Genomic DNA, 115343 nt, shown 5'->3' with positions numbered 1-115343 from the left:
GGTCAATATTAAAGCGAATGGCACTTACGATAAAATCAATCAAAAATATTTTGCGATTCCAGTATCAAGCTCAACGGTCACTACTGAGCCGACAGAAAAACCTGCTGAATAAGTCTTAAAATATGTTTAGCACTGTTGCATCGTAACCGTTAGAATGATGATGTCTAGTAGGTTAAGTTGGATTCCACTTTGTAGAAAGGGTATTGCTTTAATAGCGGTATCCTTTTTTTATTTTTTATAAAAAATAGTTTGGTCTTATAATGTTGACTGTTCGGTTTGTAAAAATATGACTGATTTAATGCATTTTTAAGAAGATAAGGGGCTATTTAAGCACTGCTTTTACGTGTGAGTATTAACATAGCTGGCAGCGAATATGATAAAATCAGCGCTCATTTCTACTGTGTCAATTTCCGCCGCAATAACTGTATTGATTTGACGTCCATCTATGACGCAAAATACCAAGGTCTATTTGGTATAAAATACGTTTATTAGCAGCGCTCAGCTATTGATGCTGATTCTTTTAACTCATATTTTGCAAATTGCTAATATAAAGAGACTGAGTGGATAATTGTGTTTGATTTACAAGGATTTGGCGCGCTACTACTGAGCGGCGCTACCGTCACCATCAAGCTTGCCATGACCAGTTTAGTCATCGGCATGGCTTTAGGGCTGCTCGGTGCCACAGCTAAGCTGTCCAACGTCTGGCTGCTGCGTAAAATTGCGACTGTGTATACGGCGACAATGCGCGGTATTCCAGAGTTGCTATTGGTACTGTTCATCTATTACGGTGGCTCTATGCTGCTGATGACGATTCTCAAAAAATTCGGCTATAACGAATATGTTGAGATCAGTGCCTTTTGGGGTGGCGTGATGGCGTTGTCTATCGCGTTTGGCGCTTATGCGACTGAAATTTTTCGCATGTCAATCCAAGAGATTCCGATAGGGCAGAGAGAAGCGGCGCAAGCGATTGGTATGCGCCCTTTTCAGACGTTTTATCGCATTACCTTGCCGCAAGTTTGGCAGATTGCGTTGCCAGGATTGGGTAATTTGTTTTTGGTGTTGCTCAAAGATACTGCATTGGTATCGGTCGTGGGTCTCAAAGACATCATGTATCAGGCATCACGTGCCGCCCAATCAACGCAGCAGCCATTCACCTTTTATATGGCAGCAGCGATTATTTATCTGGGTTTAACCATGTTGATTACTGGTTTTATGATGTGGCTCGAATGGCGCGCCAATCCAGCGGCGCGCTATGCTAAAAAGCTGAGCCGTCAGTCAACCCACCGTCAATCGACCATAGGGTAGAGGAGAGATACTATGGATTGGAATTGGCAGGTTATTTTTGACAATATCCCTGAATTACTTAACGGGGCAGTATTGACCGTGCAGCTGGTTGTTGTCTCGGGTATTATCGGTTTATTTTTTGGTTTGGTTTTAGCGCAGTTGCGCTTGTCAAAGAACTGGCTGGTACAGATATTACCATTTGCTTATATCTTTTTCTTCCGTGGCACGCCGCTACTGGTACAGATATTTTTGATTTATTATGGTCTAGGACAGTTTGAAGCTGTCCGCAATTCGTTCTTATGGGAACCCGTACTCAGTCAGGCGTATTGGTGCGCTATCATTGCCTTTACTATGAATACCAGTGCTTATTTGGCAGAAATCATTCGCGGTGCCATTCAGACTATTCCTGTTGGTGAGCTTGAAGCAGCTGATGCCATCGGTATGTCCAAATGGCAGAAACTCACGCGTATTACCTTACCTCGTGCTTTTGGTATTGTCATTCCAGCCTACAGCAATGAAGTGATCTTTATGCTAAAAGGCAGTGCGCTAGCGTCAACCATCGCTTTGATGGATATCACAGGTGTTGCCCGTACGATTAGTGCGCGTACTTATACCTTGATGGAGCTGTTCTTTGCTGCTGGTATTATTTATCTCTTATTGTCATGGGTAATTTTATTTAGCTTTAGATTGTTTGAAAAAAGAATGAATCGTCATGCAAGCTATGTACCGCCTGATGTAATGACCAACACCATACCTTAATGGTTTGGCTCAAAATAAGGCCAAAAAAATCAATGAAATAGCGGGTTAATATCTTAATATTAACCCGCTATTCTTTTGTTTAACTACCATTTATCTCATTTTTATGACTATTTTTAAAATGAAGATAAGCCCTAGAAAAATAGCGACAGATAGTGCAGTATGTATGACCAACCTATCAATAATCTGCTGTGAGTGCCTAGTATGAGCCAATCACCCCATATGTCCTTAATCAATGCGATTGCTGCCAGCGTCAATGATGACGCGAGCATCGCCACTGTTAATGATAGCGTACGTGCATCCATCGGCAAGGTGGTCTGTGTCGGCCGTAATTATGCGGAACACGCCCGCGAGCTTGGCAATGAGATACCAAAATCGCCCATCTTATTTATGAAACCAGCATCGTCAGTGGTCAGTGTGCGTCACGATATCGTCCGTCCCAATCCAGCGATATATGGTGATACTCATTATGAAGCTGAGCTGTGTGTGCAATTAGCAGCAGACTTATCGGCAGCCACGCTTGAACAAGCACAGAAAGCGATAGGTGGCGTGACCTTGGGGCTGGATTTGACCTTACGTGACTTGCAAAGTAAGCTCAAAGAAAAAGGTCATCCATGGGAGCGTGCTAAGTGTTTTGATGGTGCCTGTGTGCTTGCTGATTGGATTGATCCGCAAGCGTTTGGTGATTTTAGCCATGTCGAATATCAGCTTTATATCAATGATGAGTTGAAGCAAGATGGCGATAGTGCTTTGATGCTATTTCCAGTGTATGAATTACTGGCAGAGATTAGCCATGCCTTTAGCTTACAAGCAGGTGATGTGATTATGACTGGGACGCCAAGCGGCGTTGGCATATTACAAGCAGGCGATGCGTTAAAATTGCAGCTCGGTGCCCATGAATGGCAGGCGCAGGTTCAATAAGTTTTTATAGCAGCACTATTTTATCAGTCGTCAAATCCAGCGACGCCATCATGAAATCCCAAGTTAACGCTTGGGATTTTTTTTCGTTTTATGAAGTGCTTACAAAGTGTTGTCATGAGACTGTCATCTATGTTTCAACGTTCTGTCATAAACTCTCGGTAGACTTAGGCGTAATTCATATTTTTGTGGTGATAATTGTAAAGCCGCGCCCAACTCTCCGCCAATCCAGCCTAATAGCAAGGTGACTGATAATGACATTATTGAATAATAAACAACCACTTGCCCATGAAGTCGTTGAAGACTCTAATCCGACTGACAATATCGATTTTCAAACCATTATTAGTCGTCGTTTAAATCGTCGTAGTATCCTAAAAGGTGGCACAGGATTGACGGCGGCGGCTTTTTTTGGGGCGCTACCTTTGGTTGGCTGTAGCGATGACGATGATAGCAGTCCTATCAAAAATACTGATAATAACGCGGCTATCCCTGCACAGGGCGATCTCAAACGTCCCGAAACTTTGAAGTTTACGGCAGTGGCGCATTCAACTGCCGAAACGATGAGTGTGGCAGCAGGCTATAAAGCCGAGATGATATTACCACTGGGTACGCCGCTGATATCGGGTATCGATGATTGGAAAGACAACCGAGAGCAGTCGGCAGAATCATTCGAGTGGCGCATGGGTGATAACCATGATGGCATGTGGTTCTTTGGTAAAAAGGGCGGCGCTTATGATGCCAAAGCGGCAGAGAATGGGCTGCTAGTGATGAATCATGAATATGTAAACAGCAGTGAGCTGAGTCCGTTTGGCTATCATGTGATCCAAGATGATAATGCTGCTCCGATATTTAAAAACCGTCGCCTTGCGAGCGATGTGCGCCGAGAAGTCAATTGCCATGGGGTAGCAGTGGTCGAGATGACCAAACGTACTGATGGTAAGGGTTATGAGATGGTGACTGATTCGAAATATAATCGCCGTCTCACGAGTAGTAGTACGGCACAGTTAACAGGGCCCGTTGCTGGCTCTGATTTGGTCAAGACTAAGTTTGATCCGACAGGTTTTCAGACGCGCGGCATCAATAATAACTGCGGTGCAGGTTTGTCACCTTGGGGCACCTATCTGACCACCGAAGAGAACTTTTTAGGGGTGTTTGCTCGTGGGCAAGATGCTAGCCAATTAAGTGATGGGCAAAACTATGGTCGCGAGCGCTACGGTGCAACAGAGGATTTCCCAGGTTGGGAGTATCTGTGGCACACACCTGAAGCCAAAAATGCCAAGATAGCCGATGAGTTTTCGCGCTGGGATATGACCGCTGTCGGTACCAGTGCGGCTGACGATTATCGTAATGGCTTTAATACCTTTGGCTATATCACCGAAATTGACCCGTTTGACCAAAACTCTATGCCGCAAAAACGTACGGCACTGGGACGTTTTGCCCATGAAAATTGTGCTTATGCTCCGGTTGAACAAGGCAAACCGGTGGTCTTTTATATGGGTGATGATGCTCGCGGCGAATATATTTATAAGTTTGTCTCCAAAGCCACATGGTCAAATAGTGATATCGGCGGTGGCTTAAAAGCGGGCGATAAGTATTTGAATGACGGCACGCTTTATGTTGCTATCTTTAATGAAGATGGCAGCGGTGAATGGAAAGCACTCGTCCATAGTCAAAACGGACTGGATGCTTCCAATACGGTATTGCCTTTTAATGGACAAGATGAGGTGCTGGTTTTTGCTCGTGCCGCAGCAGATGTGGTCGGTGCCACCAAAATGGATCGACCAGAGTGGGTATCGGTTAGCCCTATGACGGGTGAGGTGTACGTCACATTGACCAATAATAAATACCGCGGCGTACGCGAAGATCAACCTGTCTCAGCCTCTAATCCGCGTAGCTATCAGGCAGGTGAAAAAGCGGCAGGTAATGACAACGGTCATATCATTCGCTGGGCAGAAGCAGGTGGCGATCATGCGGCCATGAGTTTTGAGTGGGATATTTATCTGTTTGCTACGCCTTATGATCTGGCCGCAGAAAATTTGTCACAGTTAAATGATAGCAATGATTTGTCTTCTCCCGATGGTTTGTACTTCGATCCGCGTGGCGTATTATGGATTCAGACCGATGATGGCGCTTATACCGATACCAGCAGTTGTATGTTACTGGCGGCGCTGCCGGGTAAAGTCAGTGATGGGACAGCCATAACGACCTCAGCAGGACAACAAACACGAGTTGGGATGCCTGCTAGTAATGACAATATCAAACGTTTTTTTGTCGGTCCTGAAGGTTGTGAAGTCACAGGTATTACCATGGCTCCTGACTTTAAAACCTTATTTATCAATATTCAGCATCCGGGTAATACTTGGGGCGCTATTGCTGGAGGCAGTACACCGCGCTCAGCGACCGTGATGATTACGCGCGAAGATGGCGATGTCATACTGGCAGAGTCGTTTGTCTAGTTAGACATTTGCATGAGTAATGATGTTTCTTACTCAACACATAAATCCCAAGTCATGGCTTGGGATTTTGTATTTTGGAGGATAGTTATTAATATGCAAGCATTGATATTAAAGGATAGCGCCTTTCTTTGACAATAAAGATACTTGATAGTTAAATCATTCTCTTCTGTTTATGACAATTACAGGATAGTATGGAAAATCCTTTCAACTGCTTGATATGTTAACACTATGCCCAGTCCAAAACCTTTAGAAACCATTCATGATTTATTTGCCACCACTCGGCGTCCAACTGCTGTTGAGTCGGATACTGGTGAAGGTTTTCAGGGCGATGTCTATGAAGAGCTGGCGAAACTTGAATATATCTATGTCGATGAGCTGAGCGCCGAGACGGTGGACAACAGCTATAGCAAACCGCATCAGCCCATTACGTTGGTTGATTTTTTTGAAGGCTTGGCTCAGTTGGCAACGATGGGCGTGGTGGAAGTCACTGATATTGTAGAGGCTATCCATCGTGAGATTCTGCTGCGTCCTTTAGGGCGGTTTAATAAAGGCAATATTGAGCACTGGCAGCGCGGTATCACAGGGCGGATTTATGGCACGGTGCGTTATACGATGCAATTGGTGGGCAATAATCTTGCCTCAGGGCTGCGTCTTTATAACACGGTTTCTAAACCCAAAAAAATACAACCTTTACCCAAAAACTTACGTCGCTTAGTCAATATTCTAAATGGCGTCATGGGCGATCACCTTATCACTCATCACAACCCATTGGCAGTATCGATGGTGCTATACGATGAATACAATCGTGTACACAGTGGCGCGCTGTCAGGGCGTGTTATTATCTTATGCCATGGGCTTTGTATGAGTCATTTGAGCTGGCAGGTATCTGGAGAAAGCAATTTGGGTGAAGCGTTGGTCAATCACTTGCCAAAAGCGACGGTTCTGTATTTAAACTACAATACCGGTCGGCGTATTTCTAGCAACGGACGTAGCTTTGCAAAAGTCTTGCAAGATTTGGTTGAGAATAATCCAGACGTTACTCAGATAGATTTAATCGGTCATAGTATGGGCGGTTTGTTGAGTCGTAGTGCGCTGTTTTACGGCAAAGAGCAAGGTTTTAGCTGGGTCAAACGCGTGGGCAACCTCGTCACCTTAGGCTCGCCGCATCATGGTGCAAGCTTGGAGCAGATTGGACATTTTGTTCAAGATAAAATTGCTAAGCTGCCGTTTGCAGGATCATTGGCTAAACTGGGTGACTTGCGTAGCGCCGGTATTATTGATTTACGTTATGGCAGTATTCGCGATGCTGACTGGGAGTCCGCCGAAGGGCGCAGCGTGCTGCCAGCAGAGTTTCGTCATCCCACGCATTTGCCTTTGCATGTGAATACCTATTTAGTGGCGGCAGCTTTGATTGAAACGCATTATGAATCTAAGACCACAAGTTTGCTTGGGGACGGGTTGGTTTCAGTAGAGTCAGCACTCGGCGAATATACTGAAGAGCATACGCTGGCAGTACCAGAGGGGCATAAGGCAATTTTTTATGGGGTCAATCACATGAATTTAATCTACAGTGATAGAGTGCATGAGCAAATTATTGCTTGGCTATTGGATAACCGACTAGGTGATGCCCATGATGCAAAGTATGGGCTGAATCCTCGTATCTATTCTTACCCAGAAGTGGATGAAGTAGCCAATTAAGCATTCTCGAAACCAGTCATATCGCCATTCGTAAACTTGAGCCATAACATAAAAAACCCCCAAGCATCATACTTGAGGGTTTTTCTATTACTAAGCGAACCAAATTAAATTCTAATCACTCAGAAAATATCGTGGTCACATCGTCTTTATTAAATTTATACATCTCGCCACAAAATCCGCAATCCATCTCAAAGTTACCGCCTTGCTCATCAATGATGTCTAAGACTTCTGCTTCACCGATTTGCTCAATGGCCATCTCACACTTCTCGCGTGAGCAGGTGCAACCAAATGATAAAGCAACAGGGTCGGGCGCGATGACTTTTTCTTCATGATATAAGCGATAAAGGATTTCGTTGGCATCAAGCGTGGTCAACTCTTCAGCTTTCACTGTCCGCGTCAAAACGCTCAGACGTGTCCATAAGTCATCGTCGATACCCGCATCTTGGTTTTGCTCGACTTCATAGGTTTCTTCAGCGGTACGAGGAAGCATTTGTACCAACATTCCACCCGCTTGCAGACCATCAGACGCCAAATTAATCAAGGTTGGAATCTGCGCCGATTGTTTTTGGTAGTGGGCTAAGCAGTCTGCCAAATTGTCATGGCTGCGCTCGACGATGCCTTGATAGGGTTCGCCGCCTTCAGGCTGAATGTTAATAAATAACACACCTTGACCCATCGCACCCAATTCAGCAAATGCTTCTTTGGCATGAGTCATATTTTCCCACGCCTGCACTTGCTCATCAGTCTCAGCCTTCCAGCTGGCAAGGGCACGGATGATACCGTCTTGATCGCATTCTGCCATTGCCCAGTTTAGCAAGCTATCGCTGTCTGATGATTGCAACTGAATGGACAGATGACCATCGATTTTGACTGTGCCGATAAGCAAACTGGCGGCTGTCAGCATTTCACCCAATAAGCGCTTAATCGCTTCAGGATAAGGCTTTTGGGCAATCGTGCTGGCATAGCTGCGTGATAGACGCACCACATCACCGCGCACGGGCGAATCTTCAATAAAGAAACGCTGACGTACGTCATTGTCACTATGGTTGCCAGCGTTTTGGCTGTCCGTATTGGGGACTTGGATATCTTGTGTCATAGGTCATTGGTAGTATTAAGAAGTTGTAAACTTTATGGGGATTCATCGTGATTTATCAATTGCCTGTTAGATAATGTTTAACAGATTAAAGCTATTTATTGATAGTTAGGGCGTGTACTCAATGCAATCGATTACTTTCTAAATGGGCTAAAAATGGCTAAATTTTGCCAAACATCGTCAAATAGCTTATGAATATCTCGATATTATTTGCGCTACTTTCCTTGTTTGACGGCAATTTATCTCATTTTTATCACCATTTTTAAAATGAGGACACGCCCTAATGGTCAGTAGGCATCTTTAAAATAGTGATGCGTTTAACTGATTATCTCATCTATTTTATTGGATAGTTATGACGGTAATAAACCCGATATCCTTAAAATATAGCCTTCATTAAAAAAAACTTACCCACACCCGCTAATTTGTTGTACAGTAACATTAAGTTGCATTGTGATAAATAACAGCAACAACCGCATGAATGCGTGGCAATAAGGTCAATGAATAAGACCTGTGTCATCCAAGCATTCATTCAATCTTGTGATAATGTGATAAAAGGATGTATCTCATGAGTTATGTATCTTCTAGGTCTTTTTCTAAACCTTTGACTCTGGCAGCTTTTATGGCGCTAGGTCTAGCAGGGTGTAATAATAGCAGTCAAACCACTACTGATGCGGCATCAACAGATGGTGCAACGACGACAGACGCCTCGGCAAGTACCAACGGTACCCTACAAAAAATCAAAGATTCGGGTACTATTGTGGTTGGTCACCGCGACTCTTCTATTCCATTTTCTTATATCGCTGACGACCCAAATCAGCCGATTGGTTATGCGCACGATTTAGAAATGAAAGTCGTCGAAGCGGTTAAGCAAAAGCTAAACATGCCAGACCTCAACGTCCGTTATAACCTTGTTACCTCACAAACACGTATTCCCTTGGTACAAAACGGTACGGTCGACTTTGAATGTGGTTCAACCACCAATAACGAAGAGCGTCAAAAACAAGTCGCCTTCTCTAACGGTTTCTTTGAAATTGGTACGCGCTTATTGACCAAAAAAGACTCTGGCATTCAAGATTTCGAAGACTTAAAAGGTAAAACCTTAGTCACCACCGCAGGAACGACCTCAGAGCGTTATATTCGTCAATACAATGATGATAACAAAATGGATATGAATATCATTTCAGCAAAAGATCACGGCGAAGCATTTTTGATGTTAGAAAATGGTCGTGCTGACGCCTTTATGATGGATGATGTACTACTTGCTGGCGAAAAAGCCAAAGCAAAAAATCCTGATGAGTGGGTCATCGTCGGTACGCCGCAATCGTTTGAGATTTATGGCTGTATGATGCGTAAAGATGATCCTGAATTCAAAGCCGTGGTTGATGAAGCACTGACCAATGTCTTTAGCTCAGGCGAAATCAATAGCATTTATGACAAGTGGTTCTTGAACCCAATCCCACCAAAAAACGTCAATCTAAACTTTGAGATGTCTGACAACTTAAAAGCCTTGATTGCCAGTCCGCATGATAGTGCTCAGCCGAAAGTTGCGACTGCACAGTAATCATTGTCCTGCAACATAGCTTATTTACGCGTTCAGACTGATATCGATGTCAATCTGACGCGTAGGATTTTCAGTCGCTGCTCGGAGAGACAACCATGAATTATAGCTGGAACTGGGGTGTGCTCTTTGAGCAGACTGGTATCGGTAATGAGCTTTACATCCATTGGATGATTACTGGTCTTGGCTGGCTACTATTGATTGGTAGTATCGCATGGGCCATCGCTATGGTCGTAGGTACTATCTTTGGTATCATGCGCACTTTGCCCAATAAGACCGCTCGTGCCATTGGCACCGCTTATGTGACGTTTTTTCGTAATATTCCACTGCTTGTCCAGTTGTTTTTTTGGTTTTATATTGCACCTGGCTGGCTCACGCCCACCATTCAAGAATGGTGGTATAAGGATTTATCTCCCAACACTTCAGCCATGCTATCAGCCAGTATCGGTCTTGGCTTATTTACCGCCGCTCGTATCGTCGAACAGGTGCGTACGGGTATCGAGTCGTTGCCCGAAGGTCAGATTAATGCTGCTTATGCATTGGGCTTTAGCATTCCGCAAGTCTATAAAGAAGTATTGCTCCCGCAGGCTTTTCGTATCATTTTGCCACCGCTTAGCTCTGAGCTGACCAACTGCTTTAAAAATGCCTCCGTTGCCTCATTAGTGGGGGTAATGGAGCTGATTAGTCAAACCAAAACTATTAGCGAATACACCCAAAACAGCATCGAGATTTATACCTACGCGACGATTATTTATTTAGTATTTAACTTATCGTTGATTGCTATTATGGGGTTAATTGAGCGCAAACTGCGTGTACCTGGGCTCATTGCAGGAGGTCAAAAATGAACATGATGACCGAATTGGCAACAGCCTATCCTGGTTTGATGGGCGGTATGATTACCACCTTAAAGGTGCTGTTTTTGGCGATTATTGGTGGTATTAGCTTAGGAACGGTATTGGCGTTGATGCGCTTGTCTGGTATCAAAGCGCTTGAGATTCCAGCAAAGCTATACGTCAATTACTTCCGCTCTGTACCGCTACTACTGGTGCTACTGTGGTTTTACTTTGCCGTACCGATGATTTATTTTTGGATAGCGGGTAAGTACTTACAACTTGATGCTGCTTTTGCCTCTTGTGTGGTTGCTTTTATGATGTTTGAAGCCGCTTACTTTTCAGAGGTGGTGCGTGCTGGTATTCAATCGATTGGTAGTGGGCAGGTCAATGCCGCCAAAGCGCTGGGTATGACTTATGGGCAGACCATGCGTCTGGTTATTTTGCCACAAGCCTTTCGCAAAATGCTGCCGCTAATCTTGCAGCAGTGTATTATTTTATTCCAAGATACAACGTTGGTTTTCGCTATTGGTTTGACAGATTTTTTCCGCGCCGCCTATGTACGCGGTGAGTTGATGGGTTTGCTGACGCCTTACATTTTGGGTGCGGGTGCGGTGTATTTCATCATCAGTGTCAGTGCCTCCGTGGGTGTACAACAATTGCAAAAGCGTTTGCGATTTTGATAGATATTTATCTTGGCTTGCGCTTTTTGAGTGTTGAGGCTTTGGTTGAGTAGTTGATTCAACTTTTCTTAAATGACGATTATTAAAAACAATGTGGTTAGGAGCCAGTGATGAGCAAAGCTGATACATACTTAAATGCCTTTGGCGGACTGGTCACTAACAATGGTCATGCTAGTGATGAGATGGTCATTCAAATGTCCGATGTCAGCAAATGGTATGGGGATTTTCAAGTATTGAGTGATTGTACGGCGCATGTACATAAAGGTGATGTCGTTGTCGTGTGCGGGCCATCAGGTAGTGGTAAATCAACCTTGATTAAGACGGTCAATGGACTGGAGCCTTTTCAAGAAGGTGGAATCATGGTGAATGGTATCTCAGTTGGTGCGGCAAAAACCAATCTGCCAAAATTACGCAGCCGTGTCGGCATGGTCTTTCAGCATTTTGAGCTGTTTCCGCATTTGACTATCATTGATAATTTGACAGTGGCGCAAATAAAAGTATTGGGTCGCAAAGAGAGCGAGGCCAAGCAAAAAGCTATGGCGTATTTAGATCGTGTTGGACTAACGGTACAGGCCGCGAAGTATCCCGCGGAGCTATCGGGTGGTCAGCAGCAGCGTGTTGCAATTGCACGCGCGCTGGCAATGGATCCTGTAGCGATGCTCTTTGATGAGCCGACCTCTGCGCTTGACCCTGAGATGATTCAAGAAGTACTTGATGTCATGGTCGAGTTGACTCGTGATGGCATGACCATGATGTGTGTGACCCATGAAATGGGCTTTGCCAGTCAGGTAGCCAACCGTATTATCTTTATGGACGAAGGTCATATTGTCGAGAACTGTAGTAAGGATGAGTTTTTTGAAGGGGCAAAAAGTGATCGCGCGCAACTGTTCTTATCGAAGATTTTGAATCACTAACCATTTATGTAGCTCTTATTATATAGCTCTATGATAATACTAAGCGTCTATTTATAGGCGCTTTTTTGTGCGTGATAGCTTGATGCATTTGACCGTGATGTTGATATGGTTGGCTATATAAGTGAGTAGATGAGTGTATGGCTGTTTACTGATACAATAGCGGTCAATATTCTAACAATTAAAATAATTGCTTATCTATATGGGAGCTAATATGAGCGCTGAAAACTCAGAAGTATCAAACAACGGTATCGTCATTATTGGTGCAGGTTTGGCAGGCTGGCATGTGATTGATGCCATTCGTGCAAAAGACAAAGACATTCCGATTACCTTAATTACTGCCGACAGTGGCGATCGTTATCACAAGCCAATGCTGACCATGGCGATTAGCCAAAAGAAAAGTGCGGCAGATTTGGTCAGAGCAACGGGCATTGATGCCGCAGAAGCTACAAATGTTAAGCTACTTGCCAACACGCAAGTGACGGATGTTGATACGACCACTCAACAGTTGCAGCTTATCTCTGCGCTGCGCTCAGATCCCGTTTATACCAATTACGCCACGATTGGCTATGATAAGCTGGTACTAGCGATGGGTGCGCATCCTATCTTCCCAAAAAGCTTGCCAGAGGAACTAGTCTGGCATGTCAATCATATTGAGCGCTTTGGACAGTTGCAAGAAAAGCTAGCAACTGGCAGTCAGCACGTCGCTATCGTTGGTGCAGGTATGGTCGGGACGGAGATTGCAGAAGACTTATTAAAAGCGGGTCATCAAGTGACGCTCATTGATTTAAACGATGCACCACTATCACAAATGCTACCGCCAAAAGCAACTTCTCGTATCGCCCAAGCGGTCAAGTCGCAAGGGATTAACTTTTTAGGAGGGTATCAGGTATCTGCTATTACTCGTATCAGTGATGGAAAACTGCAGGTCAGTTATGAGGCGCTAGCATCAGCATCAGCAACAGACAGCAGTACTGCTGAGCCAATTGAACCGCTCATCGTAGATCATGTGATTGCCAGTACCGGTCTGACGGTCGATGACAAACTGCCTACCGCAGCTGGTGTCGAGTTTGACCGTCGCACTGGGATCGTGGTGGATGCGCCGACCTTGCGTACCAGTACAGCCAATATTTATGCGATTGGTGACTGTATGTCTATCGATGGTGTACCGTGTCGCTATGTCGCCCCATTACGCGCGCAGGCTGCTACCATTGCTGATGATGTGTTGGGTCTAGATCATAATGGCTATGAGCATAAACCGCCAATGATTCGTCTAAAAAACAAAGCAATCTCCGTCATGGTGACAGGTGTGCCAAAAGCGACTGGTAATTGGCAAGTCAAGACAGAAAGTAATGAAGAATTGGTCATGGACTTGCTAAATGATAGTGATGAAGTCAGCGCAACGGTAACGATTAAATCGCCTGCCAACCCTAAAGCTTAAAGATTAAAAAAGCTCTAAATCATAGCCAGTGTTGCCATCTTTATGCAGCACTGGCTTTTTTATGTCTATCGCATCTTTTATATAAATAATCAACTTAATAAGATGGCGCAGCAATAGTAATCGATACGTCCTGTATCAATATTATTGACAGGCTTTCATTTAAGAGGCTATATTGGTTAGGGCTTGATTTAATTATAGTCTATGGTGACAGAGGATATTCAAGGAAGAATATGACATTTACCTTTGTAGTCTATTACCGCTCTGATAACAAACATTAAACAGCAAAACGAAAGGACTCGTGATGACTCAGATTACCGATTTTGACAGCATTATTAATGAAAGTACGCCTAATAACAGTATTCTCAATAATATCCCCAAAGTTAATGTAGGCGTGCGTTCAGCAAATGCGCCACTCACCCAAAGCCATGATAAAGGCATTTATGTGCCGCTGATTGAAGCGACAATCGGTGATTTTTTTGATGCGATTGTCAATAAATATCCTGATCGTGAAGCCTTGGTTTCTCGTCATCAAAATATTCGCTGGACGTACCGCGAGCTACAGGAAAAAGCCAATCAGCTGGCAAGTAGCATGATTGAGATGGGGCTGGAGATTGGCGATCGTATCGGTATCTGGTCACACAATAATGCTGAATGGCTGCTGATGCAATTAGCAACTGCGAAAGTCGGCGTTATCCTCGTCAATATCAATCCTGCTTATCGTACCTTTGAGCTGCAATATGCACTGAATAAGCTAGGCTGTTCGGCATTGGTATTGATGCGTCATTTCAAAAGCAGCGACTATACACAAATGATTCGTGAGCTTTGTCCTGAGATTTATCATAAGAACTATCAGCAATTAGACTTGGTCGAGATTCCAACGATTGAGCGCATCATTTGGATTGACGACTCAGAAAGCGATGAGAATTTTAATTTTATGCAAAAATTCTCTGCTTGGATGGTAGAGGGTAACGCAAACGACCCTCGTTTAGCTGCGCGCCAAGCCCAGCTAAAGAATACCGATGCTATTAGTGTACAGTTTACTAGTGGGACAACGGGTACACCCAAAGGCGCTACTTTAACGCATCGAAATATCCTGAATAATGGCTACTTCCTTGGCGAAGGTATGAGGCTGACAGAGGAAGATAGGCTATGCATTCCATTACCACTTTATCACTGCTTTGGGATGGTGGGTGGTAACTTAGCTATTTTGACCCATGGTGGCTGCGCGGTGTATCCCAACGATGGTTTTGATCCGCTAACGGTATTGCAAACGGTGGAAGAGGAAAAATGTACCGCTCTGCTTGGGGTACCGACGATGTTTATCGCAGAGCTCGATCATCCAGACTTCGACAGTTTTGACTTGACCAGCTTACGCACTGGTATCATGGGCGGCTCTAGCTGTCCGATTGAGGTTATGCGCCGCGTCATGGATAAAATGCACATGAGCGAGGTGACGATTGCTTATGGCATGACCGAGACCAGTCCAGCTTCTTGTCAAACCAGCTCGCAGACGCCCCTTGAAAAAAGAGTCTCTACCGTAGGGATGGTACTGCCCGCGCTTGAGGTCAAAATTGTCGACACTGAAACGGGTGATGTCGTCCCGATTGGAGAGACGGGTGAATTACTCACTTATGGCTACGCGGTGATGAAAGGCTATTGGGGCAGCCGCTTTAAAACACGCGCGGCGATTACTGATGGCTGGATGCATACGGGTGATTTGGCGGTAATGGACGAAGATGGCTACATCACTGTGGTGGGACGTAGCAAGGACATGGTCATTCGCGGCGGCGAAAATATCTATCCCGTCGAAGTCGAAAACTATCTCTATCGTCATCCGAAGATTCGCGATGTACAAATTGTTGGTGTTCCTGATAAAAAGTACGGTGAGGTACTTGCGGCGTGGATTATTGCAAAAGAGCCAAATAGCTTAAGCGAAGAAGAGATAAGGCAGTTTTGTTGTGACCATATTGCTCATTATAAAGTGCCGACCTACTTTCGTTTCGTTGATGAATATCCAATGACCATCACTGGTAAAATTCAGAAGTATAAAATCGTCGAAAAAATGATAGAGGAGTTAGGTCTAGAGTGATTTGAGACTATTCATCACTGGAAAAGCCAGCTTTTTTCTATATATGATAGGGCTGGTTTTTTTGATTTAAGTCATTCAGGAAATTCGTCACTTAATTATGACTGATGAATTTATCGCATATTATCATTTTAAATGATACATATTGTATTACTATTATTGACAGTCTTCGATTTAAGACGGTATAGTAGCTAACGCTAGTTAAGACCTGTTCAAGGAAGAATGAATCGGTGATAGGTGACTAATAAGCACCATAAAAAGTAAAACGAAAGGACTCGTTATGACGCAAACTTCTGATTTTGATGCGACTAAAATTGATTTTGATACTATTCTAAACAGCATTCCTAGTATTAATATGGGCGCACGCTCAGCAAATGCACCGCTTACCCAAAGCTATGATAAAGGTTCTGATGTGCCGCTCATTGAAGCGACCATCGGTGACTTTTTTGATGCAATTGTATCCAAGTATCCAGAGCGTGAAGCTTTGATTTCTCGCCATCAAAATATCCGCTGGACCTACCGCGAGCTACAACAGCAAGTCAATCAGCTGGCCAGTAGTATGATTGAGATGGGGCTGGAAATCGGCGATCGCATTGGTATCTGGTCGCATAACAATGCTGAATGGCTGCTGATGCAATTAGCGACGGCAAAAGTCGGTGTCATTCTGGTCAATATCAACCCTGCCTATCGTACCTTTGAGCTGCAATATGCCTTGAATAAATTGGGCTGCTCGGCGCTTGTGCTCATGCGTCATTTTAAAACCAGCGATTACGCCAGTCTCATCAGTGAACTGTGTCCTGAGATTTACCATAAAGACTATACCCAGCTTGATTTGGTCGAGATTCCAACCATTGAGCGTATCATTTGGATTGATGAGCCTGACAGTGAAGAAACCTTTGGCTTTATGCAGAAATTCTCTGCATGGATGGCGGAAGGCGATGCCAACGATCCACGGGTTGCGGAGCGCCAAGCCCAGCTCAAAAATACGGATGCTATCAATGTGCAGTTCACCAGTGGCACGACTGGTACGCCAAAAGGCGCAACCTTAAGCCATCGCAATATCTTAAATAACGGTTACTTCATCGGTGAGGCTATGAACCTTACCGAAGAAGATAGACTGTGTATTCCAGTGCCTTTATATCATTGCTTTGGTATGGTGCTTGGTAACTTGGCGATTCTGACGCATGGCGGTTGTATCGTCTATCCGAACGATGGTTTTGAGCCATTGACCGTATTACAAGCCGTTGAAGAAGAGAAGTGTACGGGTCTACATGGTGTGCCAACGATGTTTATCGCTGAGCTTGACCATCCGGAGTTTAAAAACTTTGATTTATCGACTTTGCGTACTGGCATCATGGCAGGCTCTAGTTGTCCGATTGAAGTCATGCGCCGTGTCATCGATGAGATGCATATGAGTGAAGTGACGATCGCTTACGGCATGACTGAAACCAGTCCAGTCTCTTGCCAGACCAATGAACATACGCCGCTTGATAAGCAAGTATCGACTGTAGGATTGGTACAGCCTGCACTTGAAGTCAAAGTCGTCAATACTGAAACGGGTGAGATTGTCGCATTGGGCGAGACCGGTGAGTTACTGACACGCGGTTATTCAGTAATGAAAGGCTATTGGGGCAGTCGCTTCAAAACCCGCGCAGCCATCCAAGACGGTTGGATGCATACCGGTGATTTGGCTACGATGGATGAGGACGGTTATGTCAAAATCGTTGGTCGTAGTAAAGACATGGTCATTCGTGGCGGAGAGAATATTTATCCCGTCGAAATCGAGAATTATCTGTATCGTCATCCGAAGATTCGTGATGTACAAATCGTCGGTATTCCTGATAAAAAATATGGCGAAGTACTCGCGGCATGGATTATTCCTAAAGAAGCAGACAGCTTAACCGAAGAGGAAGTTCGCGAGTTCTGTAGCGAGCATATTGCCCATTATAAGGTGCCGACTTATTATCGCTTTGTCACTGAATATCCGATGACTATCACTGGAAAAATTCAGAAATATAAAATCATTGAGCAGATGAAAGAAGAGCTGGGTTTATAGAAATTTAACCACTCTTATCTGTTATTTTATGAATAAGATATATAAGTAAAAGCTAAAATAAAGCATAAGATAAAGAAGCCACTTGCATTTACGCATTAAAGAAAAGGGATATCATGAGCGCTATCATAACCAGTAAACTGAGTCCAAACTCAAGCGACTTTCAGCAAAATAGTGCCGCAATGCAAGCGGTGGTTGATGACTTATATGGTCACTTACGTAAAGTTGTGCAAGGCGGTTCAGAGCGTGCCCGTGCCAAGCATTTAGCCCGTGGTAAACTCTTGCCTCGTGAGCGTGTCGAGCGTTTATTAGATGTGGGTACGCCATTTTTAGAAGTGGCTCCGATGGCAGCACATGACATGTATGGCGAAGAGATTCCCGCTGCTGGTGTGATTGCGGGTATCGGTCGTATCAATGGTATTGAGTGTATGATCGTCTGTAATGATGCCACGGTAAAGGGCGGCACTTATTATCCAATGACGGTCAAAAAACATCTGCGTGCGCAAGAAATCGCGCAAGAAAACAATTTGCCTTGTGTCTATTTGGTGGATTCAGGTGGCGCTAACTTGCCCAATCAAGATGACGTGTTCCCCGATAAAGAGCACTTTGGTCGCATCTTTTTTAATCAGGCCAATATGAGTGCGGCAGGTATTCCACAGATTGCTGTGGTCATGGGCAGTTGTACGGCTGGCGGGGCTTATGTGCCAGCGATGAGTGACGAGTCTATTATCGTCAAAGACCAAGGCACCATCTTTTTGGGTGGTCCACCATTGGTCAAAGCGGCGACAGGCGAAGAAGTTACTGCCGAAGACTTGGGCGGCGGGGATGTGCATACCCGTCTGTCTGGGGTTGTCGATCACTTAGCACAGAGTGATACCCATGCGTTGTCAATTGCGCGCAACATCGTTAGCCATCTAAATCGTCCTGCGAAGCAAGTGCCCAATCAAATCAAACCACGTCCACCGCGCTATGATGCCAAAGAGCTATATGGCGTCATTCCAACCGATAAGCGAAAGCCATTTGATATCAAAGAAATTATTGCTCGTATCGTCGATGACAGTGCTTTTGATGAATTCAAGTCCCGCTTTGGCACGACGCTAGTCTGCGGATTCGCTCATATCGAAGGGATGCCAGTCGGTATCATTGCCAACAACGGTATCTTATTTAGTGAGTCAGCGCAAAAAGGCACGCACTTTATTGAGCTGTGCTGCAAACGCAAAATCCCATTGGTATTTTTGCAAAACATCACTGGCTTTATGGTCGGCCGCAAATATGAAAACGAAGGCATTGCGCGTCATGGTGCCAAGATGGTCATGGCAGTCGCCAATGCAAAAGTGCCAAAGTTCACGGTCATTGTCGGTGGCTCATTTGGTGCTGGTAACTACGGCATGTGTGGCCGCGCTTATAGTCCGCGCTTTTTATGGATGTGGCCAAATGCGCGCATTTCAGTGATGGGCGGCGAGCAAGCAGCATCAGTATTGGCAACGGTCAAGCGTGATAACTTTGATCGTAAAGGCGAGGCATGGAGTGATGATGATGAAGCCGCATTTAAAGCGCCGATTCTCGATATGTATGAAAAGCAAGGTCACCCATATTATGCCACCGCGCGCATGTGGGATGACGGCGTGATTGATCCTGCCGATACGCGACATGTATTGGCATTAGGGTTAAGCGCTGCCTATAACGCTCCGATCGAAGAGACGACTTTTGGTGTTTTTAGAATGTAAGCATTTTCAGGCCTTCCCATAATAAGCGACTACTGCGTCAACCTCATTTGAAGTGCGATTTGTACATCTACATTCGGTTTCCTTGTATTAATATTATTATGGATTGACCAAGCGTTTGTTTAAATATTTACATAAAAATATAGAGAAAGTTATGCAAAAAGACAGTGATAAAAATTATAAAAGCTTATTGGTTAAAGTGGAACAGCACGTGGCTACGGTGACGTTAAACCGTCCTGAGATACGTAATGCCTTTAACGATGACATGATTGCTGAGCTGACCAATGCATTCAATACGCTTGGCGCTGATGATGAGGTACGTGTCATTGTGCTAGCTGCGGCTGGTAAAGCATTCTGTGCAGGTGCTGATTTGAATTGGATGCGTGCCATGGCAGATTATAGCTATGAAGAGAATCTAGCAGACGCGGACAAATTGGCGCAAATGCTCAAAACTATTTATGAATGCCCTAAGCCAACAGTTGCTGCTATTCAAGGTGATGTTTATGCTGGTGGCATGGGTCTGGTCGCTGCTTGTGATGTGGCCATCGCCGTTAAAATTGCTAACTTCTGCCTCAGCGAAGTGCGTTTAGGCTTAGCCCCTGCGACTATCAGCCCTTATGTCATTCGAGCGCTAGGTGCTAGAGCGTCGCAGCGTTATTTCTTAAGTGCTGAAGTATTTGATGCCAAAAAGGCACGGCAGCTGGGTTTTATTCATGAGCGTGTTAGCGAAGAGTGGCTGGCTGATGAGGTCGCTATATTTTGTAGCAAAATCGTCAAAAATAGCCCTGATGCAGTCAAAACTTGCAAGCAGCTATTACACGATGTCGCTGGTGCGCCCATCACTGATGAGCTGATTGCTGATACGGTAAAAGGCATCGCTGATATCCGCTCATCAGAGCAAGGCAAAGAGGGCGTGCAAGCCTTTTTGCAAAAACGTAAGCCCAATTGGTTGACGGCAGATTGATAATGCACGAGAGATAAATGAGTAAGTAGACAAGACCTCAAATAAAAACGATAACACACAGGGATAGTTATGTTTTCTAAAATTCTAATTGCCAACCGTGGTGAAATTGCTTGCCGAGTGGCCGCGACTGCTAAGCGTCTTGGTGTTAGCACCGTCGCTGTTTACTCTGATGCGGATCGCGAAGCCAAGCATGTGGCTGTCTGTGATGAAGCGATCTATTTGGGCGGTTCGGCACCAAAAGACAGCTATCTAAAAGGTGACGCGATTATCGCGATAGCGCTTGAAACTGGTGCTCAAGCAATCCATCCAGGATATGGGTTTTTAAGCGAAAATGCTGACTTTGCGCAAGCTTGTCAGGATGCAGGACTGGTATTTATCGGTCCATCGGCTGATGCTATCCGCGCCATGGGCGGCAAATCTGAATCCAAGCGGTTGATGGAGATAGCAGGCGTACCACTGATACCGGGCTATCATGGTGACAATCAAGACGCAGAATTTCTGCAGCAGCAGGCAGACGCCATTGGCTATCCTGTCTTGATTAAAGCCAGTGCAGGTGGTGGCGGTAAAGGCATGCGTATCGTCGAGCAAAGTAGCGACTTTGTGGATTTATTAGACTCATGTCGCCGTGAAGCCATTACCAGCTTCGTTGATGATAAAGTGTTGGTTGAAAAATACGCCTTAAAACCGCGCCATATCGAAATCCAAGTATTTGGCGATACGCATGGCAACTATGTGCATTTATTTGAGCGTGATTGTTCCGTACAGCGCCGCCACCAAAAAGTATTAGAAGAAGCGCCCGCACCAGGTGTTGACATTGCGATGCGTGAGGCGATGGGAACAGCTGCCATCGAAGCAGCTCGTGCAGTTGATTATGTCGGCGCAGGCACGGTTGAGTTCATCGTTGAGCAGCGTGAAGATTCTATGAATTTTTATTTCATGGAAATGAATACACGCCTGCAGGTTGAGCACCCAGTCAGTGAAGCGATTACTGGTGTCGATTTGGTCGAGTGGCAGCTGTTGGTTGCTGCGGGTCAGCCATTGCCAAAAACGCAAGACGATCTGACTATCAACGGTCATGCTATCGAGGCGCGTATCTGTGCTGAAAACCCTGACAATAACTTCTTGCCAGCGACAGGGACGTTGTTCACGTATCAGAAACCTGAACATAGCACCTTTATGATTGATAAAAATGGTACTGGCGTACGTATCGATGATGGTGTGCGCGAAGGTGATGTGATTAGCCCGTTCTATGACTCTATGATTGCCAAGCTTATCGTGCATGCGCCAACGCGAGAGCAAGCATTAGCCAAGCTCGATCGAGCACTTGCGCAAACGCGTATCGTGGGTTTGCCGAATAATGCGGCATTTTTACGCTATATCTTAAATACAGAGTCTTTTAGCAAAGCCAATCTCGATACGGCATTGATTGAGCACGAGCGTGATGCGATTTTTAATCAGCAGCCTTTAGCTTTATCGACGCTCGTTGTGACCGTCATTACTCGTCAGCTTGCGAGTGAGATTGCAATGCAAGAGTCAGATATTGATCCATTTAGCAAACCTACAGGCTTCCGTGCTTATAGCGATTATACTCGTTCATTTAGCTTGGTTTATGATGAGAGTGCTTATACTGCCCGCATGAGCAACTGGCATAATGCAAGTTGTTCTGATAGTAAAAAAGGCAGTGACAAGTCGAGCAGCTTTACGCTCGCTATCGAAAAAGAAATCGCTAACACGCAGGATAATAGCAATATTAACGTAGCTGCTCAGACCGAAACAGTTTATGAAGGTCAAGTGAGCTATGTTAGCAGTGACGAAAATAATCATACGTTATGGTTAGATGGTGCACGTACTAGTGCGCAAAGCTGGGTGAATAATGAGACGGTCTATGTGTTCACAGACAGTGGTCGTGACGAGATTACGCTTGTTGATATTATGGCACATGTGGGCGAAGAGTCTGCCGCGGTTGGTAGCTTGAAGTCACCAATGCCAGGACAAGTGGTTGCATTCAAAGTAGCTGTTGGCGATACCGTGAAAAAAGGTGAGCCATTAGCTGTCATTGAAGCGATGAAAATTGAGCATACCATTACTGCACCGACGGATGGGGTGGTGGCAGAATTGCTATTTGCAGCCGGTGATTTGGTCGCTGATGGTGATGAGCTATTGCGCATTGATGCTGGCGAAAATACTGAGAGCGAATAGCTGACCAAGCCTAATAAAAAAGTCTCATAAAAAGGCGAATAACAATAAGGACGACAAGCATGAGCCATTCGTATCCAAACCATTCATATCCAAGCCATGTCAGAATCGTTGATGTCAGCCCGCGTGATGGACTACAAAATGAGTCAACGACGGTACCGACTGAGGTTAAGCAAGCGCTTATCAATGATTTGATTGCGGCAGGTGTCAAAAAGCTAGAAGCAACAAGCTTTGTCTCGCCAAAGTGGGTGCCACAGATGGGCGATAATAGCGCGCTGCTTGACGTGCTCGCACCTACGCGGCATACAGAGGTTTGCTATTCAGTCTTAGTACCCAATATGCGCGGTTTTGAAAATGCTATTTTGCACCGTCCTGACGAAATCGTTATTTTTGGCTCAGCTAGCGAGACCTTTAGCCAAAAAAACATCAACTGTAGTATTGATGAGAGTATTGAGCGCTTTGCACCAGTAGCTGCTGCGGCAAAAGCGCAGGGTATCAAAGTACGAGGCGTAATCTCTTGTACGGTTGGCTGTCCTTATGAAGGCGACATTGACCCAAGCCAAGTAGCGTATGTGACTAAGCGTCTGGTAGAGATTGGTTCAGAGCAAATTGGTATTGCCGATACCATTGGTGTTGGTACGCCGCTCAAAGTGCAACGAGCCCTGCAGGCAGCTCTAGAATATACTGATATCTCTATGCTATCGGGTCATTTTCATGACACTTACGGTCAAGCATTGAGCAATACGCTAGCCGCACTACAAATGGGTGTTAGCGAATTTGATACCTCAGTGGCTGGACTGGGCGGCTGTCCTTATGCCAAAGGCGCAACAGGCAATGTCGCGACCGAAGATGTGGTGTATATGCTGCATGGTATGGGTATCAGCACTGGTATCGACTTAGATAAATTAGTCGTGGCAGGCGAGCGTATCAGTGCGTTTTTAAAGCGTCCAAATGGCTCAAATGTGGCACGTGCCATCATCAATAAACGCCATTAATAAACGTCAGTCTTAATTAGTATAGTGGATTGACTGTGACTTCAAAAATGACATTATAAATACAGTTATAGTGGTTTTAAAAAAATATTAAAAATCGAAATTTAAAAACATCAAAACACAAGGAATAGTTATGAGTTTACCTGGATTGAATTTTCAGCTTGGCGAAGATATTGATGCATTACGCGATATGGTACAGCAGTTTGCAACCAATGAAATCGCCCCGCGTGCTGCCGAGATTGACAGTAGTGACGAGTTTCCCATGGATTTATGGCAAAAGATGGGTGATATCGGTCTACATGGCATCACTGTTCCTGAAGAGTACGGTGGCTCTAATATGGGCTATGTCGCACATATGGTCGCGATGGAAGAAATCAGCCGCGCTTCGGCATCGGTAGCGTTGAGCTATGGTGCGCACTCAAACCTATGTATCAACCAAATCAAACGTAACGGTTCTGAAGCACAAAAACACAAGTATTTGCCAAAACTGGTCAGCGGTGAGTTCATCGGTGCCTTGGCAATGAGTGAGACGGGTGCTGGCTCAGACGTCGTTAGCATGAAGCTTAAAGCTGAAGAAAAAGACGGCAGTTACGTGTTAAACGGCACTAAAATGTGGATCACCAATGGCCCTGATGCGGATGTGATGGTGGTCTATGCGAAGACCAATCCTGAGCTAGGCGGCAAAGGCATGACAGCCTTTATCGTTGAAAAAGGTATGGAAGGTTTTGGCACAGCACAAAAGCTGGACAAACTCGGCATGCGTGGTAGCCATACGGGTGAGATGACTTTTAACAATGTGACCGTACCGAGCGAAAACATCTTGGGCGGCCTCAATGAAGGCGTTAAGGTACTGATGAGTGGGCTAGATTATGAGCGTGCTGTATTGGCTGCGGGTCCTATCGGTATCATGCAAGCGGTGATGGACAATGTTGTGCCTTATATCCATGATCGCAAGCAGTTTGGTCAAGCCATCGGCGAGTTCCAGCTTATCCAAGGTAAAGTGGCAGATATGTATACGATACTGCAAGCAGGACGCAGCTTCTTATATACCGTTGGTAAAAATCTCGACATGCTAGATCAGCGCGGTGCTGGTCATAGCCGAGAAGTGCGTAAAGACTGTGCCAGTGTGATTTTATGGTGTGCCGAAAAAGCCACTTGGATGGCAGGCGAAGGCATTCAAATATTTGGCGGTAACGGCTATACCAATGAGTATCCACTTGGTCGCTACTGGCGCGATGCCAAGCTATATGAGATCGGTGCAGGTACCAGTGAAATTCGCCGTATGTTGGTCGGTCGTGAGTTGTTTAATGAGACCAAATAATACTAATAGGTATAAATAATTAGCTAATTTTTATCGAATTATGTTCACTGTAAAACTAAAAACGTGCTACGTTATGTCTTTCATAGCGTGGCACTTTTTAATGACTTAAATAAAAGACTTTTATAATGATTCGTAAACGAAATACCAAGTTCGCTCTTAATCACATAGCTTCCAACAAGACAGCTTCTCATTTTCTTACCAACATAAAATCTATCAGTACTTATGGTCTGTTAACCACTCTGTTTGCATTATTTACGATGACAGCGAGTATGGTGCCTGCACAGGCAGAGCTGGTTGATTTGTCTAATCGTGAACCCGTTACTCAAATTTCTATTAGCAATGCAAATTGGGTGGTAAGACCTATTTTGAGAATCGAATCTCATTGTATAAACACTATGAGTACCGGCGATAAGCTCACTCTCTTGTTATATGGATCGATTGATAAACAAGGCAAAATTACTAGAGTACAATTCAAAAAAAGCAGCGGTAATCAATGCTTGGATGAGAATGCTATTCGACAGGTAAGAAGCGGCCGAATGAAACCAGTCATGGTTAAAGGAAAAGCCGTAATGGCAAGTTTTAGCTTACCTATCATTTTTACAGTGCCATAGGTAGTAATAGAGAAGTTAGACGTGTTTAAACCAAAAAAGCAGTACGCCTAAAACGTACTGCTTTTTTATTAATCATTTTATAAGGTTCATAAAATGATTACGACTGTTTGGTATGATCAAAATATCGTGCCAGACCATTCAACAATAAGTCATCACGCAAACGTACTGGTCGATTAACATGCTGAGAAATAATAGCTGCATCACCACCCGTCATGATGACTTCAAAGTTGGGATGGCGATGGCTAATCTCATTGATGGCACCGACGATAGAGAGCAAGATACCGCGATGTACCGCATCTTGTGTGGTCATGCCTTGACCCACACTATCAAAGGTGCCATTGGAGATGGTGATTTGCTTAGTGCCCGAAAACAGTGACTCACGTTGCAGATAAATACTGGGGAAAATATAACCGCCCAAATGCTCAGCATGATCAATCAAGTCAATGGTCACCGCAGTACCGCAGCCAATCACGCATTGACGTTTTTTCTTATCCACGGCGCCGAGCATCTGTAGCCAACGATCACAGCCAAGCTGTTCGTCATTATAAGCACTCTTCATCAAAGCATGCGCGGCATCGACATGGACAAACTCAAACGGAATATTCAGACGACCTAACGTCTCTGACACTTTAACATTCAAATCGTCGCCCAGCACCGATGAGATACCAATAAAATCAGGCGCATAACGCTCGAAGCGATCGGTCAAACCCATCAGTAGTTCGGCAGGCGCTTGCAAATGTTGCTTGGCATCATGCGCGACTATTTGTCCGATATCATCGGTGAGCCAGTATTTTAGACGGGTGTTGCCAAGATCTAACCAGAGCATAAAAATCCCTTTATATCGTGCCCATTGGGTCTTTGATTTAAGCCTTATCAATAACGTCGATGCGTCCGGTAAAAAGCGCAGAAATCTTACCGCTATCTTGACGCAATTGCAAACATCCATGTGTATCAAGACCACAAGCATAACCTGTGATGCTATCTGTTTTACCGTTATGCTCTTGAGTAACGTGCAAGCGTAATCCTGCCAATGCGTCCATCGAATCAAACTGTTTTAAAAAGCTGTCCAAATTATAGCTTTGACCAGTGGGCTTCTCTAATCCTAGATGCTCAAAGCGTGTCATCGCGGCTAGCAGCGCTTTACTCATTTGTTGGTAAAGTATTTTTAGGCTTGGCAGACTCACAATATCTGTCTCTGGTTTTAGCCTCTCATAAATATCCTGTAGGCTAATCGCCTGATAACTCATGCCTTCAGAGGTCTTCGCAGTGAGTTTGGGCGTTGCCTGTACATTAAGTCCTACGCCCATCACCACGCCGACCAATTTGCCCGTTTGGGTAACAGGTTCTATTAAAATACCCGCAAGTTTATTAAAAGGTAGGGTCTGTGCTGCCAGTTTGGGCCCATTTGACACTGAGTCAGATGGCAGTTGATAAAAGCCCAAATCATTTGCCCATTTTACCCCAATTGGCGTCAATCCTTGCGCGTGCAATTGCTCATTTAATATTTGAATAACGGGCATTTTTGCCAGTTCAACGCCGATAATCAGCGACAGTAGACCGCTAATCGGCAGATGAACAGGGTGATATAACGACAGATAGACATTGCCGCGCGGTGATTGCCACGAGCGCCCGTGCTGCCCACGACCTGCACTTTGGGTTTCAGCGGTCAGTAGATGCATCTGCGCAGCATTTAACGTGCCATGTTGTACATCTGCTATTAGCTCGCTATTGGTAGAGGCACTGCTGACAAGGTGGCGATGGTTCAGCTGTGGTAAATGATGAAGCTCTAATGAGTCGTCAGAAAAATTGGAAAATGGCGGCATAAGTTTCGTCGATGTGGTTAATATAGCGTGGATAATCTTTGTTATACTGGGCGATTGTCATGAGATTGTCACGATTAGACAGTATCAAATAAACAGCATAAAGGTCGGATTATGATTTAGCAAATGCGATAGGCAAGTGATTATAAAACTAAAGAATTTTTATAAAAATAAGTGTGATAAAAGGCTGATTCGATGATGTTATATGTGTGGTTTGTGATTGCAGGGGCATTTGCGGGTGTCAGTGCAGGTCTATTTGGCGTTGGCGGCGGCATGATTATCGTACCAGCATTGGTATGGATTTTTACCGCTTATGATTTTTCACCAGAAGTGGTGACCCATTTGGCGATTGGTACGTCACTGGCGACCATCGTTGTGACCTCGATCAGCTCAATGACTGCGCACAATAAGCGTGGCGGCGTGCGCTGGGAAGTATGGCGCAAAATGGCACTCGGCTTGGTCATCGGTAGTTTGGTGGGAGCTGGTATTGCCGATATGATTGACGGTAAAGTATTGCAAGCCATCATCGGTATCGGCGCGTTATTGGTTGCTTTAAAAATGCTGTTTTTGTCCAATAAAGAGCAGCTGGGTAAACCGCTACCGTCAACTGGCGTACAGTTTAGCGCGGGTACAGGGATTGGCATGGCGTCGTCTATTTTTGGTATTGGCGGTGGCAGCTTAACCGTACCGTTTTTAAATTGGGCGGGGTTACCGATGAAGCAGTCGGTCGGCACATCTGCCGCTTGTGGCTTACCGATTGCATTGGCTGGCGCGGCAGGGTTTGCATGGTTCGGGCAAGATGTTGTCAATCTGCCTGAGGGCACGATAGGCTTTGTGCATATCACGGGATTTTTATGTATTTCTGTCGCTAGCTTTGCGATGGCAAAAGTCGGTGCCAAGCTTGCGCACCAGTTGCCTGCGCTAACGCTTAAGCGTGCCTTTGGGGTGTTGTTATTGTTTGCAGGCGGGCAGCTGTTGTTAAGCGGGATTGGAATTCTCTAGAAATTTATACTCTAACTTAGGCAGTGTTTTTAGGAAGGTGATGAATGGATGTAGTATTAGTGAGTCTTCTAAGTGTTGCTTTAGGGGGAGCAATTTCATTTGCAACGAGTTCTATATTAAATTGGCAAAACCACAAGCGTGATCTTCTAAAGTTAGGACTAGAATATAAAAAAGAAATACAAGTATTTAAACGAGAGAAATATGAGCAGTTGATTATCAAATTATATAAATTAACCTATATGGTTCACGAGGGTATCTACTTTCGCTCTAGAGGTGAAAGTTTAATCGTTCCCATAGAGACGTTTATGATGTTGATGACAGAAGTAGAAACATTGATTATGTTGCACTTCCCATTATTAGAGGAGGACTATGAAAAGTTCTCTAAGCAACTGATCGACTTATACACTGAACTATATGCTGGTAGTTTTGAGCAATGTGAGATCATTAAACAGGCATTTGATAGAGAGGCTGACAAACTATTAAAGGTTATCAAACAATATGCTAATGAATATACACAAATAGCCACTCCTCAGAAGTATCTTTATTTATTTACTATCTTTTATTAATTTTAAAGAAATCCTATTTTTTATCAATCGCATCCAGCCCCAAACGCATCCATTTTCTTGCTAGCTCATCATGGTCGCTGAGCATACTCCACAGCGCATCTTCACTAAAGATAGAGTATTCATCACATGAATACTCAATTGGCAGATCCGCTTCACGATCTGCCATCCATTGCGGGTCTAGGTAGTAATTTTTCAACTCATTTTGCAATGCTTCAGCTTGCAAAAACTGCTGCTGCGCCTCAAGCTGTTGACGATGCAGCTCGCACCATTGCTCATATTTTTGCTGTAGTTCTTGCGGATTATAGTTAGGCATTTTTATACTCTTATTTTTTGATAGTTATATGAATAATTATTATTTTAAGCCATATTATAGCATCTGTCACAAACCCTAAAAATTTAACACAATTTGAGGTAGAATAGCCGCCTGTTTTCGCCATATTTACTGATCCTTCATGCGCCTAAAATCTCTAAAGCTGGCAGGCTTTAAATCCTTTGCCAATCCTACGACTTTTACCTTTCGTCATGGTATCACCGCCATCGTTGGGCCGAACGGCTGTGGCAAATCCAACGTCATTGATGCCATTCGTTGGGTGCTGGGCGAGACCTCTGCCAAGCAGCTGCGTGGCGGGGCGATGAGTGATGTTATCTTTGCGGGTACGCAAGATAAAGCCGCCAAAAGTGTCGCTAGCGTTGAGCTAACCTTTGAGCATACGCAAGATGAGCAAAACGGTATTCGCCATGAATTTAATCTGTATCAAGAACTGTCCGTTCGTCGTCAGGTAAATAAGGAAGGTCGCTCGGATTATTTTATCAATGGTACGCGCTGTCGTCGCCGTGATGTGGTCGATGTATTCTTGGGTACGGGACTTGGCGCACGTAGCTATGCGGTGATTGAGCAAGGTATGATTGGGCGTATCGTTGAGTCTAGCCCGATGCAGCTGCGTGAGTTTATCGAAGAGGCAGCAGGGGTGTCGCGCTATCAAGCACGCCGTGAAGAAACGCAAAAGAAGTTAGAGAAAACTAGAGATAATTTGGCACGTCTGCATGATATGCAAAGTGAGCTGGTCAGCCAACAAAAGCGTCTGTCTAAGCAAGCTGCCAGTGCTGAGCGTTATGAGGAGCTGGCATTAGCGCTTGCTGATATCAAGCAGCAGCTTGCCATTCAGCAGCTCTATCAAGCCAAGCATACTCAGCAGCAGCAAAAAATAGCGCATGAGCGCAGCGCCACTGAAGTATCAACTTTACAAGCCAACTATGACACCCTAAAAGCCAAGCAAGATAAACTTGCCGCGCATATCAATCAAGAGCAGTGGCTAAAAGACGATGCGCAAAGCAACCATTATCAACAGCAGCTAAGCTATCAACAAGCAGAGCATCAATTAGGTGATGCCAAGTCACAGCTGACCGCTATTGAGCAACAGCTTGCCAGCTTGGATCAACAGCGTGAGCAAGCAGTCGATGAGATTGAGCGCTTAAAAGCTGAGCAAGCCGAGCAGCAGACTGTGCTAGAAGCATTGCGTCCGAAGCTTATTGAATTAACGAATAAACGCGATTCGCATAAACGCAACGAGCAGCCATTACAGCGCGCCTACCATGACACGCAAAACCAGCTATCACGCTTGCAGGATGAAGCTCGCTCGCTAGAACAGCAGCAAGCGATTAATAGCCAAGCACAAAAACGTTATCAGCAAAATAATGAAAAATGGCAACGTCGTCATACAAACTGGCAGCATTTATGGCAGCAACTAAAACAGTCGCTATCAACATCTAGCAATAATAAGGGCTCTGATGCACAAGCGCCAACGGATGCACAAAACCTACAGCAGACGTTAGCGGCGCAAGTTGCTGAGCTAAACAAACAATTGCATCAGATTGAACGCCAACAAGACAGCGTCGATGAGCGACTGTCTGAGCTACAACCGCAAGCGCAGGATTTACAGCAGCAATTGCACACGCAGCAGCGTGAGCTTAGCGAGAGTGAGAAGCGCCACGCCGTATTGGCAGGTGAGTACGATACCCTGCATCAAATATTGCATCCTAAGCCGGCATCAAAATCGCAACAGTCTGCTGATGCAAAAACTGCTGATGTTAAAAGTGATTTAGAAAGCAAAATAGTCAGCGACTATAGCCAATTGACCATTACCACCTTGCGTGATCAGATTGAGTTAAGCGCGAAAGGTCAGCAGCATGCCAAGCTACTCGATAGTGTGTTGGCATTATGGTTAGACAGCCATGTGCTGGTTTCTAACCAAACTTATCAACCAAATGTTAATAACGTGAGCGCTGACTCCGAGCAAACGCATAGCTTATGGCAGGTGCTTGAGCATGAGTTAAAAGATTTATTTGTTTATCAAAATGCGCAAACCAATACAGTGGAAAAGTCATCAATTAAAATAGAAACGGGTCATAGTTTATGGCTATCCGCTAAGAAAAATGAGGTAAATACAAAGCCACTGGTTAGCGAATTGCCTGAGAGTTTGATTGATAAAATACTGCCTTTATCACAGCTGATTAGCGCACCGAACTTAGCGCTTTGGCGGCAGTGCTATTTATATATTGCACAGCCTGAGACAGATAATAAACAAACGTTAGAAGCGCTTGCTAAGATTTTAAAAGTATTGCCCTCGTCAGCTATTTTACTAACGACTGACGGCTGGCTTATCAGTCGTCAGGGTACGATGAATCTCAGTAAATTTGCTGGTGCGCAAGATGGACAAAATGGTAGCAATAACAGCAACAGTCAATTTTTAACCCAGCGTTTGCAGCAGCGCAGCCGTTTGCAAGCGTTAGAAGCGTTGCTCGATGATTTTGAAACAAAGATACAAGACCAGCAAAAGGCGATTGCTAATAACCAGCGTAACTATGATGCAATGACTGTCAGCTTAGAAGAAACACGCGCGCAAGCTGAGCAATTAACCCGCGATAAGCATCAGTATCAGCAAAAGCTCACTACTCAGCGCGCTAACGCTGAACGTTTGCAAGCGGACAGCCACCGCCTCAATGCTGATAAAGCAGCCCTTGAGCAAGAGCAACAGGAGCTGGTGCAGGAACAACAATCGCTCAATCATGAGCAGCAAGATATCCAAAACAAAATAGCAGCGCTAACGCCACAAATCGCCGATGCTCGTGCGGCAACTCAGCAATTACAAGCAGAGCGCAGTGAGCTAAGTCGTAATCGCCAAGCAGATGATGACGCTTGGCAAGCCTTGCAACTTCGTATTCAACAAAGCGAGATGCGTTTAGAACATAGTGTCAGTAGTCTTGCTCGGGCAAGTGCGCAATTTGAAAAGTCGCTACAAAGCGAGCAAAATCTAAAGACGCGTCATGAGCAGCAGCAAAATACACTGCCAGCACTGCAAGCCGAATTGCAGACGGCACAAACAGCGTGCGATGCGCAGCAGGCTGTATTAACAGGGCGAGAAACCGCATTAACGGTGCTCAAGCAAGAATACAATCAGCAGCAAGTAGAGCTAGATAGCTTACAAAACACACTGCAAACCCAGCAAAGCGCGCTTGCCCATCACTCGACCGAGTTGGCATTAAGCGCTGCAAAATTAGAGGATGCTAGTAGCCATACGCAAGAAGCGCTAGATGCTTATTATAAGGTGAGTCATAAATATAAAGCACAATCGGACATAGCGCAGCACCCACAGCATCAGCAACAAGTGATGAGCGTCTCAAACTTATTAGCAGATTTTATCGCTCATGATCGCCGTGTGCGCCCAGATAAAATCGCTGATCTTGAGTCTGAGCGCGAGCAGCTTGAGCAGCAGCTAAGCAAAATTGGCGCAGTCAACTTGGCAGCCGTTGCAGAGTTGGCAGAGGTTAATGAACGCTTAGAGCCACTCGCGCAGCAGACAGCCGATATTGCTGCCAGTATGCAGACGTTAACGGAGGCGATTGCCTCAATTGATGAGACCACCAAGACGCTATTTATGCAGACGCTCGATGCCGTCAATATTGAGCTTGCCAATTTATTTGCCAAAGTGTTTGGTGGCGGGCAAGCCAGTTTAACGCTCAATACGGATGATATGCCTGTTAATGCACCAAAATCAGAACAGTGGCGGGCAGGGCTAACCTTGATGGCGCAACCAAAGGGCAAACGTAATAGCCGTCTCGCTGTGCTGTCAGGCGGCGAGAAGACGCTTACTGCACTGAGTTTGATTTTTGCGATATTTAAGCAGCATCCTGCGCCATTTTGTGTGCTAGATGAAGTTGATGCGCCGCTTGATGATGCCAACGTCGCCCGCTTTACCAGTCTCATTCATGAATTAGCAGACGATTTGCAGTTTATCTTTATCAGCCATAATAAATTGACGATGCAGATTGCCGATGAGTTAAAAGGCGTTACCATGCCAAGCGCGGGCATTTCTACTTTGGTCAGCGTCTCACTTGATGAGGCGGCACGTTACCTTTCTGACTAAGAGCAGCGCTAAATAGCAAAAATAATTGATAACTGGCAGCAATTGTCAGTGGTATAGTTAGAAATGATGTGCCAATATTACAACGTCACGCAAGTGTGTCAGCCTCACGGTAAACGATGACTATATGGTGACGATATTCATTAGCCATGCTAGACTATTGCCATTTATTCCCTCTTATGTATTCCCTTTTGTCATATATTAGGATGTATCTCTTATGACCGCTATTCAGTTTATATTGATTGCCATTGCCGCATTTATCATGCTTGCAGGGCTATTTATGGTCATTCGTAGCTTTAAGCGCCGCAGCAATGCTGAAGCGGTAGCGGTCAATTATGATAAAAACGGTATTCCTATCATACCGCGCCATGAACGCAATATCGTCGATCAGCCAGACTTGGATGATACAGTCGCTGGCGAAACAAGTATCGCCCCTGATCGCAGTTATCTAAATGCGGTGGTCGAAGACGAGCCTTTGACCCAATCTCATACCCATGTTGATACGCAGCTGACAGCTGGGCATGCGGATGTTAATGACAGCGATACTGACACAATAGATGATGCTGACTATGTGCGCTGGCAAGCAGAGCAGCAGCGTGCTGACAACAGCGAGTTTGCAGAAGCCGCTGAGCAGATGCATATCGAGCAAGAGCCTGATGCATTTTCTAGCTTGATGTCGGCAACTGACAGCTTGATGCCCTCTATTGATACTGCAGACGAGCCAAGCTTCGATAATAACAGTCCGATACTCGATCAGCATCTCTCAGAGCCAGTGGATGAAGCGCAAAACGGTCCACTCATCAATGCCAAAGACAACATTAATATCACTATCTTGCCGCATCAATATCGCGACCGTCCAGCCGCGATTATCCGTGGTCGTGATTTATTGGCATTAATTGATAAGTATGGTCTGCGCTATGGCGCTATGAACATGTTCCATCGTTATGAGCAAAAAGACGGTACGGGCATGCTATGGTTTAGCATGATGGGTATCACTGATAGTGGCATCGCGCCTTTTGATCCGCATAGCGTGGCGACCAATACCTATAATGGCGTGGTAGTATTCTTATCGCTGCCGCATCCACAAGCACTGCGTAGCTTCGATAGTATGATGAGCATCGCTTATATGATGGCAAGTGATTTGGACGCCATTATGCTCGATGAAGAGAACGAACCAATCACTCCTGAATACAAGCAGCAATTGCGTAACCAAGTTCGTGATTATGAAGGTTAGTTTTAATGTATTAATACAGGTTGATTAATAAAAGCTGATTCATATTAGCAGTATTCTAAAAGGCAAATAGCGCTTGACGTTATTTGCCTTTTTTAATGGGCTTTGGTTTCTGCAAAATGCTAGAGTCAGTTCAAGATAATTTAGATACAAGGAAGGTGAGTGAAAGTACTACACATAGTAGACTGAGCGAGCCTGACACAGTATCTAATTTATATAGGATCGACTATATCCGAGCATCCTACAAACTTGTTATCATATCGGCATCTTGAATTGCAAAGAAAAGACGCCGACTATGACTGACCCTATCTCACCACTTACCTCTAAAGACATTAATAAAGACATCAATACTACTAACCCTATAAAAAATGATGATGCTATCGTCACCCAGATGCGCACGTTTATCGATGCGCTTAAGCAGCACAATTATGCCTACTATGTGCTTGATAATCCTATTTTAGAAGACAGCGAATACGATCAGTTGCGTCGCTCTTTATTGGCGCTTGAAGAACAATATCCGGATTTGGTGCAGCCAGATAGCCCGATTAACCAAGTTGGCGACATGCCGCTATCGGCTTTTACCCAAGTCACTCATGATATTCCCATGCTCTCGCTTGGCAATGTCTTTGATTATGATGAATTACATGGCTTTATGCGCCGCGTGAATGATCGCCTCAACGATGCACAGCAAAACCCTGAATACGAGATGGAGCTAAAGCTCGATGGCTTGGCGGTGTCACTCAAATACGCTCATGGCAAGTTTGTCCAAGCGGTCACGCGCGGTGATGGGCAAACGGGCGAGGACATCACCCAAAATGCCAAAACCATTCGCAATTTGCCACTTTGGCTCGCGGCTGCAAGCGAGATTCCATTATTGGAAGTGCGCGGTGAAGTGCTGATGCCGAAAGCGGGTTTTGAGCGTTTGAATCGCCTTGCTGAAGAAAAGGGCGACAAAACTTTTGCCAATCCACGCAATGCCGCTGCTGGAAGTTTACGTCAGCTAGATCCCGCCATTGCTGCTAGCCGTCCGCTCGCATTTTACTGTTATTCAGTCAATCAAGGTTTACCTGAGCATATCAAAACCCAATCAGCAGCGCTTGCATGGCTAAAGACCATTGGCTTTACTGTCAGTGCGGTGGAAGTAGTGCAAAATCCACGCGAGGCTCAAGCCTATTATGAATATATGATTGAAGCGCGTAACGAGCTGCCGTTTGAGATTGATGGCATGGTCATCAAGGTCAATAGCTTAGCGTTGCAGCAGCAGCTTGGGTTTTTATCGCGTGAGCCGCGCTGGGCGACCGCTTATAAATTCCCTGCCGAAACTGTCATGACACGCTTGCATGCTATCGAGTGGCAAGTCGGACGCACGGGCGCGATTACGCCTGTTGGCAAATTAGAACCTGTAAAAGTCGGCGGCGTCACAGTTAGCAATGTCACCTTGCATAACTTTGGCGAGATTCAGCGCTTGGATGTGCGCGCAGGCGATATGGTCAGCGTCCACCGTGCAGGCGATGTGATTCCTAAAGTGACCCGTGTTTGGACAGATCAGCGTCCAGAAAATTCTGAACCCGTTACATTGCCATCGACCTGCCCAGTATGCGACTCGCCTGTGGTATTACCTAAAGATGAAGCGTTGGCGCGTTGCACTGGTGGGCTGTTTTGTCCCGCGCAGCAGGTCGAGGCGCTCATCCACTTTGTCTCGCGTCGGGCAATGGATATCGATGGCTTAGGCGCAAGTTGGTTGATTAGCTTTTTTGAGCATGGCTTGGTGAAGACAGTCGCTGATATCTATCAGTTGCACAATCATCAAGACGAGCTGATTACGCTTGAGAAACTGGGCGAAAAGTCGGTACAAAACATCCTCAGTGCTATCGAAGCCAGTAAGCATACGACACTCGCGCGCTTTATCTATGCGCTGGGTATTCGCGGTGTCGGTGAGACGACGGCGCAGAATTTGGCGCAGCAATTTGGCGACCTTGATGTATTAATGGCTGCTGATATCGACAAACTATTGCAGACGCCTGACGTCGGCGCGATCACTGCTGAGCTTGCTTATAAATTCTTCCGCGCACCGCATAATATCGAAGTGATCACGGCATTGCGAGAAGCTGGCGTGCACTGGGATAAGGTTGAAAAGGTAGCGTCAGAAGGATTGCCACTCGATGGGCAAACATGGGTCATCACCGGTGCGCTCGATAGCATGGCGCGTGATGAAGCCAAAGCCAAGCTGCAAGCACTGGGTGCCAAAGTCTCAGGCAGTATCTCGGCAAAAACGACTGCGCTACTGGCAGGTGAAAAGGCTGGCTCTAAGATGGCTAAAGCTGAAAAACTGGGCGTTAAAGTAGTGGGTGAGGAAGAGTTTTTAGCGTTGGTTGGGGAGAACAGTTAAAACAAAGCATTGCTTTGTTAGGTTCGCAAGAGAAAACTCCTTAAAGGTAATTTTCTAAATGTATTTGAGTTAGCGCAGGGTAGTACGCCCGGCGCTTCCTGCTATCCTTTAATAAATTTTGAATTCTTAGCGAAGTGGCTGTTGACTTTCAATCTCTAAAAATAACTCACCGATGTTAGAACCTAATTCTTTAATTACATACTGTGTAATTAAAGAATCCATGTTTGAATAAATTGTAAGTAAGCCAACTGAAATCTGTGAGAGAGATAAGACTGTTAAGTCAGCAGGATCAGTCATTCCGGAGTTGCTTGCTCCTGCCAGTAGAACGTCTTCTTTTGCTTCAGCTAAGCCAAGTTTATTTCTAATTCCATGTACGTTTGCATGTATATTTTGGCTAGCCCACTTATAATATGGGCGAAGGTGGTCAAGCTTAACGGCTTCTTCTAAATTAGAAAAATTAGGTCTTTTATTATTTAATACGTCTGCCGCCCATCCATAGCTCCCTTCAAAGTCTTGCCCGTATTTATTAATTGCTTTATCACGAGCTACCTTACATTCTATTAGCTCTTTTTCAGAAAACTCTTTAATGCTTAGCCTTGATTTATATTTATTATACTGCTTCATAGCTTTATAAGATTCTATCGCTTCATGCTCATAATAACGAATAGAAAGCTCATTTCCATGATTAAGCAAAAACAGAGCTGTAACTGCTACTTCATGTAATGCACGCCATCTTGCATGAGCAGCGTCGGCAAAACCTCCTTTGAGAAGCCAAAGTATCTCCGATGAAATATGACAGGCTCGAGCGTGTAAGCGAACTACAAGATCAAACTGTATGTTTCGCTCTTGAACTGCATGCTCTCTATGAGTGTTATTGAACTCTTCTCCTGCTTCGGTACAAACAATAATCAAAATTTCTAAAGCATTGAAACCTCTTTCCCATCTCTCGGTATTCCTATTTATGAACCCCTTCTGATAATCTCTAACTAATTTTAGCTGCTCTTCAGACCTTTCTTTTAATGAAGAAACAATATTATCAGCTATTTCCGGTATAGTTTCATAGATAAAATCCGAAGCAGTAGAATCCAAAAAATCTTTTATTTTCTCTTCTGATAAAATGTTCTTAGCTTTTTCAGAGGCTTCCTGTAATATCTTCTCAAATATTTTTTGGTAGGTATCCATAAATCACTCTTAGTTAATGATACTGATTTATATAAACTATCATATTTATTACTGACTTAAATTAGCCGAATCATGCGTACTAGGTGCAATCTACAACTGATCTGTTTTCTAAATATTCCAATCAATGATAAATAAATCGTACGTTACGAAGACACAAACAAATAATCATAGGCTTCATCCAATACCGACAGCATTTCTGCCGTCTTCATCTTTATTACTTTTACTGACCAATAGTGTTCATCAAAATATTTGGGTTGTTTAGGTGACTTATCGGCATTGAAAAACCTTTCATACTCTTTGAAATCCTCAGGATAATCGTCTAGATTTTTAGGATTGCGACTTATATGAATGATGACCAGCTTGGTTTCGTCTTTATGATTTATAATAAACGGATACCACCCCTTGTCCCCATAGTCATGGGGCTCTATATCCCAGAGATAATCTACAAAATTTTCAAAATCAAAATAGCTATCATCGTATAGGCTTTCTTCGTATTCTTCGTATTCTTCGTATTCTTCGATCTTAGCTGGTGTGTACAACGTCGGTTGAAGACCTAATCTTATTCGCTCTTCCACTTTCCACTCAGAAAAGTTAGCGTAGGGTGCGCCCAGCGCACTTAGAAAAATTACTCTAATTTATCTGAAAAACTCTCTGAAAAACCAATAGAATCATTACCCCAGTCTTCCGCATAAACATATCGCCTCACATAAAGATGAAAGCTCGAATATGGCCAGTCTCCTACCTTTTGAACTAACCCATGCTTAACAGGATTATAGTGCAAGTAATCCATATGTCTCATGAAATCTGTTTCGTCCTTTATTTCATGTTCATAAAATCGACGTTGCCAAATACCTCTTTCGCTTCTTTTAATTTTTGAACGGCTTAACACATCTATTGGTAAATGATATTGCGGACAAGCTTGGGTGGTTAATCGTTTTATCTGCGACCAACGCATACTATAATTAGCATCGTCAGTAGGCATTTTCCAAATACAGTGTAGATGGTCGGGCATTTGTACCCATGCAATGATTTTAAAAGGATATTGTTGTTGAACTTGTTTGATGCTTTTTTTAAAGGCTTTTAAGAAGTCATCTTCACACAGTATTTTTCTTCGATCGTATGACACCAAAGTAAAAAAGTAGGTAGCACCTTTCGTGTATGAACGAATGTATTGTGACATTTATATTTACCGTATGAATTTTAATACTCTATCGGTGCGCAGGGCGCACCCTACAAATTAAATTACTCTACCATTTCTCCATGCGCCTTCGCTTTACTTTTCTTACCATCAGGCTTGATTTCAATTGGTAATACCAATCCTTTCGCAAAGTCATCAGACAGCACGTAATCATAGCTACTGGCAGCGATATCAGGCGTAGTATGAATAATGAGTTTCATCTCATTGCCATCGGTTAGCTCATGCGAGACATAGCTTTCACTCAGCTGATCCAAGGCTTTAGACAGTGCCTCATTACTTGCCATGCTCACCGTTAGATTATGCTGAGCCGTCGCATTATCTACCTTGAAATACTCTGCATAGTCGCGTACGTTTTGGCTATCAAGTGCAAACGGATATTGATAATTGGCAGGGTCAGCGGGCTTCTCACCGCTCGCCATGACTGACCAGTCGATAGTCTTAGTGGCTGTCGTTGATGAGTCTGCGGTCGCCACCACTGGCTCAGAAGCTTGAGCGGCAGTTTCAGCATTGTTGTCGCAGCCTGCCAGTGCCCACATGCTGGCAGTAGCGATGATCATCATATTTATTAGGCGCTTAGCCATCGACGTATCCTCAGTATTATTAATCATAGACAATATCCTATCAGCGCTATTTTGACAGGTTTCTTGCTGCTTCTCTAGACAAAAGCAGCAAACCGTTCATTCTAACCAATGCTTAACCTGAATCTGTGGTTTTGATGTCAGTTTTTATACAGATATTCAATGCAATATTGTTCAATCAAAACGCAAAAAAACAGCCATCCTATGATGACTGTTTTTTATAAGTAGCTAGTTTTTTAGAACTGTCAGACTGTTTATAGCTAGCTAACTAGATTTGGCAGTTTACTTGATATTCTTTACCGTTTGCCCATTTGATGGCAAAAATACCTTTGTCGCCTTTCATGTGCCATGCATAGACAGCTTCTGGGTTTGACTCATTAACGTAGCTTGCGGTATCACCTTGTACATCACCATTTAAGATGATTGGTTGCTCAGCCCATTTTACTTTAGGCAAGGTCGCATTGAGCATCACTTGTTTTTTATTGATAGATTGTTTAGCCATGATGGTGCTGTCGTCAGTACAGGTATAAGGTGCTGGTGCCATACGATCATAAGCGGCATCGGTGACGCTTTCTGATGCAGGCGTGTTTGATGCATTTGGCGTAGTAGGAGCCGTGGTTGCACAAGCACTTAATAGGGCAAGGGTAGGTAGGGCAACAGCAAATTTAGTTAGGGTGTTCATGGCATTCTCCAAAGATATAAAAATCATAATGTATTTATTTTTAATAATGCGTTAAGCATATAGCGCATATGGTAACGAAAACAGCGCTTGAAGAATGTTAGAAATTGTTTGTTACGTGTTCATTAAGTTACTTAATCACTGACTAATGTAACGCATTATTTGGCGCGTTTTGATTGGTATTTAAGCTTTGATTATGAATTTATTAAAAATAAGCCGCTTCAAATAAAAAAGCGCCTATCGATCTTTTGACCGATAGACGCTTTTTTGATGAGCTTAAATAAGTGTTCGTCACTCATTTAAGCATCTGCATTTAGCAATGATATACAGAGCTTTAGCTACTTGGTTTTACGCGGTGGCAGACCCGTATGCTGGGTTTGGAAATTGCCTTTGCTCACGCGCTTTTTGGTGTTTTTACTGACCGTGATTTGACCCGCAGCGCCTTTAGCGGATGCGCCATTGGTTGACGAATTATTATTACGCTTCACCGAGTCATTACCTAGGCGGCTGTTCTTTTTACGCGCTGATTGATAGCTATCTTGTGCCGCATCGCGCCCTTCTAAACTGGCGTTGAACGGCGGGATTAAGCAGCCACGATTTTTACCAATCAAATCGCCACGACCCATATCTTGCAGAGCTTTACGCAATAATACCCAGTTTTTTGGATCGTGATAACGTAAGAACGCTTTATGCAATTTGCGCTGCTTACCAGATTTGACGATATCCATGTCACCTTCATCACGGCTGATCTTATGCAGTGGATCTTTATGCGTATGATACATGGTGGTCGCTGTCGCCATCGGGCTTGGATAAAACGCTTGCACTTGGTCAGCGCGGTAGCCGTGGCTTTTTAGCCACAGCGCAAGGTTCATCATATCCTCATCTTTCGTGCCCGGATGCGCGGCGATAAAGTAAGGAATGAGATATTGCTCTTTGCCCGCTTCTTGGCTGTACTGCTCAAACATGGCTTTGAATTTATCATAGCTGCCCATGCCCGGCTTCATCATTTTAGATAAGACGTTTTCTTCTGAATGCTCAGGTGCAATTTTTAGATAACCACCGACATGATGGCTGACCAATTCTTTGACGTATTCTGGGTCTTTCACCGCTAAGTCATAACGCAAGCCAGAGGCGATAAGAATCTTTTTCACGCCTTTGATATCACGGGCTTTGCGATATAGTTTGGTCAAATTACTGTGATCGGTAATTAGGTTTTCGCAGACGTCAGGATAGACACAAGACGGCTTACGGCAATTCTTTTCAATGGTCTCGTCTTTACAGCTCAGACGATACATATTGGCCGTTGGCCCGCCAAGGTCAGAGATAACGCCAGTGTAGTTAGGTGCGGTATCACGAATGGCTTCGACTTCTCGTAGGATAGATTCTTCCGAGCGGTTTTGGATAATGCGTCCTTCGTGCTCAGTGATTGAGCAAAAAGTACAACCACCAAAACAGCCGCGCATGATATTGACTGAGAATTTAATCATGTCATAAGCAGGGATGCGTGCATCGCCATAGCTTGGATGCGGCAAACGTGCGTACGGCAAGTCAAACACATAATCCATCTCTTCGGTCGAGAGGGGAATCGGTGGCGGATTGAGCCAAACGTCAATCGAGGTATGCGAGTTACCAGCGCCGCTACTATGACGTTGCACGAGGGCACGGGCATTACCTGGATTGGTCTCAAGATGTAAGATACGGCTGGCATGAGCGTATAACACAGGGTCAGATTTGACGTGCTCATAATCAGGCAGACGAATGACCGTCTTTTCACGTGGTGGCATTTTTATTTTATGCTTACGCGCCGTCATTGGCTTGTCAAAACCACGCATTTGCACCACTTGCGTTTCTTCGTCAACTTGCTCAGCATTTAGAATTTTATTGGCAACTGGTTCAGACACAAAGCCCGGATACTGTGAAGCCATTCCTGAGAGCGCTTGCCCAACCGGTGAATCGCTGGGTTTTTCTTGCTCGATTGAGCATTGATCCACGTCTTCGGTCATCACATACGGATTGATAATCGGGTCAACACGGCCAACGGTATCGACGTCATTACTAGCGACTTCAGTCATATCGTCTTGCCAATGGCGGCGCGTTGGCGTCAATAGATATGAGGTACCGCGCAATTTGCTCATTTGCTCAAAGCTATAGCCTTTAGACAGACCATGTACCACATCGACGATGGCGCGCTCAGCATTACCGTACAATAAAACATCGGCACGGGCATCCATCAAGATACTACGGCGGACTTTATCCGACCAGTAATCATAATGAGCGATACGGCGTAGACTGCCTTCGATACCGCCTAGGATAATTGGCACATCAGGATAGGCTTCGCGGCAGCGCTGGCTATAGACGATAGCGGCGCGGTCAGGGCGTTTATTTGCCACGTTGCCCGGCGAGTACGCATCATCGCTACGAATCTTGCGATCGGCGGTATAACGGTTGATCATGCTGTCCATGTTGCCTGCGGTCACGCCGTAAGCATAGACAGGTTTGCCCAATTCCATAAACGCGTCTTTGCTCTTCCAATCTGGCTGAGCAATGATACCCACACGAAAGCCTTGTGACTCTAGTAAACGACCGATAATCGCCATACCAAAGCTTGGATGATCGACATAAGCATCGCCTGAAATGATGATGACATCACAGGCATCCCAGCCCAAATCGTCCATCTCTTTGCGGCTCATTGGCAAATAAGGCGCTGGCTCGTAGCAGCTTGCCCAATGTTTGTCGTAGTCGTAAAGTGGTTTGGTGCCTTGTTTAAAGGCGGTGCGGGCGATGGTATCGGCAGACATGAGCGGACCTGTTAATTAGAAAAATGGCACTAAAAAAAGCCGTTATTCATTAAAAATATTAACGGCTCATTTAAAAGCGCTCATTTTAACATGAATTGTCTTCATGATGTCATAAACGATGACAAAGGATTGACGATAAGTTATTGATAGTTTAAGTAATCTATGAATAAAAAGGCTTTTAGGAACTAAGCGCATCTTTATTCCAAATCATCGTTTATAGTAAGGATTTACTACTCTAATAACTGAAATGGGAAAGTAACTACGTCAAAAGCTAAGGCAAAAGGCAATAAAACCAGCTTCTGAGCTGTATTTGCGCCACTACGAGACACTTGATTTTGCTGACTTTGGGTATAAAAGCTCACCGTATAAGGCTTAGTTAAAGGGCGATAATTGGATTGGATTAAGCTGAGATTACTCACTTGCGGATAAATAGCGCCTTTGACGGGAACGCTAAAGCAAAAGCGCTGAGCATTGATACGCTGGTCACTGGCTGAGGTGCATTCTTTGCCATTATTCTGTAAAAAAAATTGATAGTCAGAACGTTTAAATTCATCTTTTAGTTTGGCATAAGACAGTTTCATTTCACCCTGGAAGTAGCCGTCGTTATTGGGCACATAAAAGTTCATCTCATTATCGACTTGGATATTTTTTGGTGTCAAATTGGTCAGTAAATTCACCATCTCTGTCCCACCTTGGGTCAGCACATAGCTGTTCTTTTCGCCAACGATAACCATCGTCGCATTTGGCATTTTGGGTAATGCTTGTGCAGGGCGACCAAAAGCCACGATTTGATCTTCTGACAACACACTTTTAGTTGTCGTTGTGTTGACTCGATTGTCACTGTCTAATAATGAGCTAGTGGCACAGCCAGAGCTGGCGAGCAATGCCGCAAGCGATGCACTGGCCATCACTGTTTTAAAGCTTAATCCTTTTAGTACTGGATTATTACTTTCTTCTTTTCTAATGGTACAAGTGTTTTTAGTCATGGTAAGGCTTCCTTGTCTACTAGGCGATGGACTACTGGTGCGGCATCTATTATTTACTGCCAAACTTTCGTTGATATCGTACCTTGTTTGACCGCGACTTATCTACTTTTAATTAAACAGCCAAGCAGTTTTCATAATCAAATTAATCGAGCAAAATCTTTGTCCCACTTTTAGTAAAGTTCATCACAAATTGGCTTTTAAAGTTGCGCACATTATTCTCATAGGTGAGCAAACCAGTCGTGAATCGATGGTAATCGCTCATATTTTTGGCATTAACCATCAACATAAAATCCGCATCACCTGACACCTCATAACAGCTCATCACTTGTGGCTGCGCATTCATCAAGCGCTCAAACCGATGTTGCATCGAGGTATTTGAGCGCGCCATCTCTATCATCACCACCGCGGTCAGTCCATAACCCACCTTGTTTGGGTCAACGATAGCAACTTGCTTGGTAATGACGCCATTGCTGATTAATGCTTGGATGCGGCGCTGAGCCGTCGCAATAGACACATGCACTTGTTCTGCCACGGTTTTTAATGGCATGGTCGCATCATCCTGTAATAAATTTAAAATCGCTTTATCGATATCATCTAAAACTTGGCTCATGGTGTTCTCTCTTTTAGAAAGCGTTTCATTCACTGGATTTTTTATAATTATTATCACTATAAGTCAAAATTTAAGAAAATATTTATTTTTAAGGGTTCTAAAAGCTAAATTTGTTCATAAACAGATTTTTATAGAAATAATATATCAACGACACTCAGTAAAATAGGTGCTATTAATCAAGGTTTAACAATCAAAACTTAGCAATTAAAGCCTAGCAACTAAAGCTTAACCATAACAAGTAAAAGCTCACAGCTGGTTTTCTAATATCTATGTAAACTTACGGTGCTTTTATGTCTACTTCAATGCTCTCTACTGTCTTCGCAAATACGCTCGCAACGACTGTCTCGCGCTTGCCATTGCCAGCGATTTGGACGGCGGGTAGCGCACAGCAACGCACATTAATATTAGGCGTCATACTAGCAATCTTGTCGAATTTATTATTTGGCGTACTTTATGCTTACAGCAGCTTTTTGGCGCCATTGTCAGGTACGCAAGTCTTTATATGGCGTATGCTAGCGATGTGGGCGGCATTGGTGGGATATTTGCTGATCAGTGGGCGCTTAGGTTTTCACATCGATAAACTCAAAGCGCTAGGCACAGTTAAGCAGTGGGCATGGTTGCTATTGCCGACACCGATATTCTTAAGCCAGTTTTGGTTATTTATGTGGGCACCCGTGAATGGGCAGGGCGTACAAACCGCGATGGGTTATTTTTTATTTCCGCTTATGATGGTGGTGTTTGGTTGCGTACTATTTGGCGAAAAATTAAGCCGTCTGCAATGGTTGGCTGTTGCATTTGCCGCATTAGGGGTCGGCAGTGAAATTATCCGTACGCAAAGTGTCTCTTGGGCAACGCTTTGGGTCTGCGGCACGTACCCGCTATATTATATTTTACGCCGCATGCAAGGGATTGGCGCGGTGACTGGATTATTGGTTGATTTAACGATATTCGCACCATTTGCTGTGGCTTACTTATTGCTGTTTGCGCCGAGCAGTTTAAGCTTAGTGAGCGGTTCTGGCTTTTTTATCCTGATGCTGGCAGGACTCGGCGTCATGAGCGTATTAGCCATGAAAACCAATGTCGATGCCAGTCAGATGCTACCAGTCAATGTCTATGGCATGATGAGCTATTTGGAGCCTGCTTTATTATTCATATTGGCAATCACCGTATTAGGCAACCCGTTTGAATCGGCGATGATTTATAGCTATGGTTTGATTTGGCTCGGTATTGTCTGTCTGATTATGCACGGTATACGTCAATTACGCAGTACTCATAAACAATCGCAAACAACAAAGATTGCGCCAGCTATTTGAAAATTAATAAGTAACCTTAATTCAACAAATAAAAACGGACGATTCAACACTATGCTGAATCGTCCGTTTTTTGAAGATTAACACCAATCTGTTGAAAGAGAGCTTTAATCTAAATCCTTCTTGAAACCTCGCTGCTTATCACGTTCCCAATCACGGTCTTTAAGCGTTTTACGTTTGTCGTGCTGTTTTTTACCCAATGCCAAGCCAATTTGACATTTCACCAGCGAGTTTTTCCAATAGCAGGATAATGGCACGCAGGCATAGCCTTTTTGGTTGACTGCACCCATTAACTTTTCGATTTCGCGGCGATTAAGCAGCAGTTTACGGGTACGGATACTATCAGGACTGACATGCGTCGAGCTGGAAAGCAGCGGTTGAATATGGGCACCAAATATAAATGCCTCATTATTACGAAAAATAATATAGGCTTCGGTGATGGTCATTTTACCCGCGCGAATGGCTTTTACTTCCCAACCTTGTAACGACAATCCTGCTTCAAACGTTTCTTCAATAAAATACTCGTGTCGAGCTTTTTTGTTCGCACAAATTTGATTCTCTGGTTTTTTTGATTTTTTTGACATAATTTCTCCATAAGGACTGCCTACAACTACAAAGTCCTTATCTGACTAGTCCTACTGATTCCTCATCCTAACTCAATAAATGGCATTGTCTTTTATTTGGTTTATAAAATGGATGAGTCGAACCGCCTATTGTAGCAAAGCCTCTAACAAAAATGTAAGTCGGCTATTAGGACAAATGTAGCCAATATAGTCGAAGTCATTTAAGGGGGGTACACAGCAATCGGGCGCAAACAGAAGACTGAGTACATTAAGTGAGGTTAAGGCGGTAACTATTTACAAATGCATCGACGATAAGTATTAAGTTTGAGCAAAATTTGCTAGCATATAGCCTACTATTACTGACCCTATTAGCCACGCTATGAGCCACTCTACTTCTGCTAACTCCTCAAAGCTGCACACTAGAATTTTATATCCTGGTACCTTTGATCCTATTACCAATGGTCATGTGGACTTGGTCACACGCGCCACCAAACTGTTTGACGAGGTGGTGATTGCGGTTGCCTCAGGACATCACAAAAAGCCTTTATTTAACTTTGAGGAGCGCGTCGCCTTAGTCGAGACGGTATTTGCTGACTTACCACAAGTATCGGTGGTGGGTTTTGAAGGTCTACTCGTTGACTTTATGCGTGAAAAAAACGCCACTGCTGTCTTACGTGGTCTGCGTGCGATGTCAGATTTCGAATATGAGTTTCAGCTGGCCAATATGAACCGTGAGCTTGATGAAAACTTTGAAGCAGTATTTTTAACGCCATCGCAGAATTACTCATTCATCTCCTCGACGATGATTCGAGAAATCGCCAAACTCGGTGGTGATGTGACTAAATTTGTCCCACCATGTGTCTCACAAGCTTTTGCTGAAAAACTCAATCTTAGATAGCAAAATACCTGCTGACAATGAAGATGTGTCGAACATTTAAACGCATCGAAATCGTCAAAGCCAACGATACAAGTGCTATAAGCAAAATATAAGGAGCAGTCTATGGCGTTATTAATTACTGATGAATGCATCAACTGTGATGTGTGTGAGCCTGCCTGCCCAAACGAAGCCATCTCAGAAGGCGATGACATTTATGTGATTGACCCTGATTTATGCACCGAATGTGTCGGGCACTTCGACGAGCCGCAATGCGTAGTCATTTGCCCTGTGGATTGCATCCCTCATGATCCCAATCATGTCGAAACCGAAAGCGATTTGTTGTCAAAATATAAACGCATTACTGGTCAATAAAATATGACAACATCACTCTCATCTACGAAATCAACGAACGACTTTGACCAGCAACATCTCTGGCATCCTTATGCCAGCTTACCGCCGACTTATCCTAATATTGTGATTGATCACGCTGATGGTATTTATATCGTCACGCAAGATGGCACGCGTCTGATCGATGGGATGTCATCTTGGTGGGCGAGTGTCCATGGCTATAATCATCCCAAGCTGAATGCAGCGATGATTGAACAATTGGGTAAAATGGCGCATGTCATGTTTGGTGGTTTGACCCATCAACCCGCAATAGATTTGGGCAAAAAACTGCTGTCAATTGTGCCTGCTGGACTGGATGCCATATTTTATGCCGATAGCGGCAGCATTGCGGTAGAAGTAGCATTAAAAATGGCATTGCAATATCAAATTGCTGCTAAGCGTCCGCAAAAGTGCCAATTTGCCTCGACCCATTCAGGTTATTATGGTGATACGTGGCATGCGATGAGTGTCTGCGACCCTATCAATGGCATGCATAGTCTCTATGGCAAGCAATTACCTATGCAGCATTTTGTGCCAGCTCCGCCAATGGGCTTTGAACGTGATATTAGCCAGTCTGAATATGATGAATTAACGGATTTCTTTGATAAAAATAGCGATAAGTTGGCTGGATTTATTATCGAGCCGATTATTCAAGGCGCAGGCGGCATGCGCTTTTATAGTCCTCAATATTTACAATTGCTTCGCAAATTGTGTGATAAATACAAAGTAGTACTAATTGCTGATGAAATCGCGACTGGTTTTGGGCGTAGTGGCAAATTATTCGCTTGTGAGCATGCGAGTATCAGCCCTGACATCATGACGATTGGTAAAGCATTAACTGGCGGTTATATGACTTTTGCCGCGACTTTATGTACTCGAAAAATTGCTGATACCATTAGCCAAAGTGATTATCCGGCACTGATGCACGGTCCGACCTTTATGGGCAATCCGCTGGCTTGTGCCGTCGCTTGTGCCTCAATTGATTTAATACTCTCCTATGATATTGAAGCGCGTACTGCAAATATGCAACGGACTATGGAGCAGCAGCTAGCGCCAGCTGCGCTGCTAGACGGTGTTAAGGAAGTACGCTGTCTGGGCGCAGTTGCCGTCATTGAGCTAAATGAAGCGGTTGAGATGCCTATCTTTCAGGCTTTATTGATTGAGAATGATATTTGGATCAGACCCTTTGGGAAACTGGTTTATATCATGCCGCCATATGTGATTAGCGAATACGAACTTGTCACTCTTTGCGAAGCGTTATTAAAAGTGGTGAGCACGTATTTAAGCCAAGCTTATTTAACGCAAAAAGGTCAAGAATGAGCGTTCTCTTTATCTCCGGTATCGATACCGACATCGGTAAAACTTATGCGACGGGTATGATTGCCAAAGCGCTTATGCAGCAAGGTATTAATCTTATTACCCAAAAGCTGGTGCAAACTGGTGTCGCAATAAATCCAGATAGTGGCGAGATAGGAATTGCTGATGATATTATTATCCATCGTCAGCTGATGAACCTTCCGTTGCAACCTTGCGATCTCAATTTCACCACTTGTCCATATCGTTATGAGAAGCCTGCATCACCGCACTTAGCGACTCGGTTATCAGGGGAAGTGCTAGATCCTGAACTGATCACTAGTGCCACCAAACGATTGCAAGCTGAGTATGACTTGGTATTACTAGAAGGTGCTGGTGGGTTGCTCGTGCCAATAACGGAGCAGTTATTAATTTTAGATTATATTGCTGCTCAAGGTTATCCGATTGTTTTGGTTACTTCTGGTCGTTTGGGCAGTATCAACCACACATTACTGAGTTTAGAGGCAATAAAAGCACGTGGGTTATCGGTACATAGCATCATTTATAATCATATCCATGACGATGCTGCTCAGACAGATGAAGAGATATCCACTAGTACAATAGAATTTTTGCAAAATTATTTAGCTAAGCATTATCCAAATACGAATTGGTTATCTTTACCTGTGCATGGGAATGATAGCTGTAATAATGTAGATTTTATACTCCCTGAAAACTTTATATAAATCACCTTTAAAAATAAGCTAAAAAACTTTACGAAAGCAAGATTAATTTTGCTATACTAGCGCGCTTGGTAGACTAGGCAATCGCCGCTGCACACTGGCAACAGATGAGCAGGGGAGGAAAGTCCGGGCTACATAGGGCAGCGTGCCAGCTAACGGCTGGGCAGGGTAACTTGACGACCAGTGCAGCAGAGAGTAGACCGCCTTTGGCTTATATGAGTATCGCAAGATATTCATGTCATCGGTAAGGGTGAAAGGGTGCGGTAAGAGCGCACCGCGTGTCTGGCAACAGTTCACGGCATGGTAAACTCCACGCGTAGCAAGACCAAATAGGCATCGGCATGGCGCGGCCCGCGTTCGATGCGGGTAGGTTGCTTGAGCGTACGAGCGATTGTACGCCTAGAGGAATGATTGTCCACGACAGAACCCGGCTTATCGGTTTACCAAACCTTTTTTATTGTTCGTGATAAAAATGCAGCTAATTTGAATAAACTTCATATTTTCTGCAAAAAATGCCCTTTAGGGGTTGACGACAGTCAGCAGCTTGGGTAAAATGTGCATCCTAAAATGGCGATGTAGCTCAGCTGGTTAGAGCGCATGACTCATAATCGTGAGGTCAAGAGTTCAAGTCTCTTCATCGCCACCATTTTTAGCAATACCTGTAATATTAAAAAAACCAATCACTATTTGATTGGTTTTTTTTTGCCTAAAATAAATTATTTCAGAATATGAGGAATGGCTCAAGTCGCACCATAAAACATTATAATTACCTACTGATTTCTTGCTAAATCATAGCTTTATCTGTTTAGGTACAGATTAATTGTTGTAACTTATGTCCCGCTTACTTATCATAGGGGCTGTTTTCGGTAAAGTCCTGTAACGCCATGTCTGTACAATTACCTCCTTATCGTCCTATTAAGCACCGCAGTGGTCTAAAAGTCATGGGTGCCGCATTTCATGCTTTGCTGATGCGTGAGCTGCAAACCCGCTTTGGTGGTTATCGCTTGGGCTATCTGTGGGCGCCATTAGAGATAATGTTTCAAGTTGCTATTTATTTGATCATATTTGGCGCTATTATGACCCGTGTGCTGCCAGGAATGGACTACATGTTATTTCTGGTGGCAGGCCTAGTGCCTTTTCGTATGATGAGTACCATAGCAACACGAGCGTTAGGAGCAGTTGAGGCCAATCAAGGGCTTTTAATGTATCGATCAGTACGTCACATTGACGTCATTATTGCCCGCTCATTTTTAGAGCTAGTGATTTATTTTTTTACCTTTGTACTGTTGTTAGTCATACTTGCTTTTATTGGTATTCCTATCAGTCTTGCACATTTGAACGTAGTATTGTTTTGTTGGTTGACCTTATTTTTGTTTGGGTTTGGTCTAGCGATGATTATGATGGTTGTCGGTTATTATGGTGGTGAAATCAGCAAAATTATAGGTTTGATTTTTACTATTTTATATTTTATATCTGGGATTATGTATTCTATTCATATTATTCCTGAGCCATATCTAAGTTATTTATTATATATTCCATATGTCCATAATATAGAGCTAATGAGAAATGCACTATCTCCCACTTACCCTGCATATCATATTGATATAGGCTACTTTTTAAAGTGGATGGTTGCAGTAAATTTCTTGGGTCTGCTCATGTATAAAGCGGTAGAAAGAGACTTAATACGTTCTAAATAACGACAGGTAAGTGAATGATTGAAATTAGAAATGTTTCTAAGTCCTTTATGACCAAACAGGGTCGGCATTATCTCTTTAAAGATTTGAATCTGACCATTGGTGATAAAAAAAGTGTTGGTTTACTCGGTCGTAACGGGGCGGGTAAATCGACTTTGCTGCGTATTATTTGCGGACTAGATAAGCCTGATCACGGAGAGATTATTACCGACTCGACGATTTCTTGGCCAGTAGGGGTAGCCGGCGGTTTCCAAGGTAGTTTGACGGGTCGTCAAAACGTCCGCTTTGTTTGCCGTCTTTATTCAAGCGGTCCCTATATTGACGAAAAAATTCGTTTTGTCGAAGAGTTCGCAGATATCGGAAACTATTTTGATATGCCGGTAAAAAGCTACTCTTCAGGGATGAAAGCACGCTTAACGTTTGGTTTAAGCTTGGCCTTCGATTTTGATTATTATATGCTTGATGAAGCAGGCGCTGTGGGTGATGCGGCTTTTCGTAAGCGTAGTGAAAAGATATTGGCCGCGCGCCGTGAACAAGCAGGGTTTTTGATCGTATCGCATAACATCGGTGATATTAAGCGTAATTGTGATATTGGTATTGTGCTAATGGATCAAACAGCACACGTCTTTGAAGACACAACAGAAGCGATTGAGGTATATGAAGAGCATGTCCACAAAGCGAAAAAATAAGATAATTGACTTCTCGCTGTTTATTGGCTTGGTGGTCCTCCCTTGGGTATTGGTGATATTTTATGTCATGACCATTGCTCATCCGCGGTTTATTTCGACGGCTGATGTGGTGGTCAAACAAGTCAGTGATACCAGTGTGCCTTCTGGCGGTGGACTGTCGGCCTTGTTGGGTGTGAACAGTACCAGTAAAGAAGATGCGACTTATCTGACCGAGTATATTCTATCCAATGATATGGTGAAGCGCCTTGATAATAAGTTCAAGTTCCGCGAAGCGTATCATGTCGATGGCTCAGATCCGCTTAATGAGATTGAGCCTGATGCCACACAAGAAGAGTTACTTGAGTACTTCAAAAAGCGTGTACACATCAATCTTGATGAACAAAGCTATGTGCTGTCAGTATCGACAGAAGCCTTTGATCCAAAGTATGCTTTTGAGCTGAATAAAACGATCCTCAATGAGTCTGAGCAGTTCGTCAACCGTATTTCACAAGAGGTGGCTCGTGATCAGCTGGTATTTGCTGAGACACAGTTAGATGAATCACAAGATCGCCTGAATGATGCCAAAGAGCAGCTATTAAAGTATCAAAACGAAAATGAGATCTACGATCCACAATCCAATGCTCAAATTGTGAATCAGCTGATTGGTAGTTTGCAAGCGCAATTAAGCTCATTACGTACCGAAGAGCGTCAATTACTCAGCTATCTAAATCCAGATGCACCGCAAGTAGTGTCATTAAGAAGCCAGATTAAAGCAGTCGAAGAGCAAATCAACCAAGAGCAAACCAAGCTGACATCACCGAATACCACCAAGTTAAACCGTCAAGCGGTACAGTTTGAGACTATCAAGGCAGATGTTGATTTCGCTACTGAGCTCTATAAATTGTCGTTATCTTCACTTGAGAAGGCACGTTTAGAAGCCTTTAAAAAGATGAAAAATTTGATTGTCATCTCAACACCATATCAAGCTGAAGAAGCAACTTATCCACGCCGTGCTTATATTATTTGGACGTCGCTAGCATTACTTTTAATGCTTTATGGATTTGTGCGCCTAGTGATGGCGGTTGTCCGTGATCATCGTAGCTAGTTTTAACACACCAGATATCAGTAATGATCGATAGATCAGCAAAGGAATACCACTCATGAATATGAAACCACGTCCTATTGTGACCGTGATAAAAGTGTTAAGTTTGGCCATGGCAGCCAGCAGTGTATCAGCACTAGCAGCAGGCAGTTATGCTGATCAAATCTCAGGATCTAGCTTTGGCACCAGCAATAACAGCATGAGTCAAGACCAAAATAGCAATAACATCAATGTCTCAACACAGGCATTTGCAGGTGGTGTATCAGGACAGGCGACCGCGCAAGAAGCGGTTAATGCCTCAAGCTTGCCAAGTCAGTCAGTCATCAATACCACGCGCCCCTATCAAGAAATCAATACGCAAGACATGATGTTTGGTGAGCAGCTCTTCCGTGGAGCATTTTCGACCACCTCTGGCTCTACCTTTAATGACAGTTACGTGATCAACCCGGGTGATAACGTCCAAGTACGGATGTGGGGCGCTTATCAATATGCTGCTACCATGACCGTCGACCCACAAGGCAATATTTTCTTGCCAAATATCGGTCCAGTACGTGTCTCAGGTGTGCAAAATGGCAGTCTACAAAATGTGGTAAAAAGTGCTGTCAGTCGTATTTATCGCTCGAACGTTGGCGTGTATGCTTCATTAGAACAAGCACAGCCAGTAAAAGTATTTGTAACAGGTTTCGTTAAACAACCTGGTTATTACGGCGGTTTAGCAGCAGACTCTGTATTGTCTTATTTGGATAGAGCAGGCGGCGTTGACCCAACACGTGGTAGTTATATTGATATTCAAATCAAACGTAATGGGCAAATGCTACAGCAAGTCAACCTGTATGATTTTTTACTAGCGGGTAAATTACAAGCATTCTCTTTTCGTGACGGCGATGTGATTACGGTCGCGCCGCAGAAAAAAACCTTTGAAGTAGGCGGTCAAGTCCAAAACGAATATACCTTTGAATTTGATGTGAACGATCTGACCATTGGTGATGTATTGCAAGTGGCCAATCCAGCAGCAAATGCGACCAACGTTAGTATCACTCGCAGTGCAGGACGCGCGCAGACGGCAGAATATTACTCGTTGGCAGAAGCTCAAAACGTGCCTGTTTATAATGGTGATCAGATGGTAGTTACCTCCGATCGCTATGCGGGCACAATTGCGGTGCAAGTAAAAGGTGCGCATACGGGTAATGGTGCCATGGTTGTACCATATGGTGCTCGCTTAAAGGACATCGTGCCACAGCTACAGCCAAGCCCACTCGCTAAACTGACTCATCTGACCATTTATCGTGAGTCTGTTGCTGAGCAACAAAAACGCATGATTAATGAGTCGCTCGATCGCCTAGAAGAGCTGACGCTTGCCACGCAGTCGACCACTCGTGAAGAAGCTGCACTGCGTCAAGACGATGCAGCGTTGGTTAAGCAGTTTGTTGCCAAAGCGCGGAATGTTAAAACGACGGGTCAAATTGTTGTCGTCCCGAATTCGTGGCAGGATATTATTCTGCAGCAAGGTGATATCATTGAGATACCTGCGCAAACGTCTGTCATTACCGTTAATGGTCAAGTACGAGCACAAGGCGCGCTGACCTTTAATCCAGATTATACCGTTGGTGATTATGTTGCCAATTCAGGCGGTTTCTCTGACAATGCTGATGTTAAAGAAATCTTGATTATCCATCAAAATGGCGCCAGTGAGGTGGTCAATACCGCTTATCGTATCCAGCAAGGCGATGAGATTATGGTATTACCGAAAGTCAAAACCAAGCGCGTAGAAATTGCTCGCGGCTTATCGCAAATTGTTTATCAGTTGGCCATTGCTGCCAAAGTGGTTCTCGATTTATAACCATTATTGAAAAGTTGTATAACAAGAGAACAAGTCATTTGCATAGATAGATGCAAAAGTAATGAATAAGGGTGTTAAAAATGGCAAAAAGCGCGGCAGATGATGTCAATGTGGCAGTGACCTCTCACTCTGATAATGCCTTGCTTTTGCCATCATCCCCATACCAATTGCCACAGCATTTGGCGTTCATTGGTAAAGGTATGCGTCAAAATAATGTACTTTTGTCTCAGGTATTGCAAGCAGATATTCAGCGCTGGTATCCGTGGTCAGGTATACAGCAACGTATCAATGCAGATAAAACGCATTTACTGTCTGCATTGCCATTACCAAACATGATAAAAAATCAGATAACTCATTTGTCCAGTTCCTCTCTCTCTTGTCAGCAACCCGATGCCTTTATCGGTTGGGGTCGCAAAAAAAGTTATCAACGAGCTAATAAAGTGGCTACTCGGCAAAAGCTTGAGACATTGAGTGTCGAAGATGGCTTTTTGCGCTCATTAGATTCTGGTATTGGTAGCCGTCATGGCCTGAGTGTCGTCGTTGATGACCTTGGTATTTATTTTGATACGACGCATGACTCACGCCTTGAGCGGCTGATTATTGCGCGTACTAAAAATGCTACTACGCCTAATAATTATGAAATAGATGACGCGCGTGCGCGGCAATTGATGGCACGTATTTGTAATGAGCAGCTCAGTAAATATAACGCAGTGATCGATTGTCCATCCTTGGATGAATTGATAAGTGAAGACGGCGCTAATACAACGGCAGATTCCTTGAAATCGCATGTTTTATTGATTGACCAAGTGGTTGGTGATGCTTCTATCACCGGTGCGGGCGCGGATAAACGTCAGTTTAAGAAGATGTTAAAATCTGCGTGTCGTAATCATCCTCATGCCCATATTTGGATAAAGGCACATCCTGCGTCAAAATCAGGATACCTGACCCGTTTAAAACTACCTAAACAGGTTCGGCTATTAACTCAAGCATTCAATCCTATACAGCTATTAGAGCAAGTTGACCATGTTTATACGGTCAGCTCACATATGGGCTTTGAAGGGTTGATGTTAGGTAAAGCATTACATTGCTTCGGGGTCAATTGGTATAGTGGCTGGGGTCTAACTGATGACAGCGGCGCACCCAAAAAGCTGCTTAAAGCGGTCGAAAAACGTCGTCAAAAACTTGTCAGCAAACTGCTAGAGGCTCAGGGACATTCAAATCCTGCGTTGTTTCCTACATCATTTGCTAAAAAAATATCTGCGACGTTAGAAACGTTATTTTATAGCGCCTATATAGATTATAGTCGTTATGTAGATCCAGCCACCAAGCAAGCCTGTGATATTGATACAGCGATAGAATGGCTAGTGACTAATCGATATTGGCAAGCGCGCCTTGAAGGGGATCTCACGATATATGAATTTAGTCGCTGGAAATTACCATTTGTAAAAGCTTTTACGAATCTACCGCGTACGACATTATTTATCAAACCCAAGCCACGTCTCAAGAATTTATTGCATCCTGATCATTTTCGTGTTGATTATCAGCAGCCTCTATTAGTGTGGGGTTTGGCTAAGCGGCAACAAGTACAAAATAAATTACAGCGTAAGCTTGAGAAACAGCCACATTTATCCATACCGTCTATATACTGTATGGAAGATGGATTTATCCGATCAAATGGTTTGGGCGCGACGTTGTTAGCACCGTTGTCGGTCGTCATAGACAAGCAAGGCATTTATTATGATGCGACCCAGCCTTCAGATTTAGAGACGCTGCTATGCCATTGTCAGGTATTGAACCCACAGCAAAGTGTCCGTGTACAACAGCTGCAAGATAAATTGCTGAATCAGCGGGTGAGTAAATACAATGTTGGGGCTGAGGTCGACAGTGCTAATAACCAGTATACTTCTTGGATGCATGAGGCTAGGGTATCTGGCAAGCGCCGTATTCTTATCATCGGTCAAGTCGAAGATGATTTATCGGTGCAGTACTGCGGCTCAACGATCAAAACCAACAGCGGCTTGATTGAGCGTGTATGCCAAGACAATCCTGAGGCTTATCTTATTTATAAGCCGCATCCTGACGTTGAAGCAGGACTAAGGGCTGGTAAGGTTAGCGCAGATTTTTTACAACAGGTCAGTGCCGTCGCCTATGATACCGCGATGCCTGATTGCTTAGAGTGTGTTGATGAAGTACATACGATTAGCTCATTGACTGGCTTTGAGGCGTTGCTGCGCGGTTTAGACGTTACTTGCTACGGCTTACCGTTTTATGCTGGTTGGGGGTTAACGGCAGATATTGATGCCCAGTTTTCACCGAAAGCTGACTATTTAGAGAGACGGAAACGCGACACTGCATTAACGCTTGAGCAATTATTATATTGTGCGCTTATTCGCTATCCCTTATATCGTTTACCTAATGGCTACGGGCTTGCACAAGTAGAGCAAGTGATTGACTATTTATACCCTCCTAAAAGCGCTCCTTTGCTTAAAGATATTCATAATACAGAATCTCAAGCGCAAATATCTAACCCTATAAATAGCTCGATTAACCATGCGACTTCAGTTTTACCCACGCTATCTGAAAATTTTAAACGCCAAGCGACTACTCGTTTTATGCAGCAGCGTCATCAATGGCAGCAGCGCCTGCGTAAACTATCTCGTTAGTTTATTCTAAACTTGTGACGCAAATCCATTGCGACAAGTAGGGGCTTTTTCGGTATAATCAGTGATGATTGATGTGTATTCACACGGCTTAATATTCAAGTTGTTTAATAAATAATCCCGCTTTTATCCTTCATCTTCTCATTAATGGTAATTCAATACTATGGCAGCTTCGATGTCTCACTTGCTTACTCATCGACACGTCTTGCTGTTACAAGGAAAGATGGGCGGATTCTTTAACCGTTTTTCGACATTTTTGCAAACTCAAAATATTAAAGTTAGTAAGATTAACTTTAATGCAGGTGATGCATTCTTTTATCATCATGATAATACCTATGAATATACCGATACATTAGCGCAGTTCTCTTCTTGGTTGCAGGCTTTCATCGAAGAAAATAGTATTGATGCGATTGTCTGTTTTGGTGATTGTCGTCCGCATCACACCCAAGCTGCTTATATCAGTGAGCAGTTGGGCACCTCTTTTTTTGTATTTGAAGAAGGCTACTTGCGTCCCGATTACATTACATTGCAAGAATATGGCATTAATGGCTATTCGCGCTTAAATACGGCAGATATTAAAGCGCTCAAAAAAGCCAATGATAAACCATTGTATACTCACAATCGATTTTATCGTTTGAGTATCGCTGCGATTGTCTACTATATTATCGTTTGGATATACAAAAGTCGCTATCCGCATTATTCGCACTATCGCGGTATGACGGCGTGGCAAGAAGCAATCGCTTGGCTCAAAGCACCATGGCGTAAATTGCGAGGGTATTTACCTGATAAGCGATTGCAAAATAAGCTGACCAAAGAACAAAGCAATAATTATTTTTTGATTAGTTTACAAGTGCATAATGACTCGCAGATTACCCATCATAGTGACTATCGTGATGTGGTGCAGTTTATTGATGAGTCTATTGCCAGCTTTGCAGAGTATGCTGATAAGCAGCAATTACTAGTATTCAAGCATCATCCGTTAGATCGTGGTCATCGAGATTATCGCGAGCTGGTATTTAGCTTGGCTAGACGCTATCAACTGGCGGATCGTGTGTTTTATGGTTGCGACATGCACCTGCCAACCTTGATGAAACACAGTATTGGGATGGTGACCATCAATAGCACGACAGGTTTGCAATCGGTATATCACAAAAAACCTACCAAGATCATGGGTCGCGCGATTTATGATACGCCGAAACTGATAGATCAAAAACCACTTAATGAGTTTTGGCAACGACCTAACCGCCCAGACAATGAGTTTTATCTTAGATTCCGTGAATACTTGATAGAGCAAACTCAGATCAACGGGGCTTTTTACGGTAAGTCACCATGGATGCATAAATATCTGCATAGCGCAGGATGTGAACCCATAGAGAGCGATCTGTCCAAAACCAATACCCCTCAGTAGATTATTGATTGTTCATATCCAGTTAGCATGAGTCTTGTCGAAGTAAGTAAGGTGCTATCAAGCCGCCCGTTTTCTATCTGTACAGTTATCCGCTCGTAACTTCACTTGTAAATCATCCTTCTGCTAATAAAATCGCCTTACTTTATGGTAGAAAACTGCTAGAATACTCTTTCATGCCTGCGCGTAAGAGTTGACGTCCTGAGCGGTTGATTGGAGATGATAATATTGGCAAATAAGCTGATTCTAATTATTTTCTCTTTAACGATGGACAGCTATTTTAGCGGTTGCGCCTGACAGCATTTATTTCTTGATTTTATTATTCTATCACCCTTAATTTAGTAGGCGCTTTGTGACTGCATTAGCAAATATTCGTAACTTTTCAATCATTGCCCACATTGATCATGGCAAGTCGACGCTTGCTGATCGTTTTATTCAAATGTGCGGTGCCTTGCAAGATCGCGAGATGCAGGCGCAAGTACTTGACTCCATGGATATTGAGCGTGAGCGCGGTATCACCATTAAAGCGCAGTCGGTAACCTTATTCTACGATCATCCTAATGGTGAGCGCTATCAGCTCAACTTTATCGATACCCCAGGACACGTTGATTTTTCTTATGAAGTATCGCGTTCACTAGCCGCTTGTGAAGGGGCGCTATTGGTCGTTGATGCCGCGCAAGGGGTGGAAGCTCAGTCCGTGGCTAACTGCTATACTGCCGTTGATCAGGGTCTAGAAGTCATGGCGGTACTAAATAAAATTGATTTGCCACAAGTCGAGCCAGAACGCGTCATTCAAGAGATTGAAGACATCATTGGGATTGACGCTGTTGATGCACCACGAGTTTCTGCTAAATCGGGTTTAGGTGTCGATAAACTGCTAGAAGCATTGGTTGAATTTATCCCTGCACCGACTGGTGATCGTGATGCACCCCTACAAGCATTGATTATTGACTCTTGGTTTGATAACTATCTAGGCGTTGTGTCTTTAGTTCGGGTACGTGAAGGTACTATCCGAAAAGGTGATAAGCTTTATATTAAATCAACCAAAGAATCGCATTTAGTCGGCTCGATCGGTGTCTTTACGCCCAAGCCTGTCGATACGGGTATCTTGGAAGCGGGTGAAGTCGGTTTCATTATTGCTGGTATCAAAGATATCGCTGGCGCGCCAGTGGGTGATACGATTACCCACGCCAAAACGCCAGACGTTGAGCGTATTCCAGGTTTTAAACAGATTACGCCGCAAGTCTATGCCGGTATGTTCCCTGTTGATTCTACTGATTTTGAAAAATTCCGTGAAGCGCTACAAAAGCTACAAATCAATGATGCGTCATTGTTTTTTGAGCCTGATACCTCAGATGCACTAGGCTTTGGTTTCCGTTGTGGTTTCCTTGGTATGCTGCACATGGAGATTATCCAAGAGCGTTTAGAGCGTGAATATGACTTGGATTTGATTACTACTGCGCCATCCGTTATCTACGAGATCGTCAAGAAAAATGGCGATATCATGTATGTTGATAATCCATCAAGACTCCCTGAGCCGAATAATATTGAAGAGTTCCGTGAGCCCATTGCCCGCTGTCAGATTTTAGTACCGCAAGATTACTTAGGTAATGTCATGACGCTTTGTATCGAGCGTCGTGGCGTACAAGTTGATATGCGCTTTATGGGTCGTCAAGTACAGCTGATCTTTGATATTCCGATGGGCGAGGTGGTCATGGATTTCTTCGATCGTCTAAAGTCAGTTTCACGCGGATTTGCCTCACTGGATTATAACTTTGAACGGTACCAAGTCGATAAGCTGGTCAAAGTGGATGTACTGATTAACGGCGAAAAAGTTGATGCTTTGGCTATGATTGTGCATGAAACCCAATCACGCTATCGTGGTAATGCATTGGTGACTAAGATGAAAGAGTTGATTCCGCGTCAGATGTTTGATGTGGCAATTCAGGCGGCAATTGGTAGTCAAATTATCGGCCGTAGTACAGTGAAAGCCATGCGTAAAGACGTCTTGGCTAAGTGTTATGGCGGTGATGTGTCGCGTAAGAAAAAGCTATTGTCTAAGCAAAAAGCCGGCAAAAAACGTATGAAGCAAGTCGGTAATGTGGAGATTCCACAAGAAGCCTTCTTAGCGGTATTGCAGGTTGAATAAGCCATTACTAATTGCGGGTCAACGATAGTTTTGTTAGTGTAATTAGTGGCGCAGTTGATAGTATAGATAGCCAGATAAGTCGCTCGTTAATAGGCAATTGAGTATGGATTTCGATTTTAATTTAATTTTAGTACCATTAACCATTGGTTTGGGTATTATTTGGCTATTAGATAAGCTGACCCTGAAACAACGTAAAACTCGCGGGCGTGGTCAAGAAAGTCTCTTGGTACGCTGGGCTTATGATTTTTTCCCCGTATTGGCAGTGGTGTTAATAGTACGCTCGTTTTTGATTGAGCCTTTTAATATTCCCTCATCTTCTATGGTGCCGACATTATATACGGGCGATTTTATTGCGGTTAATAAGTATGCCTACGGGGTGCGCCTACCGCTGACGTATAACAAAGTGCTGGATACGGGCGCGCCTAAGCATGGTGATGTGGCGGTATTCCGCTATCCTAAAAACCCAAGTATTTATTATATCAAGCGTGTCATTGGTTTGCCTGGTGATACTGTTAGTTATGATCAAGGAATACTTTCTATCAATGATATCCCAGTTGACACTAAGCCTGTCGATTTTGCGGCAAACCCTGAGTTGACCTCACAGCTTTATTTACCAGGACAAATTGGTCCAGGGCAAGTACTGACCGAAGACAGTGCGGCAGCGATGGGTGAGCAAGAAGAGGGTGAGGCGCAATACTTTCAGGAAACACAAGGTGAAAACAAGCATCTTGTTCGTTACTTGAATGGTATGAATAGTTCTCAATATGCACCATTTTTGCAGCAGCAATCGCCAGAAGTGGTTAGCTCAGCAGGTACTAAATGGCGTATTAGCGTTCCAAAAGGTCAGTATTTTGTGATGGGCGATAACCGCGATCGTAGTGCTGATGGTCGGTTTTGGGGATTTGTTCCTGATGAGAATTTAGCGGGTAAAGCGGTTTATATCTGGATGCATAAGCCACCCGGACTTAATTTACCAACCTTTGAACGCAATGGTACTATTGATTAAGATTATGTAATTAAGATTATGAGATGCTCTATTGGTTGATTTATCGATAATAGTTTTATGCTAATATTGTTGCTATCTAATAAATGGCTACCTAGTATTTCGGTAGCTCCTAAAAATAGTTGTTTACCAGTAGAGGGATATCATAGTGCAGCAATTATCTGGAATCGCCACACAGCGTGGTGCTAGCGTAACGAGTATCGTTTTAATTATTCTTGTGTTAGGAGTTGCTGCCAAATTGATGGTTGCTATCATACCTGCTCAGATTGGTGATTATCAATTGACCAAGACCTTAAGCGCACAGCTTAAGGAGGCAAATAATAATAATGAGACGGCCAAACAGTTTGTCGAGCGTGTTAATAGACAGTTATCTATTAATGCTGATTATGATACTCAGGCGGAAGACGTATTTACTTTTATTGATAAAAAGACGGGACAATTGGCTATTCGTAAAGAATATGCAGTCACCAACAATTTCTTTGGTAATGTTGATATCGTTAATCGCTTCGAAGGTGATATCGATATGACAACAGCAGAGTAACTAAAAAGAGTGTTAGATCATTCTTAAACTTTTTAATATCTAAATGTTTTTATAATATTTATTAATCCATACTATTACTAACCAAATCAGTAAAACAGAAGGGATAACCACAAGCCACGCATGAAACCAACTTTGCAGCATTCCCAAGCGATTCCTACTCCTCAACAAAATAGCACGTCTGTCGACACGCTGATTGTTAGCTCAGAATTTATTCAACAATTAGCCGTATTAACACGCAAGTTAGGCTATGTGTTTAAGGACTTGAGTCTTCCCAAACTTGCGTTGACACACCGCTCATTTGATAGCAAAAAAAATTATGAGCGTTTAGAGTTTTTAGGAGACGCTCTGTTAGGAATGATTGTGGGTGAGGCTTTATATCATCGCTATCCTAGCCAAAATGAGGGTCGCTTGACTCGTATGCGTGCCACCTTGGTACGTCAAGAATCATTGGTCATCATTGCGCAAAACTTAGAGCTCTCTAATCATCTGATATTAGGGATAGGTGAGCGTAAAGGTGGTGGGCGCAATCGCGCTTCTATATTGGCTGATGCCGTGGAGTCTTTGATTGGTGCTATTTATTTAGACAGCCAAGATTTGGATATTACTCGCGATTGTGTTCTCTCATGGTATGGTGATTTGATTGACAACGTTAATGACCAAAAAGCGTTAAAAGATGCCAAGAGTCGATTGCAAGAGTGGCTACAATCTAAGCAGTTTGATCTGCCACATTATGAGCTGATGGAAACACGTGGTAACGCGCCGCATCAAATTTTTGTTGTACGTTGCCATGTTAATATCAATAACTGTGTTGATATTACTGAATCTGGTGAGAGCCGCCGTATCGCTGAACAAAAAGCAGCAGAACTAATGATTAACCAATTGCATAAACTGCCGAGCTCAGCTAAAAAGCGATCCTAACTAGGATTAACCTATGGATCGCACATACCACTTTTTTTGACAATATATGTTAAGTGACGTTTTAAGAGTCGTTTATTTGAATTAGCGTAAACGTCACACATTTCAAAACCTTAAATATTTCCCAGCCGATAATGGTTTTGCTTTTTTAGTGCTAATACAGCCAATAAATCATTAAGCACCATTTAACTGGGTATAAATTCTATAGGATTAACCTATGAGCAATCGTACTGACTTGCCATCCAACGATGAAGATAATGCCAAAAATATGACCGAAAACACAGAATTGAATCAAAACCAAGATAATATCGATACTACTAACGATGGTATCAATCAAGCAGAAGATATTACTTTAGACAACGATATGGCAATTGAAGAATTCTTTGCCCCTAGTAGCCATGCAGGTATTGCTGATGATTTTAAAGCAGGTTATGTCGCGATCGTTGGACGTCCAAACGTTGGTAAATCGACTTTGATGAATCACTTATTGGGTCAAAAGCTGTCTATTACATCACGTAAGCCGCAAACGACTCGTCACCGTATCCACGGTATTTTGTCAAATCATGAGATGCAGGCAGTATTCGTTGACACGCCGGGTATTCATCGCAATGAAGTACGTGCTATTAATGAGCGTATGAATAAAGCTGCGGTATCTGCATTAGTAGATGTTGATTTGGTATTATTCGTTGTTGATTCAGATCAATGGCGTGATGATGATTTGTTAGTTCTACAAAAGCTTGGCGACACCAATTTAAATGTGGTATTGGTTATTAACAAATCTGATACCTTAAAAGATAAAGGCAGCGTGTTGCCGTTGATTGAGACGTTTAATGACAGTTTTGATTTTGCCGATATCGTACCAGTATCTGCCTTAAAAAACCAAAACCTAGATCGTCTACAAGAAGTGATTGCTTCACACCTGCCTATTGCTGCTCCTATCTATGATACCGAGCAAATTACTGACCGCTCAGAACGATTTTTGGCCAGTGAAATTATCCGCGAAAAAATCATGCGTAGCGCTGGTGACGAAGTGCCATATGACTTAACTGTACAGATTGATGGGTTCAAAGATGAGCCTGCGCACACCGATCCAAAGACAGGGCGTCCACGTAAGGCTTGTACTTTCATCGATGCGACTATTTATGTTGAACGTAGTGGTCAAAAAGCCATTGTAATTGGTGATAAAGGTCAGCGTATTAAGCAAGTGGGTATGGATGCTCGTAAAGATATGGAGCAGTTGTTTGATAAAAAAATCATGCTGACACTGTGGGTGAAAGTGAAACGTGGCTGGTCTGATGACGAACGTGCATTGACTAGCTTAGGATATTGATTGAAGAATAGCGCTTGAATCACTTTTCTATGGTTTTGATGCTGAGGTGATAAAAAATGCGCAATGAAGCGTTAATCGGTTATTTATTGCATCAGCGTCCTTATCAAGAAAAGCGTGCCTTATATTATCTTTTTTCTCAGCAACATGGCGTGATCCATGGTATTGGGAAAAAAGGCGCGCCATTGTTCATGCCATTGCAGCTCTTTGCCACTGGTAAACGCGATTTAAAAACGTTTAGTCAGATCAGTATTGCATCGCAACACACAACTCAAATAGGCATAGCAAAAGATGATGGCATTGCCACTGTTGTAGAAACACTGCCCTACGAAAATATTACAGGTCAACATCAATATGCAGCGTTGTATTTAAACGAAATACTATGGCGGTTGTTGTCGACCGAAGACCCAATGCTAGTATTATGGCTACATTACCAGGACAGTCTGTCTCAGCTTAGACGACCTTTGAGCGCCAACGAATTACGGTTGTGCTTGCGCCAATTTGAGCAGCATTTATTCAATGAGTTGGGTTTTAGCTTAATATTGACGCACGATAGTATTGAAAACATCATTCAGCCTGACGATTCTTATCGTTTTTTACCTGATGTTGGTTTAGTGCCTGTCTTGCAGAATGATATACAGACTGAGCATTTAGACAATACTATGGGGCAATTTTTTTTTAAAGGTACTGATATTATCGCAATGACGCAGTTAGGTATTACTGACAAAACCTTAAATAATTGGTCAAAAATCCATCGACAGCTTATTGACCATTTACTGGATTATCAACCATTGCAAAGCCGCCTACTATGGCAGCAGCAACAGCGTTACCAATAAATAATAGTGCTACTCTCAAAGTGCTATAACCAATCTGATTGGTGCTGAGACTGTCTAAAGTTTCATATTCTTGTACCGTTGATCAGTCGATTGGGTTTCGTTATCAAAAAAAATCTTATGACCACTGCTTCATTACCTTCATCTAACAACCCTTTGCAAAAACCTATATTAGGTGTAAACATTGATCACGTAGCAACTTTACGTTAAGTGAGTGGGGTTAGTTATCTAAGTCCTTTAGCCACCGCTCTTTGGTGCAAGAAGGCGGCGCTGATGCTATTATTTACATACAGGCGCTTATGCTGAGGCAAGCTTGGTAGCCGATATGAACATGCAAAATACTGAGCTGAAACGAATTAAGCAAGCTGTTGCTACTGCTCGACGCAGTGATAATAACCTCTTAATTAATGCAGGTCATGGTCTGACACGTGATAATGTGAATGCTATCGCACAAATTGAGGGTATTTATGAGTTGAATATTGGTCATGCATTCATTGCAGACGCTGTATTTGTAGGACTCGAGCAGGCCGTCATTATGATGAAAGAAGCAATGTATATAGAGCTATCAAAAAATATCATTGGTAATTTATGTGAGTGGTAACTTATGCCATTAGTAATTTCTTATTCGTCACATTCGGTGGGATGATCTTCATTAAGTTTTTGTTTAATAATACCTCCTTGGTTAAATGATATTAGATACATTGCTTCATTATAAGCAACGATGGGACAGTATTTTATATGACCAAAATGTCCTCGTGGTTTACCACTATCACCCCAAAATTTGGTGTAGTGGCGTCGACTTCCAACTCGTAAACTTAGCTTACTGTATTTAGGATTTAAAGACTGCTGAACGACTAATGAATCTACCTGAGCATCAAAGTGATTATTGTCATTTTTATCTATGAATAACAAAAGCGTCTTATCGCTGTCTCTATGGCAGCGCCCTCCAGTATCAGATAAGCAAACAATGACATTCTGTCTTCTGATGTAACTCTCAGCCTTGGCTAAGGCAAGAGAATTCTCTAACTGACTTTGAATCCGTTTGGCTTCCATACGTGCTAATTGTGTTCGTATGACTGGGGCTACGATCATCACTATAATTGCTAATACACATACAGTGACGATAAGTTCAACCAGCGTAAAACCCTTGTTATTTCTATTAACAGTGCTTGGGTCTGTTCTATTGTTTGTATTAGGTGCTCTTTTATAGAGAGATACTATATATCTTTGATATACATAAAGAATCAATCGGCTTTGAGCTAGCCTGTGCTTATTTGAAGTAAAAACCCATAACATAAATGCTGAGAGCTTTTTATAACTTGATAATGTTTTATGCAGCAATGCCATGAGGCTTGTTACCTATAATAAGTAGTTTAGTTCAATAAAACAGTCTCGCTTCTTTAAATGTTATTCAATCCAATCATTGCGTAAAATCGAGCCAATATGCTCGTGAAATTTTGCAGTAATGATCAGATTTATGATGTATGAAATAATGTTGAGTGCTATAATATAAACAGAATATATGTCTACTGTCAAAAAATGTTTCAATTAGTGAATGACTGGTTTTAATAATAGAGAAAAAATACTAACTGTACTAAAATACGCCCAGACAATAGATACTGTTAGGTTTACTATCTATTGTGAACTGACATACAAAAGATAAAAAGCGTAAGGTGTGTTAGTTCTAGGTAACTTAAGCTGGTTATTGTGTTTTAGTTACGACATTATCGTGTAATAATGTGTAGCTCGTTAACGAAAAAAGTTGTAAACTGAATTGATAATCGCTAAGCTACTCCTTAATTGGTTTTGCTTTGTCACTTAAAATTCGTAAAAGATGTCTATTTTAGAGCATCTTGAGAAGCGGTTTTGCTTAATGCATCACTCAAATTATCCTTTGGAGGAAGTCCATGAAATTGAATAAAATTGCTCTAGCTCTGGTTGCTGTAGCAGCTGCACCTTTAGCAGCTAATGCTGGCGTAACTATTAGCCCATTGTTACTAGGTTATCATTACACTGGCGAAGCTCATGACGAGCAACGCGAAATTTTGAAAACTGGTAAAAATTTGTATGAGAATGTCAATGGCGACCCTATGGCTAATGCTGATGGTCGTGGTAATGACAATGGTGGCGTAGCTAAAGAAAGCAGCTTATACACTGGTGCTGCACTAGGTATCGAACTAACTCCTTCTACTCAGTTCCAAGTAGAGTATGGTGTATCAAATGCAAACGGCGAAGCTTCTGAAGATTCTGCAAAAGCTGGTGTTAACCGCTTTGACGTAGAACAAACCATGCTTTCTGGTAACTTCTTAATCGGTACTGAAGAATTTACTGGTTATACTGATAGCGCATTCAAGCCATATGTATTGGTTGGTGCTGGTCAATCTAAGATTAAAGTAGAAAACCAAGAAACTTACACTAAAACTGGTGAGACGAATCCTACTACTGCTGGTACTGAAGTTGCAGAGTCTAAAGATACTATTGGTAACCTAGGTCTAGGTGCTATGTATCGTATCAACGACGCTTTAAGCCTACGTGGTGAAGCTCGTGCGATTCATAACTTTGATAACAACTGGTGGGAAGGCATGGCTTTGGCCGGTCTAGAAGTTGTACTTGGTGGCCATTTAGCTCCTACAGTAGCAGTACCACCAATGCAAGAGCCAGTTATCGATACTACTCCAGTAGTCGTAGTTGAATCTGATCTTGATTCTGATGGCGATGGCGTACCTGATAGCATCGATGCATGCCCAGGCACTCCTATGAATGTCGTAGTAGATGAGCGCGGTTGCCCAGTACCAGTAGATATTACTGATGAGCTGAAAATGGAACTACGTGTATTCTTTGATAACGATAAATCAACGATCAAATCACAGTATCAACCTGAAATCGCTAAAGTAGCAGAGAAGATGCGCGAGTATCCTAACTCTACAGCACGTATCGAAGGTCATGCTTCTAAAACTGGTCCTTCAGCACGTTATAACCAACGTTTATCTGAAGCCCGTGCCGTTGCTGTTAAATCTATGTTGACTAACGAATTCGGTATTGCTCCAAACCGTATATCAACAGTTGGCTATGGTTATGACCAACCAATCGCTCCAAACGACACTGAAGAAGGTCGTGCTATGAACCGTCGTGTTTATGCCATCATCACTGGTGACAAAACAATGACTGTTGAACAAACTAAAGATATGGTTGTTCAGTAAATAGTATTAGATCAATTGTTTTACTAAATATATAGTTACAAAAAAAGTCACCTAATGGGTGGCTTTTTTTTATTTATGGATTGAGAAAAGCAAGTTATTACATAAATTTGTGAAGCAATAATGTTATACTAGCTGCCCAAACATTCTGTAAATTGACAGAATGTACATTAGCATAGCTATCTGTATGATGAATTTATCAGTGTAGATACTTGATTATATTGAAATTATTTGATTAACCGCATCTATTGTGCAGTCTTCTAAAAGTAAGTACTCAATATCTATCTGGTTGATGATAAAAGTTTATCCAGCGGCGCTTATTGCTACTGCATTTTTTTAAGACGAAACGAGCATTTTATATGGCGAACGATATCAAACACCTGCGTAACATTGCAATTATTGCCCACGTTGACCACGGTAAAACAACTTTGGTTGATAAGTTATTACATCAGTCTGGTACTTTTGGCGACCGTGCAAACATTGCTGAACGTGCAATGGATTCAGGCGATATTGAGCAAGAACGTGGTATTACCATTTTGGCTAAAAATACAGCCATCCGCTGGACAGATAAGACTGATGATACTGAATATCGTATCAACATTGTTGACACCCCAGGTCACGCCGACTTTGGTGGTGAAGTTGAGCGTGTAATGTCTATGGTTGACTGCGTGCTTCTAGTCGTTGATGCGGTTGATGGCCCAATGCCACAGACCCGTTTTGTGACGCAAAAAGCGTTCGAGCAAGGTCTAAAACCTATCGTTGTCATCAATAAAATTGACCGTCCTGGCTCACGCCCTGACTGGGTAATGGATCAAATCTTTGATCTTTTTGATAACTTGGGTGCAACTGATGAACAGCTTGATTTCCCAGTTGTTTATGCCTCAGCATTGAATGGTATTGCAGGTTTGGAAGCTGACGATTTGGCTGATGACATGACACCGCTTTTCAAAACAATTGTTGATGTGGTTCAGCCTCCTCAAGTTGATGCTGACGCACCTTTCCGTATGCAAATCTCAAGCCTTGATTACAACAGTTTTGTTGGCGTTATCGGCATTGGTCGTATTCAGCGTGGTAAAGTTAAAACCAATACTCAAGTGACTGTAATCGACAAAAACGGCAATACCCGTAATGGCCGTATTTTGAAAATTATGGGTTATCATGGTCTTGATCGTATTGATGTTGAAGATGCACAAGCTGGTGACATCGTTTGTATTACTGGTATTGATTCGCTTAATATCTCAGATACGATTTGTGATCCTAGTGCTGTCGAAGCATTACCAGCATTAACGGTTGATGAACCTACCGTTTCAATGAACTTCCAAGTAAATAACTCACCTTTTGCTGGTCGTGATGGCAAGTTTGTGACCTCGCGTAATATCCGTGAGCGTCTTGAGCGTGAATTGATTCATAACGTAGCATTACGTGTAGAAGATACAGAATCTCCTGATAAATTCAAAGTATCAGGTCGCGGTGAGCTGCATCTATCTGTATTGATCGAAAACATGCGCCGTGAAGGTTTTGAGATGGGTGTTTCAGGCCCAGAAGTTATCGTTAAAGAAGTTGATGGTAAATTACAAGAGCCGTATGAAAACGTTGTTTTTGATATTGAAGATGAGCATCAAGGTTCTATCATGGAGCAGGTTGGCTTGCGTAAAGGCGAGATGACCAATATGGAGCTTGATGGTAAAGGTCGTATGCGTATCGAAGCGACGATGCCTGCCCGTGGTTTGATTGGTTTCCGTTCTGAATTCTTAACGTTGACTTCAGGTACAGGTATCATGACGTCAAGCTTCTCACATTACGGTCCACAAAAGATCGGTGATGTTGGTGGTCGCTCGAACGGTGTTTTGGTTTCTATGGCGAAGGGTGTTTGCTTAGGTTTCGCGCTATTTAACCTACAAAAACGCGGTAAATTGTTTGCTGAGCCACAGCTTGAAGTTTACGAAGGTATGATCGTTGGTCTTAACTCACGTAACGATGATATGGCTGTTAATCCAACGACTGCTAAGCAGTTAACCAACGTTCGTGCGAGTGGTACTGATGAAGCATTGACGTTGACTCCAGCAGTCAAGTTCACACTTGAGCAAGCGCTTGAATTCATTCAAGATGATGAATTGGTTGAAGTAACACCTAAGGCGATTCGTCTACGTAAGCGCTATTTGACTGAAAGTGAGCGTAAGCGTCACGGCCGTGGTAAAAAAAGTGCTTAATATTAAGCCATGAATTACTGAGTAATTTATTGGACTGATATTTTATAGAAGCATTTGATGCTGTTGTTATTTACTAATGGGCATCAAGATAACTGAATAATTAGCAGTGTAGAGTGAACTAAATATGGTTCATTCTATGCTGCTTTTTTTGGTTGTAATTTCCATAGAATATAGACAGAATAACTGACAGTAGTAGTGTTTCTTACTATTACTCTTAAGGCTCAAGATTGGGTCGACTGTTGAGATACTTATTCGATTATAGATTGGTATTTTGAGGAGAAAATAATGAGTATGGTTTCTGAGTTTAAAGAATTCGCTCTAAAAGGTAATGTGATGGACTTAGCGGTCGGTGTCATTATCGGTGGAGCATTTGCTACTATCACAACGTCCTTAGTTGAAGACATTATTATGCCAATAGTGGCCTTCATAGCAGGTGGCGAAATCAATTTCAAAAACATGTTCTTAGTGTTGGGTGATGCGCCTGAAGGTGTTGCCATGACCTATGATGCTCTCAAAGCAGCTGGCGTTCCTGTATTAGCCTATGGCAGTTTCATTACTGTACTGATTAATTTCTTAATTTTAGCATTTATTATTTTTATGATGGTTAGAATGGTTAATAAAATGCGTCGTAAAGAAGAAGTGCAAGAGTTGGTAAAACAACCTTCAGAAGAGGTGCAATTGCTTCGTGAGATTAGTGCTAAGTTAAGTAACAACACTGTTTCAAAATAAAATATGGTGATTTGATTAAAAACACAAAAAAGGCTAACACGACGTTAGCCTTTTTTATGGATATTTTATAAATGCATTGTCTTTAGCGCAGTTGTATCATTTAACCAGCTGTTAATATAAAGACTATGGTGTAACTACGACATAATCGTTGGTATTAATCAAAATCTCAGATGGTTGATCAACGACAATACGGACAACATTATCATTAGTCACTTGTGATTTGTAATAGTTGTCTTCAGCCACAGTACAACCTAAACAACGTCCCATCGCATCCCAAGGTTCAACAAAAAGTTTCTGCTGCGCCTGATCCGCATTACCACCGATAAGCGAGAAGGGTAGACTAACTAGGTAGGCGGCAGTACCAGCAACGGCACTGACCAGTTGTAAAGGTTTACCCACTACAGTATCAACCACCATTGTCTCATAAGAAGGCCCAAAGTCTGTCTCATCAATTTCTATGGCTGCCAAGGCAGGCTGCATAGTAGCAGCCATTAAACTTAAGCTTGCGGCTATAGTAAAGGCTTTTTGCTTAACTGTGCGTTGGTTTTTGGCTTTAACAGTCATAACGATGTCCTAAAATTCATAATTGGTATGATTATTAGCTGCTGCTATTTCCACACAGAGACAATTTCCCTATATAAACAATGCGCAACGGTAAGTAGGCTAAATATATTACAGATATATAAACATTATGCACTATTTATGTAAGTGCTCATACTATTAAAGCAATATGTGTGTCAATAAGCAACAAAAATGGCGCGCGATATAATGATATTAGTGCAAAATAATAGGACACTTAGTCAAGAGTATTGTGCTGCTATATTATACGACTTGATACCTAAGTTATTCTGGTACTTAAGGCGAAACAGATAGTGATAGTTTCAGATAATATTTAAAGGATTGGCTGACAGTTGGGACAGAATACACTGGCGCGACCATTAATTTTGATATTCTCAAGCACAGCATCACAATGCGGACAAGTTTCTCCTTGTCTACCATAGACATTTAATGTCTGCTGGAAGTAACCGGTTTGACCATCTGCTACGGTGAAGTCTCGCAGTGTCGAACCACCAAGCGCTATCGCCTTTTGTAGAATAACTTTAATATGATCGACCAAAATAATCATCTGAGCATAGGACAGTTGGTGAGCGGGGGTGGCTGGATGAATAGCTGATAAATATAGGCTTTCAGTTGCATAGATATTACCGACACCCACGACGACCTGTTGTTCCATGATGACTGATTTTATAGCGCGAGCAATGGGCTGCTTCTTTGATTTGGCTTTGCCAATTGCTACAGTATCAGCACTGTGATCAAGCAAGTTTGACCGTTGAATCAATTGATACAGGTAGTCTGCAGTAAATTCATCTGATAATGGCTCAGGACCTAAATGATCTAATAGCTTAGCACTATAATCTTTGTGCCATAGCACTGACCCAAAACGTCTTGGGTCATAGTAATGTAGTTGGGATTTTGTATTATTAACGCCCTTAAAAACAATGATGAGATGATCATGCTTGCGCTTTTCAGTACCGTAGCTCTGCTGTTGCAGGCTGCCCGACATGCCTAAATGAACCAAAAGTTGACGCGGTACTAACGTAGCAGTTTGAGCCGCAGCGCTATCATCATTGGGTAATAAAGGTAAAAAGTTAAGAATTAAATATTTTGCGCGGCGCTCAACGCTATCTAGCATGTAATCAATCAAGCTATCTAAATCATCTGGCATCGCCCAACGCAGCTTTGGCTGGAAAACTTTTATATCGATAATGCGTTGCCCTAATAACGGTGCAAGGCTGGTTTTGGTTGTTTCTACTTCAGGCAGTTCAGGCATGATATTTTTATAATAACCTTATGATTCAGTGGACGTACTTTGTGAGTTTATATCTAAGCGACGGCGCGGCGAGCATGCAAGATACCATGCTGTTGCTCTAGTTTCGCTAAAAGCTTAGATAGGTGTGCCAATCCTGAGACTTCAATATGAAATTTTAAAAAGGCAATGTTATCATCATTACTAAGCGTTTCAACTTGACGAATATTGACATTTTCTTTATCAATAATTTGCGTCAAGTCACGCAACAGTCCGCGTCTATCATAGGCTTCTACGTGAATATCAACCGGTTGATAACGACCAGCTTGTACCCGCCACGAAGCCTCTATTTCGCGCTCAGGATCGCGTTCAATCAAGCGTGAATATTCAGGGCAACCACGATTATGGACACTGACACCTCGTGATAAGGTAATGTAACCAGCAATTGGCTCACCATGCACAGGGTGGCAACAGCCTGCTAGATTGATTTCTATATTATCCAGCCCATCGATACGAATTTTATAAGCATCAATTTTGCCTGCCTCTCTAGCATCTATACTTGGCGCAAAATTTTCTGGCGGTCTTTCAGGTTCTAGATGTAGCTGACGAGAGATGTGGCTGGTGAGTTGGTTGAGACCAATGTCGCCTGTGACCAATCCAACGATAATATCATCAGTCGTATTGACATGGAAATGCTGAATATAGTCGTTTAAATCGATGCTATTGGGATGTACCGATAGTCGTTCAAGCTCTTTACTGAGCATTTGACGACCAATTTCAATGTTTTTATCACGGTCTTGCTTATTGAACCATTGACGCAATTTTGAACGTGCACGGTTGGTATGAATGTATCCAAGTGAAGCAACTAGCCAATCACGGTTGGGCTCACGTGATGCTTTGGTGATAATTTCAACTTGTTCACCCGTTTTGAGTTGATAGGTTAATGGTACATAGCGCTGATTGACTCGCGCAGCTTGGGCACGATTACCAACTTGTGTATGTACATAATAAGCAAAATCAAGAACGGTCGCCCCTTTTGGCAGTTCAGTAATGTCACCATCACGGCTAAAGATATAGATGCGTTCGAGCTCGTCAAAGTCAACGAGTTGCTCTTCTTCGTCAAACTCCATACCCTCTATTTCTTCACCAGTTAGTAAAGATGAGCGCGGTTGGTTACGGGTTTCATTATTGATAGATAACAGTTGGCGCAGCGAGCTGATTCTTTGATTAAGATAATTGTCTTTTTTATTCTTTAGACCTTCTTTGTAGTTAACATGAGCACACATACCAAGCTCAGCTTCGAAGTGCATTTCATGAGTACGAATTTGCACTTCCAGTGACTTGTTTTCAGCAATGACTGCCGTATGTAGTGAGCGATAACCATTGGACTTGGGGTTGGTAATATAGTCATCGAATTGTTCTGGAATATATCGCCACAAGCCATGTACCAATCCAAGCACGTGGTAACAGTCTGATGGATTGGTGACCAATACTCGCAGCGCGCGAATGTCATAAAGCTGATCAAACGATAAGCCTTTGAGCTTCATTTTTCGGTAGATAGAGTAGATATGCTTAACACGTCCAGAGACTTCACCTTCGATATTAGCCTCTGCTAGTGCTTCATTGAGCTTATCTTGTACGCGCTGAATATAGGACTCGCGTTCGCTGCGTTTTTCGGAGAGCAGTTTGGCAATCTCTTTATAGCGTTCAGGCGCAAGGTAGCGAAAGGCTAAGTCTTCTAGCTCCCATTTAAGTTGCGCGATGCCCAAGCGATGCGCCAGTGGTGCATAAATGGTCATGACTTCACGCGCCACCCGATTCTGACGCTCTTCATTAGAAAAGGTCAATTCGCGCATGGCGAAAGTACGCTCAGCCAATTTGATAAGCACGACACGTACATCATTGGTGACGGAGATTAGCATGCTATAAATATTAGATAGCTGGTCGCGCTGATTGTTTACGAAGTGATCTTCTAGACGCTTATTGCTTTCAATAATCTCAGACAGCTTACCCATTGCCAAGGTATCTTTGACGAGGGTCGATATGTCTGCACCGAATTTTTTCTCGATATCAGCGAGGCTTATGATTGATTTTCGCGCACTACGATAGAGCATTGCAGCCACAAGAGCGTCTTCGTCTTGGTAGAGATAGGTCAATATGTCTGTCATGCCAATACCAGTGACATAAGCGCCTGAACGCTCAGACTCGCTGGTATTCATATGACTGCGAATAAATTCACAAGCAGCACTCAAGTGTGGTACAGACTCTTGTCCGATACGTTTGGCGACGTTGTCTAACCAAGTAGGAACATCAATATTGACTTGATCTAAATCAATCGCTTCGAGCTCTTTATCTGACAGAGCATTATTTTTATCTAAAAGCGGGTTATCAGAATATTCGTTTTCAAGCTTTGGATCATGACTATGAAAGGCATGTAGTGCTGAGCGATCAAAAGTGGTGTGTAGCTTATGAGTGGACAGCTGGTATTTGATATCGAGGGGGATTTGGGCATAGCTATTGGCAGACTGGTGCGAGCGTTGGCTCGCGACCAGTTGAGCGGCAAGTGCTGCACTATCGGCTTGGGTGGTCTGTCCATCCACCAGCGGTAATCCTTCACGAATTTTTACCATAGCCGACTCCTCTTAGCTATTTTGAATTGATTATAACCTCATCTACTATGCACACACGTTGAACTTACGATTCATAAAGTATCAGCTATAAACCAATATAACTGCTAAAAAATCTGTTTTTTAGCAGTCATAAAATGCGCGTAAAATATATAAAGCTATGAGTGCAAACGTTCACAAGAATGGAAAAAACCAGCCTAGGAATATTGTTTACTATTATCTCACTTTAAAGAGACAAATCAAGCGAGGCTATGTAATGTCTGCGGTTAATCAGGATAAATAACCATCATTTTTTTGCCACCGCTTGACTCAAATTTTGAATCAAGCTCAGTGACATGCAGTATGACTATTGAATGCTCTGAACCGCTTACTTAACCGTAAAGTGAATTACACCGCTACTTTTTCAAAACGAGCGATGGACTCAACATGGCCGGTATGACAGAACATGTCCATTACGCCAGCATGAGTCAGACGATAGCCTTGCTCTAATAATGCTTTTGTATCACGGGCGAGGGTTGCAGGGTTGCAAGAGACATAAACGATTCTCTCAGCGTTAAATTTCGGCAAGTACTGCATAATTTCCCAAGCACCAGAACGCGGCGGATCGATCAATAGCGCATCAAAGCCCTGATTCGCCCAAGGTTTATCGGTACAGTCTTGCGTCAAATCTTGGCTATAAAATTCTGTATTATTGATGCCGTTACGACGTGCGTTATCGGCTGCACGTGCGGTCATCGCTTCGCTGCCTTCAACACCAACCACAGAACCTGTCTCACCAACGAGGCGCGCGAGTGGCAAGCTAAAGTTGCCTAGACCACTGAATAAATCAAGTACGCGTTCACCTGCTTTTAAGTCTAACAAATCGCAAGCAAGCTTGGTCATTTGACGATTAACGGACAGGTTCACTTGGGTAAAATCTGTCGGGATAAACTCGAAAGTCAAATCGTATTCTGGCAATTGGTAATACAAACGACCAAATTGCTGGCTCATGTCATCATCTGCAGTCAATGCAATACGCTGGATACTGTCCGCACCTTTAGACTGCAAATATAGCTGCCAGTTGCGTGCGGCAAAAAACACTTTTAGCTTTTCTATATCAGCGTCTGATAACGGCTCCAAGTTGCGTACGATAAGTGCAACGGGCTGATTGCCATCTGGCAGCTCAGGCATTTCCTCACCCATAGCCAACTCAAGCTGAGCAATCTTGTTACGGCTCTCTAGCGTACTAATCAGTGTTTTTAAGTTTTCAATCTCAAAACCAATTCTTGGATCTAAAATATGACACTCATTTAATTCTGCCAAAAAGTTACTTGAGCGCTCACGAAAGCCGACAAGCGCGGTTTCTTTTTTGGTGACATAACGCACACCCAATCGTGCTTTGGTACGATAACCAAGACGATCACCAACCACTGGAGCAAGCCAGTTATCAGGCGTGACACTGGCTTGGTGTATCAGCATTTCAGCCAATACAGATTGCTTAAAGTTGATTTGACCGTCTGGCTGCCAGTGTTGCAAATTACAGCCACCACACACTCCAAAATGTGGGCAGGGCGGTACGGCACGTTCAGAATTTGGGTTGGCAGTAATACTGACAGCCTCGCCTTCTTCAAAGCTGGCACGGCTATTGGTTATTTTGACCAAGGCACTTTCACCCGGCAATGCAAAGCTTACAAAGATTTTTTTGCCATGTTTGTCTTCGATATGGCCATCGTCTATACCAAAACCATTACCATAAACGGCAACGCCGCGACCATCATGCGACAAACCATCAATGGTGAAGGGCAGAGGTTCTGCATCCTTTAGACGGCGGCGTGTCTTTGATGAGGGTTTAGATTTTTTCTTATTAGGCGGAATAGTAATCGTTTGGGTCTCGCTCGTTACTGGCGTAACATCAGAGATTATAGACGTTTTTGAATCGGTGGGTTGCATAAACCTGCCTTAATAATAAATGATAAATAACTAAAAAAATGAGGATAAACGCGATGTCTTATAACGCGCCTTCTTATAACTTCATTTGTTATGATGTGGGTGCAGATGACCAATCAGCGATGAAGTCTTGATGACGAGCATGACCATCCGCTTGGGTGTATTTTACCAAATAGTCGTAGCTCTGCTGCTGCCAAGCGTCAAAATCTTGTGAGGATAATTGTCCAGTTAAACGCAACCAGCGCAAATAGATTAGCCATGTATTCATGACGTCAGACTCGCAATAAATAGACAGCGTTTGCCAGTCATTAGTGCTGACAAGCTCACCAACCATACTACCGTCGACAGCTGTTTTACCCGGTAGACCATATAAGCTTGCGACAATATCCATGGCTTCGCGGCGGCTGGCACCATACTGGCTAAATCTGTCCATCAAATCAAGGTGACGCGTGTGGAAGCGATTGACATAATTATCAAAGCGCATATTTTTGATGCGCTCGCCTTCTTCAAATAACCATGGCGCTGATAACTCGTATTGCATAGCTCGATATATCAGTACAGGAATATCAAAACCTGAGCCATTCCAACTAATAAGCTGTGGCAGTTTTTCGATGTCACTAAATGCCCGAAAAAATTTGGCAAGGATGTCTTTTTCACTAAATTTATCAGCGGTCAATGAGAACAACGAAAACTTGCCGTCTTTGATGTATAACGCTGAGATACAGACAATACGTTGCAGTGGCAAGCGCATAAAGTCATGCCCAGCTTCTTGTATTCGAAGCGCTGTGAGTGCGCTCAATGCATCTGTATCATTCAACTCTGCCAATTGCGGATAGATACGGCGCGCCGCATCGGTATCAGCGACAGTTTCGATATCAAAGACCAATATAGGGTCGGATGGTAGAGCTTGTGACATAAGAAATCCTGATTAAACCAACTAAACTGAGCAGCGTTGTCTGTGCGTTAATTAACTTCTATATTGTTATCGACATTGCTGTCGTCAACGTTATATAAACCCGTTGATAAATAACGATCGCCGCGATCACAGACAATAAAGGCGATGACGGCATCAGGGTTTTCTTTAGCGACTTGTACGGCAGCCCATGCTGCAGCACCTGATGAAACGCCCGCGAAAATACCTTCGGTTTTCGCCAGTTTGCGCATATAAACTTCTGCGATACGCTGATCCACATCCATGATTTCATCAACCAAATCTGCGTTAAAGATACCCGGCATGTAAGCTGCAGGCCAGCGGCGAATACCAGCAATCGAAGCTTCTTCATCAGGCTGTAGTCCGATGATTTTGATATCTGGATTTTGTTCTTTGAGGTATTGCGATACACCAGTAATGGTACCAGTGGTGCCCATTGAGCTAATAAAATGAGTGATTTTCCCTGCTGTTTGCGCCCACAGTTCAGGCCCTGTGGTCAGGTAATGGGCTTGACTGTTATCAGGGTTATTAAACTGATCCAATACGATGCCTTTGCCATCTGCTTGCATTTGCAGCGCCAAATCGCGTGCGGCTTCCATGCCTTCATCCACCTCGATTAACGTCGCACCATACGCAATCATGGCATCTTTGCGCTCTTGAGTTGAATTGGTTGGCATCAGTAGCGTTATCGGATAGCCACGCATCGCCGCGACCATGGCTAAAGCGATACCAGTGTTGCCACTCGTGGCTTCAATCAGCATGTCGCCCGCTTTGATGTCACCGCGCTGTTCTGCTTGATAAATCATATTAAACGCAGGACGATCTTTAACAGAACCCGCTGGATTGTTACCTTCAAGCTTGGCCAGTAACGCAGCACCATTGGTCAGCTGCTCTTGCTCAGGTAAGCGCTGTAATTTAACCAATGGCGTCTGACCGACGCAATCAGCAAGTTTGGTGACTTGAGTAATGAAATTAGGGTTGGAGATAGCCGTTGCGGACATAAAGTATCCTTGTTAATTTTTAAAATTGATTTTTAATTACCGTTTATTTTTTAATTGTCATTTTGATTTTTGAATAAATATCTTGATACGGCTGCTATTGAGTGAAGTGAGTAATTTGATCGTTAATGATATTTCTACCGCTTTAACCAAATAGCAATAAATGAAAAGTTGCGTCATTATATCATTTTGTTTTTGGCTACGCTGAAGGCATCAAGAGATTTTGGTAAATGAGTGGTGTTTAAAAAGGGCTGGACAGTTAAAATGCCTTTGCGTCATAGCCACTCACCATGATCGATGAAATGCGTTATAGTTATGGCAATATATAGGTACGGCAAGAACAAGAATCACTAAATTTATCATGGGTAGGCAGTTATCATTTTTGAAATGAGAATAGCTTTGAAATAAGTACAGCCCCTAAAAAGTTTATTATTGGCTAACACCGCTTACCGCCGCTATTGATTCATAGTGCAATTTTCTGTAGAGAGTAAAGCTAGCATGGTATACAAAAAACGTTTTGATACTAGCAGTGCGTATGGCCAGTTGATTATATTGGTGTTTTTACCCATTTGTATCTTGGCAGCGGTGGGCGGTATTTTGGTCTTTTATGAGACCATGCGTGCCAGCAATTCCGAACAAGAAGTATTGGCGGAGGCGGTGCTGATTCGTTATACCCCAGCGATTGCAGAGCTAATCCCTGAGCTGTTAGCGCAAGAGCGCCAGCAAGCAGACGGCGAACCCAATATGGATGGCGAAGTTAGGGCAGATGATGCCACTCAAACGACCATCACGAAGCTTGAGGAAATCCAAGATAAGCTGGGTCGTATGCAGTCCGAGCAACATGTACAGCGTATTGCGATCATCAATGAAAGCAATCAAGTACTCGCCGCAGTCGGTTATGGGCTGAACGAAGCATGGCCTGCAATAGACACAACAAAGAATTTTTTATCGCAGCAACCAACGCCTATTGGAACCGCTTATGGTAGTGTATTAGGGGAGTTTGAAGGACAAAAACTGTGGCTGCTCGTCGATATGGACAATGAACCACTCTACATCGCCCGCTACCGTATCGCCATGGCGTTAGTGATTACTGGCTTGTTCACCATTTTGATTTTATTGTTGAGTTTAAATATTTATTCAAAGCGCTGGATAGCACCAATTTATGAGCTACGTTTGCAGTTGCAGCGTACCCATGTCGACAATCTGTATCAGCCTATTCCCGTTGAGTCAGATGGTGAGCTGAACTTATTACAGCAAGATTTGGTCAAAACGCTACGCCGCCTGCATAGAAGCTTTCAGGAATTAAAAGACCATGCCGAGCAAACCGAGGATGATTTGCGCCTTGCGTTTGATGAGATGGAAATGCAAAACATCTCTATTCGTAATGCACGTGATGCGGCAATTTCAACCAGCCAAGCCAAATCGGCGTTTTTGGCCAATATTAGCCACGAGCTGCGCACGCCATTAAACAGTATCGATGGCTTTATCAATTTGCTGGCAAGGCATGGCGAATTGAATCCTGAACAAGATTTGTACGTGCAAACCATACGTAAGTCATCAGCACACTTGCTTGCCTTGGTTAATGATGTCTTGGACTTCTCTAAAATTGAAGCGGGCAAGCTGGTACTTGATCGTCATGAGTTTGACCTTTATGACACCATTTATGACGTGGTCGATATGCTTTCGCCGGTATCCGCAGAAAAAGGTCTGCGCATGGCGGTGCTGTTTTATAATGATGTGCCGATGCGTATCAATGGCGACGCCCTGCGCCTCAAGCAAGTATTGACCAATATCGTGGGCAATGCGATTAAATTTACCGACAGTGGTGATGTGGTAGTGCGTGTCAGCTTAGATGATCATCGTGATAATTATCTCATGATCAGTGTGCAAGACAGCGGTAAGGGCATCTCTTTAGCCGATCAAAAGATGCTGTTCCAAAGCTTTAGCCAAGGTGACCCTTCAATCACTCGTCAGTATGGCGGCACAGGGTTGGGGCTCGTTATCTCCAAGCAATTGACGCGGCTGATGGGCGGTGATATTGGCTTTCATGATAATGCTCAAGAGAATATTGCCAATCAGGGCGCAACGTTTTGGTTTCGGATGCCAGCACATGTCGATGTGTTGGAAGCTGCTACTGGTCAGACGATTGAGCTTCCAGTCTTGGCTCCGCTGGCGAGTGAGACCGATGAGTTTAATGTATTGGTATGGATCAATCATACCGCCTCTATCCAAGTGCTCAAAGCCAGCTTGCAATATTTGCCGATTAAATTGACCCAAGCCAACTCATTACCAGGCGTACTTGAGTCATTAAAAGAGCATGGTAATTATTGGGATTGGGTCATCGTCGATGATGATACCCAAGACGATATGATGGCGTTACTCAAACAAATTCGTCTGCATTATCAAGGCAAGCTTGCGGTATTTGGCTATCAGGTTGCTGCCGATCAAGCATTATTAAATCGTTATCATGCCAATATTTTGTATGAACCTTTAGACAAAAGACAGCTCTATGCCATGCTCGACACCCAAAATCGCAGTACCAAAAAAAGCGTGCAAGAACCGCGCTGGACAGGGGTGACGGTACTGGCAGTCGACGATCATCTGCCCAATTTGTTGGTGCTCGATGCATTACTTAGTGAGCTTGGCATCCAAGTCATCACAGCGAGTAGTGGTTTTGACGCTATAGAAATTATCAGTAAACAACAAACCAAAAATATCAAAACCACGAAAAATGATAAGCAAAGTCTGTCGAATAAAACGCAAATCTCTAAAGCTGAAACGCGCGATGAGGTAAACAAGAAATCAAATAGTACGCTTTATGAAGAGGTGAATACCGACGATAAAGTTGCTACTCAGGATAAAGGTCATATTGATCTAATATTCATGGACATCCAAATGCCGCGTATGTCAGGGCATGAAGCTGCAAGACAAATTCGTAATATTGAAAATGATGATAGCCGTATCCCGATTATTGCGTTGACTGCGCATGGTTTGGCTGATGAGCGAGACAAACTGATCGCCAGTGGCATTAATGACTATGTGGGTAAGCCCATTAGCCAGCCTCAGTTATTACAAGTACTGCAAAAATGGCTTGGACGCACAACGACAATGCCGCAGTTAACAGCGTTGCCTGATACCAATCTGCACAGTACGGATGTGCACAATACTGATGTGCAGGTCATCGATTTATCAAAAGAGAACTCACACTCTACCGACTCACAAAATAGGGAGGCTGAAACGTATTCAACGTGGCCATCAGACTCTACAACCATTGCTTATCCTATGGTGAAAGGGGATGAAAATAACCGTCATAGCGGTTCTAATACAATCAATCAGCCAAAAATAACGCGTCCTTTATCATTGAAGAAAATTCGTGATAACTACTTGCGAGACAGCCAACCTCGTGAGGATTATAGACGCGAAACACCGCGTGATACCCAGCCACGCTATGAAAACTTACGCTTACATAAACAAGGACAGTCGCCACTATTAAAGCCATCGGAAATACCGATAAATAGTGCTCATGATGGAGTGGCAACGCCTACAGATTCCCATACATATGCGCAAGGAACAAAGAGTTGGGACAGCAGTCACCACCATTTAAGCCATCACTCTTTGGGGGCTAACGAAAGTGATGGGTTTGCTATTTTAGATTGGCAAGACGCGTTGACCCGCTCAGCGAATAAGCCCGACTTGGCAGCCAAGCTTATCATTATGATGCTTGATACGATCAATGATGAAAAGCAGGCGCTGACGCAAGCGTGGGACGCCCGTGATCGCAGTATGCTAGCGCAAATTGCCCATCGCATCTTAGGCGGCAGTCGTTATACTGGTGTGCCGCAATTACGTCAGGCCAGTCAAGACCTAGAAGATAAGTGCTTGCTGAATGTCCAACACACCACCCCTGCGCAGTTTGCCATGCTTGAGCCATATTATGCCGCATTAATAACAGCGTTAAATAATTTGCAGGCGCTGGATTTATCAGCCTATCCTCAGCTCAATTATCATCGTTTGAGTGAAAATGATATGACGTGGAAAATGATTTAGAAGTGATGGTTTTATGATAGTAACGATGAATCGAATCGTTGCAGTCAGTTATTGATGAGGTAGCGTCGTAACAAGGCTGTTAATATTGTTGCCATCAGCTTTAGACATATCGGCATCATATTGAGATGCCATTTCTATTTTATTCATGAATAAGGATTGTTATGAACGCGATTGCCACTTACCAATATGAAACCTTACAAGTTAGTATGACTGACAATATACTCACGGTAACCTTGAATCGCCCACACAAAAAAAATGCCATGAGCTTTAAAGTGGTGAAAGAATTGATTGCCGTCGCAGAACGCATTGGTAAAGACAAAACGATACGTGCGGTGATTCTCAATGGTGCTGAAGGCACGTTTTGTGCGGGCATCGACTTGGGTGATTTGAATCATCCAAAAAATCAAGCGTTCGCCGTTTGGGAGCTGGTAAAGCCATGGCAGAGCTCGTTCCAGCGTGTTTGTCTGGTATGGCGCGAGGTGCCTGTACCGGTCATTGCTGTACTAGAAGGCTATTGTATCGGTGCAGGGCTTCAGTTAGCGCTGGCTTGCGATGTGCGTATCAGTCATCCAGATTGCAAACTGTCTATTATGGAAGCTAAGTGGGGGCTTGTACCTGACATGGGTTTGACGCAATCGGCGTTTGGCGTGGTACGTGAAGATGTGCTAAAAGAGCTTGCCATGAGTGCGCGTATCGTGACTGCCAGTGAGGGCAAAGCATTGGGTCTTGTCAGCCATTGCAATGAAGCGCCACTTGAGCAGGCGCAAAAGCTCGCTGCCGAATTTGCAGAGCGCTCTCCTGATGCGGTGTTGGCGAGTAAGCGTGTGGTCAATGCTATGTTCCAGCAGCCAGCCACTACTTTATACAAAGAAAAAGTATGGCAGCTTAAAATGATGCTCGGTCGTAATCGCAAGCTTGCTTTAAGAAAAGCCAAGCAAGCCAGTACGGCATTTGGTAAGCGCCAGTTCCGCTAAATATCTTTTACTAATTATGCCGCTATGCTAACGCTCAGACCTGTTTTGACAAATTATTGTGATTGTTTTTAGTTGTTATTGTTTGTTTTATTCACGTCATACCTCTATTGAAATGTGAGTGGATAGTACGATATAACACTGTCCACTTGCGCCGCTGTATGCAACTGTGCACTAATGGTGGCAATGACCCTTGTTTTCAGTATTGAGTAAAGACTAAATATCAAAGACAATGGAAGCCTGAATAATACAATAACAATTACTAGGGTGTATTGAACCTTTATAACGATTCAATACACTCTATATAAAATGGTCTGAATATGTCTGCTCCAAAATCCTCTCTACCCAATCGACCCATTGCTTCTGAGCGCGTACGCTCTGCTGATTTGCCTGTTGCATGGATTATGATGCTTGGACTTATCGTGGCAGTGGGGCCATTGTCTATTGATATGTATCTGCCTGCATTACCATCGATGGCAGATGACTTTGGCGTATCCACAGCCTTTATGGCCAACTCTGTTCCTGCTTATTTTTTAGGCTTAGTATTTGGCCAGTTATTTTACGGACCATTTAGTGATCGTGTTGGTCGTGTTAAGCCTTTATATATCGGTATGACGTTATATGTCATCGCCTCCATTGTTTGTGCGACTACTAATAACGAGTATGTATTATTCGTTGGACGGACGATGCAAGCGCTTGGTGCGTGTGTCGGCGCGGTGGTCACTCGTGCTGCGATTCGCGATCGATTGACTGCCAAACAAACCGCAAAAGCCTTTTCTATTATGATTTTGGTGATGGGTTTAGCGCCGATATTAGCCCCATCGCTTGGTGCGCTATTTCTACAGTTTTTTAGCTGGCACTCTATTTTTTGGTTTTTGGCTGCTTTTGGCACGTTGAATTTATTACTCACAAAGTTTTTCTTCTTTGAAACGTTGACGGAAGAAAATCGTAATGTACGTCCTGCAAGAGAAGTACTGAGTCAGTATTGGGACTTATTAAAAGACCCGACGTTCAATTATCCAGCGATTGGTGGCGGCCTGCTGATGGGGGCGATGTTTGTTTATATCAGTTCAGCCTCTGAGCTGATTATGGATACCTATGGGGTATCCGCGACCCACTTTGCTTGGCTATTTGGGATGAATGCTGCTGGTTTTGTGGGTTTGACTCAGCTGAATCAGTGGCTCACCAATCGCTTTCGTATTTTGAGTATTTTGCGCTTTGGTGCGATGATGCAGGTTATTTCTGCAGGCGTGCTATTTGTAATAGGTCTATTTTTGGGTACTGATGCTTGGCTTCCATTGGTGCTGGCTTGTATTTTCTTCTGTATCGCAGGCTTAGGTCTTACCCAGCCGAATGCTTCTGCTATTGCGCTGGCCTTTCAAAAACGCCGAGCGGGCATGGCAAGTGCGCTACAAGGCTCGCTCATGTTCTCAGTCGGTATCTTTGGTGGATTATTATTAAACCTATTTCCAGTTAATCCCGTACTCAAAATTGGTATTGCGATGTTCGCTTTGATGAGTCTTGGCTGTTTTTTAATTTGGCAGATAGATCGTAATTTAAATCTGGACGATGCGGAGTAAGCCAGAGACTTTATAATTCTTGCACTAGCATCTTAAAAGGCATTCTTACATTGATTATGTAGGGATGCTTTTTTTGTACTTTTTATTTTATTTTTGCCTAAAACTGCGCATAAAACAAGGCCATATTACAAGTTTTCAGTTATATAAATAGACTTATGTGGGCCTTTAATATCCTTTGTTTGCCATATATAACAAATTGTGGTTAATAACCAAACATAATTATTGCAATCACAAAGGTAGGCAAGTATTATCCACGTAACTTTCTGTAAGTAAATATTGTGAAGATATTACCTAACCTTTCTAAATTGTCATTTATTGATATATATAACGTAAAGTTTAAAGGATGAATTATGAAGCAATTATATAAACTATTGCCAATTGTATTTAGTATAGGACTGTTTGGGTGTAGTAACTCTACTACTCAAGAGAATGTAAATAAGAGTAATGCTAAAGATAATAAAGATACCTTTGTTAGTAAATTGCCTGATACTGCGCCCACATTAAAGGTTGCGACTACAGGTACGACGCCGCCGTTTTCGTTCCAAGATGACTATGGCAATATGCAAGGGATTGACATTGACGTCATTCGAGCTATTGGTGAGGAACAAGGCTTTAAAGTCGAGTTTTACAAAGAAACGTTTCAAAATATGTTTGATAGTGTGGAATCAGGTAATCGCGATTTGGCATTAGCAGGTATTTCTTATAAAGATGAACGCGCGGCGAAATATGGCTTATCGAAACCTTATTTCTTTAATCCATCAGCAATTATGTATTCTAACGATAAGTTGAAAATAACTAGTTTAGAAGACCTAAGCGGCATGCATGTTGGTGGTATGGAAAATGGGAAGTCAGTCGATCAAATAAAAGCAGTTGGCACCTACGGTGAGCTGTCTACCAGAGAGACTGCTTTCTTATTATATGAAGATTTGATGCAGGGGAAGGTTGATGCCATTCTCCATGATGCCCCTATTTGGCAGTATACGGCAAAAATCCATCCTGAATATAAGGTCACTATCGTGCCTTATGAAGGCGAAGATGTGCCTGAAGCACAGCAAGTGATAATGATGGCAAAGGGCAATAATGAGCTTATTAAAAATGTTAACGAAGGTATTACTAAGCTTAAGACAAAAGGAACGTTCAAGACAATTGAAGAGCAGTGGTTAGGTGAGAGTATTCCAGCTATCGATAGCACTTCTGCTACTACTCAGCAACTGAACTAAGGAATTCTGAAGATGGCAACTACCCCTAATGTTGACAATAAGCGCTATCAAAATTTAATTATTTCAATTGCACTGTTTTTATCGCTCATCGGTGCTTTGCTAGCGTTTACCTTTTATACCTCAAGCTTATTAGAAAGAAACACGGTATTAATTGATAGAACCAACCAAGTCGCGAATAGCGCGCAGGCGGTAATTAAAGATTTATTCGATTTAGATAATAGCTATGGCGAAGATACAAACTCTCCGCATATTCAGCGCGTTTTAGAGCGTCTGGAACAAGATACAGCACTGATTACTAGCTCAATTTCAGCTCTTGAACAAGGCGGTACTATTACTAGCGTTGAAGGCAAAAGCTACGATCTTCCGAAAGTTAATAGTGATTCTCAAGTCAAAGTTGCGGAAGCTAATCAAGAATGGAGACTTTTAGAACCTAAAATTCAGGCATATCTTAAAGATGCTGATAATGTGATGGTCGACTCTTCAGATAACCTGACTCAGGCGGTTGAACAGGCGAAGACTTCAAGTTTATTTATCAACGACTCGCTAGACCAGCTTACTGATGAGGTGTTTATAAACGCTGAACGTCAAGCAAACACTATTCGTCTGATTCAGATATTGGGTGTTGCAGCTATTTTCGCTTACTTCTTGATATTCGTATTCTTCTTTGTACGTCGTTTGCGTGAGACGGATGCTGAAGCATTTGCTGCTCGTCGCGAGACACAGGAAATTATGGAAACGGTCAGTACTGGTCTATTCTTGCTTGATAAAGACTTGAATATTGGTCAGCAGCATTCTCGTGCATTAAATGACATTGTTGGCTCAGACAGATTGGCAGGGGAAAACTTTACCAATGTCTTGCGCGGTCGTATTTCTGATAAAGATCTGAAAACCACACAGCAATTTATTGAGCAGCTTTACAATCCACGCGTTAAAGAAAAATTGGTAGATTCTCTCAATCCGCTGCACAAAGTCATGCTACACAACAACGCTGGTGATAAAGCACAGAATAATCGCTTCTTAGACTTCAAGTTCTCACGTGTTTATGATAACAAAGATATTGCCCGTATTTTGGTCAACGTCAACGATGTATCGGATGCCGTATATTTAGAGCAGCGTCTAGAAAAAGAGCGCTCGCAAAATGATATGCAGATCGAGATGCTCACCACTATCTTGAATGTAAATCCTAAGATTATTAATGAGTTTATTGATAATACGCAGATGCACATTGAGAAGATGAACAATATCTTGAAAAATCCTGGTAGCTCTCAATACGAGCTTGAGGGCAAACTAAAAGCCATCTATCGCGAAATGCATAGCTTAAAAGGTGAGGCATCTGCGCTAAAACTGCACAGCTTTACTAAAATTGCCTCAGATGCGGAAGACAAACTGCACGCATTGCAAAACCAAGGTCAATTATCTGGTAACGATTTCTTGCCATTGGCCGTACATTTGGATGACTTATTAAGCTTATCGAATACCATTGCAACGTTAGGTGAGCGTATCAACCGCTCAGCACCAGCAGCCGCAAAATCTAGCGTATCAGCAGCAATTTCTGAAAGTCAGTCAATTGCCAGAGCGGCTACCAGCTCAAGTAATGGCATGGCCACTGATGGTGGTTTGGACATCAATTTGGGTAGTGATGCAGACGATGCAAATAATGATCACTTGGTTTTTTATAAAGACTTTGCCGATGATATCGCAACTAGGCAAGGCAAACAGGTCACGCTCAAAAGCCTGACATTAACCCAAGCCAATATACCAGAGCATCTTGCCAAGCCGATTAAAGAGATTAGCATTCAGCTACTACGTAATGCTGTGGTACATGGTATTGAAGCGCCAAGTGTTCGTCATTCGATTGGTAAGACTGCGGTTGGGACGATTGATTTAGAGGTGCAAGACAGCGGCGCAGATGTGACGCTGATTGTGCAAGATGATGGTCAAGGTATTGATTATGACAGCATTCGTGCCAAGTTAAGCAGTGATGGTCGTTTTAGTACAGAAGAAGCCAGTCAGCTCAGTCAAAGCGAGCTGCTCAAACAACTGTTTTCTTCTGGTTTCTCTACCAAAGAACACGCAGATGAAGATGGCGGACGAGGTGTCGGTCTTGATATCATTAAAGCAAAAGTAAAAGATTATGATGGCAAGCTTAACGTAAACAGCGAATTCGGTCAGATGACACGGTTTGTTATTACTTTACCAAAAGCTTAATTAGAAACAGCAGGTATATTGTCAAGGATGACAAGCACTTCATTAAAGGTAATAGATCAGTTATGCATAAGTTAATGATTGTTGATGATTCAAATATTATTAGAAATCGTATTCAGCGCGCGTACGATTCAGGGCAGTTTATGCTGGTTGCGACGGCAACCAGTGGTGTCCAAGCCATTGAAAAGTTCAATGTCCATCGTCCTGATGTAATCACCATGGACTTGACCATGCCACAAATGGATGGACTTGAGTGCATTGAGAAAATCATTGCGATTGACCCTGAAGTACGCATTTTAGTGGTGTCAGCACTGTCTGATAAAGCCACTGGCATTGAAGCATTGTCGTTGGGTGCCAGCGGATTTTTGTGCAAGCCTTTTTCAGAAGAAGAGCTTGTAGAGTCTTTGTATGAGCTAATGCAAGACTAAACCATTCAACGACTTAAGTAGATGTCATTATGAAAGAACAAAAGCTACAGATTTTTTTAAGTATTATTAGTAATTATTTTAATCAGTTTGGGGGCGAGGAGCTTGTCGCTGACACCCCATATCTGTTAGAGAACAAACAGCCAAAAGTCCATGATTATACGGGTGTGATCGGTATATCGGGTGGACAAAAAGGCGTGGTGTATTTTTCGGCAACCCGTCAGTTATTGTCCGCTATACTGGATAGCATGGGTGAAACGGATAAAAGCGATGAGAATTATATCGATTTGGCTGGTGAAGTGGCCAATACAATCGCTGGTAACGCGCGTAAAGAGTTTGGCTCAGAGTTCCATATTTCTGTGCCGTTTGTATTTAAAGGCTCTCCACAAAGTATTGTGTTGCCGAATGATGAGCGTTCTTTTATCATTCCTATCACTTGGAACTCGCAGATAGGCGAGATTGTGGTCTGTTTGCAGGATTAACGTTGCTGCCACCGCGTCATAAAGATGGATATTAATATATTATGGTTAAAGTAGAAAAATTGGGTGTGTTTCTGAGCTCAATCAATGCATTTTTTGCACAAATTGATGGCTCAGAAGTGTCCATTGATACCCCTTATTTAAATCATAACAAGAGTGCTGTTGGTTATGATTATAGCGGCGTTATCGAGATATCAGGGCCTCTTGAAGGCTGTGTGTATGTGAGTGCGCCAAGCGCGATGTTACGAGAGGTCATAAAAGTGATGGGCGAGCCTGACTCATCGATCACGATGATGAAAGATCTGCTCGGTGAGATGGCCAACACTATCTCTGGAAATGCTCGTACTGAGTTTGGCTCAGAGTTTATTATCTCGCCGCCGCATATTGTTGAGAGCGCACCAAGCGTGTCTTATTTGCCAAAAGATCGCCAAAGTTACGTCACGCCATTTACGTGGCGTGGATATAAAGCGGTCATTGGTATCTGTATCGCTTAATCTACAGCTGCTAATTTATTCAGTATAAAGAACGACGTTAATGCGTCGTTTTTTTATGCGTTATCATCCACTTAAACAGCATAATAGCGCTAGCAGTCGCTAAGCATTATATGCTAAAATACAGCCCAGCTATTTTTTATCACATCGTATTTTTACGTTCAAATGATAGCTCAATTTTTTAAACCAACCCATCAACCAATGACACACACATCATGGCAAAAAATTGCTGGGTGTTTGGCGACTTGATTAATTTGCAAAAAGTTAGTGCTGCCACAATAAGTATTAACCGTTAGCAGATGCGTGTCGCTAGATAGGCAGTTTTTGTGATGTGGAGGCATAACCCAACCAATAGGAATTTCACATGTCTACAAAGAATCCAACCAAAATCGAAATGCGCGACTTACTACAAGCCGGCGCTCACTTTGGTCACCAAACACGTTTTTGGAATCCAAAAATGGGACCATACATCTTTGGTGCCCGTAACAAGATTCACATCATTAACTTAGAGCACACAGTAAAAGCGTTTAACGAAGCATTGACTTACGTTAACGGCTTAGCTGCTAAGAAAAACAAAGTATTGTTCGTAGGTACTAAACGCGCAGCAAGCGGTATCATCGCTGAGCAAGCAGCACGCGCTGGCATGCCATACGTTGACCATCGCTGGTTAGGTGGTATGTTGACTAACTGGAAAACACTTCGCCAGTCAATCAACCGTCTAAAAGAGCTAGAAAAGCAAGCAGAAGACGGTACTTTCGCCAAGCTTACTAAGCGTGAAGCGTTAGAGCGTACTCGTGATATGGAAAAACTTGAGCGTTCACTAGGCGGTATTAAAGATATGGGCGGCCTACCTGATGCAATCTTCGTTGTAGACGTAGATCATGAAGCGATTGCTATCAAAGAAGCTAAAAATCTAGGTATCCCAGTTATCGGTATCGTTGATACTAACTCTAGCCCAGATAACGTTGATTACATCATCCCAGCAAACGATGATGCTATCCGTGCTGTGACCTTGTATGTGACTTCTATGGCTGATGCGATTATCGCTGGTAAAGAATACGCACAGACTCAAGCGGGCGGCAAAGCTGAGCAAGAAGCACCTGCTACTGAAGAAGCACCAGTTGAAGCCAAAGCAGAAGAAGCGGCGACTCCAGCAGAATAATTGGCTGACCCAAAAGGTTTAACTTTGTAAGGATAGCTTGATAGTCACACTATCTGCATCCATATAAAGTTATTAACAGCGTATAAGCTCACAATAGGCATGATGTAGTTTTACTCGTCATGCCTTATTGTTGATGGAACACTCGTTAATAAGCGAGTATTATCGCTTATATATGCCCTCGTGATGCACAATATCTGTTATTACAATGATGTCTGTTATCACGATCAACCATGAGTGCTTCCATTACTATAAGAGCGATATAGTACCAATAGATAGCAAAGATATATCTCATAGAAATTAAGCACTCCCATACATAATAAAAGGTAACTCTTATGTCAGAAGTAAAAGTATCTGCCAAAATGGTAAAAGAATTGCGTGACCGTACTGGTCTTGGCATGATGGAATGTAAAAAAGCGTTAGAAGAATCAAACGGTGATGTAGAAACTGCCATTGATAACCTACGTAAATCTGGTCAAGCCAAAGCAGCTAAAAAAGCGGGTAACATTGCAGCTGATGGCACTATTATCATCGCTCAAGGCGACAACAAAGCATTCTTGTTAGAAGTAAACTGCCAAACTGACTTCGTTGCAAAAGACGAAAACTTTACGGCATTTGCAGAAGCAGTAGCGAATATTGCATTAGAAAACAATGTGACTGACGTAGCTGCTATCGCTGAATTGCCATATGGCAATGGTCAGACTGTTGAAGAAGCTCGTGTATCTTTGGTACAAAAAATCGGCGAAAATATCCAAGTACGCCGCGTTGAAGTATTAGAAGGTAGCAACCTTGCTTCATACCGTCATGGTTTACGTATCGGTGTTGTGGTATCTTTTGAAGGCGGCAACGCAGATACTGGCAAAAACCTTGCCATGCATATCGCAGCATTCAACCCAGTTGCGGTTGATGACGAAAGTGTAGATGCTGATTTATTAGCACGCGAAAAAGACATCATCGAAGCAAAAGCTCGTGAGTCTGGCAAGCCTGATAACATCGTTGAAAAAATGATCGAAGGTGGCCTACGTAAGTATCTAGAAGAAGTGACTTTACTACGTCAGCCATATGTTATGGACAACGAGAAGAAAGTTGGTGATGTACTAAAAGCTGAAGGCGTAAAAGTACTTGCTTTCAAACGTCTAGAAGTTGGTGAAGGCATCGAGAAAAAGCAAGAAGACTTTGCTGCTGAAGTTGCTGCAACACAAGCACTGGCTAACAAGTAATTTTTAAATTTTGCTAAGAAGAAAGGTGAGTGCTAAGCTTTCTGGTTTGGTACTCACAGATCAGCTTTATTGTTAATCTTGTATCGAACTCAAAAAATATGACAAGATAGATTATGAATGAATAGATAAAGCCTCTTAGCACAAAAAAGCCCGTTAATTATATTAACGGGCTTTTTTACGTTTGGATTCAACGGTTCATGTAGTCTTCATTTTAGCGTAGCGCATCATATGCTGAGTTGGCATAGCTGGCACTATTGCTATTACTGCTGGTGCCATAGCTGACGTTTTGTAAGCCGCTACTGAGACTAGGATTGGCGATTTGATTGCTAGCGTTCATGGTACCGCCTGATAGCCCTGAATCGTTTTTATACAAGCTATGGTAACGGCTCATGACATTTTTGACATAGTTACGGGTTTCCTTAAAAGGCGGGATGCCGTTATATTTATCAACGTTACCTTCACCCGCATTATAGCCCGCAACCGCAAATTCTACGTTGTTATTAAACCGCTTCATCAACCATGCAATATATTTAGCAGAGCCTTCGATATTATCTGCAGGGTTCCAAGGATTGCTGACTTTGAAGCGTCGCGCAGTCGCTGGCATTAGCTGCATGAGACCTTGCGCACCGACAGGTGAGCGTGCATTTGGGTTAAATGCGGATTCGCTATGCATCATTGCTTTTATAAGCCCAGGATCTACGCCATGACGCTGAGCTGAGGCGCGAATATAACTGTCGTATGAGTTGCGGCTTCCGCTACTGCTGGCAGAGCTACTACCGTAATTACTGCTGCTATTGTCACTACTACCGTCATACATTTTAGAATCTTTGTAGTAGGTGACTTTTACCTTTTTGGTGAATTTGTCAAAATTACCACTTGGATTGACGTTAGTGAGTAAGACTTGTCCGCCTTTGTCTTTGTAAATATACATATTACCTGCTTTAGCAGCAACAGATAGAGATAGGCTGGATAGGGCGACAGCGGTCAATAAAACAGGAGACAAGCAGCGAGTCACTAAGGTTGTAACATTTATCATAGGGTTATCACTTTTCATCGAGTAATAGCAAATTGCTTTGCCTATAGGCGCGTCGTTCTGCGCATTTAAGCGGTTATCGTGCTGGTAGGATTTTATCGCTGTAAACGATATAGCACCCTAGCAAAAACCACGTCTAACTAGAAACCACTCGCATTGGATACAAAAAATAATAGTTGCTTACTATAACATATAATAACTTTTCGACGCATACGATTATCAGCACAAAGTATAAAAGTCATTTTTAATTTGTAAAAAAATCAACACACTACCGTTTTTGAGTATGTTGATTGAGTATCGGCTTTATTATTTTTAGGCGTGTGTGGTACGTGAATATTCTGGCTGTAGCAATGAATGAATCGTGAGAAATAAAAGCTGTTCAAAGCACTGAAAACTGCTTTGAACAGGGTTATATAGAAAGTGCACTGATAAAAATAGGCACCCAAACGGCGGTGACCAGCCCGTTTACTGCCAATCCAAATGCCGCATAACGCCCAGCAGTGTGGCTAATTTGCCATGCTTCGACGGTACCAAAAGCATGCGCTGCCAATCCAAGTGCTAAGCCCTTGGCGCGGTCATCATCGATACCGCGAAATAAGAAGCGCGCCAAAGTACCACCGATAAGCCCTGAAACAATAATAATTAAGTTCGCCATGGCTAGTGGTGCTTTAATTAGATCTGCGACACTCAGACCGATGGGTGTGGTTACTGAACGCGTTGCGAAAGCGAGTATGGTGTCGTGACTTAATGAAAATAAATAAGCCAATGACATCGGTAGCAATGCACCAACCACACTTGCAAGGATAACTATGAGAGTAAGCTTTTTGACTGGCAGACCTTTAAAGTTCATTGCTGCTAATGGTACTGCCAACAGTACGGTGACATATCCCAATAAGTGATCAAATACAGGCTTGGCAACATCGTAATAATCGTTGTAATCCCATTGTAGGATAAACAAAAATAAGAGAACAAGCGCCAACGCCGTAATCACCATCGGCAGCCATGAGAGCTTACGTGCCAGTACACGAGCAGTCACATGGGCGATTAGCGTTAATAATATCGCCGCAAAGGTTGCCACAAACACGTTATCAAAAGTCATTGCATTTCCTTGTTCATACAGCTCATAGCTGTCCTTTGTGCTCTTCAACGGTGGTGCTATCGATGCTAACATCGTGATTGAGCCAACGGTTGGCAAGTATGGCAAGTCCCCAAAGCGGTATGAGAGTACTAATCATCATCGTCAGCATAACGCCCCACAGCTCATCACCTAAAGCAAATAGCAGTAAGCCTGCACCTGCAGACACGGGCAAAAAAGCAAAACCGCTATCCACCAATAAAGTATTACTGGCTTGGGTGAGCCAACTGGGCAACCCTTTAAGTAATCGCCATGCCATCAAAATCAAGAACATGGCGACCAATCCAACGATGTTGGCAGCCTTTTCTATTCCTGCTAATTGACAGATGATAACGGCTGATTCACGAACCACGATGACCATCGTGAGTGTCAGTACTAAGGCAAGCCATAGCGGCAAATGGGTGGAGTGAGTAGATTTCATAAGAAATACTGGCCGATTTAGAAATAGAGAGGATAGGAGCAACAAAATAGGTAACCGCACTCTAATGAGTGTGTTCTATCTATCAATGATATTAATATTGGTTGAACCTATAGCCGATGATTATATAGAGAGTAGGCAAACTAATAAAGCTTATAGCATATCGTCAGTGCGATTATAAATAGTCACAGCGTTAAGCTCGCTTACTATAATGAGTGTATCATTTGCGCCAGGCTACCTTGTGCTCACTTTAAACGACATCGACTATGGTAGCGCGTTTTCGTGATCGGGTAACCTATAAAGTTTAATGCTATGTGCCAAAAAAAAGGATGATATCAATGGATATCATCCTTTTGTCTTTTATAAAGCTATTTTACAGATTCAGTCATTTATATTTTTGAGTCAGGAATTTCCACTTCTACTGCTAATTCCTCTGACTTAGCGGCTTCAGAATTCAGCGCATCAAACTCATCAAACGCTTTTTCTTCTGCTTCGGTCATCGTCGGCTCTTCAATCTCATCAGGCTTTTCGAAGTCTTCAAGTACTGGCATTAATAACGTGGCTTGGGCTAATGGCAGTACATCTAAAGGCTCTAAATTGGCCTGACCCAGTAGCTGTCTTAGCGTATCGCTTGGCAAGCGAATCGTTAAACACTCATGCCCGCTGTCATCATAGCTCTCTTCCTGAATAACACCCAGCTCATATAAGGCGTTTTTTAACTGACCTGCATGATAAGGTAAGGTCAACTCAAAGGTGGTGAGTGTACCAGTAAGTAACTGCTGGACGGCTAACGACAACTCTTCCATACCTAGATTTTCTCTAGAAGAAACATAGACGCGATTGGGTTGTCCTTCACTAGCATAACCAATATGTGCAGGCTCATCTGTCAAATCAATCTTGTTGTAGACATTGAGCACTGGTACATCATTATCAATCTCTGCTAATACGTCTTTGACCGCTTGAATTTGCTCATGCATATCTTCACTAGAAGAATCGATAACGTGTAGCAATAAATCTGCCTCTAACGTTTCTTCTAATGTCGCATGAAAGGATTCGACCAACTCATGCGGCAGATGACGGACAAAACCTACCGTATCGACTAAAACAACACGACCAACACCCTGCCAGTCTAAACGGCGTAGAGTAGGATCAAGCGTGGCAAATAGTTTATCCGCTGCATAGATATTCTCGTCGACCAAGCGGTTAAATAGCGTCGATTTACCAGCGTTGGTATAACCGACAAGCGAAATCGTCGGCACATCTGATTTTTGGCGGCGGGCTCGACCTTGCGCACGTGTCTGTCTGACTTTCTCGATTCTGCTTTTAAGCTGATTCACGCGCACTTGTAGCAAGCGACGATCGGTCTCAAGCTGGGTTTCGCCGGGTCCACGTAGACCAATACCGCCTTTTTGACGCTCCAAATGCGTCCAACCTCGTACCAAACGCGTCGATAAATGGTTGAGCTGCGCCAGCTCTACTTGTAGCTTACCTTCATAAGTACGGGCACGCTGCGCGAAAATATCCAATATCAAACCCGTACGATCCAGTACGCGACATTTAACCAAGGCTTCAATATTACGCTCTTGTGATGGCGATAAGCTATGGTTAAATAAGACGATGTCCGCATCATGTTCGCGTACCAATTCTGCTATTTCTTCTGCTTTACCGCTACCAACGAAGTATCTGGCGTCGGGTCTTTGACGTGAGCCTGTGACTAAAGCCAAACGATCAGCCCCTGCTGAGTCTGCTAACAGCTCAAATTCACCTAAATCATCAGGATCTTGAATTTGACGGATGTCTAAATGTACTATAATGGCGCGCTCGCCACCTTCGTGTCTTTCAAAATAATCCAAAGAGTATCACCTATTTAATAAAGTAAATATATCGCTATTATCCATTCAGTAAACGTCGATATAGCGTTCATATGACCATATATATGTGGTCTCATCACTTAATATTAAAGCGTTCTAGCACAATTAACGAGGGTTTTATGTTACAGCGTAAATGAAAGCCATAGGCAAATCAGTGAACGCAGCAGAACTAGTTGAATAAACAGCAACTCAGTGAACAAAAAGGAGCTCAGTGAACAAATCGTCACTGAATGAATGAATTTTGTTATACTCATGGCGCTTGTTTACGATATATAATCATAAGTTTTTAACCACGAGGGACACAGATGAGCCAATCTAAGTCAGGCTTCTCACTCAGACAACAGTTGGGGCGCGGCAAACAAATTGCTGGCATGACCACCACTATCGCTGGTGGATTGCGCGCCGCCCAACGTATTGGCGCATTTAAGCAGCCACCACGCGAAAAATTGCCACGCTATATTCAAGCCTTTTGCCGCAAAATGGCAGGCTCTTTTGGCGTCAAGGTTGTGGCAGTCGAGCGGGTAGAGCAGCACCACGGATTATGGGTATCCAATCATGTGTCATGGATGGATATCCCTGTGGTGGGAACACTGAGTCCTGCTTTTTTCTTATCCAAAGCCGAAATCGGTGAATGGCCTGTATTTGGCAAGCTGGCTCATGCAGCAGGCACGGTATTTATTGAGCGTGGTTCCGGTGATGCAGGGTCGGTTGCCGCCCAAATTGCCAGTTTTTTGACCAAAGGTTTCTCAGTTATATTCTTCCCTGAGGCGACCACCACAGACGGTAAAAAAATCAAACGTATTCATGGTACTTTGCTACAAGCAGCGATAGATGCTGACGTGCCCGTACGCCCGCTGGTAATTGCTTACGTCAATAAAGACGGCACGTTAAGTGAAGAGTTGCCTTACTATGGCAAGCTTACGATGAAAGAGAGCCTAAAAAAGGTACTCGATACGAAAGATGTGACCGCCTACGTATTGCCACTTGAGCCAATAGATCCTAAAGGGTTGAGCAAAAGTGAATTGACGGATTTGTTACAAGCCCGTATGCAGGAAGGTTTGGCGGAACTGCATTCGCGAGTCTTAACGAAAGTCGCTAAAGTATAAAGCGCTGACAGCATAATAATTGCAAATATTCAACAGGCTCCAATAAAAAGGCGCAAATCGCTCAGTTTATAACTGCGATTTGCGCCTTTTTTTGTCGATTATAAATACGACAGCCTCAATGCGCTAAAGTCTGGTTCTCATCAGACATGGTGTCACCTCAAGCTAAAATTAGGGTGATGGATTAGGATGCTGGGTATGCACCGCTTCAATCGCTTCCAATACTTCTGAGCTTAAGGTTAAATGGATACTATCGATGTTGGATTTTAGCTGCTCGATCGTAGTAGCACCAATAATGTTACTGGTGACAAATGAGCGTGAGTTAACGAAGGCTAATGCCATCTGTGCCATATCTAAACCTGCATCTGCTGCTATTTTGGCGTATTGAGCAGTGGCTGATAGCGCTTCTTCGTTGGTATAGCGCGCAAAGCGATCATACATCGTCAGACGCGCACCAGTTGGGCGTTTGCCATCGAGATATTTACCAGATAAGACACCAAAGCCAAGCGGTGAATAAGCCAATAGACCTACATTTTCACGGTGCGTAATCTCGGCCATAGCAACTTCATATAAGCGATTTAGCAAACTATAAGGATTTTGCACCGTGATAGGGGCGATCAAACCATTTTTATCCGCCTCCCATAGATAGCGCATCAGTCCCCAAGCGGTGTCGTTCGATAGTCCATAAGCGCGAATACGCCCTTTTTTAATCTCATCATTTAACGCTTGAATGGTCTCTAGAAATGGCGTCAAATCATCTAATGGTTGCGATGCCATCTCTTCGGTATAGCCAAGCTGACTAAAAAAATTCGCTTGGCGTTCAGGCCAATGGAGCTGGTAAATATCAATATAATCAGTCTGCAAACGCTGAAGATTGCCATCGATGGCGCTGCTAATATGTTCGGCATTAAAACGCGTTTGCCCATCACGCAAAAAATCCATCGGCGATATTTTGCTAGCAAGGATAACTTTATCGCGCTGTTTGGTTTTATTAAACCATGTACCCATGAAGCGTTCAGTATCGCCTTGCTTGTCTTTATCTGGCGGCGATGGATACATTTCCGCCGTATCCCAAAAATTCACCCCTTCGCTTAGCGCCGTGTCCATTTGTTCATGTGCTTGGATCTCGGTATTTTGCTGTCCCCATGTCATCGTGCCTAAACAAATCTTAGAAACTTTTTCATTGAGTTGTGGCAACATTTGATATTGCATATGAATGTCCTTTGTAAATGTATTTTTATAGCTGACAGTTTTTTAAGCGATTACATGAGCTTTATGCCAGTGACACCAGGCGGGGTAACCTTAAAGATTTTTACTTTAAATAACAGGGATTGTCCGGCAAGGGGATGGTTAAAATCCACTTCGACTTGCTCGTCATCGAGTGCACTAATCGTACCCGGCAGCGTGTTTTTGCCTTTGTCTTCGAACTCTACCATCATGCCGATTTCTGGATTATCAGCGATTAACGCAAACTGAGTACGGCTGAAATGTTGGATGTTGTCAGGATTCCAATCGCCAAATGCCTGCGCCGGCTCTAGGTGGGCAGAGCGCGTATCACCAGCACGTAGGTTCATTAATACCTGCTCAAAGCCAGGTAATAAACTTTCATCACCAATGGTGAGCGTCACAGGCGCATCACGGCTAAAGGTAGAATCAATCATCGTACCGTTCTCTAGTGATACTTCAAAGTGCAGCTTTACAAGGCTACCAAAAGTGATACGGGTGTCTTCATTGGGATTGATAAATTGTGAGTCGGTCATAGTCAACAGCCATTTATTACGGGATTAGGAATTGGTTTGGCAAATAATATAAGAAATGATAAGCCATCTTGGAGAGTATGTAAGCGTAAATAGTGTAACGCAAATAGTGTAATATATTTGGCAATTCTAAGAGCAGGCAGGGGTTTTATGGTAAATAAACAACAAGGTCACATTAAAAAGTGGCAAGATGACAAAGGCTTTGGTTTTATCGAAACGCAGAATGGTGATTCAATATTCTTTCATATCAATGAGTTTAAAGCGCGTCGTCGCCCTGAGGTCGGTGAGCCCGTTGTTTTTACATTTGGGCAGGACAATCAAGGGCGTATGCAAGCAAAAGATGTACAAGAGCTGAGCTTTGTGCAGCAAAAAATGGCGCAAAAAAATCAGAAAATCCGTCAGCGTAATCACAAACGTAGCATGCAAGCAGACTTTGAAGCGGGACAAAAGAAACGTTTGTTCCTTGGTGTGGGCTTTTATGGCGTATTAATCTTGTTGGCTGCCATGAACAAGCTCAGCTGGCTGGTTGTGGGTTGGTATGTGGCTTTGGGTCTCATTACTTATATGATGTATGCCAAAGACAAAGCCGCTGCTCAGAATAATGATTGGCGCACACCTGAATCAACCTTGCATCTGCTAAGTGCGCTGGGCGGTTGGGTGGGCGCGATGGTTGCGCAGACGTATCTACGCCACAAGTCGCAAAAGCCTGAATTTCGAGTGGCGTATTATTTGACTGTTCTCATCAATATGGCGGGGTTGTTGTTTATATTGACAGGAGGAAGCTTGAAATTTTTGCAAGGATTACTTGATTCTTTGGTATAAAAGCACTTGTTTATTTATCATAGTGAGCGGTGTAGTTTTGATGTTTAATGCTTAAGTCTAAAATAAACGGCTGATGAAACATCAAAGTTTTATATCTTGAGTGGCTGGTTGCCGTGCATTGGTATTTTGTGCGAGTATGATGAATTGTACGCAATAAGCACGATTTTTCAGGATAAACCTTAAATGGATTTAATTAATAATAAAAGGCGAACGCAAGTGATTACTTTATACAAATACACCCATCCAAGTCGCGCTGAAACAGTCATTTGGGCATTGCAGGAGCTGGGCTTAGAGTATGAGACCAAAGAAATAGATGGTAAAAAAGGGGAGCAGCGAAGTCCTGAGTTTTTAGCCGTTAACCCCTTTGGTAAAATCCCTACCATCACACATGAAGGCAAACACTTTACTGAGTCGTTGGCTATTATTGAATATCTCAATGAGTTACACCCTGACAAACCTTTGACACCAAATAAAGCAGATAAGAACTTCGCTGAGAAAAACTATACACTTCGCCAAGTGATTTCATTTGGTATGATCGAGATTGAGAGTTATCTATGGATACTCACCAAAATCAAGGTATTAGACAATTATGAAAACTGGCCTGAGGGCACCGCTAACAACTGCATGAAGTGTATCCAAAAAGCCCTACCGATTGCTTATGCTTGGGTAGATGAGCAGGAGTATATAGCGGGGGATAGCTTTACGCTGGCAGACATTTATTATCAGCATTTGTTTTCATGGTTAAAGATGCTGGGCGTTGAGTTGCCTGAGCAGGTTCAGGATTATCTTAAAAAACTATCGAAGCGTGAGAGATTTCCTAAGAGATAATTAATCATGAATGTAAGCTGTTGAGAGTGGCGTATAGGCGCAATACTCTATGCTAACTAATAGCCTTTATCAGAAAAAATGATGAATAAAAAAGGTGGGTTACGCAGTCGTAACCCACCTTTTTTATTTATAAATCTAACTGTATTAATGCGATTTAAAATTATGACCGCGGCATTTCACGCTTTTTTTCTAAAAATAGCATGTCAATGACAATCAACGCCACACCGATACTAATGCCCATATCCGCAATATTAAAGATAGGATAATGCCAGACATCGGCGTTATGTACATGGATAAAGTCGATGACGTGACCATGCAGCAAGCGGTCAATGAGATTGCCAACCGCACCGCCGAGCACTAGCGCTAGGCCTGTCGATAGTAGCTTGGCTTGGCGCGGGGCTTTTATCAGGTAGCCAATTAAAAATAGCGACATTATCAATGCCAGTCCCGAAAAAAACCACTTCTGCCAACCACCGGCATCTGCCAAAAAGCTAAATGCCGCGCCATAGTTGTATGCCAATGTCCAATTCAGAAAAGGCTCAATCACAGGTACTGGCTCATGAAAAGTCAGTTTAGTTTCAGCCAGCCACTTCGTCCATTGATCGATAATTAGCACGACCAACGATAGGAGATACCACGTAAACGCACGACGGCCATTCGCAATCATTTTTGGCGTCTTATTCAGACGACTTTTCGGTGTCGTTGAGCTGCCTGTGGTTGCATGAGCTGGTTCAGGTGATTTATCGACTTCACCATATGGCGGCTTGTTGTTTGATGATTCTGTTGAGTTAGGCGTATGGTTAGGCATAGTGGCGCACCTCACCATCACCGCTGACGTTAGTCACGCAGCGCGCGCATAGTTCTGGATGTGCACTATCGGTACCGATATCATCACGGATATGCCAGCAGCGTACGCACTTGGTGCCAGTTGCGGCGCTAACATTGACCACTAAGTCTACTGATTCATCCGTGCTGGCGTCAGTTTGCTCATCTGTGCTTGTTTTATCGGCAGGAGCGTCGCTCATAGGTTTCAAAGTTGCGCTACTAGTGATTAGTACAAAGCGCAGCTCTTCACCCAGCTTGGCTAAGCTTTCATGCATTGCACCGTCAGCATATAGATTAACATCGGCAGACAAGTTAGCGTTGATGATTTTTTCACCACGTGCGGTCTCGATATGTTTATTGACCATATCCTTTGCCAACATGATACGTTGCCAGTCATCGTTGCTGAGCGCGCTTAGCTCAAATTCTGGAAATTTATACCATTCTTCAGTAAATACATAACTGTCAGCGCCATGCAATACTTCCCACGCTTCTTGTGCGGTGAATGACAAAATCGGCGTAATCCAGCGAATGAGTGCCTGAACGATATGGTAAATCGCCGTTTGCGCAGAGCGACGCGGCTGTCCATCAGTCTGAGTCGTATATTGACGATCTTTGATAATATCTAAATAGAAACTGCCCAAATCTTGCGAACAGAACGCAGTAATATGCTGGGTGACTTGGTGAAAATCCATGGCATCATAAGCACTGATGATTTGTGCTTGCACGGTTTGCGCGCGCTCAATGATGAATTTATCAAGGCTGACCAGCTCATTGATATCGACGCTGTTGGTCGCAGGATCAAAGTCATCGGTATTGGCAAGTAAGAAACGCAGGGTGTTACGGATACGGCGATACATATCGATTGCACCTTTAAAGACCGTTTTACCTGCGCTCATCTCATAGCGATAGTCGCTTGAGGCAATCCACAAACGCAGCATGTCCGCGCCTGTTTTATTGATCTCTTCCTGCGGCGTGATGATATTGCCAAGTGATTTACTCATCTTGCGACCGTTTTCATCAACCACAAAACCATGCGTCAGTACTTGCTTAAATGGTGGGCGACCGTACATGGCTTCTGAGGTCAATAATGACGTCTGGAACCAACCGCGATGTTGGTCAGAGCCTTCCAAGTAGATATCTGCTGGATTGGTTAATTCATCGCGTTGTTCAAGTACGGCAAAATGCGTCGTGCCAGAGTCAAACCAAACGTCTAGGGTGTCGGTTGCTTTGTCATAGTCAGCAGCCTCGTTGCCTAAGAAGTCTTCACAGCTGGCATCAAACCAAGCTTCCACACCACCTGCATCAATTTTTTGTGCAGCGACTTCCATCAGCTCAAGCGTGTTTGGATGCAGCTCGCCTGTTTCTTTATGGGTAAAGAAAGTAATCGGCACGCCCCACGTACGCTGACGCGAGATACACCAATCTGGGCGACCCGTCATCATGGCTTCGATACGGTTTTGTCCCCATGCTGGTGTCCAGCTTACTGCTGGGATATCTGCAAGCGCACGCTCACGCAGACCTTTGGTTTCCATATTAATAAACCACTGCGGCGTTGCACGGAAAATAATCGGCGACTTATGACGCCAGCAATGCGGATAACTGTGCTCAATTTTGGTATGACTGATTAGATGTCCATTGTCATGCAGTGCGGCGATGATTTTTGGATTGGCTTTGTAGATGTGCTCGCCTGCAAATACTGCTGCGCTGTCTAGGTAGACGCCCGTACCACTGACTGGGTTTTCAACAGGCAAATTATATTTTAGACCGACGATATAATCGTCAAGACCGTGACCGGGTGCCGTGTGCACGAGTCCAGTACCACTATCTGTGGTTACGTGATCGCCTAGGATTAATGGCACTTGGCGGTCTGCAATTAGTGGATGCTGGGCACGCAAGCCTTCAAGCTCACTGCCTGATACGGTCGCTAGGATACCGTTATTTTCTAGCTTGAGTTCGTTTAACGCTGTCTCAACCAAATCCGCGGCTAATAGCAAATTACCTTTTTCAGTCGCCACCACACTATAGTTATGCTCAGGATGTACAGAGATGGCTTGGTTAGCAGGTAGTGTCCAAGGTGTCGTCGTCCAAATAACAGCGGCGATATTACCCGCTACGTCAGCCAACGCCGCAACCTTATAGGTATCCAAAACATCGAAGCTCACATAGATAGCATCAGATACTTTATCTTGGTATTCCACTTCCGCCTCAGCCAGCGCAGAGCTACAGTCCAAGCACCAGTTGACTGGCTTCATACCGCGGGTCACATGACCATTGTCATAAATTTTGGCAAGTGCGCGTACAATGTTGGCTTCTTGGTGGAAGTTCATCGTCAGATAAGGGTTGTCCCAATCGCCAAATACGCCTAGACGCTTGAAGTCTGCCTTTTGCAGTTCAATTTGCGTGCTTGCATACTCGCGGCACAGACCGCGGAACTCAGTCGCCGATACTTTTTGACCGACTTTGCCGACTTTGGCTTCGACCTTTTGCTCGATAGGCAGACCATGACAGTCCCAACCGGGGACATAAGGCGCATCAAAACCTGATAGCGTTTTTGACTTTACGATAATGTCTTTGAGTACTTTATTAACCGCGTGACCCAAGTGAATCTGACCGTTGGCGTAAGGAGGGCCATCGTGCAAAATGTATTTGGTCGCCCCAGCACGTGCCTGACGAATTTTGCCGTACACATCATCCGCTTCCCAAGCAGCAAGCCAATCTGGCTCACGCTTGGCAAGGTTGGCACGCATCGCAAATGGCGTATCGGCAAGGTTTAGCGTGTCTTTATAATCCTGGCTTGGCGTATCAGTACTTTTATCAGTCATAGAAGGTGTCTTTTTAGAAGATGGATTAAAAATCGATGTAAAGTCAGATGTGACATTTAGGGTAATGCTTAGCTGGCTGCTTAACCGTTGATGATCGCTTTCTCACTTATAAGATATCGCTGTGCATCAACGTCATAAATATGCTCACGTCAATAATAAATGCTATCGAGACGAATGCAACATAAAATATGCTTATGGATAATAAAATACCGTGATAGCAATAAACTAAAAAGAGGCAATGAGATTGGCAGCTATTATATGACAAAAAGGCTAGGGTAAAAAGAGCTGGTCAGTATTGTCCTTATTTTAGCCAAAACCAATCATTTATATGAGTGATGCATCACTTATTGAATCATACGGATGGCAAGTGCCATTGTCTATCGATTGGGCTCTAAATAATTGGACTCTAAACAGCAGGCTAAGCGTTAAAAAACTGATGATAACCATAAGCGCAGTTTCAGCGACCATAAGGGTTGAATTCCTGTCAACCCTTGAGTCATCTCGCCATTCTTTAAGATGACATACGAAGGCGTCACTTGTCCTTGCCAATCAGCGAAGATGTTGCCTTCTTGATCATTTATCGTCGTAAAGCGATAGCTGTTTTCATTAAGGTAGCGATGCAGCTCTTGGTCAGTGCCTGATTTAATGGCAATCGTAACGACTGGATAATCATTTGCGGCGGCAAGTTTGTCTATGGTCGGCGAGGTGATACTACAAATGGGACACCACGTGCCCCAAAAATACACCAGCGTTGGTTGTTCATTGCTTAGCGCCGCTAAGTCAACGACTTGCCCTTGATAATCGGTCAGTTGCAATTGCGGGTTGGCTGGCATGATAGGCTGTCGCCACCAATTGATAGCGGTATAAATAACAGCAAATACCAAGCCATATATGAGTAGATTTTGAGCGATAGACAACCCCTTTTGCTTGGGCGTTTTCTTTGGCTTTTTAATGGGTTTTTCAGTATCAGTCGTCATAATGGCTGCTTTTTTGCTATAGGTATTGTATAAATGGCTTTGATAAGTGGTTGTTGATAGATAAAAATAAACGGCTGAAATGTCAGCCGTATTATTCATAAATTTTATTAAACCGTGTTCAGTGTTGGTATTTTAAAGTGACTGATTAAGGTTTTTGCGCACGGTTTTGTAATGGGTCACCGAGCAGGACACTACCAGAGTTTTCGAGGCGCTCATCATCGCTTAGCTTACTGGCTGATACTTTAGATTTTCTCTTCCACTTCAAACTATACAAGTCATCACGGCGATCAAGCAGATTATGTACCGAGCCTTCGTTACGGACATGAATAAGCTTGTCTAAGTTCACATCTGAGAAGAATACCATCTCAGTGTTGGCAGTGGTTTCTGCCATGATCGCATCATGCGGGAAAGCAAAATCTGATGGCGAGAAGATAGAGGACTGCGCATATTGAATATCGAGACTTTCAACCTGTGGTAAGTTACCAACCGAACCACAAATCATCACATAGCATTCGTTTTCAATTGCACGTGCTTGGGCGCAGTGGCGCACGCGTAGATAGCCGTTTTGCGTATCGGTCCAAAATGGCACGAACAAGATGTCCATATCATCAAGTGCCATGAGGCGGGCAAGCTCAGGGAATTCAACGTCATAACAGACCAAAATACCAATACGACCGGCATCGGTATCAAACACCTTAACCTCGTCACCGCCTTCGATGACCCAAGCGCTACGCTCATGCGGGGTAATATGGATTTTGCGCTGCTCTTCGACCGTACCATCGCGGCGGCACAAGTAGCTGACATTATATAACGTATCGTCCTCGTCCAAGTACGGCATCGAGCCTGTAATGACGTTGACGTTGTAGCTGACCGCTAAATGCGATATCTCATTTTTAAACCATTCGGTATAACCGGCCAAAAATCGAATAGCGACGTTTTGATCCGTCGATTCACACAGACCCATCAGCGGTGCGTTAAAGAACTCTGGTAAACAAGCAAAGTCAGAGTTGTAATCAGCCATAATATCGACAAAGAATTCGACTTGCTGCAGCAGCTCTTCAGGTGACTCGACTTCACGCATTTGCCATTGGATGCCACCAATACGCACCTCAGACTTACGAGTGTTTGGCTTATAATCTTGCGGCTCGTAATAAATATTTGCCCACTCAAGTAGAGTAGCAAAACCTTTAGATTGTTTATCGTCAGGCAGATATGCCGTTAAGATACGCTTGACGATAAAGCCATTTGAGAGCTGGAAAGACAATGCAGAATCATGAATTTCACGAGCCGCGACGGCTTCAATATATTCGCCAGGTGTGAGATCTTGATGGTTATGATAGTTCGGGATACGACCACCAGCCAAAATAGCTCGGAAGTTTAACTGGCGACACAGCTCTTTACGGGCATCGTATAATCGACGTCCTAGGCGATAACCACGGTATTCAGGGTCGATCAGCGCATCTAGACCGTAAATAGCATCGCCTTCAGGGTTGTCTCTGATAATCTCTTTATGACCAATCAAGTCGTCGTAGGTGTGCGGGTTAGAAAACGTGGCATAATCAACACGCATAGATAACACGATACCAATCAATTGATCATGATCAAATAAAGCGATCTGACCTTCAGGGAAGGCATCGATTAAGGTATTAATAGTGTTCTTTGACCATGCACCGCCCAAGTTGACATAGACACGATCCATCAGTGCTTTTAATTGTGGATAGTCTTTTTTCTTGATTTCAGCGATGGTTAGATGAAAGTCGTCTAGTTTTTCTATTTTGCTCATAATGTTCCTGTTTTGGATCTTTATTAATTTTAGTGATATCAAATAGCATGCGTTGCCACAATTCAGTTGGCAATTTTTTGTGTAAAAAAAGTGATAAAAATATTCCAATCATAAAGTATTACCGTTACAATCAATTATCATTGTATTTACAATAAGTTATGAAGATAATTTATCTTATGACTTCTGTCAGCTTTGGCGTTACTGACGTGTTTTTTAAACCTCATATCATTTTAAAGTAGCTACAAATTAGAGTGTCTGTAAATTAAATTAGCTGTGAATTAAAGTGACTATAAAATTTTTCATAATGTTCACAAACAGTCGTTGGGGTTAATATAAGCCAAGTGTTTGGTACAGCTTCTAACCTGAAGATGCCAGTACAGATATTCTGTTAGCTTAACATTATTTTTAAATAGCATATCTTAGAATGCTTAGTTTTGACCTATTTGGTTTTGGTCTATTTGTTTTGCTCGTTATCATAACAAGCTACTCAAGTAATGACAGTTTAACGTGGTAACTATTTGCTACGTTTTTGTGAGTCGCTGTCTTTTTTCATTGGGGCGTCGTTGTGTTTGTTTTGTTTAGCCGTATTTAATCGGTTTTTTAGGATTTTTTTATTATGCCCTCAAGTCACAACAATAGAGTCAGTAGCTGGGATGAGATAGAAGACTCAGCGCTGGTTCAATTGGTGTATGTTAGTAGTTTGACGCTTGTTTCACGTTTAAGCGCCTCTATATTTGATGAAGTAGAATGTCATGCGCGTAACTATAATCAACAGCATGGCATTACAGGTACTCTATGTTATGGTAGTGGTCATTTTTTGCAATGCATCGAAGGTGAGAAAGCGCACGTATTTGCCTTAAAGCAACGCATATTTGCGGATAAGCGTCATAAGAATACTGAAATATTGCTGTTGCAGACGATAGAACATCGCCGTTTTGCGGATTGGCGTATGCGCTTATTATTTTTAGAGCGTTGGTTATGGTCACCAGCGAGCAAAAAGCAAGCGGCACAGTTATCGCCATATTTGCCATTTGCACCGCATAATTGGTCGCCTGATCGTACCGAGAATTTTTTACAAATCATCAAAACCTTTGATACGCCGCCACATATTAAAGCGGCTGGTATTACCTATAATGCACTGGGCAACATGTTTCGTCATATCGTTGCCCCGCACCAAGCATTTTTAATCGTCCAAGGTTTTTTAAGTGTGTTATTAGTGGTAGCGCTAGTATTGTTATTTTTATAAATAATCACTTTTATAAGCCAAAAAAAAACGCTAAACCATCACGTTTAGCGTCTTTTTCATACTCGCTTATTTATTACTTTAATTATTAAATAAGCACTTACATATCAAAAATTTTGCCACGGTTCATAATGTTATTCGGATCAAATACTTTTTTGACTTCTCGTAAGTACTCAATCTCAATCTCACTGCGGCTATATTGTAAATAAGGCTTTTTAGTCATACCGACGCCATGTTCAGCAGATACTGAACCGCCATATTTTTGCACCGTCTCAAACACGTGTTTGTTGACGATTTGACACTCGGCAAAGAAATCATCTTTGCTCATGTTTTCAGGCTTTAGAATATTAAGGTGCAAGTTACCATCGCCAATATGACCGAACCAGCAGACTTCAAAGTCAGGGTAGTTGCTGCTAACGATGTGATCAATCTCGGTGATAAACTCAGGGACATAGCTTATCAGTACGGATACATCGTTCTTATAAGGCGTAAATACTGAGATGGTCTCGGAGATGTATTCGCGCAATTTCCACAGCTCTTCAGCCTGTGCCAAGCTCTGGCTCATGACACCATCGACGACCCAACCTTGTTCCATACAATGCTCAAATATCGCCATGGCTTTATCCATGATAGGCTCGTATGGTGCTTCAAACTCTAATAGCGTATAGAACTTGGTGCGCGACTCAAATGGCTCTTGTACTTGACCATGTGCCATCAACTTATCAATCGCCACATCATCAAAGAATTCAAACGCGGTCAAGTCAATCTTCGCTTGGAAGACTGATAGCACATTCATGACATCATTAAAGCTGTCCATACCAAGTACCATGACATTTAAGTCTTGTGGCTGACGCTCAAGCTTGATTTGCGCATGGGTGACAAGCCCAAGTGTGCCTTCGCTACCGATAAACAATTGACGCAAGTCATAACCCGTGGCGTTCTTGACCATACCGCGATTGAGCTGCAAGATATCGCCTTTACCAGTGACCACTGTCAGCCCCATGATCCATTGACGGGTCATGCCGTAGCGTATGACTTTGATGCCGCCTGCATTGGTGCCAATATTGCCACCTATTTGACTTGAGCCAGCTGAGGCAAAGTCGACAGGGTAGTAGAGGTCTTTCGATTCAGCAAATTGTTGCAATTGCTGCGTGATAACACCGGCTTCGACTTCAACTATTCGATCGGCCGGATAGAACTGTCCGATACGGTTCATCTTATCCATACTGACGACAATCTCACCATTGGCGGCGACAGCACCAGCTGACAAACCAGTACGACCGCCACTTGGCGTTAGCACCACATTGTACTCATTGGCAAGCAGTACGATGGCTTGTACTTGCTCAGTAGTCTTCGGAAAGACGATAGCAGCAGCAGCGGGGGCAAAGTGCTTGGTCCAATCTTTGCCCCAATGCTCTAAGCTCTTAGGGTCGGTTTTGATTTGGCTGGCGTCAAACTGATGAACATCCATCAAAGTGCTCAAAATAGTTTGAACAGCAGCTGTATGGGTTGCAGAGGTACTTTGGCTAGATAAAGAAGTCATGGTCAAATCTCGGTATAAACGTAAGCGCTATGCCTAAAGGGGATTATTATATCGCTAAATGGATATAAACATAGCTACATAGGTATGTTTATATAGTACGTATTTATATGATTATAAGTGAGCCAGTAAAGCAATGATAGAAAGATGTCATGCTGCGTGCTTATATGGCGGTAAATGGCAAAAAATAGTTTAATAAACGTCGAACAGCGTGATTTACTATAGCATAAAAAGTTTTCAGGCTTGATAACCAATAATTCATCTAATCTGCTAACATCGCCGCCCAATTTTGTGTAAGATATCCAGACTGTTTTCGTTTCACCCACCCTATAGTTAAAGCATTGGTAAGTGGTTACGACGTTAACCTCATTTAATGTACTCAGTGTATGGTTTGCGCTTGGTTACTTTGTACCTACTTTAAACGGCTTCGACTACAGATTATCCCTCAGATAATTTTACAAGACAATTATAGGACAGCTCTCATATGGCGTTATCACTACAAAAAGACAAAATCCGGTTTTTATTGCTTGAAGGTCTACATGACAATGCTTTAAAAGTATTGGAAGGAGCTGGTTATCATAACATCGAGAATATCAGTCACGCATTAGATCAAGATGAGCTGATCGAAAAGATTAAAGATGCTCACTTTATCGGTATCCGTTCGCGTACGCAATTGACACGTGAAGTACTTGAGCACGCGCACAAGCTCATCGGTATTGGTTGCTTTTGTATCGGTACCAACCAAGTAGACTTAGACGCCGCACGTGATTTGGGTATCCCCGTCTTTAACGCGCCATACTCAAACACCCGTTCGGTAGCTGAATTGGTATTGGCCGAAGCCATCATGCTATACCGCGGTATCCCTGAAAAGAACGCCACAGTACATCGCGGTGGTTGGGGCAAGTCTGCGACCAACTCACATGAAGTACGTGGTAAGACTATCGGTATCGTCGGTTATGGTTCTATCGGCTCGCAACTGTCTGTCTTGGCAGAAAGCTTTGGTATGAAAGTCATTTATCATGATGCTGTGACCAAATTGCCACTAGGTAATGCGGTACAAGTAGGTAGCTTAGAAGAGCTACTATCAACGGCTGACATCGTGACATTGCATGTACCTGATGTACCAAGCACCCGCTACATGATGAAAGCAGAGCAGTTCGCGCATATGAAAGACGGCAGTTACTTTATCAATGCCGCTCGTGGTACTTGCGTAGAGATTGATGATTTAGCCGCTGTACTTGAATCTGGTAAAATCTTGGGCGCAGCGATCGACGTGTTCCCGAAAGAGCCAAAATCAGCTGATGAAGAGTTTGAATCACCACTGCGTAAATTTGATAACGTCATCTTGACACCGCATATCGGTGGCTCAACTCAAGAAGCACAAGCCAATATCGGACTTGAAGTCGCTGATAAGTTTGTTAGATACTCTGACCAAGGTGACACAGCGACAGCCGTGAACTTCCCAGAAGTTTCTATTCCATTCAAAGAAAACTCGCATCGTCTGTTACATATTCATAGAAACGTGCCAGGCGTGTTGTCTCAGATCAACCGTCTGTTTGCAGAAGCAGGAATTAACATCCTAGCACAGAGCCTAATGACAGAAGGCGATGTCGGTTATTTGGTCATGGATGTTGATTACAATGATTCAACTGCCGCGCTAGATCAGTTAAAAGACGTAGAAGAGACGATTCGCGTGCGTATTTTGTTTTAAATAATATTTGCATGTAAGCATAATTTTTAGCGTAACAGTAGCAGACCATCATTCAGATAGTCTGCTATTTTTTTGTCTTAAATCAAGCAATTGCAATGTTCAATCATGGCATTGATGCTTTTTATTTATGAGTAACACGAATTATAGCGAATGTAAGTTTTACATTCACTATACTCATTTTTATATAAGTTAAAATTATCTTAATTATACGGTCTTATTAACAATATAAACTACACCAGTACATTAAGCCTATAATGATGAATATATTTTTAATGAACAACATGATTGATTATGTTTTTGAGGTAAATCACGGTTATGTTCTGCGGACAGGCATACTTAAAAATAGTAAATAGCTTGCTGAAGAAGATAATTCATTTAACACATACAATTGACTGAATAGGATGATTCATGAAAAACAACTTACTCAAGGCAGCTGCATTTGGTAGCGTATTAGCTATGACTGCAACGGCTAGCCATGCTGCTGGTGATCAAGATAAATATCAATTATCTAGTCATATTTTAGATATTAGCACGGGTAAACCAGCACCAAACGTCAATGTAAAACTGATGATGCAAGAGAAAACTGGTAGCTGGAAATTGCTTAATGCGCAAAAGACTGATAATAATGGTCGTATCGGCAACTTCTTACCGAATCAAGACGGTGTTGAGCATGACGGTACTTATAAGTTGATTTTTGAGACGACTCCTTATTTCCGAAATCAAGGTCTAGAGTCTTTCTATCCGTATGTTGAAGTCAACTTCAATATCGAAGGCGATAACCATTACCATGTGCCAATCACTTTGTCTCCATACGGCTATAGCACTTACCGCGGTAGCTAAGCCATATTACGTACTCAATAAGTCATAGGTTAGTACTAATACCAAACCCAAAATATATAGTATAATTCACT

General features: G+C 43.2%; 91 protein-coding genes, 1 tRNA gene, 1 other RNA gene and 1 pseudogene (1 of these 94 running past the window's edge). 63 read left to right on the top strand and 31 right to left on the bottom strand.

Features of this window, described 5'->3' with window-relative positions; all coding sequences use genetic code 11:
• The 6 genes from INT03_RS04105 to INT03_RS04080 form a co-directional block, all read left to right on the top strand.
• Window positions 1–112 carry the 3' portion of an ABC transporter substrate-binding protein gene (locus INT03_RS04105; protein ID WP_226950232.1) on the top strand. It extends 809 nt beyond the left edge of the window, so 112 of the gene's 921 nt are visible here — the last part of the coding sequence; the start codon falls outside the window, past its left edge; its stop codon occupies window positions 110–112.
• 458 nt (window positions 113–570) lie between these two features.
• Window positions 571–1305, top strand: coding sequence for an ABC transporter permease (locus INT03_RS04100; RefSeq protein WP_193007751.1), 735 nt, complete (start codon window positions 571–573; stop codon window positions 1303–1305).
• A 12-nt stretch (window positions 1306–1317) separates the two neighbouring features.
• The gene (locus INT03_RS04095) at window positions 1318–2043 is read left to right on the top strand and encodes an ABC transporter permease (protein ID WP_193007750.1); all 726 of its coding nucleotides are present in this window, start codon (window positions 1318–1320) and stop codon (window positions 2041–2043) included.
• 201 nt (window positions 2044–2244) lie between these two features.
• Window positions 2245–2961 carry a fumarylacetoacetate hydrolase family protein gene (locus INT03_RS04090; protein WP_193007749.1) on the top strand — a complete coding sequence of 239 codons (717 nt, stop codon included), beginning with the start codon at window positions 2245–2247 and terminating at the stop codon, window positions 2959–2961.
• Window positions 2962–3212: 251 nt separating this feature from the next.
• Window positions 3213–5414: a PhoX family protein gene (locus INT03_RS04085; RefSeq protein WP_193007748.1), complete on the top strand. Its 2202-nt coding sequence runs from the start codon at window positions 3213–3215 to the stop codon at window positions 5412–5414.
• Window positions 5415–5642: 228 nt separating this feature from the next.
• Window positions 5643–7112, top strand: coding sequence for an esterase/lipase family protein (locus tag INT03_RS04080; RefSeq protein ID WP_193007747.1), 1470 nt, complete (start codon window positions 5643–5645; stop codon window positions 7110–7112).
• A gap of 115 nt (window positions 7113–7227) precedes the next feature.
• On the opposite strand, the gene INT03_RS04075 is transcribed toward INT03_RS04080, so the two are convergent.
• The gene (locus tag INT03_RS04075) at window positions 7228–8208 is read right to left on the bottom strand and encodes an Hsp33 family molecular chaperone HslO (protein ID WP_193007746.1); all 981 of its coding nucleotides are present in this window, start codon (window positions 8206–8208) and stop codon (window positions 7228–7230) included.
• 562 nt (window positions 8209–8770) lie between these two features.
• Between INT03_RS04075 and INT03_RS04070 the strand changes: the two genes are divergently transcribed.
• The 13 genes from INT03_RS04070 (at window position 8771) to INT03_RS04010 (ending at window position 25575) form a co-directional block, all read left to right on the top strand.
• Window positions 8771–9766: a glutamate/aspartate ABC transporter substrate-binding protein gene (locus INT03_RS04070; protein WP_193007745.1), complete on the top strand. Its 996-nt coding sequence runs from the start codon at window positions 8771–8773 to the stop codon at window positions 9764–9766.
• A 95-nt stretch (window positions 9767–9861) separates the two neighbouring features.
• Window positions 9862–10608 (top strand): amino acid ABC transporter permease, encoded by a 747-nt coding sequence (locus tag INT03_RS04065; protein ID WP_055123453.1) that lies wholly within the window; start codon window positions 9862–9864, stop codon window positions 10606–10608.
• The gene (locus INT03_RS04060) at window positions 10605–11276 is read left to right on the top strand and encodes an ABC transporter permease subunit (protein WP_060490392.1); all 672 of its coding nucleotides are present in this window, start codon (window positions 10605–10607) and stop codon (window positions 11274–11276) included. The genes INT03_RS04065 and INT03_RS04060 overlap by 4 nt, the downstream gene beginning before the upstream one ends.
• A 182-nt stretch (window positions 11277–11458) precedes the next feature.
• Window positions 11459–12190 carry an amino acid ABC transporter ATP-binding protein gene (locus tag INT03_RS04055; RefSeq protein WP_045443837.1) on the top strand — a complete coding sequence of 244 codons (732 nt, stop codon included), beginning with the start codon at window positions 11459–11461 and terminating at the stop codon, window positions 12188–12190.
• A gap of 211 nt (window positions 12191–12401) precedes the next feature.
• Window positions 12402–13628 carry an FAD-dependent oxidoreductase gene (locus INT03_RS04050; protein ID WP_226950231.1) on the top strand — a complete coding sequence of 409 codons (1227 nt, stop codon included), beginning with the start codon at window positions 12402–12404 and terminating at the stop codon, window positions 13626–13628.
• A 301-nt stretch (window positions 13629–13929) separates the two neighbouring features.
• The gene (locus tag INT03_RS04045; protein ID WP_193007743.1) at window positions 13930–15717 is read left to right on the top strand and encodes an AMP-binding protein; all 1788 of its coding nucleotides are present in this window, start codon (window positions 13930–13932) and stop codon (window positions 15715–15717) included.
• Between the two features lie 277 nt (window positions 15718–15994).
• A complete protein-coding gene (locus INT03_RS04040) occupies window positions 15995–17770 on the top strand; it encodes an AMP-binding protein (RefSeq protein ID WP_193007742.1) in 1776 nt (591 codons plus the stop codon).
• Between the two features lie 113 nt (window positions 17771–17883).
• On the top strand, window positions 17884–19494 hold the full coding sequence (locus tag INT03_RS04035; protein ID WP_193007741.1) for a carboxyl transferase domain-containing protein: 1611 nt from the start codon (window positions 17884–17886) through the stop codon (window positions 19492–19494).
• Between the two features lie 151 nt (window positions 19495–19645).
• A complete protein-coding gene (locus INT03_RS04030) occupies window positions 19646–20455 on the top strand; it encodes an enoyl-CoA hydratase/isomerase family protein (RefSeq protein ID WP_193007740.1) in 810 nt (269 codons plus the stop codon).
• Window positions 20456–20524: 69 nt separating this feature from the next.
• Window positions 20525–22654, top strand: coding sequence for an acetyl/propionyl/methylcrotonyl-CoA carboxylase subunit alpha (locus INT03_RS04025; RefSeq protein ID WP_193007739.1), 2130 nt, complete (start codon window positions 20525–20527; stop codon window positions 22652–22654).
• 59 nt (window positions 22655–22713) lie between these two features.
• Complete coding sequence (locus INT03_RS04020) at window positions 22714–23646, top strand: hydroxymethylglutaryl-CoA lyase (protein WP_193007738.1); 933 nt, start codon at window positions 22714–22716, stop codon at window positions 23644–23646.
• Between the two features lie 130 nt (window positions 23647–23776).
• Window positions 23777–24964, top strand: coding sequence for an isovaleryl-CoA dehydrogenase (locus INT03_RS04015; protein ID WP_193007737.1), 1188 nt, complete (start codon window positions 23777–23779; stop codon window positions 24962–24964).
• 125 nt (window positions 24965–25089) lie between these two features.
• The gene (locus tag INT03_RS04010) at window positions 25090–25575 is read left to right on the top strand and encodes an energy transducer TonB (RefSeq protein ID WP_193007736.1); all 486 of its coding nucleotides are present in this window, start codon (window positions 25090–25092) and stop codon (window positions 25573–25575) included.
• A 97-nt stretch (window positions 25576–25672) separates the two neighbouring features.
• Here INT03_RS04010 and INT03_RS04005 read toward each other — a convergent pair whose 3' ends face one another.
• Together INT03_RS04005 and INT03_RS04000 are read right to left on the bottom strand one after the other, a co-directional pair.
• Window positions 25673–26401 carry a pantothenate kinase gene (locus INT03_RS04005; RefSeq protein WP_045453617.1) on the bottom strand — a complete coding sequence of 243 codons (729 nt, stop codon included), beginning with the start codon at window positions 26399–26401 and terminating at the stop codon, window positions 25673–25675.
• A 37-nt stretch (window positions 26402–26438) separates the two neighbouring features.
• The gene (locus INT03_RS04000; RefSeq protein WP_193007735.1) at window positions 26439–27398 is read right to left on the bottom strand and encodes a biotin--[acetyl-CoA-carboxylase] ligase; all 960 of its coding nucleotides are present in this window, start codon (window positions 27396–27398) and stop codon (window positions 26439–26441) included.
• Between the two features lie 195 nt (window positions 27399–27593).
• Between INT03_RS04000 and INT03_RS03995 the strand changes: the two genes are divergently transcribed.
• Both INT03_RS03995 and INT03_RS03990 read left to right on the top strand, forming a co-directional pair.
• A complete protein-coding gene (locus tag INT03_RS03995) occupies window positions 27594–28397 on the top strand; it encodes a sulfite exporter TauE/SafE family protein (RefSeq protein ID WP_193007777.1) in 804 nt (267 codons plus the stop codon).
• Between the two features lie 44 nt (window positions 28398–28441).
• Window positions 28442–28963, top strand: coding sequence for a hypothetical protein (locus INT03_RS03990; RefSeq protein ID WP_193007734.1), 522 nt, complete (start codon window positions 28442–28444; stop codon window positions 28961–28963).
• Between the two features lie 13 nt (window positions 28964–28976).
• Here the strand turns inward: INT03_RS03990 and INT03_RS03985 are convergent, their stop codons facing one another.
• Entirely contained in the window at window positions 28977–29276 is a 300-nt protein-coding gene (locus tag INT03_RS03985; protein WP_193007733.1) for a DUF4298 domain-containing protein, read from the bottom strand.
• A 139-nt stretch (window positions 29277–29415) separates the two neighbouring features.
• Here INT03_RS03985 and INT03_RS03980 point away from each other — a divergent pair, with 139 nt between their 5' ends.
• The 3 genes from INT03_RS03980 to ligA all read left to right on the top strand — a co-directional run bounded on the left by INT03_RS03980 (window position 29416) and on the right by ligA (window position 37004).
• On the top strand, window positions 29416–33387 hold the full coding sequence (locus INT03_RS03980) for an AAA family ATPase (RefSeq protein ID WP_193007732.1): 3972 nt from the start codon (window positions 29416–29418) through the stop codon (window positions 33385–33387).
• Between the two features lie 214 nt (window positions 33388–33601).
• Window positions 33602–34618, top strand: a complete 1017-nt coding sequence (locus tag INT03_RS03975) for a cell division protein ZipA C-terminal FtsZ-binding domain-containing protein (RefSeq protein WP_193007731.1) — start codon at window positions 33602–33604, stop codon at window positions 34616–34618.
• Window positions 34619–34910: 292 nt separating this feature from the next.
• Window positions 34911–37004 (top strand): NAD-dependent DNA ligase LigA, encoded by a 2094-nt coding sequence (gene ligA / locus INT03_RS03970; RefSeq protein ID WP_193007730.1) that lies wholly within the window; start codon window positions 34911–34913, stop codon window positions 37002–37004.
• 126 nt (window positions 37005–37130) lie between these two features.
• On the opposite strand, the gene INT03_RS03965 is transcribed toward ligA, so the two are convergent.
• The 8 genes from INT03_RS03965 to INT03_RS03930 all read right to left on the bottom strand — a co-directional run bounded on the left by INT03_RS03965 (window position 37131) and on the right by INT03_RS03930 (window position 45035).
• A complete protein-coding gene (locus tag INT03_RS03965; RefSeq protein ID WP_193007729.1) occupies window positions 37131–38186 on the bottom strand; it encodes a DUF5677 domain-containing protein in 1056 nt (351 codons plus the stop codon).
• A gap of 143 nt (window positions 38187–38329) precedes the next feature.
• Window positions 38330–38761 (bottom strand): hypothetical protein, encoded by a 432-nt coding sequence (locus tag INT03_RS03960; protein WP_193007728.1) that lies wholly within the window; start codon window positions 38759–38761, stop codon window positions 38330–38332.
• 50 nt (window positions 38762–38811) lie between these two features.
• Window positions 38812–39366 carry an REP-associated tyrosine transposase gene (locus tag INT03_RS03955; protein ID WP_193007727.1) on the bottom strand — a complete coding sequence of 185 codons (555 nt, stop codon included), beginning with the start codon at window positions 39364–39366 and terminating at the stop codon, window positions 38812–38814.
• 62 nt (window positions 39367–39428) lie between these two features.
• Window positions 39429–39992 (bottom strand): hypothetical protein, encoded by a 564-nt coding sequence (locus tag INT03_RS03950; protein ID WP_226950230.1) that lies wholly within the window; start codon window positions 39990–39992, stop codon window positions 39429–39431.
• Between the two features lie 238 nt (window positions 39993–40230).
• Complete coding sequence (locus INT03_RS03945; protein ID WP_045443583.1) at window positions 40231–40644, bottom strand: hypothetical protein; 414 nt, start codon at window positions 40642–40644, stop codon at window positions 40231–40233.
• Window positions 40645–40979: 335 nt separating this feature from the next.
• A complete protein-coding gene (locus tag INT03_RS03940; protein ID WP_193007726.1) occupies window positions 40980–43439 on the bottom strand; it encodes a YgiQ family radical SAM protein in 2460 nt (819 codons plus the stop codon).
• 230 nt (window positions 43440–43669) lie between these two features.
• Window positions 43670–44425 (bottom strand): hypothetical protein, encoded by a 756-nt coding sequence (locus tag INT03_RS03935; protein WP_413469114.1) that lies wholly within the window; start codon window positions 44423–44425, stop codon window positions 43670–43672.
• 142 nt (window positions 44426–44567) lie between these two features.
• Window positions 44568–45035 carry an Lrp/AsnC family transcriptional regulator gene (locus INT03_RS03930; protein ID WP_193007725.1) on the bottom strand — a complete coding sequence of 156 codons (468 nt, stop codon included), beginning with the start codon at window positions 45033–45035 and terminating at the stop codon, window positions 44568–44570.
• 290 nt (window positions 45036–45325) lie between these two features.
• Between INT03_RS03930 and rarD the strand changes: the two genes are divergently transcribed.
• Window positions 45326–46348 (top strand): EamA family transporter RarD, encoded by a 1023-nt coding sequence (gene rarD / locus INT03_RS03925; RefSeq protein WP_193007724.1) that lies wholly within the window; start codon window positions 45326–45328, stop codon window positions 46346–46348.
• Between the two features lie 104 nt (window positions 46349–46452).
• On the opposite strand, the gene smpB is transcribed toward rarD, so the two are convergent.
• Window positions 46453–46929 carry an SsrA-binding protein SmpB gene (gene smpB / locus INT03_RS03920; protein WP_045453654.1) on the bottom strand — a complete coding sequence of 159 codons (477 nt, stop codon included), beginning with the start codon at window positions 46927–46929 and terminating at the stop codon, window positions 46453–46455.
• Window positions 46930–47287: 358 nt separating this feature from the next.
• On the opposite strand from smpB, the gene coaD reads away from it, so the two are divergent.
• The 19 genes and pseudogenes from coaD to INT03_RS03825 all read left to right on the top strand — a co-directional run.
• Complete coding sequence (gene coaD, locus INT03_RS03915) at window positions 47288–47806, top strand: pantetheine-phosphate adenylyltransferase (protein WP_045453657.1); 519 nt, start codon at window positions 47288–47290, stop codon at window positions 47804–47806.
• Between the two features lie 102 nt (window positions 47807–47908).
• A complete protein-coding gene (locus INT03_RS03910; RefSeq protein WP_021814308.1) occupies window positions 47909–48157 on the top strand; it encodes a YfhL family 4Fe-4S dicluster ferredoxin in 249 nt (82 codons plus the stop codon).
• 3 nt (window positions 48158–48160) lie between these two features.
• Window positions 48161–49492 carry an adenosylmethionine--8-amino-7-oxononanoate transaminase gene (gene bioA, locus INT03_RS03905; protein WP_193007723.1) on the top strand — a complete coding sequence of 444 codons (1332 nt, stop codon included), beginning with the start codon at window positions 48161–48163 and terminating at the stop codon, window positions 49490–49492.
• Complete coding sequence (gene bioD, locus INT03_RS03900; RefSeq protein ID WP_193007722.1) at window positions 49489–50208, top strand: dethiobiotin synthase; 720 nt, start codon at window positions 49489–49491, stop codon at window positions 50206–50208. Before bioA ends, bioD begins: the two co-directional genes overlap by 4 nt.
• A 65-nt stretch (window positions 50209–50273) precedes the next feature.
• Window positions 50274–50656: RNase P RNA component class A (gene rnpB, locus INT03_RS03895), an RNA gene on the top strand.
• 118 nt (window positions 50657–50774) lie between these two features.
• Window positions 50775–50851: transfer RNA gene (locus INT03_RS03890), tRNA-Met, on the top strand.
• A gap of 295 nt (window positions 50852–51146) precedes the next feature.
• Window positions 51147–51902 carry an ABC transporter permease gene (locus INT03_RS03885; RefSeq protein WP_226950229.1) on the top strand — a complete coding sequence of 252 codons (756 nt, stop codon included), beginning with the start codon at window positions 51147–51149 and terminating at the stop codon, window positions 51900–51902.
• A 14-nt stretch (window positions 51903–51916) separates the two neighbouring features.
• Window positions 51917–52588: an ABC transporter ATP-binding protein gene (locus tag INT03_RS03880; RefSeq protein WP_193007720.1), complete on the top strand. Its 672-nt coding sequence runs from the start codon at window positions 51917–51919 to the stop codon at window positions 52586–52588.
• Window positions 52566–53672 (top strand): capsule biosynthesis protein, encoded by a 1107-nt coding sequence (locus tag INT03_RS03875; RefSeq protein ID WP_226950228.1) that lies wholly within the window; start codon window positions 52566–52568, stop codon window positions 53670–53672. Before INT03_RS03880 ends, INT03_RS03875 begins: the two co-directional genes overlap by 23 nt.
• A 55-nt stretch (window positions 53673–53727) precedes the next feature.
• Complete coding sequence (locus INT03_RS03870) at window positions 53728–55509, top strand: polysaccharide biosynthesis/export family protein (RefSeq protein WP_193007719.1); 1782 nt, start codon at window positions 53728–53730, stop codon at window positions 55507–55509.
• Between the two features lie 80 nt (window positions 55510–55589).
• Window positions 55590–58172: a capsular polysaccharide biosynthesis protein gene (locus INT03_RS03865; RefSeq protein ID WP_193007718.1), complete on the top strand. Its 2583-nt coding sequence runs from the start codon at window positions 55590–55592 to the stop codon at window positions 58170–58172.
• Between the two features lie 172 nt (window positions 58173–58344).
• A complete protein-coding gene (locus INT03_RS03860; RefSeq protein WP_226950227.1) occupies window positions 58345–59577 on the top strand; it encodes a capsule biosynthesis protein in 1233 nt (410 codons plus the stop codon).
• A 349-nt stretch (window positions 59578–59926) separates the two neighbouring features.
• Complete coding sequence (gene lepA, locus INT03_RS03855; RefSeq protein WP_193007716.1) at window positions 59927–61723, top strand: translation elongation factor 4; 1797 nt, start codon at window positions 59927–59929, stop codon at window positions 61721–61723.
• A 103-nt stretch (window positions 61724–61826) separates the two neighbouring features.
• Entirely contained in the window at window positions 61827–62729 is a 903-nt protein-coding gene (gene lepB, locus INT03_RS03850; protein WP_193007715.1) for a signal peptidase I, read from the top strand.
• A 145-nt stretch (window positions 62730–62874) separates the two neighbouring features.
• Window positions 62875–63267: a DUF4845 domain-containing protein gene (locus INT03_RS03845; RefSeq protein ID WP_227685419.1), complete on the top strand. Its 393-nt coding sequence runs from the start codon at window positions 62875–62877 to the stop codon at window positions 63265–63267.
• A 120-nt stretch (window positions 63268–63387) separates the two neighbouring features.
• A complete protein-coding gene (gene rnc / locus INT03_RS03840; RefSeq protein ID WP_055125735.1) occupies window positions 63388–64185 on the top strand; it encodes a ribonuclease III in 798 nt (265 codons plus the stop codon).
• Window positions 64186–64546: 361 nt separating this feature from the next.
• Window positions 64547–65512 (top strand): GTPase Era, encoded by a 966-nt coding sequence (era, locus tag INT03_RS03835; protein WP_045443844.1) that lies wholly within the window; start codon window positions 64547–64549, stop codon window positions 65510–65512.
• Window positions 65513–65568: 56 nt separating this feature from the next.
• Entirely contained in the window at window positions 65569–66345 is a 777-nt protein-coding gene (recO, locus tag INT03_RS03830) for a DNA repair protein RecO (RefSeq protein ID WP_193007714.1), read from the top strand.
• Window positions 66346–66625: 280 nt separating this feature from the next.
• Window positions 66626–66943, top strand: a pseudogene (locus INT03_RS03825) (pyridoxine 5'-phosphate synthase); the annotation flags it as partial.
• A 20-nt stretch (window positions 66944–66963) separates the two neighbouring features.
• Here the strand turns inward: INT03_RS03825 and INT03_RS03820 are convergent.
• Entirely contained in the window at window positions 66964–67689 is a 726-nt protein-coding gene (locus INT03_RS03820) for a prepilin-type N-terminal cleavage/methylation domain-containing protein (protein ID WP_226950226.1), read from the bottom strand.
• Window positions 67690–68249: 560 nt separating this feature from the next.
• On the opposite strand from INT03_RS03820, the gene INT03_RS03815 reads away from it, so the two are divergent.
• From INT03_RS03815 to mscL, 3 genes are all read left to right on the top strand, one after another.
• Window positions 68250–69542, top strand: coding sequence for an OmpA family protein (locus tag INT03_RS03815; protein WP_193007713.1), 1293 nt, complete (start codon window positions 68250–68252; stop codon window positions 69540–69542).
• A gap of 356 nt (window positions 69543–69898) precedes the next feature.
• Complete coding sequence (gene typA, locus INT03_RS03810; protein ID WP_193007712.1) at window positions 69899–71749, top strand: translational GTPase TypA; 1851 nt, start codon at window positions 69899–69901, stop codon at window positions 71747–71749.
• Window positions 71750–72034: 285 nt separating this feature from the next.
• The gene (gene mscL / locus INT03_RS03805; RefSeq protein WP_193007711.1) at window positions 72035–72478 is read left to right on the top strand and encodes a large conductance mechanosensitive channel protein MscL; all 444 of its coding nucleotides are present in this window, start codon (window positions 72035–72037) and stop codon (window positions 72476–72478) included.
• Window positions 72479–72601: 123 nt separating this feature from the next.
• On the opposite strand, the gene INT03_RS03800 is transcribed toward mscL, so the two are convergent.
• The 6 genes from INT03_RS03800 to cysM form a co-directional block, all read right to left on the bottom strand.
• Window positions 72602–73042: a hypothetical protein gene (locus INT03_RS03800; RefSeq protein ID WP_193007710.1), complete on the bottom strand. Its 441-nt coding sequence runs from the start codon at window positions 73040–73042 to the stop codon at window positions 72602–72604.
• Window positions 73043–73370: 328 nt separating this feature from the next.
• Window positions 73371–74309 (bottom strand): bifunctional DNA-formamidopyrimidine glycosylase/DNA-(apurinic or apyrimidinic site) lyase, encoded by a 939-nt coding sequence (mutM, locus tag INT03_RS03795; RefSeq protein WP_193007709.1) that lies wholly within the window; start codon window positions 74307–74309, stop codon window positions 73371–73373.
• Window positions 74310–74362: 53 nt separating this feature from the next.
• The gene (locus INT03_RS03790; RefSeq protein WP_045453697.1) at window positions 74363–76915 is read right to left on the bottom strand and encodes a RelA/SpoT family protein; all 2553 of its coding nucleotides are present in this window, start codon (window positions 76913–76915) and stop codon (window positions 74363–74365) included.
• 384 nt (window positions 76916–77299) lie between these two features.
• On the bottom strand, window positions 77300–78841 hold the full coding sequence (gene rlmD / locus INT03_RS03785) for a 23S rRNA (uracil(1939)-C(5))-methyltransferase RlmD (RefSeq protein ID WP_193007708.1): 1542 nt from the start codon (window positions 78839–78841) through the stop codon (window positions 77300–77302).
• A gap of 88 nt (window positions 78842–78929) precedes the next feature.
• Window positions 78930–79754 carry a 3'-5' exonuclease gene (locus INT03_RS03780; protein WP_193007707.1) on the bottom strand — a complete coding sequence of 275 codons (825 nt, stop codon included), beginning with the start codon at window positions 79752–79754 and terminating at the stop codon, window positions 78930–78932.
• Window positions 79755–79801: 47 nt separating this feature from the next.
• Entirely contained in the window at window positions 79802–80770 is a 969-nt protein-coding gene (gene cysM, locus INT03_RS03775) for a cysteine synthase CysM (protein ID WP_193007706.1), read from the bottom strand.
• Window positions 80771–81265: 495 nt separating this feature from the next.
• On the opposite strand from cysM, the gene INT03_RS03770 reads away from it, so the two are divergent.
• The 10 genes from INT03_RS03770 (at window position 81266) to tsf (ending at window position 94564) form a co-directional block, all read left to right on the top strand.
• Window positions 81266–84814 (top strand): ATP-binding protein, encoded by a 3549-nt coding sequence (locus INT03_RS03770; protein ID WP_193007705.1) that lies wholly within the window; start codon window positions 81266–81268, stop codon window positions 84812–84814.
• 161 nt (window positions 84815–84975) lie between these two features.
• Entirely contained in the window at window positions 84976–85788 is an 813-nt protein-coding gene (locus INT03_RS03765; protein WP_193007704.1) for a crotonase/enoyl-CoA hydratase family protein, read from the top strand.
• Between the two features lie 317 nt (window positions 85789–86105).
• Window positions 86106–87365, top strand: a complete 1260-nt coding sequence (locus tag INT03_RS03760; RefSeq protein WP_055125721.1) for a multidrug effflux MFS transporter — start codon at window positions 86106–86108, stop codon at window positions 87363–87365.
• Between the two features lie 350 nt (window positions 87366–87715).
• The gene (locus INT03_RS03755) at window positions 87716–88585 is read left to right on the top strand and encodes a substrate-binding periplasmic protein (protein WP_193007703.1); all 870 of its coding nucleotides are present in this window, start codon (window positions 87716–87718) and stop codon (window positions 88583–88585) included.
• A gap of 12 nt (window positions 88586–88597) precedes the next feature.
• Window positions 88598–90793 (top strand): ATP-binding protein, encoded by a 2196-nt coding sequence (locus tag INT03_RS03750; protein WP_193007702.1) that lies wholly within the window; start codon window positions 88598–88600, stop codon window positions 90791–90793.
• Between the two features lie 62 nt (window positions 90794–90855).
• Window positions 90856–91218, top strand: a complete 363-nt coding sequence (locus INT03_RS03745; RefSeq protein WP_045443633.1) for a response regulator — start codon at window positions 90856–90858, stop codon at window positions 91216–91218.
• A gap of 29 nt (window positions 91219–91247) precedes the next feature.
• Window positions 91248–91697, top strand: a complete 450-nt coding sequence (locus INT03_RS03740; protein WP_045443636.1) for a chemotaxis protein CheX — start codon at window positions 91248–91250, stop codon at window positions 91695–91697.
• Window positions 91698–91738: 41 nt separating this feature from the next.
• Window positions 91739–92188 (top strand): chemotaxis protein CheX, encoded by a 450-nt coding sequence (locus INT03_RS03735; RefSeq protein ID WP_193007701.1) that lies wholly within the window; start codon window positions 91739–91741, stop codon window positions 92186–92188.
• A gap of 361 nt (window positions 92189–92549) precedes the next feature.
• Complete coding sequence (rpsB, locus tag INT03_RS03730; protein ID WP_045443642.1) at window positions 92550–93347, top strand: 30S ribosomal protein S2; 798 nt, start codon at window positions 92550–92552, stop codon at window positions 93345–93347.
• A 332-nt stretch (window positions 93348–93679) separates the two neighbouring features.
• Window positions 93680–94564 (top strand): translation elongation factor Ts, encoded by an 885-nt coding sequence (gene tsf / locus INT03_RS03725; RefSeq protein ID WP_193007700.1) that lies wholly within the window; start codon window positions 93680–93682, stop codon window positions 94562–94564.
• 211 nt (window positions 94565–94775) lie between these two features.
• On the opposite strand, the gene INT03_RS03720 is transcribed toward tsf, so the two are convergent.
• From INT03_RS03720 to hflX, 4 genes are all read right to left on the bottom strand, one after another.
• Window positions 94776–95600: a lytic transglycosylase domain-containing protein gene (locus INT03_RS03720; RefSeq protein ID WP_193007699.1), complete on the bottom strand. Its 825-nt coding sequence runs from the start codon at window positions 95598–95600 to the stop codon at window positions 94776–94778.
• Between the two features lie 406 nt (window positions 95601–96006).
• Window positions 96007–96696: an LrgB family protein gene (locus INT03_RS03715; protein ID WP_055125716.1), complete on the bottom strand. Its 690-nt coding sequence runs from the start codon at window positions 96694–96696 to the stop codon at window positions 96007–96009.
• A 22-nt stretch (window positions 96697–96718) separates the two neighbouring features.
• Window positions 96719–97153 carry a CidA/LrgA family protein gene (locus tag INT03_RS03710; RefSeq protein ID WP_193007698.1) on the bottom strand — a complete coding sequence of 145 codons (435 nt, stop codon included), beginning with the start codon at window positions 97151–97153 and terminating at the stop codon, window positions 96719–96721.
• 386 nt (window positions 97154–97539) lie between these two features.
• On the bottom strand, window positions 97540–99003 hold the full coding sequence (hflX, locus tag INT03_RS03705; protein ID WP_193007697.1) for a ribosome rescue GTPase HflX: 1464 nt from the start codon (window positions 99001–99003) through the stop codon (window positions 97540–97542).
• 323 nt (window positions 99004–99326) lie between these two features.
• Here hflX and INT03_RS03700 point away from each other — a divergent pair, with 323 nt between their 5' ends.
• Window positions 99327–100127, top strand: a complete 801-nt coding sequence (locus INT03_RS03700; RefSeq protein ID WP_055125713.1) for a lysophospholipid acyltransferase family protein — start codon at window positions 99327–99329, stop codon at window positions 100125–100127.
• 168 nt (window positions 100128–100295) lie between these two features.
• Here INT03_RS03700 and INT03_RS03695 read toward each other — a convergent pair whose 3' ends face one another.
• Window positions 100296–101336 (bottom strand): aldo/keto reductase, encoded by a 1041-nt coding sequence (locus INT03_RS03695; RefSeq protein ID WP_193007695.1) that lies wholly within the window; start codon window positions 101334–101336, stop codon window positions 100296–100298.
• Window positions 101337–101386: 50 nt separating this feature from the next.
• Window positions 101387–101884 (bottom strand): FKBP-type peptidyl-prolyl cis-trans isomerase, encoded by a 498-nt coding sequence (locus INT03_RS03690; protein WP_193007693.1) that lies wholly within the window; start codon window positions 101882–101884, stop codon window positions 101387–101389.
• A gap of 147 nt (window positions 101885–102031) precedes the next feature.
• Here INT03_RS03690 and INT03_RS03685 point away from each other — a divergent pair, with 147 nt between their 5' ends.
• Both INT03_RS03685 and INT03_RS03680 read left to right on the top strand, forming a co-directional pair.
• Entirely contained in the window at window positions 102032–102703 is a 672-nt protein-coding gene (locus tag INT03_RS03685; protein ID WP_060490442.1) for a DUF1294 domain-containing protein, read from the top strand.
• A 183-nt stretch (window positions 102704–102886) separates the two neighbouring features.
• Window positions 102887–103531, top strand: coding sequence for a glutathione S-transferase family protein (locus INT03_RS03680; RefSeq protein WP_193007691.1), 645 nt, complete (start codon window positions 102887–102889; stop codon window positions 103529–103531).
• Between the two features lie 160 nt (window positions 103532–103691).
• Here INT03_RS03680 and lspA read toward each other — a convergent pair whose 3' ends face one another.
• From lspA to INT03_RS03660, 4 genes are all read right to left on the bottom strand, one after another.
• Window positions 103692–104339: a signal peptidase II gene (gene lspA, locus INT03_RS03675; protein ID WP_193007689.1), complete on the bottom strand. Its 648-nt coding sequence runs from the start codon at window positions 104337–104339 to the stop codon at window positions 103692–103694.
• Window positions 104332–107178, bottom strand: a complete 2847-nt coding sequence (gene ileS, locus INT03_RS03670) for an isoleucine--tRNA ligase (protein WP_193007687.1) — start codon at window positions 107176–107178, stop codon at window positions 104332–104334. The genes lspA and ileS overlap by 8 nt, the downstream gene beginning before the upstream one ends.
• A 425-nt stretch (window positions 107179–107603) precedes the next feature.
• Window positions 107604–108155 carry a protein disulfide oxidoreductase gene (locus INT03_RS03665; RefSeq protein WP_193007773.1) on the bottom strand — a complete coding sequence of 184 codons (552 nt, stop codon included), beginning with the start codon at window positions 108153–108155 and terminating at the stop codon, window positions 107604–107606.
• 145 nt (window positions 108156–108300) lie between these two features.
• Window positions 108301–109938, bottom strand: a complete 1638-nt coding sequence (locus INT03_RS03660; protein WP_045453728.1) for a carbon-nitrogen hydrolase family protein — start codon at window positions 109936–109938, stop codon at window positions 108301–108303.
• A gap of 616 nt (window positions 109939–110554) precedes the next feature.
• On the opposite strand from INT03_RS03660, the gene INT03_RS03655 reads away from it, so the two are divergent.
• Window positions 110555–111184, top strand: a complete 630-nt coding sequence (locus INT03_RS03655; RefSeq protein ID WP_193007685.1) for a BLUF domain-containing protein — start codon at window positions 110555–110557, stop codon at window positions 111182–111184.
• Window positions 111185–111281: 97 nt separating this feature from the next.
• Here the strand turns inward: INT03_RS03655 and INT03_RS03650 are convergent, their stop codons facing one another.
• A complete protein-coding gene (locus INT03_RS03650; RefSeq protein WP_226950233.1) occupies window positions 111282–112652 on the bottom strand; it encodes an FAD-binding oxidoreductase in 1371 nt (456 codons plus the stop codon).
• Between the two features lie 553 nt (window positions 112653–113205).
• On the opposite strand from INT03_RS03650, the gene serA reads away from it, so the two are divergent.
• Window positions 113206–114432: a phosphoglycerate dehydrogenase gene (gene serA / locus INT03_RS03645; protein WP_045453737.1), complete on the top strand. Its 1227-nt coding sequence runs from the start codon at window positions 113206–113208 to the stop codon at window positions 114430–114432.
• 408 nt (window positions 114433–114840) lie between these two features.
• Complete coding sequence (gene uraH / locus INT03_RS03640; RefSeq protein WP_201539760.1) at window positions 114841–115272, top strand: hydroxyisourate hydrolase; 432 nt, start codon at window positions 114841–114843, stop codon at window positions 115270–115272.
• The last annotated feature ends 71 nt before the right edge of the window (window positions 115273–115343 follow it).

It is taken from the genome of Psychrobacter sp. PG1 (assembly GCF_014897815.1).
Taxonomy (GTDB): domain Bacteria; phylum Pseudomonadota; class Gammaproteobacteria; order Pseudomonadales; family Moraxellaceae; genus Psychrobacter.
The sequence above is the reverse complement of the archived record's forward strand: the minus strand, read 5'-3'. Positions and strand labels throughout refer to the sequence as shown.

Coding starts and splice junctions, on each gene's coding strand:
- INT03_RS04095 (WP_193007750.1), top strand. CDS start 1,318: ATGGATTGGAATTGGCAGGTTATTTTTGACAATATCCCTGAATTACTT.
- INT03_RS04090 (WP_193007749.1), top strand. CDS start 2,245: ATGAGCCAATCACCCCATATGTCCTTAATCAATGCGATTGCTGCCAGC.
- INT03_RS04085 (WP_193007748.1), top strand. CDS start 3,213: ATGACATTATTGAATAATAAACAACCACTTGCCCATGAAGTCGTTGAA.
- INT03_RS04080 (WP_193007747.1), top strand. CDS start 5,643: ATGCCCAGTCCAAAACCTTTAGAAACCATTCATGATTTATTTGCCACC.
- INT03_RS04075 (WP_193007746.1), bottom strand. CDS start 8,208: ATGACACAAGATATCCAAGTCCCCAATACGGACAGCCAAAACGCTGGC.
- INT03_RS04070 (WP_193007745.1), top strand. CDS start 8,771: ATGAGTTATGTATCTTCTAGGTCTTTTTCTAAACCTTTGACTCTGGCA.
- INT03_RS04065 (WP_055123453.1), top strand. CDS start 9,862: ATGAATTATAGCTGGAACTGGGGTGTGCTCTTTGAGCAGACTGGTATC.
- INT03_RS04060 (WP_060490392.1), top strand. CDS start 10,605: ATGAACATGATGACCGAATTGGCAACAGCCTATCCTGGTTTGATGGGC.
- INT03_RS04055 (WP_045443837.1), top strand. CDS start 11,459: ATGGTCATTCAAATGTCCGATGTCAGCAAATGGTATGGGGATTTTCAA.
- INT03_RS04050 (WP_226950231.1), top strand. CDS start 12,402: ATGAGCGCTGAAAACTCAGAAGTATCAAACAACGGTATCGTCATTATT.
- INT03_RS04045 (WP_193007743.1), top strand. CDS start 13,930: ATGACTCAGATTACCGATTTTGACAGCATTATTAATGAAAGTACGCCT.
- INT03_RS04040 (WP_193007742.1), top strand. CDS start 15,995: ATGACGCAAACTTCTGATTTTGATGCGACTAAAATTGATTTTGATACT.
- INT03_RS04035 (WP_193007741.1), top strand. CDS start 17,884: ATGAGCGCTATCATAACCAGTAAACTGAGTCCAAACTCAAGCGACTTT.
- INT03_RS04030 (WP_193007740.1), top strand. CDS start 19,646: ATGCAAAAAGACAGTGATAAAAATTATAAAAGCTTATTGGTTAAAGTG.
- INT03_RS04025 (WP_193007739.1), top strand. CDS start 20,525: ATGTTTTCTAAAATTCTAATTGCCAACCGTGGTGAAATTGCTTGCCGA.
- INT03_RS04020 (WP_193007738.1), top strand. CDS start 22,714: ATGAGCCATTCGTATCCAAACCATTCATATCCAAGCCATGTCAGAATC.
- INT03_RS04015 (WP_193007737.1), top strand. CDS start 23,777: ATGAGTTTACCTGGATTGAATTTTCAGCTTGGCGAAGATATTGATGCA.
- INT03_RS04010 (WP_193007736.1), top strand. CDS start 25,090: ATGATTCGTAAACGAAATACCAAGTTCGCTCTTAATCACATAGCTTCC.
- INT03_RS04005 (WP_045453617.1), bottom strand. CDS start 26,401: ATGCTCTGGTTAGATCTTGGCAACACCCGTCTAAAATACTGGCTCACC.
- INT03_RS04000 (WP_193007735.1), bottom strand. CDS start 27,398: ATGCCGCCATTTTCCAATTTTTCTGACGACTCATTAGAGCTTCATCAT.
- INT03_RS03995 (WP_193007777.1), top strand. CDS start 27,594: ATGTTATATGTGTGGTTTGTGATTGCAGGGGCATTTGCGGGTGTCAGT.
- INT03_RS03990 (WP_193007734.1), top strand. CDS start 28,442: ATGGATGTAGTATTAGTGAGTCTTCTAAGTGTTGCTTTAGGGGGAGCA.
- INT03_RS03985 (WP_193007733.1), bottom strand. CDS start 29,276: ATGCCTAACTATAATCCGCAAGAACTACAGCAAAAATATGAGCAATGG.
- INT03_RS03980 (WP_193007732.1), top strand. CDS start 29,416: ATGCGCCTAAAATCTCTAAAGCTGGCAGGCTTTAAATCCTTTGCCAAT.
- INT03_RS03975 (WP_193007731.1), top strand. CDS start 33,602: ATGACCGCTATTCAGTTTATATTGATTGCCATTGCCGCATTTATCATG.
- ligA (WP_193007730.1), top strand. CDS start 34,911: ATGACTGACCCTATCTCACCACTTACCTCTAAAGACATTAATAAAGAC.
- INT03_RS03965 (WP_193007729.1), bottom strand. CDS start 38,186: ATGGATACCTACCAAAAAATATTTGAGAAGATATTACAGGAAGCCTCT.
- INT03_RS03955 (WP_193007727.1), bottom strand. CDS start 39,366: ATGTCACAATACATTCGTTCATACACGAAAGGTGCTACCTACTTTTTT.
- INT03_RS03950 (WP_226950230.1), bottom strand. CDS start 39,992: ATGATTAATAATACTGAGGATACGTCGATGGCTAAGCGCCTAATAAAT.
- INT03_RS03945 (WP_045443583.1), bottom strand. CDS start 40,644: ATGAACACCCTAACTAAATTTGCTGTTGCCCTACCTACCCTTGCCCTA.
- INT03_RS03940 (WP_193007726.1), bottom strand. CDS start 43,439: ATGTCTGCCGATACCATCGCCCGCACCGCCTTTAAACAAGGCACCAAA.
- INT03_RS03935 (WP_413469114.1), bottom strand. CDS start 44,425: ATGACTAAAAACACTTGTACCATTAGAAAAGAAGAAAGTAATAATCCA.
- INT03_RS03930 (WP_193007725.1), bottom strand. CDS start 45,035: ATGAGCCAAGTTTTAGATGATATCGATAAAGCGATTTTAAATTTATTA.
- rarD (WP_193007724.1), top strand. CDS start 45,326: ATGTCTACTTCAATGCTCTCTACTGTCTTCGCAAATACGCTCGCAACG.
- smpB (WP_045453654.1), bottom strand. CDS start 46,929: ATGTCAAAAAAATCAAAAAAACCAGAGAATCAAATTTGTGCGAACAAA.
- coaD (WP_045453657.1), top strand. CDS start 47,288: ATGAGCCACTCTACTTCTGCTAACTCCTCAAAGCTGCACACTAGAATT.
- INT03_RS03910 (WP_021814308.1), top strand. CDS start 47,909: ATGGCGTTATTAATTACTGATGAATGCATCAACTGTGATGTGTGTGAG.
- bioA (WP_193007723.1), top strand. CDS start 48,161: ATGACAACATCACTCTCATCTACGAAATCAACGAACGACTTTGACCAG.
- bioD (WP_193007722.1), top strand. CDS start 49,489: ATGAGCGTTCTCTTTATCTCCGGTATCGATACCGACATCGGTAAAACT.
- INT03_RS03885 (WP_226950229.1), top strand. CDS start 51,147: ATGGGTGCCGCATTTCATGCTTTGCTGATGCGTGAGCTGCAAACCCGC.
- INT03_RS03880 (WP_193007720.1), top strand. CDS start 51,917: ATGATTGAAATTAGAAATGTTTCTAAGTCCTTTATGACCAAACAGGGT.
- INT03_RS03875 (WP_226950228.1), top strand. CDS start 52,566: ATGTCCACAAAGCGAAAAAATAAGATAATTGACTTCTCGCTGTTTATT.
- INT03_RS03870 (WP_193007719.1), top strand. CDS start 53,728: ATGAATATGAAACCACGTCCTATTGTGACCGTGATAAAAGTGTTAAGT.
- INT03_RS03865 (WP_193007718.1), top strand. CDS start 55,590: ATGGCAAAAAGCGCGGCAGATGATGTCAATGTGGCAGTGACCTCTCAC.
- INT03_RS03860 (WP_226950227.1), top strand. CDS start 58,345: ATGTCTCACTTGCTTACTCATCGACACGTCTTGCTGTTACAAGGAAAG.
- lepB (WP_193007715.1), top strand. CDS start 61,827: ATGGATTTCGATTTTAATTTAATTTTAGTACCATTAACCATTGGTTTG.
- rnc (WP_055125735.1), top strand. CDS start 63,388: ATGAAACCAACTTTGCAGCATTCCCAAGCGATTCCTACTCCTCAACAA.
- era (WP_045443844.1), top strand. CDS start 64,547: ATGGCAATTGAAGAATTCTTTGCCCCTAGTAGCCATGCAGGTATTGCT.
- recO (WP_193007714.1), top strand. CDS start 65,569: ATGCGCAATGAAGCGTTAATCGGTTATTTATTGCATCAGCGTCCTTAT.
- INT03_RS03820 (WP_226950226.1), bottom strand. CDS start 67,689: ATGGCATTGCTGCATAAAACATTATCAAGTTATAAAAAGCTCTCAGCA.
- INT03_RS03815 (WP_193007713.1), top strand. CDS start 68,250: ATGAAATTGAATAAAATTGCTCTAGCTCTGGTTGCTGTAGCAGCTGCA.
- typA (WP_193007712.1), top strand. CDS start 69,899: ATGGCGAACGATATCAAACACCTGCGTAACATTGCAATTATTGCCCAC.
- mscL (WP_193007711.1), top strand. CDS start 72,035: ATGAGTATGGTTTCTGAGTTTAAAGAATTCGCTCTAAAAGGTAATGTG.
- INT03_RS03800 (WP_193007710.1), bottom strand. CDS start 73,042: ATGACTGTTAAAGCCAAAAACCAACGCACAGTTAAGCAAAAAGCCTTT.
- mutM (WP_193007709.1), bottom strand. CDS start 74,309: ATGCCTGAACTGCCTGAAGTAGAAACAACCAAAACCAGCCTTGCACCG.
- INT03_RS03790 (WP_045453697.1), bottom strand. CDS start 76,915: ATGGTAAAAATTCGTGAAGGATTACCGCTGGTGGATGGACAGACCACC.
- rlmD (WP_193007708.1), bottom strand. CDS start 78,841: ATGCAACCCACCGATTCAAAAACGTCTATAATCTCTGATGTTACGCCA.
- INT03_RS03780 (WP_193007707.1), bottom strand. CDS start 79,754: ATGTCACAAGCTCTACCATCCGACCCTATATTGGTCTTTGATATCGAA.
- cysM (WP_193007706.1), bottom strand. CDS start 80,770: ATGTCCGCAACGGCTATCTCCAACCCTAATTTCATTACTCAAGTCACC.
- INT03_RS03770 (WP_193007705.1), top strand. CDS start 81,266: ATGGTATACAAAAAACGTTTTGATACTAGCAGTGCGTATGGCCAGTTG.
- INT03_RS03765 (WP_193007704.1), top strand. CDS start 84,976: ATGAACGCGATTGCCACTTACCAATATGAAACCTTACAAGTTAGTATG.
- INT03_RS03760 (WP_055125721.1), top strand. CDS start 86,106: ATGTCTGCTCCAAAATCCTCTCTACCCAATCGACCCATTGCTTCTGAG.
- INT03_RS03755 (WP_193007703.1), top strand. CDS start 87,716: ATGAAGCAATTATATAAACTATTGCCAATTGTATTTAGTATAGGACTG.
- INT03_RS03750 (WP_193007702.1), top strand. CDS start 88,598: ATGGCAACTACCCCTAATGTTGACAATAAGCGCTATCAAAATTTAATT.
- INT03_RS03745 (WP_045443633.1), top strand. CDS start 90,856: ATGCATAAGTTAATGATTGTTGATGATTCAAATATTATTAGAAATCGT.
- INT03_RS03740 (WP_045443636.1), top strand. CDS start 91,248: ATGAAAGAACAAAAGCTACAGATTTTTTTAAGTATTATTAGTAATTAT.
- INT03_RS03735 (WP_193007701.1), top strand. CDS start 91,739: ATGGTTAAAGTAGAAAAATTGGGTGTGTTTCTGAGCTCAATCAATGCA.
- rpsB (WP_045443642.1), top strand. CDS start 92,550: ATGTCTACAAAGAATCCAACCAAAATCGAAATGCGCGACTTACTACAA.
- tsf (WP_193007700.1), top strand. CDS start 93,680: ATGTCAGAAGTAAAAGTATCTGCCAAAATGGTAAAAGAATTGCGTGAC.
- INT03_RS03720 (WP_193007699.1), bottom strand. CDS start 95,600: ATGATAAATGTTACAACCTTAGTGACTCGCTGCTTGTCTCCTGTTTTA.
- INT03_RS03715 (WP_055125716.1), bottom strand. CDS start 96,696: ATGACTTTTGATAACGTGTTTGTGGCAACCTTTGCGGCGATATTATTA.
- INT03_RS03710 (WP_193007698.1), bottom strand. CDS start 97,153: ATGAAATCTACTCACTCCACCCATTTGCCGCTATGGCTTGCCTTAGTA.
- INT03_RS03700 (WP_055125713.1), top strand. CDS start 99,327: ATGAGCCAATCTAAGTCAGGCTTCTCACTCAGACAACAGTTGGGGCGC.
- INT03_RS03695 (WP_193007695.1), bottom strand. CDS start 101,336: ATGCAATATCAAATGTTGCCACAACTCAATGAAAAAGTTTCTAAGATT.
- INT03_RS03690 (WP_193007693.1), bottom strand. CDS start 101,884: ATGACCGACTCACAATTTATCAATCCCAATGAAGACACCCGTATCACT.
- INT03_RS03685 (WP_060490442.1), top strand. CDS start 102,032: ATGGTAAATAAACAACAAGGTCACATTAAAAAGTGGCAAGATGACAAA.
- INT03_RS03680 (WP_193007691.1), top strand. CDS start 102,887: ATGGATTTAATTAATAATAAAAGGCGAACGCAAGTGATTACTTTATAC.
- lspA (WP_193007689.1), bottom strand. CDS start 104,339: ATGCCTAACCATACGCCTAACTCAACAGAATCATCAAACAACAAGCCG.
- ileS (WP_193007687.1), bottom strand. CDS start 107,178: ATGACTGATAAAAGTACTGATACGCCAAGCCAGGATTATAAAGACACG.
- INT03_RS03665 (WP_193007773.1), bottom strand. CDS start 108,155: ATGACGACTGATACTGAAAAACCCATTAAAAAGCCAAAGAAAACGCCC.
- INT03_RS03660 (WP_045453728.1), bottom strand. CDS start 109,938: ATGAGCAAAATAGAAAAACTAGACGACTTTCATCTAACCATCGCTGAA.
- INT03_RS03655 (WP_193007685.1), top strand. CDS start 110,555: ATGCCCTCAAGTCACAACAATAGAGTCAGTAGCTGGGATGAGATAGAA.
- INT03_RS03650 (WP_226950233.1), bottom strand. CDS start 112,652: ATGGATGTTCATCAGTTTGACGCCAGCCAAATCAAAACCGACCCTAAG.
- serA (WP_045453737.1), top strand. CDS start 113,206: ATGGCGTTATCACTACAAAAAGACAAAATCCGGTTTTTATTGCTTGAA.
- uraH (WP_201539760.1), top strand. CDS start 114,841: ATGAAAAACAACTTACTCAAGGCAGCTGCATTTGGTAGCGTATTAGCT.